Below are 114,527 nucleotides of genomic sequence, written 5' to 3' on the forward strand. Positions count from 1 at the left end.
GCCTGACCCCCACCGGCCAGTTCTTCCGGCAGCACGCCATCCAGATACTGGAAAAGGTAGACGCCACCCTGGAGTCCACGCGACGCATGGCGCGAAGCAAGCGCATCATGTTCGGCATCGGATTTGTGCCTTCGGTGTTCTATGGCCAGTTGCCGCTGCTGGTACGCGACTTACGACAAAAGGATGATGTGGAGCTGAGCCTGACCGAGCTGACCACGGTGCAGCAGGTTCAGGCACTGAAGGCGGGACGCATCGACATGGGCTTCGGTCGTCTCAGGATAGACGACCCTGACGTGGAGCAGGAGGTACTGTTCGATGAGCCGGTGCTGGCCGCCCTGCCGACGGGCCACCCGCTCGAAGGCACTACCCCGACCCTCGAGCAGCTCGCCCGCTACCCGCTGGTCCTGTTTCCCGCCAAGCCACGCCCCAGCATGGCCGACATGATGCTCGGGCTGTTCCGCCGCCAGGGGCTCAAGGTGGAGGTGGTGCAGGAAGCCAACGAGCTTCAGACGGCGCTGGGCCTCGTGGCCTCGGAGATCGGCATCAGCCTGGTGCCCGAGCAGGTCAAGCGCGTGCAGCGTGACGGCATCAGCTATGTCTATCTCGCCGACCGGAGCATCACCACCCCGGTCATCTGCAGCCGACGCCGCGGCGAGCCCCCCTCACCGGTGATGCGGGAGGCCAACGCCATCCTCGAGGTGTTGGTTGAGAACCGCCGCAGCGGACGCTACCCCTGAATCGACGACGCCCCGGACCCGCCGCTGGCGGATCCGGGGCGTCGCTGAAGGTCCGCGACTGGCGTGCGGCCTACTCCAGCGATTCGTAGGGCAGGCCCACGTAGTTCTCGGCGATGGTGGTCAGCCCCGCCTCGGAGCTGGTCACGTAGTCGAGCTCGGCCTGCTGCATGCGGGTATTGAAATCCTCTTCCTCGGAGAACTTGTGCAACATGGAGGTCATCCACCAGGAGAAGCGCTCGGCCTTCCAGATCCGCTTGAGACAGGTCTCGGAGTAGTTCGGGATCAGGTCGGTACGACCCTCCTGATAGACCTTCACCATCAGCCGGTAGAGGGTGTTGACGTCGCTGGCCGCCAGGTTGAGCCCCTTGGCGCCGGTGGGCGGCACGATATGGGCGGCGTCACCCACCAGGAAGAGGCGGCCGTACTGCATGGGCTCGACCACGAAGCTGCGCAGCGGGGCGATGCTCTTCTCGATGGAGGGGCCGGTGACCAGCTTCTCGGCCACCTCATCGGGAATGCGCCGCTTGAGCTCCTCCCAGAAGCGCTCGTCGGACCACTCCTCGACCTTCTCGTCCAGCCCCACCTGGATGTAGTAGCGGCTGCGGGTCGACGAACGCATGCTGCACAGGGCGAAGCCACGCTCGTGGCGAGCATAGATCAGCTCGTCGGCCACCGGCGGGGTGTCGGAGAGCAGGCCGAGCCAGCCGAAGGGATAGACCTTCTCGAACTCCTTGATGCGCCCTTCGGGGATCGACTTGCGCGAGATACCGTGGAAGCCGTCACAGCCGGCCACATAGTCGCAGTCCAGGCGGTGGGTCTCGCCATTCTTCTCGAAGGTGATGTAGGGGCTGTCGCTCTCGAGGTCGTGGGGCTGGACATTGTCGGCCTCGTAGAGGGTGGTGCCGCCGCTCGCCTCGCGGGCCTCCATCAGGTCGCGAGTCACCTCGGTCTGGCCATAGACCATCACGGTCTTGCCACCGGTCAACCCCGCGAGGTCGACGCGCACACGCCGATTGTCCAGGGCCAGCTCCACGCCATCGTGGATCTCACCCTCTTCATCCATGCGCTTGTCGACCCCCGCCTCGCGCAGCAGGTCGACCATGCCCTGCTCCAGCACCCCCGCCCGAATGCGGCCAAGCACATACTCGCCGGACTTGCGCTCGAGGATGACATTGTCGATGCCCTGGCGGCTCAGCAGTTGGCCGAGCAGCAGGCCCGATGGGCCGGCGCCGATGATTGCGACCTGTGTCTTCATGGGGAGACTCCGTTGTTATCGGTAGGGGATCCGAGGAAAGATGAACATCTGTTCGCTATGTGGATTGTATTTTTCACTGAATCCCCTCGCTTAATAAGGCAATATTGGCAGCAATACCTGGACAATCCCAATATCAACGACAGTCTTTAGTCGAAAGTGCACCGCCGGAGCTCCTCCATGTCCACCGATGCCGTCCCCGTCTTCAAGTTGTATGGCGAGACCCACCACTGGCCGACGCCGGACCTGCTGCACTGGGAATCGATCCCAGAGCGCAGCCGGCTGCACAACTGGAAGATCCATCCTCATCGCCATACCGACCTGCTGCACCTGCTCCATCTCTCTGCCGGCCGCGTCAGCCTGGAGCTGGAGGGGAGCCAGAACTCCCACAAGGCCCCGCTGATCATCGTGGTGCCCGCCATGAGCATCCATGGCTTCCACTTCTCGCCGGATACCCAGGGCCACATCATCACCCTGGCAAGCCCCCTGGTCGAACGACTGGAGGAGCGCCTGGGCACCCAGGCGGGAGCGCTCTCCCTGGCCACCGCCTACCCTCTCGATGCCGCTCGGCCGGCCCGGCGTATCGCGACCCTGGTGCACCAGTTGGGGGACGAGTATCGGCACCCCTCCCCCGGCCGCGAACGCGTCCTGGAGGCGTTCACCGAGGCGCTGTTCATCGAGGTCTCCCGCCTGATCACGAGGCCGACCCACACCGGCAGCACGAGCGCTCCTCGGCCCCAGGAGCGAGGGGTGATACATCTGCAGAACTACCAGGCACTGGTCGAAAAGCAGTTTCGTCAGCAGCCCAGCATCGAGAGGTTCGCCGGACAGCTCGGCATGACCAGCGCCCACCTCAACCTGCTATGCCGGCGCCTCGCCAACCGCAGCGCCCTGCAGCTATTGCATGAACGCCTGCTGCTGGAGGCCAAGCGGCAGCTCACCTACACCAACATGACCGTCGGCCAGGTAGCCGACAGCCTGGGGTTCTCCGAGCCCGCCTACTTCACGCGCTTCTTCAAGCGTTTGACCGGCCTCGCGCCCCGGGACTTTCGCCGGCGCCAGCCCGGCGCAGCGCCATGACACCACGTCCTGAAACGACAGCGCCCCCCCAAGCCATCGCTTGGAGGGGCGCTGCTTGCTAGAGCCGTTGACTCAGCCGGCCGCTTGCAGGGTCTTGCTTTCAAACGCCTGGGCGTTGGGGCAGAACCCGCGGCACTTTTCCCAGCTTTCGCCGGCACGCAGGGCCTTCCAGCAACGGCCGACCACGGGGCACTGGTTACAGACCGTCTGCAGTTCACCAAGATGCGTTGCCTGCTCGGGGCCGTAGTCGGCGGAAGAGAGGCCGAAGCGCACCATCATCTCGGGCATCAGGGTCTCGGCGGGAATCAAGTCACGCACGACTCCGCGATTCAGCGCCCGTGCCACCTCACGCTCGAAAGCCGGCGCCATCGGCGCCTTCAGGTCACACACCAGCTCCCGGAAGTCGACGTTAGCCTCATGGCGCATGCCCTGCACCATCTGGGGCATGCTGGCCTCGAAGAGGCGCTCCTCGAGCCGTGCCAGCCAGCCTTGCCGTTCGCCCTGCTTGTCGTTCATATCACACCTCCGGGTCGGTCGTACCGGCAGTGCCGGCCATCAAGCGAGTTTCACTCTCTGCAGGATGGCGCGGCACGGGGCGATTGCCAAATGAGGCTTTCACACACCTCTATAACCTTCGGGTTATGCCATGCCCACGCCTCGCCGGCCATGCCGCGGGAGGTTCCCGCCGACTAGAGCAGGAACAGGGTCGTCAGCACCGGGAAGGCGATCAGCAGCGCCAGGCGCAGGAAGTCCGAGACGATAAAGGGCGCCACGCCCTTGAAGATCTCGCCCAGCCCCACATGGGGCGCCATCGCCTTGATCACGAAGACGTTCATCCCCACCGGCGGGGTGATCAGGCCCAACTCCACGGTCAGCACAGTGATGATGCCGAACCACACCGGGTCGATGCCCAGCGCTTGGATGATCGGGAACACCACCGGCACCGTGATCACCAGCATGGCGATGGCATCCATGAACATCCCGAGCACGAAATAGAGCAGCAGGATGCACAACACCACGACCATGGGCGAGAGCTCCATGCCGTAGAGGACGTCGGTGATGGAGAAGGAGATCCGCGACACCGAGATGAAGTAGCCCAGGGTCTCGGCCCCCACCAGCATGAAGAACACCACGCTGGAGAGCGCCAGGGTCTCCTGCACGCTGCGCCACAGCTCGGCGCCGCGCATGCCCTTGGCCAGGGCATAGAGCAGGGTGGCGAAGGCGCCGACGCTGGCCCCCTCGGTGGGGGTGAACACACCGAAGTAGATCCCCAGGATCATCACCAGGAAGACCGCGAAGAAGGGCATCAGCCCCGTGAGCGAGGAGAGCTTCTCCTTCCAGGCCGTGGGCTCGCCGGCCACCGCCAGCGAGGGCTTCAGGCGCATCACCACACTGACCGTCAGCGCATACATCACCAGCCCCAGCAGCCCAGGCACCAGTCCGGCCATGAACATGTCACCCACCGACTGCTCGGTGAGGATGGCGTAGATCAGCAGCGCGATGGAGGGCGGGATCATGATCCCCAGGGTGCCGCCGGCAGCCAGCGTGCCGGTAGCCAAGCCGCGGTGATACCCATAGCGCTCCATCTCCGGCAGCGCGACCCGGGTCATGGTGCTGGCGGTGGCCAGCGACGAGCCGGAGATCGCCGAGAAGATACCGCAGGAGCCTACCGCGGCGATCGCCAGCCCGCCCTTCCAGCCACCGCAGATCACCCGGGTGGAGTGGAACAGCTTGCCGGCCATGCCGGAGTGCGCCGCCAGCACGCCCATCAGGATGAACATCGGCACGGCGCTGAAGCTGTAGTTGGAGAGCACCTCCACCGGCACGGTCTTGAGCTGGGCGATGGCCGCCCCCCAGCTGATCACCTGGGCAAAGCCCACCACCCCGACGACCAGCATGGCCAGCGCCACCGGCACCCGCAGCACCATCAGCAGCAGCAGCGAACCCAGGCCGATGGCGCCGATCATCTCACTCCCCATGAGCGGTCTCCCCTTCGGCAGCGAACACGGCACTCAGCAGTGCGTGGATCAGGCTACGCAGGCCCAGCAGCAGGCTGAGTGCCGCCGCCACGGTATAGATGGGTCCCATGGGCATGCGCAGGTCCTGGGTCACCTCGCCGTGCCGCGCGGCCGCGGTGGCCGAGTCGAGCAAGCCCAGGAAGAGCACCAGCCCCAGGGCCGCAAAGCCCAGCAGGTAGACACCGTGCAGGCGGTTCTTGAGGTTGGGTGAGAGCCCATGGGAGAAGGCCTCCACCACCACCTGGCTCTTCTCCACGTTGGCCGCCATGGCGGCCAGCAGCGAGCAGAGCATCAGGTAGCTGACCAGCTCGACACTGCCGGAGACGCGCAGGGCGATCGCCCCCTCGGTGAGCCGATAGAGATAGCGGGTAACGACATCGGCGATGGTCACGCCCAACAGCGCCACCAGGGCGAGGCCGGCGACGAGACGACAGGCAAGGGCCAGCCAATGGCTGGCCCTCTCCAGGGTGGATTGCATACCGCCTTACCCCTGTCCGTTGGCGCAGGATGCGCTGGCCGCCAGGGCCGCCTCGTAGACCTCACGCCCCGGCAGGCCACGCTCCTCGAGCTCGGCCAGGTAGCTGTCGATGCCTTCCTGCAACGGCTGCTGCCAATCCGCATTCTGCAGCGGATCGGGGATCTCGCGGATGGTGTGGCCGGCATCGCGAGCCTCCTGCTTGCCCTCCACGTCCAGACGATCGAACACCTCACCGGCATTCCCGGCCCACCGCATCCCGGAGTTGGCATCGATCACCGCCTGCTGCTCGGGGCTCAGGCTGTCATAGGTGCGCTGGTTCATGGTGGCCACGAAGATCAGCGTGTAGAACGGTACCTCGGTGTGGTAGCTGACCAGCTCGTTGATGCGGAAGCCCTTCAGTCCCTCCCACGGGAAGCTCAGGCCATCGATCACGCCGCGCTGCATGGAGGTGTAGATGTCCGGCGCCGGCATGCCCACGGGGCTGGCGCCCATGTTCTCGAGCATCTCGCCGGCTACCGCCGTAGGCCGGCGGATACGCAGCCCCTCGAGATCGGAAGGCACCTGCACATCGGTATCGATGGTGTGGATGCCGCCCGGGCCGGTAGTGAAGAAGAACAGCGGCCGGGTGTCCTCGTACTCGCTCTCCAGGTGGCCCTCGTCATACAGGGTCTGCAGCACGCAGGCACCCTGGGTCGCGGTGGTCGCCACCCCGGGCAGTTCAACGACCTGCGAGAGCGGGAAGCGCCCCGCGGTATAGCCCTGGGCGGTGGCGCCGATATCGGCGATGCCGTTGGCCGCCGCCTCGTAGATGGAGTCCGGCTTGGCCAGGGTGCCGGAGGGGAACATCTCCACCTTGAGCTCGCCACCGGACTCCTCCTCGAGGGTGGCCGCCCACTGCTCGAAGATGTCCTGGTTGACCCCAGAGGCGCCGGGCCAGAAGTGCGCCATGCGCAGGGTGGTGGAGGCCTGGGCGGCGGAAGCGGCGGTCAGGCCGGCGATGGACGCGGCCAGCAGGCAGCGGGTCAGGACGCGTTTCATGGGAGTCCTCCGGGGCATTGTCGTCATGGCTTGGTTGTCATGAACTTGGTTGTCATGGACTTATCGAAAGTTCGCATTCCGAATACACGTTCGGGATATAGGCAAGCTACCCGACTCGCACGGTCCTGGAAAATGGACCTTGGTCTAGGATAGGGCGCCTGCGCGCGACTCAGCCATGCCCGGGTGATCGGAAACGCCTCAACCAGGATAAATCATCAGAAAACTTGGACGATTCGAACATTCTCTCTGGCTCGTCACGCGCCCAGCCACCGCGATTGCCGTTGCCGTAGCGGCCACTGCGCTCTCACTCCGGGGTGAAGGGCAGGCGCGACCAAAGCAGGTATGGCCAGGCGCCGGCCACCTATTTAGTCTCCTAAACATAATCACACAACAACTTTCCCTTTCCGGAGTCATCCATGACGCGCCTCGCTGTGCCGCCCAGCCTGATCGTCGTGCTAGCGGGCATCACTGCTGCCCTGCACGTGGGCAAGCTGCCCCCGGCCCTGACGCTCCTCAAGGAGGCCCTCGAGATCAGCCTGCTCCAGGCCGGTTTCCTGGTCTCGATGGTTCAGTTCGCCGGCATGTCCCTGGGCCTGCTCATCGGCCTGTCGACGGACACCCTGGGCCTGAGGCGCAGTATCACCCTCGGCCTGGGCCTGCTGGCCGGGGCCAGCCTGCTGGGGGGGCTCGCCGCGACACCGACCTTCCTGCTCATGTGTCGCGCATTGGAAGGACTGGGGTTCCTGCTGGTGGTGCTCTCGGCCCCTGCCCTGCTTCGCCAGCTGGTACCGCTCGACCACCTTCACCGCGCCATGGCCCTATGGAGCTGCTTCATGGGGCTCGGGGTCGGCACCGCCCTGCTGGTCGGCCCCTTCGTGATCGCCTGGTTGGGCTGGCAGGGATGGTGGTGGACGCTGGCCGGCTGGACACTGCTGGTGCTGATGGCACTGCGCTGCCTCGTGCCGGCAGACCGGCACCGCCTCGGCGCCCAAGTTTCGTCCGGCGCCGACGACGAGGGCTGGCGCCGACGCCTGGCACTGACGCTGGGCGCACCGGGCCCCTGGCTGGTCGCCCTCTGCTTCGCCATGTACTCCAGCCAGTGGCTGGCGGTGATCGGCTTCCTGCCCACCATCTATCAGCAGGCCGGCATCGGCGAGGGGCTGGCCGGCTCGCTGACCGCCCTGGTGGCTGCCGCCAACATCATCGGCAACCTGGGCTCCGGCCAGCTGATGCAGCGTGGCATGGCCCCCACTTCGCTACTCCGGCTCGGCTTCGTGTTCGCGGCCCTGGGCACCTACCTGGCGTTCGGCGAGGCGACCGCCGAAGCGCCGGGGCTGCGTGTCGCCGCCGTGCTGATGTTCTCCGCCATCAGTGGCGTCATTCCTGGTGCCCTGTTCACCCTGGCGGTCCGCCTGGCACCCAGCGAACACACTGTCTCCACCACCATCGGCTGGATGCAGCAGTGGTCGGCCTTCGGCCAGTTCGCCGGCCCGCCCCTGGTGGCGTGGCTCGCTTCCCAGGTCGGCGGCTGGCAATTGACCTGGACCCTGACCGGCGCGGCCTCGCTGGCCGGCATCCTGCTGGCCTTCCTGCTCTCCCGGACCCTGTCTACTCCGCCGCTGGCGACGACCGGCGCAGCCGTGCGCTAGGAGCCAATGCCCAACCCACCAACTGCCGCTCATGGAGGCTGGTCGCGCCCAGCACAGAAAGAGGCACCTCGAAGCAAGCGATCAACTTCGAGGTGGCCTTGTTCCATTCAGGTCAAAGAGGGCCGTATTCGGCCTTGATGATACTGCAGTGCTACCGACGCTCAACGCTACTGATCAAGCTATGTCGGCACATTTAAGCAAGATTCACCTTGGCCCGGATTGCGGGGATAACACCACTTAGTCTGGCTCAACCATGAAGCGGGAGAAGAACTCGTCGAGTTCGTCGAACCCGTCCAGCGGGAGCACCAGGGAGACATACTGGTCGGGGCGCACCACCACCAGGGCGCCGGCGCCGCGGTCGATGCCGCGCAGGTCGAAGATGTCCTGGTCAGTGCCCAGGACCGGCGCGTGTGCCTTCTGGTAGTCCTGCAGGCCGAGGGCCCCCTTGTGAGGCTTGAGCAGCGCGTGCATGTCGGCCCAGTCCACCTCGAGGTGGGTCTGCTGGATGATGCCGTGGACGTCGAAGATCGCATCCGGGTCGGCCCCTTGCGGGGTGAAGCGGCGGATCGGCGAGGCGTCGCTGGCCAGGTAGTCCATCAGGGCGTTGAAGCGTGAGCCGGGGCTTCGCGGGTCGACCATGTCGGCGAAGGCGTAGAGCCGCCAGCGGCCGTCGGCGCGATGCACGTGGCCCAGGTGGACCTGCTTGGCATCACCGAGCCGGATCACCTCGGCCGAATGGAAGCGACGCCCGGGCGGGAAGCCGGTGGCCAGATGCAGGTGGCTGCCGTCGCCGGTGAGCAGGTCCGGTGCATAGTGGGTAGCGAACCCCGCGGTGAACTCGCTGTTGGTGACGAACTGGCGCTGCACCTCGGCCAGCCCCTTCATGGCGGCCTGGGGGTCGTCGGAGTCCTGGGCGGCACCGATCGCCCGCGACCAGCGGGTGTCCATCTCGATCAGGTTCTCGGCGATGACGTGGCGCTCGGCGTTGTAGGTGTGCAGCAGGCTCGCCGGGCTGCGCCCCTCGAGCACCGAGATCAGCTTCCAGCCTAGGTTGAAGGTGTCCTGCATCGACACGTTCATGCCCTGACCGGCCTTGGCGGTGTGGGTGTGGCAGGCATCGCCGGCGATGAAGACCCGCGGGGTGCGACTCTGCACCTGGTCGTCATCGACGTCGTCGAACTTGTCGGTGACCCGGTGGCCGACGCGGTAGACGGAGAACCAGGCGGTCTCCTTCACCTCGAAGGTGTAGGGCGCCAGCACCGCCTGGGCCTTGGCCAGCACCTCCTCCTTGGTCAGCCAAGCATCGGGGGCGATGCTGCCCATGTCGACATAGAGGCGGACCATGTAGCCGCCCTCGCGGGGGATCAGCAGGATGTTGCCCGCCTCGGCGGACTGGATGGTGCACTTGAAGCGGATGTCCGGGAAGTCGGTCACCGCCAGCACGTCCATCACGCCCCACGCCTTGTCCTCGCCGTGGCCCTGGGGCACGCGGCCGATCGACTCGCGCACCACGCTGTGAGCGCCGTCGCAGCCGACCACGTACTTCGCGCGCACTGTCTTCTCGCCCTCTGCGGTCCTGAACCGCACCGTGACCCGCTCGTCGGGCGCCTCGGGAACCTTCACCGCGAGGGTCTCGTGGCCGTAGTCGACCCCCAGTCGGCTGGGGGAGTTGTGCATGTACTCGAGCAGGAAATCGAGCAGCCGTGCCTGGTTGACGATCACGTGGGGGAACTCGGAGAGGCCGTCGCGCACGTCCTGGACCCGGCCGAGGCGGGCGATGCGCGACTTGTCCTCGGGGGCCGGTCCCCAGAAGTGGGTCTCGTTGATCCAGTAGGCCTCGGTGGTCAGCTTCTCGGCGAGGCCAAAGGCCTCGAACATCTCCACCGTGCGGCAGGCGATGCCGTCGGCGCGCCCCACTTCCAGCGGCCCGTCGGCCTTCTCCACCACACGGGTGACAATATCCGGAAAGGTCGACAGCTGGGCCGCCAGCAGCAGGCCGGCGGGACCGGTGCCGACGATCAGCACGTCCACCTCCTCCGGCAGTGGGCCTTGCACTTCGCTACGACCTTTGGCCACGGGCTGGATACGCGGGTCGCCACTGCGATAACCATTGAGGAAGTACTGCATCTGTTCGCTCCATCCCGCTTGTCGCGGGTCGTTGTTGGGGTCGTCGGGGGGCGGATGTGTCTGCTGCAGCAATTCGACACAATAGTGATTATCAGTATTGTGATCGTCATCGTGACGAACAATACGACTTTCCGCTAAGAACTTGCCCGCAAGGTCCGGCCAGACCGTCGTGCTATCGACCTTCGGATGATTGATCATCACTGTGATGATCACAATACTGACGCAGATCAAAGAATGACCACTTCCCTATCCACCGCCCCGACCAACGACAAGCGAGCCGACAATGACAACCACCGCACGCCACGCCATCCGCTACCCCCTGGCCCTGACACTGATCTCCGCCTCCCTGCTCGCCGCCAGCGCTCCTGCCCTGGCGAAGGAGCTCAGGCTCGGCATGATCACACCACCCCAACATATCTGGACCCAGACCGCGGAGAAGTTCGCCAAGAACGTTGCAGGGCAGAGCGATGGGGAGCTGACCGTCGCACTGTTTCCAGCCGGCCAGCTCGGCGACGAGTCCGCCATGTTCTCGCAGATGGAGTCCGGCCTGCTCGACATGGGCATCATGACGGCGGCCCTGACCAGCCAGCGCGAGCCCTCCATGGTCGGCTGGTTCACTCCCTTCCTGTTCGACAGTGTCGAGCAGGCCGCCCAGGCCACCGAAACCGAGGCCGCCCAGCTCATGCTGGACAACCTGGAAAGCAAGGGCCTGCACGCCTTCGGCTACACCTTCGCCGGCATGCGCCACATCCTGATGCGCGACCAGCACGTCACGACCATCGAGGACGTCGCCGGCAAGAACATGCGCATTATCCCCTTCACCGCGATGAACACCTGGTGGCGCGCCATGGATGCCCGACCCACCCCCATCAGCCTGCCGGACGTCTACCAGGGCCTGCAAAACGGCATGCTCGACGGCGTCGACATCGACCTTGATGCCTTGGTCGGCTCCGGCTTCTACGAAGTCGCCGAGCACCTGACCCTGACCAGCCATATGGCCTTCCCCGCCGTCTCGGTGATGAGCCAGGCGACGCGGGCCTCCCTCTCCGATGAGGAGCGCGAGATCATCGACAGCGCCATGCAGGAGGCCCTGGTCTGGGGTATCGAGGCGCAGATCGAGGCCGAGCAACGCAACCTCGCTACCCTCGAGGAGAGCATCGACGTCTACACCCTCGAGGAGGCCGAGAGTGTCTTCGCCGAGGCCAACCAGGCCTTTGCCGAGCGCTTCGGCGATCACCCCCTGATCCAGGCCTTCCAGCAGCAGGCCGCCGATCGCCTCACGACCGAATAATGCCACCGGGGGGCCACGGCGCCCCGGCGTGCACCGAAGGAGTCCCCATGCCGTCTCGATCCCTGACCTGGCTGAGCCGGGCGAGCCGTCGACTGAGCACGCTCGAGCAAGCACTGTGCAGCCTGCTGATCGTGGCCTTCGGCGCCCTGCTGATCGCCAACGTCTTCGCCCGCTACGTACTCAACAGCCCGCTCTACTTCGCCAATGAGCTGGCGGTCTACATCCTGATCTGGATGGCCTTCCTGGCCGTCTCCATCGCCATCCACCACGACCAGCACGTGCGCCTGACCATGCTGGTGGGTCTGCTACCGGCCCCTACTCAGCGCGCCTGCTACTGGCTGACCGAGCTGCTCTGCATAGCGATGCTGGCAGTGATGCTGTGGTACGCCATCGGCTGGCTGCGCTCGCCGTCGGTGAACTACGACATCGCCATCACCCTCGACTGGCCCAAGTGGCACTTCTACCTGATCGTGCCGATCTTCTGCGCCACCTCCCTCTTCCACCTTATCGCGCGCCTGCCCGATCGTTCCCGCACGGTCTTCAGCCTGCCCAGCGACGAGGAGTGACCCATGACGCTCGCCGCCTTCCTGCTGTTCATGCTGCTCGGCATGCCCATCGCCTTCGTGCTGCTGGGCGCCACCTTCACCTTCATCATCGCCTCGGGCAACTTCCGCTTGCTGGAGAACTTGCCCCAGGTGATCTTCGGCTCGCTGGAGGTCTTCGACCTGCTGGCGATCCCGCTCTTCATCCTGCTCGGCGAGATCATGAACGAGGGGGGCATCACCCGGCGCATCATCACCGCCGCGCGCGCCTGGTTCGCCTGGGTACCGCACAGCATCGCCTACGTCTCGCTGACCTCGAACCTGATGCTCGCCTCGATCATGGGCTCCGCCACCGCGCAGATCGCTATCATGAGCCGGGTGATGACCCCGGAGATGGAGCGCGACGGCTACGACAAGGGCTTCGCCGCCGCCCTCACCGCGGGGGCCGGCCTGCTCGGCCCGATCATCCCGCCGTCGATGGTGTTCATCATCTACGGCGTCATCGCCCAGGTCTCGATCGGCGCCATGTTCATGGGCGGCATCATCCCCGGCCTGGTGCTGTTCCTGCTGATCAGCGGCCTGATCGCCCTGGTGGCCAGGCGCGCCCACAAGAGCGGCGGCGCCGAGAAGTCACGCATCCCGTTGTGGGGCGCGACGCGCGGCGCCCTGCTCACCCTGAGCATTCCGCTGGTGATCGTCGGCGGCATCGCCTTCGGGGTGGTGACCCCGACCGAGTCCGCCGCCGTGGCGACGCTGATGGCGCTGGTCCTCGGTGGCCTGCTCTTCCGCGAGCTGCGCTGGGGCCAGTTTCCCGGCGTGCTGGCCAGGACGGCGCGCAACACCGCCATCGTGCTGTTCCTGATCGCCGCCGCAAAGGCCTTCGGCTGGGTGCTGGTCTACAACCAGATCCCGCAGCAGGTGGCCGGGCTGATGCAGGGCACTACCGAGAGCCCGGTGGTCTTCATGCTGCTAGTCTTCGTCATGCTGATCCTGGTGGGCATGGTGCTCGACGGCATCGCCGCGCTGATCATCCTGGTGCCCATCCTGCTGCCGGTGGCCCAGCAGAGCTACGGCATCGACCCGATCCACTTCGGCATCGTCACCTGCATGACCCTGAGCCTGGGGCTGCTGACCCCGCCGGTGGGGGCCGGTCTCTACGTCGCCTCCGCCATCAGCAACGTCAGCCTGCCGCGCATCACCAAGTGGATCTTCCCCTTCGTACTGGCGGCCTGTCTGGTGATCCTGGCCACCATCTTCAACCCCTGGGCACTCGGGATATTCCTCTGATGCCGAGCATGGCAATATGCAGGGTAATCTCCACGGTTCGGCAATATCCCGCAGCGGCAAGGGCCACCCAACAGGGGGCCTTGCCTGCCCCGACAACAGGCTGAGCGCATGGACACACTCTCGTCCCTCGAACAAAGTCAGGTCATGTCCCAAGGCCCATTCTCGGAAGCCCGCACCTTCCCCGGCAACCTGCTCAGGCGCTGCCACCAGATCAGCGTGGCGATATTCCTGCGCAAGTGCGAGGCTCTTAGCCTGACGCAGCTGCAATACATCACCCTCTGCGCCCTGGAGGAGCATGGTGCCATCGACCAGATCACCCTGGGTGGCCACACCGCGCTGGACCGCAATACCGTGGCGGTGGTAGTGCGCAAGCTGGAGGAGCGAGGCCTGGTGAACCGCAGCCGCAATCCCGAGGATCGCCGCTCGATGCTGGTGACCCTGACTGACGCAGGGAGACAGCTGCGCCACGCCGCCGAGCACGCGGTGGATGAGGTCCAGGCAGAGCTTCTCGCGCCCCTCGCCGAAGATGATAAGCAGACACTCTGCCGACTACTGCAGACCGTGGCCGACGAGAATAACCACCTGAGCCGAGTGCCAGTTCGCCAGTCGGGATGACTCTGCCACCGCCGTTGGGCCGCTACCGAGCAGCGCCAAGGAACTCAAAAGCGGCGGACCCAGGGGCCGCCGCTTTTGCATGGTGAGTCCGCCAGTCGATCACATCCGACAATCAGCATCTGGCGCTTCGAGCCCCTGGTGGGCGACTTCCACCACCTCGTGGCGGCCGTTACGGATCTCACGCAGGTAGATATTCTGTACCGGGTGGTGAGAGCTGGAAAAGCGGAACGGGCCCCGCGGGCTCCGCAGCTCCACTTCGGCCAATGCATCGATCAGGGCATCGCGATCCATGGTGTCGCCACTCACCACCTCGAGTGCCTGGGCCAGCATGGCACCGGTATCGAAGCCATGTACTGCATAGGCGTCGGGTGTTTCGCCGTAAGCCGCTTCATAGGCCGAAACGAAGGCCCGGTTCTCGTCGCTTTCCAGGGTCTCGGCATAGTGCAGGGTGGTCAGCACCCCCTCACCGGCGCTACCCAGCGCCGCGAGATTGCCTTCGGTCAGGAAGCCTGACCCCAACAGCGGGATACTCTCCTTGAGACCCGCGGCGGAATAGTCGCGCACGAAGCTCACCCCACCGCCCCCGGCGAAGAAGGTATAGACGGCATCCGGCTTGAGGCTGGCGATCTGGGTGAGGTAGCTCTGGAACTCGGTGCTTGGGAAAGGCACCAGGATCTGCTCGATGATCTCGCCACCCTGCTCGGTGAAGGCGTTCTCGAAGGCGGCCAGGTCCTCCTTGCCCCCGGCATAGTCCCAGGTAATGGTCACCACCCGACGATGGCCACGATCGAAAGCTACCTTGCCCATGGGATAAGCGTCCTGCCACATGTTGTGGGAGGTTCGGAAGACATTGGGCATACACAGCTGGTTGGTGGCCGCCTCGAGCCCGGCATTGGGGATCAGGGTGATGGCGCCAGTCTGCTTGGCGACCCGCAGCATTCCCATAGCCACGCCGGAGTGTACGGGTCCGATGACGATGTCGACGCCCTCACCCTTGACCAGTCGACTCATGTTCTGCGGCGCCTTTGACGGGTTGGCCTCGGAATCAAGCTCGACATACTCGACGTCACGCCCGCCCAGTTGGCCGCCCTCCTGCTCGATGGCGAGTTTTAGGCCATTGGTGATGGCCTCGCCCAGCGCGGCATAGGTACCGGTGTAGGGGAGCATCAGGCCCAGTTTCACCGGGTCTGCGTTCTGGGCAAAGCTAGCCTGCCCGGTCAGCAGCAGCCCCGCACCCAAAAGGGAAAACAGCGTCTTGTTGTTGAATGTCTGCACGGTGGTGTCCTTAGCATCTGGGAGAGCTATCAAGATGAAACGAATATCCGTGGCTCAGGCCGGCCTTGCCACTCGAGGCGCAGAGGTGTGGCAACCCCAGCCCAGGTGGCGACGAGCCGCCACGACGTCATCCTCGGGATCGTGGTTCCAGAGCCAATCGAAGCGGGTCTCGAGGTTCTCGATCAGCGTCGCCTCGTCGTCGCCGATACCTTCACCGGCATACTCGTAAACGTTCCCCGCCTCGTGGGAGGTGCGTTGTACCCGGCAGGTGCGCGCATGACGGACCGACTCGAAGGCCGCCAGCACCGACTCGACGCTGTCCCGCGTGCAGGCCTCGTCGCCCAGCAGGCTGGCCAGCACGTAAGCGTCTTCCAGCGCCTGCCCCGCCCCCGCGCCCTGATGGGGCACCAGCGCGTGGGCGGCATCGCCAACAATCAACACCCGGTCGCGATGGTAGCGAGGCAGCTCGGGCAGTTCGTGCAGCGCCCAGCGGGTCGGTTCGGGGATGCACTCGAGGATGGCCTGTGATCCCGCCCCCCAGCCCGCAAAGACCTCCAGCATCTCCTGCTGGGTCACCGCCTGGACCCACTCCTCGCCTTCGGGAAGCGTGGGGTTAGGCGAGGAACGATCGGTGATGAAGGCCACCACGTTGATCAGCTCCGACTGCTTGACCGGGAAGGTGAGGATATGGCGGTCGGGGCCCAGATACATCTGGGGGACCAACGCCAGCCGCCGGTCGGCACCCTTGCCCTCCAGGGCCTCTTCCAGCTGGGCGGTGGGGATCATGCCGCGATAGGCGTAGGTACCGCTCCAGAAGGGAGTGATCTCGCCATGGATCGCGGCGGGCAGCACATGCTCGCGGACCACCGACTTGATACCGTCGAAGCCGATCAGGATATCCGCGGTGAAGGCCGTGCCGTCGGCGAAGTGGGCGGTGGCGCCCTCCCCTTCCTGGGTGACCTCGACACAGCGTTTGCCGAAATGCGCGATCCCCTCCGGCAGGTTGGCGACGATGGCATCCAGGAAGTCCGCCCGATGCACCGAGGACTGCCCGCAGCCGGGCGCCAGGGTGGCGGTCAGGTAGCCGTCATCGCTGCCACGGCGCCACTCGAACCAGACATCCTCGAAGGGGGCCGGCGAGGAATCGGCGATGCGCCGGTAGGCCTCCTCCAGGCCGAGCCGCTGGATGGCGCACACGGCGTTGGGGCCGAAGGAGACGCCGGCGCCGATCTCGGAAAAGCGGGGCGCCGCCTCGAAGAGCTGCACGTCGAGGTCGGGGAAGCGGGACAGGGCCACGGCGAAGGCCACGCCGCCGATGCCGCCGCCGATGATGGCGATGGAGAAGCGAGAATCAGTGGGGGACGCGGTAGTGTGCTGAGGCATGCTGGGCTCTCCGTCGGGGATGCGGTTCTTGTCATGGCATCGGGTGATGGATGCAGGCTAGGGCCCCCTCGTTATTCACACAACGCAACCACTTTTATACATAGAATAAGCAAGCGTAATATCATAGACAATTCAGTCTATTGAGCGAGAAAAGACATGTTGCGGTTGGCGAATATCGACGTGAACCTGCTGGTGGTCTTCGACCTGCTCTATCGCGAGGGCAGTACCCAGCGGGCTGCCGAGCGCTTGGGGGTGACCCAGCCCGCCGTCAGCCACGCCCTCAAGCGCCTGCGCAAGCTGCTCGGTGATGAGCTATTCGAACGCACCTCCAGGGGGCTTTCGCCGACGCCGCGGGCGGACCAGCTTCACCCCGGCATCGCCGATGCGCTGGCCCGGCTGCATGAGACCCTCAACCTGGGCGATGACTTCGAGCCGGCCACCAGCGAGCGAACCTTCCAGCTGGCCATGACCGACATCGGCGAGATCGTCTTCCTGCCGCGGCTGCTGGAACACCTCGCCAGGGAGGCTCCCGGCATCCGGCTCAGCACGGTGCGTAGCCATCAGGAGAACCTGAAGCGCGAGATGGAGGAGGGTCGGATCGATCTGGCCATCGGCCTGATCCCCCAGCTGGGCGCCGGTTTCTACCAGCAGCGGCTCTTCGTGCAACGCTATGTGTGCCTGATGCGCAGGGATCACCCCCTGGCAGGGGGCAGTTTCGAGATGGACGATTTCAGCGCCGCCACCCACGCGGTGGTAGTGGCGAAGGGCACCGGGCACGGCATCGTCGAGGAGCAGCTGGCCCGGGCCGGCATCGAGCGTCCGGTCCGGCTGCAGCTGCCCCACTTTGCCGCGGTGCCCTACATCATCAGCGAGAGCGACCTGGTGGTCACGGTGACCGACAAGTTCGCCGAGGCGACCCGGGAGCGCTTCGGGCTGGCCGTGCAGGAGCACCCCCTGCCCTTTCCCGAGATTCCCATCAACCTGTTCTGGCACCGCCGCTACCACCGCGACGCCGGCAACCGTTGGCTGCGCGGCCTGCTCTTCGCGATGTTCTCCGAATAGCCAGTCCAAATGGAAAGGAGACGACACCTGCCCTGGCAGATGCCGCCTCGTGACGTTCGCAAGGGTGGAATCAGTCGCCGATCTTCAGCACCGGCTTGACGGTGGTGCCGTTCTTCGAGTCCTCGAAGGCCTGGTTGATCTGCTCGGGGTCATAGAACTTCACCAGGCGGTCGAAGGGAAAGCGACCCTCCTTGAAGTAGGCCACCAGTTGCGGGATGAAGACTCGCGGCACCGAGTCGCCCTCGATCACGCCGATCATCGACTTACCCTCGGCCATCAGGTCGTGGTGCACGTCCAGGGTCACCTCGGGGGTGACGCCGACGATCGCCGACACGCCCAGCGGCTTGAGCGCCTGCAGCGACTGGCGCACCACCGCCGGCACCCCGGTGGTTTCCACCGCGTAATGACTGCCGCCGCCGGTGATCTCGCGAACCCGCTCGACGGTGTCCTCTTTCTGGCCGTTGATCGTATGGGTCGCCCCCAGCTCGAGGGCCAGCTCGAGGCGGCTGTCGTGGACGTCCACCGCGATGATCTGGTGGCAGCCGGCGATGCGCGCCGCCATGATGGCGGAGAGCCCCACGGCGCCACAGCCGTAGACCACCAGGCTCGTGCCGAACTCGGGCCGGAGGCGGTTGAGCACGGTGCCGGCACCGGTCTGGATGCCGCAGCCCAGCGGGCCGAGCAGCGCCAGCTCCACCTCGGGGTCCACCTTCACCGCATTGCGGGCGCTGACCACGGCGTGACTGGCGAACGAGGACTGGCCGAAGAAGGTGGCCAGGTCCTCGCCGTCACGGGCCAGGCGGTGGCTGCCGTCATCCATGGCGCCGCCGAAGTTGAGCGCGTTGAAGGTATCGCAGACGGTGGGATGGCCGGTCAGGCAGTGACCGCAACCGCCGCAGTGGGCAAAGGAGAGCACCACGTGGTCGCCCACCTCGAGATCGCCCACTCCCTCGCCGAGGGCCTCCACCACGCCGGCACCCTCGTGGCCCAGCACGATGGGAAAGGGCGCGATGCCCAGGTCCCGGGCCACGGCATCGGTGTGGCACACCCCCGTGGCCACGATGCGCACGCGAATCTCGCCCAGCGCGGGCTCGGCCAGCTCCACCGCCTGCCACTCGAAGTCACGCCCCTGCGCCAGGGTCACGGCCGCTTGAATCTGCATGGGTACTCTCCTTTATCGAATGCCCTTCATCGATGGCCCCGCCCGGCCGGCGGCCGAACGGGGTCGGTAGCGCTCCGGTGATGCCCCCGGCCGCCACCTGGGTGGGCCGCCGGGGAAGGCTCACAGGAACTTGGTGAGCTGCAGGCGGATGGCGTCGCCCTCGCTCTCGAGGCCCTTCAGTCCTCCGCCTTCGGCAGCGTACTCGTGGTAGACGGCGCCCTTGAGTATCACCCCGGCCGTGGGCCAGAGATAGCCCGCCTCGGCGCCGATGGCATGGCGCTCGGCCTTGGCGCGACTCGCCGTACCGTCATCGGCCTCAAGCTGCCAGGCGTCGTAGCCCACCAGCCCCAGCTCCAGCCCGCTTGGCAGACGATGGCCGATGCCCCACTCCAGAAGCCAGCTGTCCCCCGGGGTCACGCCGGTCTCATCCTGCTCGGTCTTGATCTCGTAGCGCGACAACCCCGACACGTTCCAGGTCTTGTCGGCATCGAGGTGCCACATTCCCCCCAGGGTGAGCATGGTGGTGCCGTAGCCCTTGCCCACCGAGGCCGGGTTCGCCGGGTCGAAATCGGCGGTATCGAACCAGTGACCGGCGGCGAAAGTCGCATCCCACTGCTCGCCGTGCCAGCCCAGGATCACCGGGCCGACGAAGACGTCGCCGAGGCCGTCGTCGTCGAAACCCTGCCGACCGGCCGGCGTCTGCAGGTCGAGTTCGGTATCGAGCATCGGGATGATCGCCTCCACGCCGTAGTCGGCACCGAGAAAGGTCTTGCCGGTCATCCAGATGAAACGATGGGCCAGGGCGTTGACCGAGCCGCTGTTGCTGCCCGGTGCGGCATCACCGTTCGCATCACGGAAGTCGTCGATGTCGTAGTGCATCAGGTAGGCACGGTAGTAGAGGCCCTCGGGGGGCGCGGCGGCGGCGCCCAGCCCCTCGATGCCTGGTACATAGTGGCCATTGACGGCGAGTGCCGGGGTGGAGGCCAGGCCAGCGACCAGCAAGGCCGCCAGCCGGATGCCATGATTGCCGAATTCAGGAGTGAAGGTCATGCGTGCTGTCTCTGTTGTTGGAATGTGTTGGCATGGCCCACCGCCCGCGTGGTGCGGACGGCAGGCGTGACGTCGGATTCGACTCAGAAGGGATAACCACGGGGCGTGTGCTGCACGCTGACCCAGTGATCGGTGGTGAACTCCTCGATCGCCCAGTCGCCGTTGAAGCGACCCAGGCCGGAGTTCTTCTCGCCGCCGAAGGGCACATGGGCCTCGTCGTTGACCGGCATGTCGTTCACATGGGTCATGCCGGCCTTGATGCCCTGGGCGAAGCGCACGCCGCGCGCCAAGTCACCGCTGAACACGGCGCTGGAGAGGCCATACTCGGTGCCATTGGCAAGTTCCAGGGCATGGGCCTCGTCGCGGGCCTTCTGGATGCCCACCAGCGGGCCGAAGATCTCCTCGCGGCTGATCTCCATCTCCGCGCTGACGTTGCCGAACACATGGGGCGGTACCAACTGCCCCTGGATCTCACCCTCCAGCAGCACGCTCGCGCCTTCACTCTTGGCGGTGGCGATCTTCGCCTCCAGCCCCTCGCGCTGCTTGGCGTTGATCACCGGCCCGACCACGGTGGCCATGTCGTCGGGGTCGCCCACCTTGAGCCCCTTTACCTTCTGCACGAAACGCTCGGCAAACTCATCGTAGCGCGAGGCGTCGACGATGATGCGGTTCACTGCCATGCAGATCTGGCCCTGGTGAAGGAACTTGCCCATGGCCGCGGCGTTCACCGCCTGGTCGAGGTCGGCGTCGTCCAGCACCACGAAGGGGCTGTTGCCACCCAACTCCAGGGAGACCTTCTTGATATGCTCACCGCCGCTGCAGATGCCGCCGATGCGACGCCCCACCTGGGTGGAACCGGTGAACGAGATCATGCGGGGCACGCGGTGCTCGACGAAGGCATCGCCGATCTCGCTGCCGGCGCCTACCACCACGCTGAGCAGCCCCTCGGGCAGGCCGGCCTCCTCGAAGATCCTGGCCAGCAGCAGGCCGCCGGTGACCGGGGTGTCGCTGGCCGGCTTGACCACCACGGCGTTGCCCAGCGCCAGCGCCGGGGCGATGGAGCGCTGGGAGAGGTGCAGCGGGAAGTTCCAGGGGCTGATCACCCCCACCACGCCCAGTGGCTTGCGATAGACGCGGTTCTCCTTGCCCGGCACGTTGGAGGCGAGCGTCATGCCATGCACACGCCCCGGCATGCTGGCGGCCTCCAGCGTGATGCCACGGGCAGCACCCCACTCGACGTTGGCCTTGAGGCGGGTGCTGCCCGACTCGCGGATCAGCCAGTCGATGATCTCCTCCTTGCGGGCATCGAAGATCGCCACCACTCGCTGCAGCACGGCGCTGCGCTGGGCCGGCGGGGTCGCCGCCCACTCGGCCTGGGCCTGCTCGGCCGCCAGGAAGGCGGCATCCAGGTCGCTGCGATCCGCCAGGCGGATATCGAGCAGGGCGCTACCGTCATAGGGGTTGGTCACCGCAGTGGTGCGTTCGCTTGAGCCCTCGCGCCACTCGCCGGCAATCGGCTGGAGGTGGAAATCGCGATATGCAGTACTCATGGGTCACTCTCCTCTGAAAACTCGCGCGCCAGGGTTACTGACGAATACCCGACTTGCCGGGTGACAGGATGCCATTGGGGTCGAGCGCGTTCTTCAGCGTCTTGTGCACCTCGCGCAGCGGTTCGCCAAAGGTGCCGGCGACCTGCTCCATGAACTCGGTGTTGGTGCGGTAGAGGCCGTAGCCGCGCTTGGCAAACTCGTCGATCAGCTCGGCGAAGCAGTCGTGGGCACGCTGGGTCTCCTCCGGATCCTGGCGGTTGTAGAGCAGGTCGATGACGTGGTGCATGTCGCGCCAGCCGACGATGTACTCCGCCACATAGTCGAAGCCGTACTTGCCGAGGATCTGCTGGGCCAGCTCGGTCTGGTCCTTGGTCTCGCTACCCTTGGCCTGGGAGACCGGGGCGAACCACATGGAGCCACCGCCCCCACGCCAGTTGTAGAGGCCGAACTCCTGAAGATTCATGTCGCCCTTCATCAGTGCCGAGCGATACTCGAAGCCGCCGCCGCGCTTCTCGGCCTCCTCGCCGTGCATGATCTTCGCCTTGCCGCTGGCGCCGAAGGCCTGCTCGACGATCTTCCAGTTGACCTCGATCTGTTCCGGGGTGCCGTAGAGGGCCGCATAGACGTTCCACTCGCCGATACCCTCGTCGGCCTTGATGCGCTCGATGGCCTCGCGCGGGATGGAGTCACTGCCCTCGTAGTAGTCCTTGCGCACCACATGGGTACCGGCATCCCACAGGGTGTGCACGATCACCACGGCATTGGGGATGATCTGGGCGATGCGCAGCGGCCGCAGCACATCGACGATCTCCTCGATGTCCTCGGGGTCCTGGTACTGGATGATGAAGGGACGATAGGCCGGCGGCTCCGGCATCAACCAAAGCCCCATCTTGGTGACGATGCCGTAGTTGGACTGGGTGAAGAGGCCGTCGATATAGGGACCGTAACCCCACTTGAAGACCTGCCAGGAGCTGGAGTTCTCTATGCCCCCCATGCCGGTGCGAATCACCTCGCCGTTGGCCAGCACCACCTCCATGCCGCACTGGAACATGAAGTGCTCGCCATAGGGGGTGTAGCCCACGCCGCGGTCCAGGGTATTGCCCACCGGGCCGGCAATCGCCGAGGGCGCCGGCGGGTCGAGCCACAGCTTGAGGTCGTGCTCCTTGATGTAGTCGTAGAGCTGCTGGTAGGTCACCCCGGGCTCCAGCAGCGCCGTGCAGACGTCCGGGTCCACATCGAGAATCCGATTCATGCGGTGCAGGTCGAGCATCACCTGGCCGGTCTCCCCCGGGGCGGCGGAGCCGTAGCCCAGGTTCTTGCCGGTGGAGATGGTCCAGATCGGCACCTTGTACTGGTTGCAGGTGCGCACGATCTCCTGCACCTGCTCGGTGGTCGTCGGCAGCAGGGCCGCGGAAGGGATGTAGTCCGCGTCGTCACCGGCCATCATGATCTTGCTATAGGCCGCCAGTTGGTCGCTCTCGGTGAGGACGCTATCGGCCCCGAGGATCTCGCGAAAACGCACGAGGGCCGCGTCGAAGTCTGCCTCGGACACGCCCTTGGGAAGAATGCGCTGTGTGGTACTCATGGAGTCGGTCTCTCGATTGTTGTGTTCAGGGGCTTACAGCCGAACCAGGAAGCTCAGTTCGGTGGCGCGGGTGGCCTCGCCGGCGGGACGCCTGGCCTGCCGGGAGTGGCGGCCATGGCCGTCCGCCAGCGCCAGTCGGGCATATTCGCGCCCCAGCGCGGCCTGCCAGCTGCCGGTCTCCACCGCCAGCGGCGCCGCGAGCGGGCCACGATGGCTCAGCAGCCGGTGGCGTCCCGCCTCATGGCGACCCAGCGCCAGCACGCGGCCGCGCCCAGCCAGCAGGCTGGTGAGCAGCACCAGGCCCGCCTCGTCGGTAAAACCAGTCGCCAGGGTGCCGGCAGGCAGGGCATTGAGCGCCAGGGGATCGAGGCGACCCTCATAGCGCGGCGCCCAGCCCTGCTGACGCAGCCCCAGCCCCAGTTCGGTGGTCGATCGGTCGGCGCCATAGAGGCGGATCTCGCCCCGTGCCGGGGCATCGCTCATTCCCGCCTGGCTTGCCCAGGCGGCGCCTATGGCGAAAGGTGACGCGGCCCCCACTAGCAGGCCGTTCCTGAGCAGCTGTCGACGTGTCAGGTTCATGGCGTCACTCCTCACTGTTCGAGGCGTCAGCGACTGGCGCGTCGTCCAGCTCACCGCTGACCAGGGCCTGGATCAGGGCCTCCAGCTCGGGATCACTGATCTTGGCCGCGCGGAAGGCCGGCATGGCGGCTCGGCCATGGCGCACCGTGTTGCGAATGTAGTTGCCGCGGGCCTCCCAGGCCGCCTCGGGGAAGGCGATGGTGATCTCGGGCCCGACCGCCTTGTCCGGGGCGTGGCAATGAGCACAGACCTGCCGATAGGCCTCGCTGGGCTCGCGGGCTTCCGAGGCATGGGCCACCGGAGGCAACAGGAGGGCACCGGCCAGGGCAAGAGCCCCGAGGGTACGTGAGGGGAGGTGCCGGGAAGGCACCGTTGTTGTGTTTTGCATGGTCAATGTCACCCGTCTCGTCGTCATGGGCTGGTCGGCGCAGGGCCGGCGACACTCTCTTAGACTTTAGTATAATCAAGAGGTTAACACCGGACTCCTGGCCTACTTACCCATCAAGAAACGTGCCGGAATTTGAAAAAGCTAGATATTCAAGGCACTAGGCAGATTCCTGAAGCCCAGCGTTCGTGATACGAACTCGCGTTCGCTAAAATCGATTAATCCTTTCATCACTCCTGCGCAAATCATCATTCGCGGCGTCGCCTCCAGATGCAGCATGGGTGATATCCTGATGCCGCGCCTTGTTGACGAGCCTTCCATGCCTTCCAGCACTCCCCAATATCCCAGCGCCCGCGACCTGATGGATGCCCTGCGCTTCCTCCCGGAGGAGGGCCAGGTGTGGCTGGGTGAGCAGCGCATGCTGCTGATGTCGATTCAGGCATCGGCCTTCTTCCGCAACGAGCTGGTCACCACCCTGGGGATGGAGCGGGCCCGCGGCGTCTTCATTCGCCTGGGCTACTACTCGGGCCTGCAGGATGCCGAGCTTGGCGAGTCCCTGCGCGGCGAACGGCTGGGGCTGCGCGACAGCTTCCTGGCCGGCCCCCAGCTGCACGCCCTGCTGGGGCACGTCAAGGCGATCCCCGGAGCGCTCGAGATCGACCTGGAGCATGACCACTTCTACAGCGAGTTCGTCTGGCAGGGCTCCTTCGAGGTCGAGGTCTGGCGCACCCGCGGCGTGCAGAGCGCGCCGGTGTGCTGGACCCTGCTGGGCTATGCCTCCGGTTACGCCACCCAGCTGCTGGGGCGCGAGGTGCAGTATCGGGAGGTGGAGTGCCTGGGCTGTGGCGACGCCCACTGCCGGATCATCGGCAGGCTGGCCGAGGAGTGGCCCGACCATGCGGCCTTCTCCGCCATCCTGCGCGAGGCCCCGCTGATCGATGAGCTCTACGAGCTGCAGGCCAGGGTGGCGACCCTGGAGGGTGACCTGGCACGCCGCGCCCAGGACGATGACTGGGGTCCCATCGGCAGCGCCCCCGCCTTCCGCGAGATGCTGGCCATGCTGGACAGCGCCGCCGCCTCCGAGGTGCCGGTGCTGCTGCTCGGCGAGACCGGCACCGGCAAGGAGGTCCTCGCCCGCCGCCTGCATGAGCGCAGCGAGCGCGCCGCGGGGCCCTTCGTGGCGGTCAACTGCGCCGCCATCCCGCCGGAGCTGATCGAATCGGAGCTGTTCGGTGTCGAGAAGGGCGCCTATACCGGCGCGATGCAGTCACGCCTCGGGCGCTTCGAGCGCGCCCACGGCGGCACCCTGTTTCTCGACGAGCTCGCCGAGCTCTCGCCGCGTGCTCAGGCCGCCCTGCTGCGTGCCCTGCAGGAGCACCAGATCGAGCGGGTCGGCGGCCAGGGAGTGAAGGACGTGGATGTGCGAGTGGTAGCGGCGACCCACGCCGACCTGCTCCAGCGCGTCGAGGAGGGCCTCTTTCGCCGCGACCTCTTCTTCCGCCTCAACGCCTTCACACTCACGGTGCCGCCCCTGCGTGAGCGTCACGAGGATATTTCCGACCTGGCCGAACACTTCCTCGCCCGCTGCGAGCACCACTACCAGCGTCGCACCCTGGGCTTCTCCGACCAGGCTCGCGCGGCCATCATCCAGTACGCCTGGCCCGGCAACGTGCGCGAGTTGAAGAACTGTATCGAGCGCGGCGTCATCCTCACAGACGACCAGAAGCACATCACTGAGCGGGCACTGTTCGGCGACTACCGGGTTCCCACGCTGCAGCGGGAGAAGGGTCAGGGGCTGGATGAACGTGGCCGGCTCTCGGCGTTGGCAGGCGCCTCGTCCATGGAGCTCACGCCCCGCCGACATATCCAGGCACTGTTCGATGCCGGATTGACGCTGGAGGATATCGAGAGGGAGATGCTGGTGGCGGCCCAGGCCGAGAGCGGGGGTAACATTGCTGCTGCCGCCCGCCGGCTGGGCATGACGCGCCCCGCCTACGCCTATCGGCTGAAGAAGTTCGAGCTGCGCTGATGGCGGGCGCCGGGTCGGCGCCCGCCGGAATGAGGTTCGGGATCAGGCGGGCTGGCCGAGGCCCAGGATCTCGCGGGCCTGCTGCCAGGTCGCCACCGGACGCTCATACTTCTCGCACAGCGCCACGGCGCGCTCCACCAGGGCCGCGTTGGAGGGCGCCAGGGTGTCGCGATCCAGGCGCACGTTGTCCTCGAGGCCGGTGCGGGTATGGCCGCCGGCGGCGATGGACCACTCGTTGAGCTTGAGCTGGTTGGAGCCGACACCGGCGCCGCACCACTGGGCATCCGGCGCCAGGCGCTTGAGGGTCTCGATGTAGAAATCGAAGGTCGGCTTGTCGGCCGGCATGGCGTTCTTCACGCCCATCACGAACTGCACGTAGAGCGGGGCCTTGAGCTTGCCCTGCTGCGACAGGTTGACCGCCTGATGGATGTGCGACAGGTCGAAGGCCTCGATCTCGGGCTTGATGTCGTACTTGAGCATCTCCCCGGCCAGCCAGTCGACCAGTTGGGGCGAGTTCTCGTAGACGCGGTTAGGGAAGTTGTTGGAGCCCACCGAAAGGCTGGCCATATCGGGCTTGAGCGGCAGCATGCCGCCGCGCTCCTCGCCGGCCCCGGAGCGGCCGCCGGTGGAGAGCTGCACGATCATCCCGGGGCAGTGCTTGTTCAGCCCTTCCAGCAGGCGGCCGAACTTTTCCGGGTCGGAGCTTGGCGTCTGGTCGTCATTACGCACGTGGCAGTGGGCAATGGTGGCACCCGCCTCGAAGGCCGCCTGGGTGCTCTCGATCTGCTCCTCGACGGTGATCGGCACGGCCGGGTTGTTTTCCTTGCGCGGCAGGCTGCCGGTGATGGCGACACAGATGATGCAGGGGTTGGACATGGTGACCTCTCGTGATACCGCAACGGTACAGTGGCTCATTATCATCAGGGGGCGTCTCCCCCGTGGCGTGTGCTCGGCGTCATCAACGCCGAACGCCGCCCCGGGGGGACGGCGCGAATGACCGGAGCCCTGGAGGCCAGGGCGCCCGATCAGAAATCGAAGAAGACCGTCTCACCCTCGCCCTGCAGGCGAATATCGAGGCGATAGCGCACCTTGCCATCGACCTCCTCGCGCCTGGCGATCAGCGTCTGGCGGCGCGTCGGTGACTCGATGCGGGAGAGCACCGGACAGGCGGCATTGGCCTTGGCCTCATCCTCGAAGTAGAGGCGAGTCTGCAGGTGGATATTGATGCCGCGGGCGAAGATCGACAGATTGATATGCGGCGCCTGGACCTGACCGCTGGCGTGGGCCACCGAACCCGGCTTGACGGTCTTGAGGGTCCACTCGCTGCCGTGGTCGAAGGTAGTGGCGGTGCGCCCGAAGCTGTTGAAGGGCTTCTCGAGGTCGAACTCTTGCTGATACTCGCCGTTGGCATCGGCCTGCCAGGCCTCGATAAAGGCATCGCGGACCAGGTCGCCGTTGCCGTCGATCACGGTGCCGACCACCTCGATATGCTCGCCCTCGGCCCCGGGACGAGCCATCTCGTTCCAGATCTCCTCGTCCCGGGTCGGGTTGCCGGCGGCGGCCAGCGCCAGGCCAATATGCACATAAGGCCCGGCGGTCTGGGAAGCGGTCTCACGCAGCAGCAGTTCGCTGGTGGGTCGGGAATTCGGCTGGTTCATCTCGTCATCTCTCTCGCTGGTTCTCGAACCCATCACTGGTTTTCAAAAAAGGTCTGCAGTTCGCCACGCACCACCAGGTCGAAGCGATAGGCCAGGCAGTCCATGGGCTTGCTGCGGGCCATGTCCAGGCGACCGATCATGGTCTCCACGGCCTCGGGATCCTTGAGGGTGTGGACGATGGGACACAGCGGAATCAGCGGGTCCCCCTCGAAGTACATCTGGGTGATCAAGCGAGTAGAGATCGACGGCCCCATCACCGACACGTGGATATGGGAGGGCCGCCAGCTATTGGGATCGTTGGGCCAGGGGTAGGGGCCCGGCTTGATGGTACGGAAGCGGTACCATCCCTGATCGTCGGTCAGGCAGCGACCAACGCCACCGAAGTTGGGGTCCAGGGGGGCCAGGTAGTTGTCGTTCCTGTGGCGATAGCGGCCGCCGGCGTTGGCCTGCCACATCTCCACCAGGGTGTGGGGCACCGGCTTGCCAAACTGGTCGACCACGCGGCCGAACATGATGATGCGCTCCCCCTGGGGCAAGCCCTGGCCCTGCTCCTGGCGAAAGTTGAGCAGCAGGTCGTTATCGTGGGGGCCCATCCGCAGATGCCGGAAGTCGGGACCGGAAAGCTCCGAGGCCGTGGGCTTCTGCATGCTGACCAGCGCCTGCTGCGGTGAGCGGGCGACGGAGGTCTTGTAGCCAGGAGCATAGGCCGGCGGATGCCAGTTGCGGTCGCGCGCGACGAATCGCTTGTTGTATTGCATTTCGATCCTCTCTACCTAGGAGATTTCATTGACCCGGATCAGTCTGGCGCTATTCATCTGGCCTGCCAATTGACGCCTCGGCCCCCACTTATAACCCAGAGGTTATGTGGCGCTCGCCACCATCCCCCGCAGCGTCTCACAGAAGGTCTCGAGGGCCACGGAAGGCGCCAGGCTGGTGTTGGTGCAGAGCCCCACCGAGCCGCCCTGCTGCTCCAGTGAGAGCGCCAGTTCGGCTAGCCTGTCCAGGCGCACCGCCTCCCGCGCGGCCTCCTCGGGCGCCACCCAGACGGCATCACTCACCTGAACGTAGCGCCGGCTGAGCGGTAGCGATAGTGTCTCGAGCTGGCGAGCGGGCAGCTCAAGGCCATGGCGCACGAAGAAGCTGTCCACCTGCTGGCGCAGCGTGGTCTGAGGGGGCGGCAGCACCCAAGGGAAACGCATCAGCTGATGTGGCTCCAGTTGCGCCTCCCCGGCCAACGGGTGGCCGCTGCGAACGACCAGAATCAGCCGCTCATAGAAGAGGTGCTCGAAGGAGAGGTCGAGGATCTCACGCGCCTCGGTCATGCGCCCCACCACCAGATCCAGCTCGCCACGCCGCAACCGTGAGAGCAGGAAGGCACTGGGGCCGGTGACCACGTTGACGCCACACTCCCCCTCCATGCCCTCCTGCCAGCGCAATATCGCCTCCGGCAGCAGCCGGCTCTCCACCGTGGAGAGGGCCCCGACGCGCAGCCAGCAGCCATTGGTTCGCCCCTCGCCGACGGCGCCGATGCCCTCCTCCAAGGCACGCAGTGCCGGACCGGCATGACGCAGCAGGGTCAGGCCGGCCTGGGTCAGGGAGACCCCCCGGGGCGTGCGTTCGAATAGGCTGGTGCCGATGGTCTCCTCGAGCTCCCGGATGGTCTTGGAGATGCCCGGCTGAGTGATCGACATCCGCTCGGCAGCCCGGACGAAGCTGCGCTGGCGGGCCACCTCCAGAAAGGCCTGGAGGTGGCGAAGCTTGATTCGCGCGTTGATCATTCAGGCCTCCTCCCGAGGGGCGTCGAGCATGCCGGCAACTGAGCGACGCTACTCGCCCCAGCCCAGCTCCTTGGCCAGCGCGAAGGCATGGTTGGCCGCCGGCACGCCGCCGTAGATGGCCACATGCATCAGCACCTGGCGAAGCTCCGCTTCGGTCAGGCCGATACGCTTGGCCGTCTTGAGGTGCAGGGTCAGCTCCTCACGACCCAGGGCGGCCAGGATGCCGGTGGTGATCATGCTCCGCTCACGGCGGGTCAGGTCCGCGTTGCTCCACAGCTCGCCCCAGGCCAGGCGGGTGATCATCTGCTGGAAGGGGGCATCCAGGGAGGTGGCGCCCTCGGTGGAGCGCGCCACATGGGCCTCGCCCAGCACCTGCTTGCGGGTCGCAAGGCCGGTGGCGTAGTCCACGCCGTTGGCCCCCACATCGCCCAGATCCACCGCCATCACCGCCAGCAGCTTCGCGGCGAACAGCCCCGGCACCTCCACGGAGGGGACGTGGCCGACGCCCTCGAGGATCTCCAGGGGGGCACCGTCGAGCTCACCGGCCAGGGCCTCGAGGGTCGACGGCGGCGTCGCCAGGTCCTCGCTGCCACCCAACAACTGCACCTTGACAGCCTTGCCGGCGAGCTTGCCATCGAAGGTGTCGCGTCCCAGCATCTCGCACAGCAGCGCATAGGAGTCGTCGTCGCCGCGGCCCATCTGGGTGCACCAACCCGCCTTGAGGGCCGGCTCGGCCTCGAAGCAGGCGGGGGCGAACCAGCGCGGCACGATCTCCTCGGACATCGCCGCCAGGCCCTCCTGGCGCACGCGCCCGGCGCGGGTGTTCCACAGCTCGGGATTGCCGATCACCGCTCCGGTATTGGTCAGGGTGGCGGTGTACAGGCGCTCGGCGTGCTCGCTGATCAGCGCCTGGCCGACCACGCCGCCGATGGAGGTACCGGCGAAGTGGAAGCGCTCGGCACCGGCGTGGTCGACCAGCGCCAGGGCCTCGGCGGCCAGGGCGGCCGGGGTGATGAGGCCATCGCCCCAGGCCTGGCTGGCGCCGTGGCCGGGCAGGTCCCAGGTCAGCACGCGGTAGCGCGGCAGCAGCGCCGGCAGCACGTCGTCCCACACCGCCTGGCTCATGCCCAGCGGATGCGCCAGCACCACCAGAGGGTTAGCCGCCGCGCCCAGCAGGCGATAGGCGACACTGCGCCCGTTGATAGTCAGAAATGCCATCTAAAGCCTCCATAGGAGAAAGGACTGCAGGAGGGCGACGCTGCCGCGCGACTGGAGGTCGAGGGCTTCGGCGAGAGCTCTGGGCGCCTGACGCTGCCAGTCTCGACCTAGCCCCCCTCCTGCAAGAATCGGGTTACCTATAAATGGCGGACCAGGCCAGATCGCGCTTCCTGCTGGCAACTGCTCCCTAAAAGTTCGAATGACGAACTTTGTTTTGTGATGCGAACAAACTACTCCCACCCTCGCCCAGCGTCAAATCACCGACGCGCGAAAACACCGAGAGGAAGGCGCAGCCTTCCTCTCGGGTCGAGCGAGATGCCTTCCGAAACAAGTCGTTAATGGGAGAGAAGCCACTGTATGGCGCGCGCCACCTGGGCACGACTACTACCAATGTATAATGCCGGTTCCGTGGCCTCCGCCAGGCTCTCGGCATTCAACCTACCCTGCACCTCGGGGTGGGCCTCGAGGGCCGCGGCGTAGGAGCCCCCCCGTTGGCGCACCGTCTCGGCGGCCTCGGCGCTGATCCGCTTCGCGGCATCGGTGCCGAGGATCGGCGCCAGCAGCTTGGCCACCGGCTCGGCCATGATGCCGCCGCCGGTGGCGGCCAGGTTGCGCCGCATCGCCTCGGGGTGCACCTCCAGCCCCTCGAGCAGCACTGCGGTCTGCGCAAGCGCCCCCTCCAGCAGCAGGGCGCTGTCGATCAAGGGCGCCCACTCCGCGTGCCATTCGCCCAGTCCGCGCTCCAGCGGTTGGGCGGCGGCGTTGAGCAGTACCGTAGTATGGCCGTGTACCTGGCGGGCGGCGCCGCGGATCAGCGCGCAGCGCACCGGATTGCGCTTGTGGGGCATCGAGGAGGATTCACCCATGCCGGGGGCCGAGGGCTCGGCCACCTCGCCGAGCTCCGTCTGGGTCAGCAGGGATACGTCAAGCGCCAGCTTCTCGGCGCCGCCGGCGACGGCATCCAGGGCCGTGGCCAGGGCATGGATCGGCTGGCGGTCGGTATGCCAGGGCAGCACCGGAGTGCTCAGCTCCAGGCGTTGGGCCAGGCCATCCATGAAGTCGAGCCCCGCTTCATCCCAGCCCGAGTGCACCCCCACGGCGCCACCGAACTGAACCGGCAATTCGACTCCGGCCAGGCGGCGGCGCGCCTGCTCCAGGCCGATAGCCCAGTGGGCGACCTTGACCCCGAAGGTGATGGGCAGCGCCTGTTGCATCAGGGTGCGTCCCACCATCACCGTGCCGGCATGGGCCTCCATCAGCGTGATGGCGGCAGCGCGGCAGCGCACCAGCAGGAGATCCAGTGCCGCCAGGCGGGGCTTCAGCAGCAGCATCAATGCCGAGTCCACCACGTCCTGGCTGGTGGCGCCCTGGTGGAAGTAACGCTTGAGCTCATCGGGCAACGCCGCCCGCGCCTGCTTGACGAAGGGTATGGCGGCGTTGCCGCCGCTGGCGATGCCCGCGGCGATGGCCTCCACGTCGAAGGCATGCGCGGCAAGGATATCGCGCATCTGACGACTGCCGCCGGCGGGCACGACCCCGCACGCCTCCTGGACCTCCGCCAGGCCCAGCTCGAAGGTCAACATGGCCTGGACCATGCGCTCTGACGTGGTCTCGGCGAGTGCCGTCTGGCTCATGAAGGGATGCTGTAGCAAGGAAGCAGGCATGGTGGTCTCCCGGTTTCAGTGGTCTGCAAGCTGGGCCAACCGACGAAAGCCCAATGCCGTACAAGTGTTCGCAATTCGAACGCTATGCTAGATTGGAGACTCACCCATGAGCAACTCAGCAAGTCCCATGATGAAACGCCAATGACACCAGAGGAAGAGGTTCTCAGCCCCGACGACCGTGATTTCGTCACCGCCCTGGCCAGCGGACTGGAGGTGATCCTGGCCTTCGACGCGGCGCATCCGCGGATGACGCTCAGCGAGGTCGCAGCCCGTACCGGCATGAACCGGGCCCGCGCCCGGCGCTTCCTGCTGACCCTTCATGCCCTGGGCTATGTGCGCAAGCAGCAGCGCGTCTTCGAGCTGGCCCCCAAGGTGCTGCAGCTCGGTTATGCCTTCCTGTCCAGCAACAACTACCGCAGCGTGATCCAGCAGATCCTGGAAGATATCACCCGGCAGTGCGGCGAGTCCTCATCGCTGGGCGTCCTCGACGGCGAGGACGTGACCTACGTGGCCCGCTCTTCCTCACGCCACCGGCTGATGGCCATCACCCTGTCGGTGGGTACCCGGCTACCGGCGGCCCATACCTCCATGGGCCGCGTCCTGCTCGCCCAGTTGCCGGATGCGGAGCTGGACGCCTGGCTGGAGCGGACGGTGCTGCAGCAACATACCGACAAGACCATCGTCGACAAGGGCGAGCTAAGGAAATGCATCCTCAAGGTGCGCCAGCAAGGCTATGCCATCGCCGACCAGGAACTCGACTCCGGACTGCGCTCCATCGCGGTTCCCGCCTTCGATGCCAACGGCCACCTGCTGGGTGCCATCAACATCAGCACCAACGCCGCGCGAATCGGCCACGAGACCCTGATCGGGGAGTACTTGCCGTTGCTGCTGCAGAAGGCCCGCGAGATCCGCACTACCATCAGCTAATCACGCCAAGGAAAGCCTCGTGCTGGAGATACTATCGATCACGCTACCGATCTTCCTGCTGATCGGTGCCGGCTTCCTGGCGGCGCTTTCCGGACTGGTGAGTCGCGACAATATGCAGGGCATCGCGACCTTCGTGATGTACTTCGCTCTGCCCTCACTGCTGATCCGCGCCTTGACCGCCACCCCGCTCGAAGAAGCCCTGAATGTCGGCTACCTGCTGGCCTACGGCCTGGGCTCGGCGGTGGTCTTCGCCGTGGGACTTACCCTCTCGCACCGGCGTGGCCACTCCCTGGACGCCGCTGCCATCCATGCCCTGGGCATGTCGGCGGCCAACAGCGGCTTTATCGGCTATCCGGTGGCGGTGATGGTCATCGGGGCACCGGCGGCGATCTTCATGGCTCTGAACATGGTCGTGGAGACCATGCTGATCATCCCCGTGGCGCTAACCCTGGCCGAGGCCAGTCGCCACAATGGCGGTGGGCTTTCCCGGATCGTTCGCAAGACTTTCGCCAGGCTCTCCCGCAACCCGGTGCTGGTCGGCCTGCTGTGCGGCGTGATACTGGCCCTGACCGGCTGGCAACTCCCCGGCCCCCTGAGCCGGTCCATCGACATGCTTGCCGAGGCCGCCGGGCCGGCCGCACTGTTCACCATCGGGGGAATGCTGCATGGACTCAAGATACGCGGCATGGCGGCCGACATGGGACAGGTCGTGATCGGCAAGCTGTTACTCCACCCCCTGGCGGTGCTGATCTTCTTCCTGCTGCTGCCCTCCCCGGACCCCCTGATGATCGCCGCCGGCCTGCTGTTCGCCTGTGCGCCGATGATCAGCGTCTACCCGCTGTTCGGCAAGCAGTTCGACCAGGGCGACACCAGCGCCGCGGCACTGATGATCGGTACACTGGCCTCCTTCCTCACCATCAGCCTGATGATCTGGCTGCTGACCCTGTTCGGCCTGCTGCCGCTCTAGGCGGCCTGCATTACCGCCTCCAGGGCGGCGCGGTAGCCCTGGCTGCCCAGGCCGGCGATCACCCCGTCGGCGCGTAGCGAGACATAGGAGTGGTGACGGAAGCCCTCACGCTTGTGCACGTTGGAGAGATGCACCTCGATGACCCGGCCATCGAAGGCGTTGAGGGCATCGAGGATCGCCACCGAGGTGTGGGTGTAGGCCGCCGGATTGATGATGATCGCCGCGGTGCCATCCAGTCGCGCTGCATGGATCAGGTCGATCAACTCCCCCTCGTGGTTGCTCTGTCGGCAGCGAACCTCCCAGCCCCCCAGCGCCGCCTGCTCGAACAGCGCGTTATCGATGTCCTCCAGGCTCTCGTAGCCGTAGATCTCCGGCTGGCGGGTGCCCAGCAGGTTGAGGTTGGGGCCGTGCAGTACCAGTACCTTGTTCATTGGGACTCCTTGGGCAATCGATCCTGTCCGTTACTGTCTGTTGCCGGCTCCAGCAGCCGCTGCCACGCCTCGCTGACCACCCGGCGATGCTCCTGGAAGGCCTCGTCGCGGCCGCGGGCCGGCTCGCGGGTCAGCGAGGCGCGGTGGGCGGCGCTGCGCAGCGCCAGATAGGCCTCGCGCAGGCGCTGGCACTCCCGGGCCGGCAGCCGTTCGGTGGCCTCCAGGGTCTCGAGGATCCGCATATTGTCGCTGTAGGCCAGCAGCTCCGGGGTCTCATGACCCATGGCCAGCACGGCAAACTGGCACAAGAACTCGAGGTCGACCATGCCGCCGGGGTCGTGCTTGAGGTCGAACTCCCCCTCCCCGCTCTTGCCCGCCAGGTGGTCGCGCATCTTGTGGCGCATCTTCACCACCTCCCCGCGCAGTGCCTCGACATCGCGCGCACGGCCGAGGACCTCGCGACGCACGCCATCGAAGCCCTCGGTCAGCCGCGGATGCCCCGCCACCACTCGGGCACGCACCAGCGCCTGGTGCTCCCAGGTCCAGGCCTCGCGGCGCTGGTAGTCGGCGTAGGCGTTGAGCGAGGTGACCAGCAGCCCGGAATTGCCCGAGGGGCGCAGCCGCATGTCAACTTCGTAGAGGGTCCCGGCCGGCGTTACCGCGGTGAGCAGGTGAATGATGCGCTGACCCAGGCGGGTATAGAAGACAGCGTTATCCAGCACTCGCTTGCCGTCGGTCTCGCCTTGAGTGGCGCCGTCATGAATGAACACCAGGTCGAGATCGGAGCCGTAGCCAAGTTCGATGCCGCCCAGCTTACCGTAGCCCACGATGAGGAAGGCGGGCTCGGCGTCGGCGCGCCCCCCGCCGGCCAGTTCGGGGAAGCCGTGCTTGCGGGTCAGGTGCTTCCAGGCCATGGTCAGTACCGCCTCGAGGATCACCTCGGCGATATAGGTAAGGTAGTCGCTCACCTTCATCAGGTGGCGAGTGCCGGCGACATCCGAAGCCGCCACGTGCAGCGTCTGGGCGTGCTTGAAGATCCGCAGGGCCTCGAGCTGGGCCTCCTCGTCCTCCTCGGGAATCCGCGCCAGGACCTGGCGGAGCTCATCGGCGAGCCGCGACTTGTCGGCAGGCGAGTAGAGGGTCTCGGGGGTCAGCAACTCATCGAGCAGGATCGGGTTGCGCGCCATGTGTTCGGCGATCCAGGGGCTCGCCGCACACAGCGTCATCAGGTGCCCCAGGGCATCGGGATTCTCGCGCAGCAGCGCCAGATAGGCGGTGCGCCGCAGCACCGACTCGATCAGCGGCAGTACGCGCTCCAGGGCAGTATCGGGGGTATCGCTCGCCGCGACGGCATCGAGCAGCAGCGGCAACAGGGCCTCCAGGCGCTCGAAGCCGATCCGTTGCATGCCCTGCACCTGGCGGGAGTGATGGAACGCCGCGAGCCGACGGGCCGCGGCGGCGGGGTCGACGAAGCCGGCGTCGCCCAACAGTGTCACGCCCTCCTCTTCGTCGAGCTCGCCTCGCCACAGCGCCCGCCACTGCTCCAGGGGAATGCCGCCGGCGGTCGCCTCGGCGACCTCCTCCGACTCCTCCTCGGGATCGGCGATCACCGCATCGAAATGGCGGCGCACCCGGGTGCGAACCTCGTCGAGCCGTGCCATCAGTGCCGGCCAGCCCTCCATGCCCAGCGCCAGGGACACCCGCTCACGGTCGAGGTCGTCAGCGGGCAGGCTCTGGGTCTGGCGATCCTCCAGGGCCTGCAGGGCGTGCTCCAGGTCGCGCAGGAAGACGTAGTCGGGCAACAACTCCTCGACCACCTCGGCGGGCAGCAGCCCCAGCTCGGGCAGGCGTTCCAGGGCGCTCTTCAGCGAGGTCACCTGCAACTCGGTGTCGCGACCACCGCGGATCAACTGAAAGGCCTGGACCACGAACTCCACCTCACGGATACCGCCGGGGCCGAGCTTGATATTGCCCTCCATGCCCTTGCGGCGCACCTCGCGATTGATCATGCCCTTGAGTTCGCGCAGCGACTCGATGGCACCGAAGTCGAGGTACTTGCGATAGACGAAGGGGCGCAGCCCGGCCAACAACTCGGCACCGGCATCCAGGTCGCCGGCCACCGGGCGCGCCTTGAGCATGGCATAGCGCTCCCACTCGCGCCCCTGGTCCTGATAGTAGCCCGAGAGCGAGTTGAAGCTCCCGACCAGGGGCCCCCCGTCGCCAAGCGGGCGCAGGCGCATGTCGACGCGAAAGGCGAAGCCGTCGGCGGTGACCGCATCCAGGGCAGCGATCAGCCGCTGCCCCAGCTTGGTGAAGTACTCCTGGTGCTCGAGGGACTTGCGCCCCCCCGTGGTCTCGCCGTTCTCGGGAAAGGCGAAGATCAGGTCGATATCTGAGGAGAGGTTGAGCTCGCCGGCGCCGAGCTTGCCCATGCCCAGCACCACCAGGCGCTGTTCGCTGCCATCGCGGCGCAGAGCGGGACGCCCCCAGCGGGGCTCGAGGAAGTGCTCCAGCCAGGCGAGCGCCGCTTCCAGGCAGGTCTCGGCCAGCCGCGATACCGCCGCCGCAGTGGCCCACATGTCGATGCCCTCGGGGCGGGTCAGGTCGCGCCATGCGATGCCGACCATGCGTGCGCGCCGGAAACGCCGAATGGCGGCGTGCATGGCCGCCTCGTCCTCGGCCTCCTCGAGGCGTTCGGCGAGCCAGCCCCGCAGGACCTCGGCCTCCGGGGCGGCGTCCAGCTCACCATTGGCGTCCAGGTGCAGGAGCCAGTCGGGGTAGCGCACCAGGGTCTCGGCCACGAAATCCGATATGGCCAGCACCCGGGCCAACTGCTCGCGACGCGGCTCGGCGAGTCCCAGCCAGTCCTCCAGGGGAGAGTCGCGGTCGGTCATCTCCGCCATACTCTCGGCCTGGCCCAGCGCTTCGGCCAGCCGCACCCGGGTTCGCTCCAGCGGCGCCTTGAGGACGGCGGGAATATCGATCAACGGCAGGAAGTCATCAGGCAGGGGCATGGGCGCCTCGCATCCGAATTGGCGAATACGCCCAGCATAGTGAAGGGGCCCCCTGCTGGCACCCGTCACGGCAACGTATCAGCCGAAGAACTTCTGTCCCAGCAGCAGCAGCCAGGTCAGGCCGGCCAGCAGCAGCGACGCCATGACCGCGGCGGAACCGAGGTCCTTGGCACGCCCGGAGAGCTCGTGGTGCTCGGGGCCGATACGGTCCACGACACTTTCGATGGCGCTGTTGAGAAGCTCCACGATCAGTACGATCGCGCAGCTGCCAAGCAGCAGGAGCCACTCCACCGGCCCATCACCGACCCACCAGACCAGTGGCAGCAGCAGCAGGCAGAGAGTCAACTCCTGTCGAAATGCCGACTCGTGGCGCCAGGCGGCCTTCAGCCCCATCCACGAGTATCGGGTGGAGTGCATCAGGTGACGCCAGCCGGTGTGTCCAGGTTTCATCGTCGATTCCTTGGGGTATTGGCCAAGCCGCTCAATGGTTGCCGATCATCTGCTCGAGGTCCAGCGCCAGTGGATCCAGTACCTCCGGCCAGCTCAGGTAGGGGGTGTTGCCGGTACCATTGACCAGCACGCTGAAGGCCCCCCAACGACCGCTGGCGGTGCGGAAGTAGCCACTCACGGCCCTCACCGCCACCGGCTGGTTGAGCGTGCCGGTCTTGAGCATCACATGGCGCCGGAAGGTGTCGGAACCACGGCGAATGAAACGCATGACGCCGTTGTCCGGGGATTGCAGGGTCGCCACGAAGCTGGGAAACAGGGAGGGGCGGTGATAGAGGCTGTCCAGCAGCACATTGGCACCGCGGGCCGAGGTGCGGTTCTCCGGTGTCAACCCGCTGCCGCTGAGCAACGTCACCGGTCCATGATCTGGGATGCCGGCCACAAAGGCCTCGATGGCAGCACCGCCTGAACGCAAGTCGGCGCGGGGCGACTCCACCAGGTTCAGGGCCAGCATGTCGGCCATGTAGTTGTTGGAGTAGTGCATCATGCGCAGCAGCAACTCCTGCAGCGGCTTGCCATCCACGGCAGCCAGCGTCACCGCTGACGCCGGCGGCGCTACCTGGGTGGTATCCGCACCGCCGGCGACCGCGATACCCGACTGGTCGAGCATCGCCAGCAGCGTCAACGCCATCTGGTCGGCCGGATCGGAGCTTGCCCGGTAGATATCCCGCGGTTGGGCATTGGTGGAGATCTGGCCGCTCAGCAGCATCACATCGCGCCCGTCGCGAGTGACGCGCTCGGCGCTGATCTGGGTGCCGCTGTTGTCCGGACGGGTCACCACGCGGTTGTCGATGGCCAGGATGGCCGCCTGGCTGTCGCAGCCGCTGACTCTCGCCGACTCGCCAGGCGCATTCGCCGGCGCCACGTTGACACACCAGTTGCCGTAGTTGACCCCGGCCGAGGAGAGCAACGCACTGTAGGCATGGCGGGTACGCTCGCGGGCCTCGCAGCGGTCGGTCGTGATGCACTCCACCGGCCCGAAACGCCACTCGCTGACCAGCAGCCTGCCGCCTACCTCACGAACACCCGCCTGATACAGTCGCTGCACCAGGCGCCACAGATCCTCCGTGGTCAGCGCCGGTTCGCCACCACCATCGAGGATCAGGTCACCCTCCAGGACCCCCGCATCGTTCGGGCGCCCCTCGCTCACCAATCGTGTGGTGAAGCGATGCTGCGGCCCCCAGCGATCCAGGGCTGCCGCGGCAAGATAGCTCTTGCTCACCGAGGCAGGAGATAGCTGTCGTTCCGGTTCGATCGCCGCCAGCACGGTAGCATCATCCAGCAGCCTCGCTTCGGCGCTGAGATGAAACCCCCTCTCGGTCAGGCGAGAAAGATTATCGAAGCCGGAAGCCTGTACGGACATGGTGAGACACAGCAACGGGATGATAGCCGCAAGGCGGAAACGAAGGCGCATGACAGGACTCATGAAGGAAAGTAGTCGTGGAGGTCGTCAGTGGGCGGAGACAGCGGAGAACAGCTGGATCACCGCGACGCCGCCGATGATCATGGCAATCCCCAGCAGTGCCGGTAGGTCCGGCTTTTCACCATAGAGCACGGCGCCCGCCACGGTCACCAGCACAATGCCGAGGCCCGCCCAGATCGCATAGGCGATGCCTACCGGAATGCTGCGCAATACCAGGGCCAGTAGATAGAAGGCCAGGCCATAACCCACCATCACGGTCACGCTCGGCCACAGCTTGGTGAAGCCCTCCGATGCCTTGAGGGCGGTGGTTCCCACCACCTCGGCGACAATGGCCAGGGCCAGGTAGACGAATGCCATCAGTGCTCTCCTTGGTCTGCGGGAACCAGCGTGGGATCAGGCAACAGCTCGGCCACCAGCCGCCAGAGCGGCTGACCGCTGACGTGGTACTTTCTCTCGAAGGGGGTCAGGCAAGTCTCACCGGGAAGGTGGGGCTCTACGGCCACCTCTACTCCGGTGGCCTGCTTCAGCGCCTGGCGGAACTCCTCCAGATAGAGCCTCCAGTTGGAGCGCAACTCCAGGCGACCGCCCAGTGCCAGGATGAACGGCAGCACCGGATGGCCATGCCAACGCAGCTTGAGAAGTGCCGCCTTGGGATAGGGATTCGGGTAGAGCAGGTAGTGACGAGCCGGCCGCCAGCCTGCCCGGAAGGCGAGCCGCCAGAAATCCGCCAGATCGGCGCGGACCAGCAGCGCATTGTCGGGCAGCGGCCCGTGCTCACGAGTCAGCCGACTGTCGCTGCGATCGATGCCGATCACCACATGGTCGGGAAAGGTCTCGGCCAACTGGCGAGTGGAAATGCCCACTCCGCACCCGGCATCCAGAATCAGCGGCATCTCGGCACGCGCCTCACGCCAGCATGCGGCGGAGGCGAAGGCCTCGCGGGTGTGCTCGGCCACTGGCTTGCGCCACGGATGTTGCAAAGCCCGCGCCACGCGCGACTCCAGGGCCTTGTGCGGGCCAGCCTGATTGGTAACGATGCGACGTGAAATGGCTTGCATGACGACCTGCTGCGACGCGAAACGAGCGGTGATTCTACCAGCCCCTCCCGGCCGCCGCATGGCGGCCCCAGATGCACAAATCCCCACATGCAAAAAGCCCCGAACTCACAAGGAGCTCGGGGCTTTTTTCAATAAGTGCCTGACGATGACCTACTCTCACATGGGGAGACCCCACACTACCATCGGCGCTGAGCGGTTTCACTGCTGAGTTCGGCATGGGATCAGGTGGTTCACACTCGCTATGGTCGTCAGGCGAAAAACGCGGAATCATGCTGACACGCTACGTCTCGTGCGTATCCGGTGTCGTGGGTCATCACAGACCCCTTGGGTGTTATATGGTCAAGCCTCACGGACAATTAGTATCGGTTAGCTCAACGCCTTGCAGCGCTTCCACATCCGACCTATCAACCAGCTGGTCTCGCTGGGTCCTTCAGGAGGCTCGAGGCCTCGGGGAGATCTCATCTTGAAGGGGGCTTCCCGCTTAGATGCTTTCAGCGGTTATCCTGTCCGCACATAGCTACCCGGCAATGCCACTGGCGTGACAACCGGAACACCAGAGGTGCGTCCACTCCGGTCCTCTCGTACTAGGAGCAGCTCTTCTCAAATCTCCAACGCCCACGGCAGATAGGGACCGAACTGTCTCACGACGTTCTAAACCCAGCTCGCGTACCACTTTAAATGGCGAACAGCCATACCCTTGGGACCGACTTCAGCCCCAGGATGTGATGAGCCGACATCGAGGTGCCAAACACCGCCGTCGATGTGAACTCTTGGGCGGTATCAGCCTGTTATCCCCGGAGTACCTTTTATCCGTTGAGCGATGGCCCTTCCATACAGAACCACCGGATCACTAGAACCTACTTTCGTACCTGCTCGACGTGTCTGTCTCGCAGTCAAGCACCCTTATGCTCTTGCACTCACTGCACGATTTCCAACCGTACTGAGGGTACCTTCGTGCTCCTCCGTTACGCTTTGGGAGGAGACCGCCCCAGTCAAACTACCCACCACACACGGTCCTCGATCCGGATAACGGACCTGAGTTAGAACGCCAATGATGCCAGGCTGGTATTTCAAGGTTGGCTCCACCCGAACTGGCGTCCGGGTTTCCAAGCCTCCCAGCTATCCTACACAAGCAACATCAGCGTCCAGTGTGAAGCTATAGTAAAGGTTCACGGGGTCTTTCCGTCTAGCCGCGGGTACACAGCATCTTCACTGCGATTTCAATTTCACTGAGTCTCGGGTGGAGACAGCGTGGCCATCATTACGCCATTCGTGCAGGTCGGAACTTACCCGACAAGGAATTTCGCTACCTTAGGACCGTTATAGTTACGGCCGCCGTTTACCGGGGCTTCGATCAAGAGCTTCGCTTGCGCTAACACCATCACTTAACCTTCCGGCACCGGGCAGGCGTCATACCCTATACGTCCGCTTACGCGTTTGCAGAGTACTGTGTTTTTAATAAACAGTTGCAGCCACCTGGTATCTTCGACCGCCTCGTGCTCCGGCCGCAGGGCCTTCACACTAACGCGGCGTGCCTTCTCCCGAAGTTACGGCACCATTTTGCCTAGTTCCTTCACCCGAGTTCTCTCAAGCGCCTTGGGATTCTCACCCTGACCACCTGTGTCGGTTTGGGGTACGGTCCCACTGTATCTGAAGCTTAGAGGCTTTTCCTGGAAGCGTGGCATCAATGACTTCCTGACCGTGGTCAGTTCGTCTCGTCTCTCGGCCTTGAGGATCCGGATTTGCCTGAATCCTCAGCCTACTGACTTTCACCAGGACAACCAACGCCTGGCTCACCTAGCCTTCTCCGTCCCCCCATCGCAATACAGTGAGGTACGGGAATATTAACCCGTTTCCCATCGACTACGCCTTTCGGCCTCGCCTTAGGGGCCGACTCACTCTGCTCCGATTAACGTCGAACAGAAACCCTTGGTCTTCCGGCGGGGGAGTTTTTCACTCCCCTTGTCGTTACTCATGTCAGCATTCGCACTCGTGATACCTCCAGCAGACCTCTCGATCTCCCTTCATCGGCTTACACGACGCTCCTCTACCGCTCGTCATTCGACGAACCCGTAGCTTCGGTACCTGGTTTGAGCCCCGTTACATCTTCCGCGCAGGCCGACTCGACTAGTGAGCTATTACGCTTTCTTTAAAGGATGGCTGCTTCTAAGCCAACCTCCTAGCTGTCTGAGCCTTCCCACCTCGTTTCCCACTTAACCAGGATTTCGGGACCTTAGCTGACGGTCTGGGTTGTTTCCCTTTTCACAACGGACGTTAGCACCCGCTGTGTGTCTCCCACGCGTCACTCACCGGTATTCGGAGTTTGCCTCGGGTTGGTAAGTCGGGATGACCCCCTAGCCGAAACAGTGCTCTACCCCCGGCGGTGCTACGTGAGGCGCTACCTAAATAGCTTTCGAGGAGAACCAGCTATCTCCGGGCTTGATTAGCCTTTCACTCCGATCCACAAGTCATCCAAATCTTTTTCAACAGATCCTGGTTCGGTCCTCCAGTTGATGTTACTCAACCTTCAACCTGCTCATGGATAGATCGCCCGGTTTCGGGTCTATTCCCAGCGACTGGTCGCCCAGTTAAGACTCGGTTTCCCTACGCCTCCCCTATTCGGTTAAGCTCGCCACTGAAAATAAGTCGCTGACCCATTATACAAAAGGTACGCGGTCACAGAACGTGTCTGCTCCCACTGCTTGTACGCATACGGTTTCAGGATCTATTTCACTCCCCTCTCCGGGGTTCTTTTCGCCTTTCCCTCACGGTACTGGTTCACTATCGGTCAGCCAGGAGTATTTAGCCTTGGAGGATGGTCCCCCCGTCTTCAGTCAAGGTTTCTCGTGCCCCGACCTACTCGATTTCACATGATCAGATTTTCGACTACGGGGCTATCACCCACTATGGCCGCGCTTCCCAACGCGTTCGTCTAATCCGTCACATGCTTAAGGGCTGGTCCCCGGTCGCTCGCCGCTACTGGGGGAATCTCGGTTGATTTCTTTTCCTCAGGGTACTTAGATGTTTCAGTTCCCCTGGTTCGCCTCCCACCACCTATGGATTCAGTGTGGGATACCCAGCTTATGCTGGGTGGGTTTCCCCATTCAGAGATGCCCGGGTCACAGGTTGTTTGCCACCTCGCCGAGCCTTATCGCAGGCTTCCACGTCTTTCATCGCCTCTGGCTGCCTAGGCATCCACCGTATGCGCTTCATCGCTTGACCATATAACCCCAAAGGGTCTGGTCCGCGATGACACACGACATTGCCGGATACGCTTGAGACGTATCTCGTGTTCTTTCCTTGCGGAAAGAACGTTTGTCAGCATGATTCACATTGTTAAAGAGCAGACTGTCAATCGACAGTCATAAACCTGACATCCGGTGATGCGATGCTGGCTTATGACTGCGGATCCGATCAGCGAAGACTGTGGGAAGATGGTGGAGCCAAGCGGGATCGAACCGCTGACCTCCTGCGTGCAAGGCAGGCGCTCTCCCAGCTGAGCTATGGCCCCTCTGATATTGCTAAATGGTGGGTCTGGGCAGATTTGAAACAAACCCCGCGACCTCACCCTTCTCTTTACAGAACTTCCGGGGGTGCGCTCTAACCCACTGAGCTGCCCGGCTGTTCAGAGAATGGTGGGTCTGGGCAGATTTGAACTGCCGACCTCACCCTTATCAGGGGTGCGCTCTAACCAACTGAGCTACAGACCCGAAGGTCACGCTGGGCCTATACCCAAACAGTCTTTTGCTCTGGTCGATCAGGTAATTCATTGTGGGCACTTGCCGACAGTCGGCGACATATCGGTAAGGAGGTGATCCAGCCGCAGGTTCCCCTACGGCTACCTTGTTACGACTTCACCCCAGTCATGAACCACACCGTGGTGATCGCCCTCCGAAGTTAGGCTAACCACTTCTGGTGCAGTCCACTCCCATGGTGTGACGGGCGGTGTGTACAAGGCCCGGGAACGTATTCACCGTGACATTCTGATTCACGATTACTAGCGATTCCGACTTCACGGAGTCGAGTTGCAGACTCCGATCCGGACTGAGACCGGCTTTTCGGGATTGGCTCCACCTCGCGGCTTCGCAACCCTTTGTACCGGCCATTGTAGCACGTGTGTAGCCCTACTCGTAAGGGCCATGATGACCTGACGTCGTCCCCACCTTCCTCCGGTTTGTCACCGGCAGTCTCCCTAGAGTTCCCGACCGAATCGCTGGCAAATAGGGACAAGGGTTGCGCTCGTTACGGGACTTAACCCAACATTTCACAACACGAGCTGACGACGGCCATGCAGCACCTGTCTGTGCGTTCCCGAAGGCACCAAGGTATCTCTACCAAGTTCGCACGATGTCAAGAGTAGGTAAGGTTCTTCGCGTTGCATCGAATTAAACCACATGCTCCACCGCTTGTGCGGGCCCCCGTCAATTCATTTGAGTTTTAACCTTGCGGCCGTACTCCCCAGGCGGTCGACTTATCGCGTTAACTGCGCCACAAAGGTCACAAGGACCCCAACGGCTAGTCGACATCGTTTACGGCGTGGACTACCAGGGTATCTAATCCTGTTTGCTACCCACGCTTTCGCACCTCAGCGTCAGTGTCAGTCCAGAAGGCCGCCTTCGCCACTGGTATTCCTCCCGATCTCTACGCATTTCACCGCTACACCGGGAATTCTACCTTCCTCTCCTGCACTCTAGCCTGACAGTTCCGGATGCCGTTCCCAGGTTGAGCCCGGGGCTTTCACAACCGGCTTATCACGCCGCCTACGCGCGCTTTACGCCCAGTAATTCCGATTAACGCTCGCACCCTCCGTATTACCGCGGCTGCTGGCACGGAGTTAGCCGGTGCTTCTTCTGTGGGTGATGTCCTCCCTCGAAGGTATTAACCTCGAGGCTTTCTTCCCCACTGAAAGTGCTTTACAACCCGAAGGCCTTCTTCACACACGCGGCATGGCTGGATCAGGCTTTCGCCCATTGTCCAATATTCCCCACTGCTGCCTCCCGTAGGAGTTCGGGCCGTGTCTCAGTCCCGATGTGGCTGATCATCCTCTCAGACCAGCTACGGATCGCGGCCTTGGTGAGCCACTACCTCACCAACTAGCTAATCCGACATAGGCTCATCCGATAGCGCAAGGTCCGAAGATCCCCTGCTTTCTCCCGTAGGACGTATGCGGTATTAGCCTGAGTTTCCCCAGGTTATCCCCCACTACCGGGCAGATTCCTATGCATTACTCACCCGTCCGCCGCTCGACGCCTGGAAGCAAGCTTCCATCGTTTCCGCTCGACTTGCATGTGTTAGGCCTGCCGCCAGCGTTCAATCTGAGCCATGATCAAACTCTTCAGTTTAAGATCATAAGTGCTTGAAGCAGCACCAAACTTGGCTCAAGGTTCAAACGTTCTCAAATAGACCCGAAGATCTATGACGAGTCGCTTGCCTTGATGGTTCAATGATATGGATCACCGAGCCATCGACAAGCGCCCACATGAATTACCTGATCGATTGTTAAAGAGCGGCTTCGACTCTTTCGAGTGAAGCGTCTCGCTTGCTGCCGACCGAAGCGAACTCCGTGTCGTCAGCGCCCTGCGAGGAAGGCGTATTCTACCGTTTCGCCTGGCGGTGTCAAGCGGTGTTTGGCGAAGCGTGCTTGCCGTGACTGCTGACTGCCCCGCCCCTCGAGGCGGCTGCGAAACCGTGGCGGGCATTCTACCGAATGCGCGGCGATTGTCAATCGGAATGTTTCGAAGCGATGCGACCTGTTTCGAAAAAAAATCCATGCAGAACAATCACTTCTGCCATTTCCACCGCCTGCAACGTTTGCTCGTCGCCGGCAGCGGATGCGTACTTTACGGCTTTCCCGGGTGGGGTGCAAGCCCTGCGGAGAAAAAGTTTCAGAAACAGCGACGCCCGCGGGTGGCGGGCGTCGATTCGCACAGGGTGGCTTGTGTCAGTCCATTGGTGGCACATGGCGCAGCTTGCGCATCGTCGCCATCACCGGGCCGGAAACCACATAGGCGCCGAACAGCAGCAGCAGCATCACAGAGGGCTCCACGCTGATCACCACGAAGCCCAGCACGATGGCCAGCAGCACCACGAAGGGAACTGGCCCCTTGAGGTCGATATCCTTGAAGCTGTGGTAGCGGATATTGCTGACCATCAGCACGCCGGCGGCGGCAACGATCACCAGCATCAGCAACTTGAAGCCGAAGGCCTCGGCATCGAAGCTGTGGAAGGTCCAGACGCTGGCCGCCACCAGAGCCGCCGCCGAGGGGCTGGGCAATCCGATGAACCACTTCTTGTCGACGCTGCCGACCTGCACATTGAAGCGGGCCAGGCGCAGGGCGGCACAGGCCACGTAGAGGAAGGCCACCACCCAGCCGGTCTTGCCGATGTCCTGGAGGATCCAGGTAAAGGCCACCAGTGCCGGTGCCACCCCGAAGGAGAGCATGTCGGAAAGACTGTCATACTCGGCGCCGAAGGCGCTCTGGGTGTTGGTCAGCCGTGCCACCCGGCCGTCGAGGCCGTCGAGCACCATGGCGATGAAGATCGCCACCGAGGCCGCGCCAAAGTCGCCATCGATACCGGCGACCACGGCGAAGAAGCCGGCAAACAGCGCCGAGGTGGTGAAGAGGTTGGGCAGCAGGTAGATGCCCTTGCGCCTGACGGTGCGGCCATCCTCCTCCGCCTCCTCGATCACCTCTGTCTCGCGCAGGAAGGCCGACGCCAGGTCCTCGTCCCGGGGAGGCCTCTCCTCCCGGGGCGGGTCCTCGCCATGGGACGGTGCAGCGTGCTCGTTGCCGTGGGGATCCTGACTCATCGTCTCATCCGTTGCCTGGAAGTGATGCCGGCCATTCTTGCACGACCACCCACAAGCGCAAAGCCGCGCCCTCAAGGAGCAGAGCGGCCACCCCGGTTACCGAACGCCAGAAACGACCCGGGGCGCAGTCGCCTGCACCCCGGATCATGCTGCCGATACCGAGAGCCCGATGGGCCAGATCGGCTGATCAGTTCTTGCTCTTGTCCACCAGCTGGTTGGCGGCGATCCACGGCATCATGCCGCGCAGCTTGGCACCCACCTGCTCGATCGGGTGCTCGGCGTTCAGGCGACGACGGGCAGTCATCGAGGGGTAGTTGCTGTTGCCCTCATTGATGAACATCTTGGCGTACTCGCCTTCCTGAATGCGCTTGAGCGCATTGCGCATGGCCGCGCGCGACTCGTCGTTGATGACCTCGGGACCGGTCACATACTCGCCATACTCCGCGTTGTTGGAGATGGAGTAGTTCATGTTGGCGATGCCGCCCTCGTACATCAGGTCGACGATCAGCTTGAGCTCGTGCAGGCACTCGAAATAGGCCATCTCCGGGGCGTAGCCCGCCTCGGTCAGGGTCTCGAAGCCGGCCTTGACCAGCTCCACGGCGCCGCCACAGAGCACAGCCTGCTCGCCGAACAGGTCGGTCTCGGTCTCGTCCTTGAAGGTGGTCTCGATGATGCCGCTGCGACCGCCGCCGATGGCCGCCGCGTAGGAGAGGGAGAGCTCCTTGGCGCTGCCGGTGGCGTCCTGGTGGATGGCGATCAGGTCCGGAATGCCGCCGCCACGCACGAACTCGGAGCGCACGGTGTGACCCGGGGCCTTGGGCGCGATCATCACCACGTCCAGATCCTGGCGCGGCTCGATCTGGTTGTAGTGGATATTGAAGCCATGTGCGAAGGCCAAAGTGGCACCCTGCTTGAGATTCGGCTCGACCTCATTCTCGTAGATCGCCTTCTGGTTCTCGTCCGGCGCCAGAATCATCACCACGTCGGCGCTCTTGCACGCCTCGGGCACGCTGGCGACCTTGAGGCCGGCACCTTCGGCCTTGGCGGCGGAGGAGGAGCCCTCACGCAGGGCGACGGTCACATCGACGCCAGACTCCTTGAGGTTGTTGGCGTGGGCATGACCCTGAGAGCCGTAGCCCACGATGGTGACCTTCTTGCCCTGGATGAGGGAGAGGTCACAATCCTTGTCGTAGTAAACGTGCATGTCGTGCTCCTGAAATACATGGAAGAAGTGAGTGTGTCGGCGTTGATGGCCACCCGTTCCGTCTATCGCGGGACTGGGTTTCGCGGCATCCAGTGGCTCAACCATACGCCAGCCTCGCTATTGCGTAAAACGCGATATTTGCAACATTACATCTCAGGATATGCAACAATTGCCGGCATGGACATGCGCCCCCTCAACCACTTCCTCGCCCTGGCCGACACCCTGCACTTCGGGCGCGCCAGTGAGGCGTGCCACGTCAGCACCTCCACCCTCTCCCGCTCCATCCGCCAGTTGGAGGCGAGTCTCGGAGTGACCCTGTTCGAGCGCGACAACCGCCACGTGGCGTTGACCCGGCAGGGTGAGACCTTCCAGCGCTATGCCCGTGAGACCCTGGAACGCTGGGAGGAGCTACGCCAGTCGCTGATGAGCGAGGCGCGACACCTCACCGGCGAGATCAGCGTCTACTGCTCGGTCACCGCCAGCTACAGCTTCCTCTACGCGCTGCTCAGCGAGTTTCGCAGCCACCACCCCGGCATCGAACTCAAGTTGCACACCGGCGATCCCGCCGAGGCCATGAGTCGCGTCCTGGCCGGCGACGAGGACATGGCCATCACCCCCCGGCCGCGCCAGACCCCGGAGGCACTGGCCTTCAAGTCGCTGACCCGGGCGCCGCTGGTCTTTATTGCGCCCAGGGAGACCCCTGACTGGATCCCTCCCATGCCGGAATCTCCCAGCGCCGAGCAGTGGCGCGAGGTGCCGATGATCCTCTCCGAGGCGGGGCTGTCGCGCAGCTACGCCGACACCTGGTTCCGCGCGCTGGGCGTACTCCCCAGGATCTACGCCCAGGTGGCCGGCCACGAGGCGATCGTCAGCATGGTCGGGCTGGGCTTCGGCATCGGCGTGGTACCGAAGATCGTGCTGGACAACAGCCCGCTGCGGGAACGGGTGCGCATCCTGCCGGTGAAGCCCGAGCTACCCCACTATGACGTAGGCCTCTGTGTGCTCGAGCGGCGCCTGAAGAGCCCCTTGATCCGCGCCCTCTGGGACGAGGTGGTGGAGCGCTGAACCGGACCCAGAAACACGCAGGCCGCCCCTCGGGGCGGCCTTATTGATCATGCAAAACGGGCAACGATTTACGTCACGAGCGAAGATAGGTCGGTCGCCGCCGGAGCGCAGCAACCGGAGTTGACTGGCAGCTCAATGAGGATTGCGAGCACCGCCGGCGGCCGAGATATCGAGCGCAGTAGTAAATCAAAGCGACAGCACCTTGTCGCCGCGGGCAATACCCGACACCCCGGTGCGCGCCACCTCCAGCACCCCCACTGGCTCCATGGCCTGCAGGAAAGCGTCGAGCTTGCCGGCATCGCCGGTGATCTGCACGGTGAACAGGCTCGCCGTCACATCGACGATCTGCGCACGGAAGATGTCCGCGGTGCGCTTGACCTCATCACGGGTCGAGCCCAGCGCCTTCACCTTCACCAGCATCAGTTCGCGTTCGATGTGGTTGCCTTCGGTGAGGTCGACCAGCTTGACCACGTCGATCAGCTTGTTGAGGTGCTTGGTGATCTGCTCGATGACCCGGTCGTCCCCCACCGTGGTGACGGTGAGGCGCGATAGGGTCGGGTCCTCGGTGGGCGCCACGTTCAGCGTCTCGATGTTGAAGTTACGCTGCGAGAAGAGCCCCACCACGCGAGACAGCGCGCCCGGTTCGTTTTCCATCAGAATCGAGATGATATGGCGCATCAGGTTCGCTCCGTCTTGGAAAGCAGCATGTCACGCATGGAGCCCAGGGGCACCTGCATCGGATAGACGTGCTCGTGCGGGTCGACCGCCACATCGAGGAACACCAGTTCGTGCGTGTCGGCGAAAGTGCGCTCCAGTGCCGGCTCGAGCTCGTCGAGGGTCTCGACCTTCAGCGCGGTGAAGCCATAGGACTCGATCAACTTCTGGAAGTCGGGTAGCGACTCCATGTAGGAGTGGGCGTGACGCGACTTGTAGTTGAGGTCCTGCCACTGACGCACCATGCCCAGCGAGGCATTGTTCAGGTTGACGATCTTCACGCCGCCCCCGAACTGCTTACAGGTGGAGAGCTCCTGCATCATCATCTGGAAGCTACCCTCGCCGGTCACGCAGATCACCTGCTCGTCGGGGAAGTTCTGCTTGATGCCCATGGCCGCCGGGAAGCCGAAGCCCATGGTCCCCAGTCCACCGGAGGTGATGAAGCGGTTGGGCTTGTCGAACTTGTAGTACTGGGCCGCGAACATCTGGTGCTGACCGACATCGGTGGTCACGTAGGCCTCGCCGCGGGTCACCCGGCACAGCGCCTCGATCACCTCCTGGGGCTTGATCGACTCGCCGGGCTTCGAGGGCTCGTAGAGCTTGCCCACGCGCTCCTCGCGCCAGCCGTCGATCTTCTGCCACCACTCCTCGAGGGCCTCGGGATGCGCGATCTCCTTGCCCTGCACCAGGCTGATCATCTCGCTGATCACGCTGCCCGCCGGCCCCACGATGGGCACATCGGCGCGCACGGTCTTGGAGACCGAGCTCGGGTCGATATCCACATGGATGACCTTGGCAGTGGGACAGAACTTGGAGGTGTTGTTGGTGACGCGGTCGTCGAAGCGCGCGCCGATGGCGATCACCAGGTCGGCATGGTGCATGGCCATGTTCGATTCAAAGGAACCGTGCATGCCCAACCAGCCCAGGCACTGGCGGTCGCTCTGGGGATAGGAGCCGATGCCCATCAGGGTGGTGGTGATGGGGTAGCCCAGGCGCTTGACCAGGTCGGTCAGCCCCTCGCTGGCCCGCCCGGTGATCACGCCGCCACCGGTATAGAACACCGGCCGCTTGGCCTTGAGCATCAACTCCACGGCCTTCTTGATCTGGCCGCTATGACCACGGGTAACCGGGTTGTACGAGCGCATCTTGACCTTCTTCGGGTAGACGTACTCGTAGCGCTCGGTGGGAGCGGTCATGTCCTTGGGAATGTCCACCACCACCGGCCCCGGCCGACCACTGGCGGCCAGGTAGTAGGCCTTCTTGAGGACTTCCGGAATCTCGCTCGGGTGACGGATCGAGAAGCTGTGCTTCACGATCGGCCGGGTCACGCCGATGATGTCGGTCTCCTGGAAGGCATCGTCGCCGATCAGGTGGCTCATCACCTGGCCGCACAGCACCACCATGGGAATCGAGTCCATATAGGCGGTGGCGATGCCGGTGACGGCATTGGTGGCGCCGGGGCCGGAGGTCACCAGCACGGTGCCCGGCTTGCCGGAGGCCCGGGCATAGCCGTCGGCGGCGTGGGTGGCAGCCTGCTCATGGCGCACCAGGATGTGCTTGACCTTGTCCTGGCGGAACAGGGCGTCATAGATATGCAGCGCCGCGCCACCGGGATAACCATAGATATATTCGACGCCCTCATCCTGCAGGAAGCGGGCGATCATGTCCGCGCCGGATAGTAATTCCACGTGTGTTTCTCCCCTGGAGGTCTCGAGTGCGATCCGTCCCCGCTGCGGGAGACGGTGTCGAGTGCGGCGGTATGCCGCTGCCGGCCGTGCCGGCACCTGATGCCAAACCCTGGCAAGAAGCCCTGTTGGGGCCTGCACTCTCATCACGGCGGTTCGCCGCGGCGGGGCGTTGGCCGACCCGGGCGGTGGGCCCGTTATCGGAAGTCCTTCGGCGAGTAGAGGCCGTGAGGCCTACCCTTCACACGGAAATGGGGGGTTGCCCGCTGGGTCCGTGCCCGTATCAGGAAGGGTCAAGATTCCATTAGCGCCGGAGCAGTGTCAACCGCGGAAACAGCGTGGGTAGCCCATCACGGGTCATTCGGCAAGGCACCCTGGCAGGCCGAGCACCACAAAAGAGCCCGTCCACTCGCGGGGAGGGACGGGCAAGGGGGTTACAGGACGCAACCTGTCATTCAGTTTAGACAGGGAGCCCGAGGATGCGAGTACCGCCGGCAGCACATGCTCCCGGCGGCACACTCTTCATCACGGCGCGGCGGCGGCGCTCCGGGCGTTGCGAAACACCAGCCGGTCCTCGTCGGCATCCACCTGGATGACGTCACCGGGAGAGAACTTGCCGGCCAGCAGATCCTGGGCCAGCGGGTTCTCGATGCGCGCCTGGATGGCCCGCTTGAGGGGGCGGGCGCCGAACACCGGATCGAAGCCCACCACCGCCAGCTGGGCCATGGCGGCATCGCTGACCTCGAGTGCCAGGTCGTGCTCGGCCAGCCGCGCGCGCAGGCGATCCAACTGGATCCCGGCGATGGCCTGGATCTGCTCCTGGCCGAGGGCGTGGAACACCACCACCTCGTCGATGCGGTTGATCAGTTCTGGGCGGAAGTGATTGCCGACCACCGCCATCACCATCTCCTTCATCTGCGCGTAGTCCTGGTCGGCGTCGCCGCTGTCGCTGCTCATGCGCTGGATGATGTCCGAGCCCATGTTGGAGGTCATCACGATCACCGTGTTGCGGAAGTCCACGGTGCGCCCCTGGCCGTCGGTGAGGCGACCATCCTCAAGCACCTGCAAGAGGATGTTGAAGACATCCGGATGGGCTTTTTCCACCTCGTCGAGCAACAGCACCGAGTAGGGCTTGCGGCGCACCGCCTCGGTCAGGTAGCCGCCCTCCTCGTAGCCGACATAGCCGGGAGGCGCACCGATCAACCGGGCCACGGAGTGCTTCTCCATGAACTCCGACATGTCGATGCGCACCATCGCCTCCTCGGTGTCGAACAGGAAGTTGGCCAGCGACTTGCAAAGCTCGGTCTTGCCCACCCCGGTCGGGCCGAGGAACAGGAAGGAGCCGTTGGGGCGGTTGGGGTCGGCGAGGCCGGCCCGGGAACGACGCACCGCATTGGCCACCGCGGTGACCGCCTCGTCCTGGCCTATCACGCGCTCATGCAGCGCTTCCTCCATGCGCAGCAACTTGTCACGCTCCCCCTCGAGCATCTTGGCCACCGGGATGCCGGTCCAGCGCGAGACCACCTCGGCGATCTCCTCCTCGGTAACGTTGGAGCGCAGCAGGGTATGCTGCGTGGTATCCGATTCAGCTTCGCTGAACTCGGCGATCTTCTTCTCGAGCTCGGGTATCACGCCGTACTGAAGCTCGGACATGCGCGCCAGGTCGCCCTGTCGCTTGGCCTGCTCCAGGTCGATGCGAGCACGGTCGAGCTCTTCCTTGAACTGTCCCGCCCCCTGGATGCTGGCCTTCTCGGCCTTCCAGATCTCATCGAGATCGGCGTAGTCGCGCTCGAGCCCGGTGATCTCCTCCTCGAGACTCTCCAGACGCCGGCGGGAAGCCTCGTCGGTTTCCTTCTTGAGGTGCTCGCGCTCCATCTTCAGCTGAATCAGCCGGCGATCGAGACGATCCATCTCCTCGGGCTTGGAGTCGAGCTCCATGCGGATGCGCGAGGAGGCCTCGTCGATCAGGTCGATCGCCTTGTCGGGCAGCTTGCGGTCGGTGATGTAGCGGGTCGAGAGCTTGGCCGCGGCGATGATGGCACCATCGGTGATGTCGACCTTATGGTGCACCTCATAGCGCTCCTTGAGGCCGCGCAGGATCGCCACGGTGTCCTCCTCGGAGGGCTCGTCCACCAGCACCTTCTGGAAGCGGCGCTCCAGGGCGGCATCCTTCTCGATGTACTTGCGGTACTCGTCCAGGGTGGTGGCGCCCACGCAGTGCAGCTCGCCGCGTGCCAGGGCCGGCTTGAGCATGTTGCCGGCATCCATGGCCCCTTCGGCCTTACCGGCCCCCACCATGGTATGCAGCTCGTCGATGAACAGGATCACCCGCCCCTCTTCCTGGGCGAGCTCCTTGAGCACCGCCTTCAGGCGCTCCTCGAACTCGCCACGGAACTTGGCCCCGGCCAGCAGCGCCCCCATGTCCAGCGACAGCACGCGCTTGTCCTTGAGGCCCTCGGGGACTTCGCCATCGACGATGCGCTGGGCCAGGCCCTCGACGATGGCGGTCTTGCCCACGCCGGGCTCGCCGATCAGCACCGGATTGTTCTTGGTACGCCGCTGCAGCACCTGGATGGTGCGGCGGATCTCGTCGTCGCGACCGATCACCGGGTCGATCTTGCCGCTGGCGGCACGCTCGTTGAGATCCAGGGTGTACTTCTCCAGCGCCTCGCGGGCCTCCTCGGCGTTGGGATCGTCGACCCTCTCGCCGCCACGCACGCTGTCGATGGCCGTCTCCAGCGCCTTGCGGGTCACGCCGGCCTGGGCCAGCAACTTGCTCACCGCGCCGCCCATCTCCAGCGCGGCGAGCAGCACCAGTTCGCTGGCGATGTACTGGTCGCCACGCTTCTGGGCTTCGCGATCGGTGAGATTGAACAGCTTGATCAGGTCGCGGGAGGGCTGCACCTCGCCGTCGAACTGGGCGACCCTGGGCAGGTCGTCGAGATGCCCGACCAGCACATCACGCAGGCGAGCGGCATCGGCGCCGGCCTTCTGCACCAGCGCCTTGACGCCGGTGTCGGTGGCGTCGAGCAGCGCCAGCAGCAGGTGGCCGGGCTCGAGCTGGTTATGGCCGCGGCCCACGGCCAGCGACTGGGCATCGGCCACGGCGTTCTGCAGCTTGGCGGTAAACTTGTCGAAACGCATATCACGTCCTCCATCGGGATGGCGAGGCGATCAGACGCCCCGCTTGGCCCTGTGAATGTCTTGACATCTGAAATGGCGTCAAGTCAGGCCGGTTTCAAGTCGGCCAACGAGAGGAAATGCGTGGCAAGTTGATGCGGATCAATCGATAGGAGCAAGAGGGCCAGTGGTAGGAGGGATGCTTTGCATCGCGACTGGAGGCCGAAGGCCTCCCCGAGGAGAGGGTCGACACCGATAACACCCCGGGGCGCCTGACGGCGCCAGTCGCGCGGCGGAGCCGCCCTCCTACAAGCCGGTATCGCGCCTTGGCGCTATCGCAGCCAGATCACGCTGGCCATTCTCCCCGTGCTGCCATCGTCACGACGGTGGGAGTAGAAGCGTGACTCGCAAGCGGTGCAGAAATGGCCACCGCTGATATGGGAGACGCCCAGGCGCTCCAGGCGCAACCGCGCCAGGCGGTAGAGGTCGGCCATGTAGTGACCCAGGCGATAGGGGCTGGGATCGAAGGCATCGGCGGCCTCGGGATGCACGCCGACGAAGGCTTGATAGACCTCGGGCCCCACTTCGAACTGGGCATTGGAGATCGCCGGCCCCAGCCAGGCCAGCTGCTCTTCCGGCGGCACCCCCAATGCCGCCACCGTGGCCTCCAGCACCCCGCCGGCCAACCCACGCCAACCGGCGTGGGCCACCGCCACGCGCTCGCCGCGGCGGTCACAGAAGAAGACGGGAAGGCAGTCGGCGGTAAGCACCACGCAGGCATGGCCACGATCGAAGGCGACCGCGGCATCGGCCTCCGGCGATGCGTCCGTGTAGCCTTGCTGCACTCGCGCGCCGTGTACCTGATTGAGCCACAGCAGCGGGCGTTCGCCGTCGACCTGCTTCTGCAGCAGCCGCCGGCACAGCGCCACATGGTCGGGATTGTCGCCCACGTGATCGGCTGGGTTGAAGCAGGCGAAGTCGCCCTGACTGGGGCCGGTTTCGCGAGTGGTGACGAAGGCTCCCACGGAGGTGGGCGCCGGCCAGTCGGGCAGGACCAGGGAGGGCCGCAGGTCGGGGGCGTCGCTCATGGCAGTTTCCTCGGCACAGCAGGGAAGTCAGCGCATCGTCTGGTGATCGTCGCGCAGGTAGTCGAGCAGCATCAGCAGGTCGTCCGGCAGGGCCGCCCGGAAGCTCACCGTCTCGCCACTGCCCGGGTGCACGAAGGCCAGCTTGCGGGCGTGCAACGCCTGGCGCGGAAACTCGCGCAGGATCTCCTTGAGCGTCTCCGAGGCGCCGGCCGGCAGCTTGAGGCGGCCACCGTAGACGGGGTCACCCACCAGGGGATAGCGCAGATGGGCGAGATGCACACGAATCTGGTGGGTGCGCCCGGTCTCCAGCCGGCAGCGCACATGGGTGTGGGCGCGGAAGCGCTCCACCACCCGGTAGTGGGTCACCGCCGGTTTGCCCGAAGCGGTCACCGCCTGGCGCTTGCGATCCTTGGGGTGCCGGCCGATGGGCGCATCCACCGTGCCGCCGGAGGTCATAACGCCCACGCAGACCGCATCGTACTCCCGCGACACCGTGCGCGCCTGCAGTTGCTCCACCAGCGCCGTCTGGGCGGTCAGGGTCCTGGCCACCACCATCAGGCCACTGGTGTCCTTGTCGAGGCGATGCACGATGCCGGCCCGGGGCACCGACGCCAGCGCCGGGTCGTGGTGCAACAGGGCATTGAGCAGGGTGCCGTCCGGGTTACCCGCCGCCGGGTGCACCACCAGGCCCGGCGGCTTGTTGAGCACCAGCACCTGGTCGTCCTCGTAGACCACGTCCAGGGGGATGTCTTCGGGCTCGAAGCGGCTATCATCCTCGACCTCGGCGCACAGCCGCAGCCACTCGCCGCCGTAGACCTTGTCCCTGGGACGCGCCGGCCGCTCGTCCAGGGTCAGGTCGCCGGCCTTGATCCAGGCCTTCAGGCGCTCACGGGAGAAATCGGCGAATAGCTCCGCGGCGGCCTGGTCGAGGCGCTGGCCGGCCATGGCGTCGGGTACGCGCTGCTGTGCTTCGAAGGTCTGGGACATGGGAGATAGAATGACCGTTTGCGGAGATCGGGAACGAGGCGCCGCCGATGACTGCGTTTTGCCACGCAGTGCTTTATAGTGAGCGGGTTTAGAGCCGATTCTAACACGGCCTGTTCGCGTTGTTTGCTACGAGTGTTTGCCACGAGGATCACGATGCGCGTTTCCAACTCCCCTGCCCGTTTCGCGGCCCTGCTACTGGCCACCAGCCTGCTGACCGGCTGCTCCCTGTTCGGCGGTGGCTCCGATGACTCCCGCGACGAGGGCGCCAGCAGCTCCACGCCGTGGGTCGCGGATGAAGAGGTCGCATATGCCAACCTCGACGAGCGCGAACTCTACGAGGAGGGGCGCGAATCCCTGGACCGCGGCAATTTCACCGCGGCCATCTCCCGGCTCGAGGCACTGGACACCCGCTTTCCGTTCGGAGGCCACGCCGAGCAGGCCCAGTTGGAGCTGATCTACGCCTACTACGAGATCGACGACTGGGAAGCGACCCGCGCCGCGGCCAACCGCTTCATCCGCCTGCACCCCAGCCATCCCCAGGCCGACTATGCGCTCTACATGCGCGGGCTGGCCGCCTGGCAGGCCGGGCGCTTCAGCCTCGAGCGTCTCAAGCTGATCGACATCTCCAAGCGCGACCTGGGCGCCTCCCGCGATGCCTACACCGACTTCCGCGAACTCGTCCGGCTCTACCCCGCCAGCCAGTACGCCGCGGATGCCCGCCAGCGCATCGTCTACCTGCGCAACCTGCTGTCACGCCATGAGCTGCACGTGGCCGACTACTACATGCGCCGCGGCGCCTACCTGGCCGCCGTGGAGCGGGGCCGCTGGGTGATCGAGAACTACCCGGAGAGCGAGGCGACCCGTGATGCCCTGGCAGTCATGGTCGAAGGCTACCTGGGCCTGGAGATGCGCGACCGCGCCCGCGAGGTACTCCGCGTGCTGATCGCCAACGCCCCGGACCACGACCAGTTGCGTGGGCGAAGCTTCGAGCCGCGCCATGTCGACGCCGAATCGATCTCTGCCTGAGCGCACCCCACCCGCACCGCCTCATGGGGCTGCCAGCCTTGCTGGTGGCCCCATGTTGTGTATGACTGTTGTGTATGACGACTGCGTATGGTCCAAGGTACAAGAGTCACCCGGCACCACCCCTAGGTATACTGAGGCTGGTATGGCATCACGACTCCCCTGATCGATAGGCCCCCCATGAGCCCAGGCCCCCCATCGCGCGTCACTCAGCGAATCCGCCGGATGCACCGGCACATCCGGATCCTGGCCGCCCTGGGCATCCTGATCACCGGCCTGCTGGCCGGACTCACCACCGCCCTCCCCTTCTATCAGGCCGCCCGCACCAGCGTCGAGGAGACCACTCGCCTGGGGGCGGAAGCCCAGGCGGCGGCCCTGCACCACGAACTGACACGCTACGTCGATATCGCCCGCCAGCTCGCCAGCCGCAGCGAAATTCGCATGCGCCTCGAGCAGTACACCCTGGGAGAGGTCTCGCTACCGGCACTGCAGCGTTTCACCGAGCCCCGACTGAACGATGCCCTCGACGAGAGCCGCGATATCAGGGGCATACTGCGCCTGGGCCCGGCAGATGAGGCGATCGCCCAACTGGGCACGCCCCCGTTCCTCGCCATGCTCCCGGCACTTGCCCAAGTCAGCGATGTCGCCACCTGCCGTGTCACCCTGATCCAGAACGACCCTTCGCTGCTGCAGACGTGCCTGACGATTGTCGGCCACCAGGGCCAGCCCATCGGTCGCGACATTCTGGTCTTCAGCACCGAGCGGCTCGCCGCCCTGCTCGCGGATGGCCGGCGTTTCGGCCCCAACGTGCGCCAGGTGCTGGTCGAGCAGTCCAGTGGACTGCAACTCACCGCCACCGCGTCGGGCGCGAGCCTCGCCCCCCTCGACCCGGCGCACAGCGCGCCGCATCAGGCCGTCTACCGCGTGCCCCTCGAGACCCCCGGTTGGGAGCTGCGGGTCGCAATACCCGATACCGATATCCTGCACGCCGTCTGGGACCAGTTGCTGTGGCCCGTGATTGCGGTGGGCCTGCTGGCCCTGCTTGGCACCGCCATCGTTAGCCACGCCCTGGCGCCACTGCTCACCCGGGTGGCCAGGCAGGCGCAGCGGCTGGCCGAGACCGACGAGGAGCTGCGCCAGGCGGCCAGCGTCTTCCGGCATGCCCACGAGGCGATCGCCATCACCGATGCCGACCAGCACCTGCTCGACATCAATCCGGCCTTCACCCGGCTGCTGGGCTACTCGCCCGAGGCGGTCCAAGGCAAGGCGCTGATGGCACTGGTCGTCGACGCCCCCGAGACACTGGCCCCGGGCGGCGGGGCCCTGGCCCGCGGGGATGCCTGGCAGGGGGAAATACACTACCGCCGGGCCGATGGCAGCACCCTCGCCGCCCTGCAGACCATCAGCACGGTGCGCGACGAGCTGGGTGAGCCACGGCGGCATATCCATATCTTCAACGACATCACCGCCCAGAAGGCCGCCGAGGCGGAGGTCCAGCACCGCGCCCTGCACGACGAACTGACCGGCCTGCCCAACCGCCTCCACCTGGAGCAGCACCTAGCCCAGGCACTGCGCCTGGCACGCCGCGAAGGGATCGGCCTGGCGGTGCTGTTCCTGGACCTGGACCACTTCAAGGAGGTCAACGACAGCCTCGGCCATGCTGCCGGCGACGACCTGCTGCGGGCCGTGACCCGTCGCCTGCGCGGGGCGCTGCGCGAGGCCGACTTCCTGGCCCGACTGGGCGGTGACGAGTTCGTCGTCGTGCTGATGCCGCTTGACGACGACCGGGGCGCCATCCGCGTGGCAGCCAAGCTGATAGACGCCCTCACGCCCCCCTTCGCCCTCGACGGGCATGAGATCCACATCGGCGTCTCCGTGGGCATCGCCCACCATCCCGAGGATGGTGATGACGGGCATGTTCTGCTCGAGGCCGCCGACGCGGCGATGTACCGTGCCAAGCAGGCCGGCCGCAACACCTGGCGCCAGCACACCAGCCACGCGGGCCCGAGCCCGGCGTAAGCTCGTCAACGCCCCAGGCTGGGCCCCCTGAATGCAGGAACCGGCGCTGCCACTGACAGCGCCGGTTCCCGTGGTTCTGCGCGACATCAACCTCTCGCCGCTACTCTCCGAGGCTCACTCCCCCGGCTGCCAGCCGTTGACGATGGGGTAGCGACGGTCGCGACCGAAACCTCGGCGGGTCACCCGCACGCCCACCGGCGCCTGGCGACGCTTGTACTCGCAGCGGTCCACCAACTTGACCACCCGATAGACATCGTCGTGGTCGAAGCCCGCCTCGATGATCGCCTCGGCGCTCATGTCGCCCTCGATGTAGCGCACCAGGATGGCGTCCAGGGTGTCGTAATCGGGCAACGAATCACTATCCTGCTGGTCCGGGGCCAGCTCCGCGGAGGGCGGCCGCTCGATCACCCGCTCGGGGATCGCCAGCGACTGGCTGTTGCGCCAGCGCGCCAGGCGATAGACCCATGTCTTGTAGACATCCTTGAGGGCATTGTAGCCGCCCACCATATCGCCATAGAGCGTGGCGTAGCCCACCGCCATCTCGCTCTTGTTGCCGGTGGTCAGCACCATCAGCCCCTTCTTGTTGGAGAGAGCCATCAGCAACACGCCGCGACAGCGCGACTGCAGGTTCTCCTCGGTGGTATCCCGCGCCGCGCCCTCGAAGGCCCCGGCGAGGGTCGCCATGAACGCCTCCACCATGGGCTCGATGGGCATCACCTCGTAGTGCACGCCGAGCATGTCGGCCTGCTTGGCGGCATCCTCCTTCGAGATATCCGCGGTGTAGTGATAGGGCATCATCACCGCCTGCACCCGCTGGGGCCCCAGGGCATCCACGGCGATGGCCAGCGACAGGGCGGAGTCGATGCCCCCCGAGAGCCCCAGCACCACCCCCTCGAAGCCGCTCTTGTTGACGTAGTCGCGCAGCCCAGTGACCAACGCGCAGTAGAGGTTCTCCTCCGGCCCGACGTCGGGCTCGGTCTCGCCGGGCTGGGGCACCCAGGCACCCTGCTGGTGGATGAACTGCACCGGCATCACCCCCACCGCCCAGTGGGGTGCCTGGAGCATCAGCTCACCGGCGGCATCCACGCAGGCCGAACCGCCGTCGAACACCAGCTCGTCCTGGCCACCGATCTGGTTGACGTAGACGATGGGCAGCTTCACCGCCGCGGCGCGCTCCTCCAGCAGGCGCAACCGCTCGGCGGGCTTGTCCTGGTGGAAAGGCGAGGCATTGAGGCTGACCAGGATCTCGGCGCCGGCCTCCTTCGCCTGGCGCGCCGGCGCCTCCTCCCAGAGATCCTCGCAGATCAGCAGGCCCAGCTTCGCGCCCCGATGCTCAATCACCAGCGGTGCGCTGCCACGGGCGAAATAGCGCTGTTCGTCGAACACCTCGTAGTTGGGCAGCGCCTGCTTGGCATACTCGCCCAGCCATTCACCGTTGTAGAGCACACCGGCCAGGTTCCAGAGTCGCCCCTCGCGGCGGCCGGGATAGCCGACGATCACCAGCACGTCGCGCACCACCTTCTCCGCCATACGGGTACGCGCCGCACGCAGGCGAGTCTCCATGGAAGGGCGCAGCAGCAGGTCCTCCGGCGGGTAGCCGGTCAGGAACAGCTCGGGGAGCACCACGATATCGGCGCCATGCTCGATGCGCGCCTCGCGCACCGCCTCGATGGCACACTCGGTGTTGCCGGGAATGTCCCCTACCAGAGGGTCCAGCTGAGCCATCACCAGCGTCAGGTCTTGCATGGGCTTGGAAATCTCTCGAGAATCGATGTATGCCCTCATTGTCCCGCATGGACGGCCGGCTGGCAAAGCCGGCCACCCCTCCTGGGAGCCACCCGGATGAACCTCTTGATAATTCGCCTGATCATCTTCGCCGTACTGTTCCTGGCCGGCCTCAAGCTCTACCGCATGTACCGACAGTGGAAGCTGGACCGTGAAGAGCTGCTGGAGGACGATCGCGAGAGCGCCCGGGGCAACCGGATGGTGCGCTGCGCCTGGTGCCAGGTGCATGTGCCGGAGGGCGAGGCCCAGCGCGCGCGCGGCGAGTGGTTCTGTTCCAGCGCCCACCGCGACCGCTTCCTCCAGGAGCAGCAGGAAAAGGGCGACCGGGACGACGACCCGCACCCCTGAGGCACCGCGACCATTGCCACGCGGGCCGGCTCCGGTGAAGTGCCGGGTAAAGTGCCGGCGGCCCTACCCCGCCGCGTCCGCGCGACGATAGCGTCCGGTATAGTCGAAGAGCTTCTCGCGCACCTGCCAGTGGCGACCCACCTTGCGCCCCACCACGAAATCCGGATGGCGTAGCCGATGCTGCTCGGCGACCACCTCCTCGGGCACGGTAGGCCTGAAGGGTACCCCCGGCGCCCGCAGGTGCTGACGCAGGAAAGCCGCGGCGAAGGCTCCTCGCTGGGCCGGGGTCTCCAGGGCGAACCACTCGGAGAGCGTCGCGCCGTCCTCATCATGGTAGGTCACCTTCAACCGCGGCAGTCCCCGGCCGTTGACGGTGGCCTCAAGCTGCATCCCCGCCACCCGCAACACCCGGGCATCGCGCAGACGCAGCGCCTCCCTCAACTTGTCGTCGGCGTCCACCAGCAGCGCCTCGCAGCCGTGGCAGCGCCGGGCGGCAATATCGTTCTCGGCACCGCAGTCGGGGCACACCTTGAAGCGAAAGCGAAACGAACATTGCTCCATCGCCACCGTCGTCGACGTCGTCGTTGAACTTACGCTTTTCGTGTGGGGTCGGGTGCGCCTGGAAGGCACCAGGCCATGGCAGCGCCGCCCGAAGTGCTCGATCACCAGGTCGCCGTCGCGCTTGCCCCAGAACAGGTTGGCATGGCCGCAGGCGGGGCACTCGACCTGCACCGGCTCGCTGTCGGAGGCGGGCTGCGGGGAGCCCACCTCCGGCGCATAGAGGTCCCAGGGGTTGCCGGCATAGTCGAGGATCAGGCAGTTGCGCTTGCCCGGCGCGAGGCGCAGGCCGCGGCCGACGATCTGCTGGTAGAGGCTCACCGACTCGGTGGGACGCAGGATGGCGATCAGGTCCACGTGGGGCGCATCGAAGCCGGTGGTCAGCACCGCCACGTTGACCAGATACTTGAGCTCGCGCGCCTTGAAGGCGGTGATCAGCCGCTCGCGCTCGGCGGAGGGGGTCTCGCCGGTGACCAGCGCCGCCTCGCCGCCGGGCAGGTAGCCAAGGATCTCCTCGGCGTGGGCCACGCTTGCGGCAAACAGCATCACCCCCTGGCGTTCCCGGGCGCGCTCGACCACCTCGGCAATGATGCCCGGGGTGGCACGGTTTCCCGCCGCCACCCGATTGAGCTCCTCCTCCCGGAACAGGCCGCCCGGCCCCGGCGCCAGCGCCGAGAAGTCATACCTCTCCACCGCCGCATCGATGCGCCGCGGCTCGGCCAGGTAACCCTGCTTCACCATCAGGCGTAGCGGCTGCTCGAAGACGCACGCCTGAAAGAAACAGGCTTCATCGCCGCGCACCATGCCGTGGTGGTGGCGGTGGTAGATAAAGCCCTGCCCCAGCCGGTAGGGCGTGGCGGTCAACCCAAGCACCTTGAGCCGCGGGTTGGCCCGGCGCAGCCCCTCGATCACCCGGCGGTAGCTGGCATCCTCGGCGGGCGCGACCCGGTGACACTCGTCGATCACCAGCAGGGTGAAGTCGCCCTGCCCCCGGGATGGAGAGGCGAAGCGGTCGAGGCCGCGCACCACCGATTGCACCGAGCCGAACACCACCTGGCGGCCGCTCTCCTTGCGCCCCAGGCCGGCGCTGTAGATATCCGCCGCGAGGCCGTAGGCCGCGTACTTGGCATGATTCTGCTCCACCAGCTCGCGCACATGGGCCAGCACCAGCACCCGTCCCCGGGCCAGGCGTGCCAGCTCGGCGATCACCAGCGACTTGCCGCTGCCGGTGGGCAGCACCACCACCGCCGGGTCGTGCGAGCCACGGAAATGCTCGATGACCCGGCGCACCGCCTCCCGCTGGTAGGGGCGCAGGGAGGGCGCCGCAGACGCCGAAGGCGGCCCGGAGGCCGCCTTCTGTGCAGGGTCATGAGGCAACAGGGACCCCCTCAGTCCACCCACACACGGGCATTGCGGAACAGACGTTGCCAGGCACCGTCCCGGGTCCACTCCGCCGGGCGCCAGGAGTTGGTCACCGCACGCACCACCCGTTCCGGGTGGGGCATCATGATGGTGACCCGGCCGTCGGGAGTGGTCAGCCCGGTGATGCCGGAGGGCGAGCCGTTGGGGTTGGCCGGATAGCGGGTGGTGACCTGGCCGTAGTTGTCCACGTAGCGCAGGGCCACCGCGCCGCTGCCCTGCATCCCGCGCAGGTGGGCGCTGTCGCGGAACTCGGCACGGCCCTCGCCGTGGGCCACGGCGATGGGCAGCCGCGAGCCCTGCATGCCAGCCAGCAGGATCGAGGGGCTCTGCTCCACCTGGACCATCGCCACGCGGGCCTCGAACTGCTCCGACTCGTTGCGCACGAAACGCGGCCATGCGTCGGCACCGGGTATCAGCTCCTTGAGCTGGGCCAGCATCTGGCAGCCGTTGCACACCCCCAGCGAGAAGCTGTCGTCGCGCGCGAAGAAGGCCGCGAACTGCTCCCGGGCGCGGGCATTGAACAGCACCGACTTGGCCCAGCCGCCCCCGGCCCCCAGCACGTCGCCATAGGAGAACCCGCCGCAGGCCACCAGGCCCTTGAACTCATCCAGCGACACCCGTCCCTCGAGGATATCGCTCATGTGCACGTCCACCGCCTCGAAGCCGGCGCGATCGAAGGCCCAGGCCATCTCCACCTGGCCGTTGACGCCCTGCTCGCGCAGCACCGCCACCGCCGGGCGAGCCAGGTTGAGCCCGGGGGCCTGGAGATAGGGCGCCGCGATATCCTCGTCGACCTCGAAGGTGGGCGTGGCGGAGAGCCCCGGGTCGCGGTCGTCGAGCAGGCCGTCGAACTCGCTCTTGGCGCACTCCGGGTTGTCGCGCAGGGCCTGCAGGCGATAGCTGGTCTCGGTCCAGGTGCGCTGGGCACGCAGCCGCGTGGTCTCCAGCAGCGGCTCCTCGAAGAGGGTGACGCGCACCTGGTCGTCGTAACGCGGCCGGGCGATGACGCCACAGGTCTCGAGACCGGCAGCGGCAAATTGGGCCAGCACCTCCTCGGTGTGTTCGCGGCTCACCTGGATCACCGCGCCCAGCTCCTCGGCGAACAGCGCGCTGAAGGCCTCCACCGGCTCATTCACCAGCCAGTCGAGCTTGATCTCGAGGCCGGCGTGGGCGGCGAAGGCCATCTCCAGCAGGGTCACCAGCAGGCCGCCGTCGCTGCGGTCGTGGTAGGCCAGCAGCTTGCCCGCGGCGTTGAGCCCCTGGATCACCGCGAAGAACGCCTTGAGGTCCTCCGGGTCATCCAGATCCGGGGCCTCGTCACCGACCTGGCCGTAGACCTGGGCCAGGGCCGAGCCTCCCAGGCGATTGCGGCCGCCGCCCAGGTCGATCAGGATCAGGTCGGATTCATCCTGTTCCAGATTGATCTGGGGCGTCAGGGTACGCATGGCATCGGTGACCGGGGCGAAGCCGGTGATCACCAGGGAGAGCGGCGAAGTGACGCTCTTCTCCTCGACCTCGCCCTTCTCGCTCGCCCCCTGCCAGGCGGTGCGCATGGACATCGAGTCCTTGCCCACCGGCACGGCGATGCCCAGTGCCGGGCAGAGCTCCATGCCCACGGCGTGAACGGCGTCGTACAGCGCCTGATTCTCGCCGGGGTGGTCCGCCGCGCTCATCCAGTTGGCGGAGAGCTTGATATCGGAGATCTTCTCGATGGGTGCCGCCGCCAGGTTGGTGATCGCCTCGGCCACCGCCAGACGGGCGCTGGCGGCCGGGTCGATCAGCGCCACCGGCGGACGCTCGCCCATGGCCATGGCCTCGCCGGCGTGGGTGTCGAAGCTGGCCGTGGTCACCGCCACGTCTGCCACCGGCACCTGCCAGGGCCCGACCATCTGGTCGCGGGCCACCTGGCCGGTGATGGAACGGTCGCCGATGGTGATCAAGAAGCTCTTGGAGGCCACGGTGGGCAGGCGCAGCACCCGGTCCATGGCCTCGCGCAGGTCGAGGTTGTCGAGCATCACGCCCGACAGCTCATTGGCCTGGCGCTGGAATTCACGGGTCATCTTCGGCGGCTTGCCGAACAGCACGCTCATCGGCAGGTCGACGGGAAGAGTCTCGAAGTGGCCGTCGCGGACCTCCAGGTGATGGGCATCGGTGGCCTCCCCGACCACCGCGTAGGGGCAGCGCTCGCGGGCGCACAGCGCCTCGAAGGTCTCGAGATCCTCGGGCGCCACCGCCAGCACGTAGCGCTCCTGGGCCTCGTTGCACCAGATCTCCAGCGGGCTCATGCCCGGCTCGGCGTTGGGCACCGCGCGCAGGTCGAACAGGCCGCCGCGCTCGCCGTCCTTGACCAGTTCCGGCAACGCATTGGAGAGCCCGCCGGCCCCCACATCGTGGATGAAGCGGATCGGGTTGGCCTCTCCCAGGGCCCAGCAGCGGTCGATCACCTCCTGGGCGCGGCGCTCCATCTCGGGGTTGCCGCGCTGCACCGAGGCGAAGTCCAGGTCGGCGCTGGAGGCGCCGGAGGCCATGGAGGAGGCCGCGCCGCCGCCCAGGCCGATCAGCATGGCGGGGCCGCCCATCACGATAAGCTTGCCCCCCACCGGGATCTCACCCTTCTGTACGTGGCCGTCACGGACGTTGCCGTAGCCACCGGCGATCATGATCGGCTTGTGGAAACCACGCCGCTCGATGCCGTCACGACCCAGGGCGTCCTGCTCGTAGGTACGGAAATAACCGGTGAGGTTGGGCCGGCCGAACTCGTTGTTGAAGGCCGCCCCGCCGATGGGTCCCTCGAGCATGATCGCCAGCGCCGAGACGATGCGCTCGGGCTTGCCGTAGTCGAAGGCCTCCCAGGGCTGCACGAACTCGGGGATGCGCAGGTTGGAGACCGTGAAGCCGCTGAGCCCCGCCTTGGGCTTGCCGCCGATGCCGGTGGCGCCCTCGTCGCGGATCTCGCCACCGGCACCGGTGGCCGCCCCCGGGTGCGGCGCGATGGCCGTGGGGTGGTTGTGGGTCTCCACCTTCATCAGGATCTGGATCGGCTCGACATGGCCCGCGTAGGTCGCCCGCTCCCCCGCCCGGCCGGTGAGCGGTGCCGGGAAGAAGCGCGGCGCCTCACTGCCCCGGATCACCGCGGCATTATCGCTGTAGGCGGAGAGGATGTCGTCCGGCGAGGCCTGGTAGGTGTTCTTGATCATCTTGAACAGCGAGTGGCTCTGCGCCTCGCCGTCGATCACCCAGTCGGCATTGAAGATCTTGTGGCGGCAGTGCTCGGAGTTGGCCTGGGCGAACATCATCAGCTCGACGTCCGTGGGGTTGCGCCCCAGTTCGTGGAACGCCTCGACCAGGTAGTCGATCTCGTCCTCGGCCAGGGCCAGGCCCAGCTCGGCATTGGCGGTGACCAGCGCCTCGCGCCCTCCCACCAGCAGGTCGACGCTGCCCAGCGGGGCCGGCTCATGATGGGCGAAGAGCTGCGCCGCATCGCTTGAGTCGGTGAGCACCGCCTCGGTCATGCGGTCATGCAGGATGGCGATGATCCGCTCGAAGGCCTCCTCGGAGAGCATCCCCTTGAGCTTGACCCGGTAGGCGATGCCGCGCTCGATCCGCCGCACCTGGGACAGCCCGCAGTTATGGACGATATCGGTCGCCTTGGAGGACCAGGGCGACTGGGTGCCGATACGCGGCACCACCAGGAACAGCTGCCCCTCGCGGGCATCGCTCCCCCGGGGCTCGACCCCGTAGTCGAGCAGCCGCTCCAGCACGGCCAGGGCCTCGCCGGACAGCTCGCCCTCGTGGTCGACGAAGTGCACGTACTCCGCCGAAAGCGAGGCGACGTCACCCACGCCGTCGCGCAAGGCGGCCAGCAGTTTGGCATGACGGAAGGCGGAGAGGGCGGGGGCGCCGCGCAGTTCGAGCATATCCAGGAGCCTCTGAGAGTCTTCACGATCGGGTGCCGCGGCCTGCGGCAACGAGCGCACATGATACTGGAAAGCGCAGGTGGCGAGAAATCCAGCACATGACAGCTACCGTCGGGCTGGGTATCGTGAAGGGTCCCTTTCCAGCCCGTCACCGCATGCCCCTGATCCCTCCGCCCCTGACCCCGAGCGCACGCCTGAGGCACACCACCATCGCCCTGCTGGCGATTGTCCTGAGCCTGTTCCCCGAGCCGCCGCGCTCGGCCAGGCAGGACCAGCTCGAGACGATTCTCGCCAGGGAACTGCTCAGCGTGCACACCCGCAACACCCCCACCACCTACTACGAGGGGCGCGAGGGACCCACCGGCTTCGAGTACGAACTGGCACGCCGCTTCGCCAGTCAGCTGGGCGTCAGCCTGACCATTCGTGCCGATCACCATATCGAAAGCGCCCTCGAGGCGGTGCGCCAGGAGGGCGACATGGCGGCGGCAGCCCTGCCTCTGGAGCCCGACCTGCCTGGGGTGGTCTTCAGTCGACCGATCATCGAGCTGCAACCGGTCGTCGTCTATCGCCGTGGGCTCACCCCGGTGGAGACCCCCGACGACCTGCCCGGGCTGACCCTCGGCGCCATCGGCGGTGCAGGCACCGGCCGCGTGCTCAACGAACTGCAGGCTAGCTATCCGGACCTGCGCTGGGAGGCCTCCTCCGAGGTGGAGGTCGCCGAGCTGCTCGGCCAGGTCGAGGATGGCGAGCTCGACGCGGCGGTGCTCTTCGACCATCAGTTTCGCCTCAACCGGCTCTTCTTCCCCGACGTGGAGCGCGGCTTCCTGCTCGGCGACCCGCTCTCCATGGCCTGGGCCTTCCCGACCGAGCGCAGCCTGGCGCTGGTCGAGGCCGCCAACCGCTTCCTTTCCGGTCTGCACGAGAGCGGCGAGCTCGAGGCCCTGGTGGCGCGCTACTTCGGCCATGACGACTTTCTGGAGTACGTCGGCACACGCACCTTTCTCAAGCATGTCGAGGCGCGCCTCCCCACGTACACCGAACTCTTTCGCGAGGCCGCGCGAGCACTGGACTTCGACTGGAAACTGCTGGCCGCCATAGGCTACCAGGAGTCGCACTGGAACCCCCAGGCCACCTCCCCTACTGGCGTGCGTGGACTGATGATGCTGACCAACGCCACCGCCGGCGACCTGGGGGTCAGCAACCGTCTCGACCCCGCCCAAAGCATCCATGGCGGGGCCCGCTACCTGCGCCAGCTGCATGACCGCCTGCCCGACTCGATTCAGGGGGACAACCGCCTCTATATGGCCATGGCGGCTTATAACGTGGGACTGGGGCACCTCTACGATGCCCGCCGAATCACCGAGCAGCGCGGCGGTGACCCCGACCTCTGGGCCGATGTTCGCGAGTCGCTGCCGCTGCTGCAGCAGCGTGAGTGGCACAGCCAGGCAAAGTACGGCTACGCCCGGGGCGGCGAGCCGGTGATCTATGTCCACAATATCCGCCGTTATCACGAGATTCTCAGTTACGTGGAGCGCAGCCGGCGGCAGTTCCCGCGGCTCAATGCCCGGGCCGATGACAGCGGGCAGGCGGGCCTGCCACCATGAGGCTCACGCCTGGCGACGCGCGGCGAAGAACTCCCTGAGCAGGAGAGACGCCCGAGAGGCCAGTATCCCGCCCTGCACCTCCACCCGGTGGTTGTACCAGGGCTGGGCGAAGAGGTTGGCCTTCGACTCCACCATGCCGCTGCGCGGCTCGGCGGCGCCATAGACCACGCGAGCCAGGCGAGCATGGATGATCGCCCCGGTGCACATCAGGCAGGGCTCCAGCGTCACATAGAGGGTGCAGCCATCGAGGCGGTAGTTGCCGAGACGCGCCCCGGCATCGCGCAGGGCCCGGATCTCGGCGTGGGCGCTAGGATCATGGCCGGCCACCGGGGCGTTGAAGCCCACACCGACGATCTCGCCGGCGACATCGACCACGACCGCCCCCACCGGCACCTCGCCGGCGACAAGCCCCAGGCGGGCCTGATCCAGGGCCCGATGCATGTAGAATTCATCGCTGCGCACCGCCGTCGACTCCGTGTAGACTGGCCTGAAACAATCGTATGAATAGTGGCCGTGGCTGCCACCCCGGGAGAACTCCATGACCGACGCCCTGAACGACCTGGTTAACCTGCTGGCACTCGAGCCTCTCGAGGAGACCCTGTTCCGCGGCACAAGCCAGGACCTCGGCCTGCCGCAGCTGTTCGGCGGCCAGGTGCTGGGGCAGGCGCTCTCGGCCGCCAGCCAGACCGTCCCCGCCGAGCGCCGCGCCCACTCGCTGCACGGCTACTTCCTGCGTCCGGGCGACCCGCACCGCCCGATAGTCTATCAGGTGGACACCATTCGCGACGGCGGCAGCTTCACCACCCGCCGGATCACCGCCATCCAGAAGGGGCGGCCGATCTTCTTCTGCAGCGCCTCCTTCCACGGCGCGGAACAGGGCATCGCCCACCAGACCGCGATGCCCGGGGTATCATCACCGGAACAGCTGATCGCAGAGGGCGCCCGGCTGGCGCGCTTCGATAACCACCCCATCGAATTCCTGCTCGACGGCGAAGAGTGGGACGCCGGCCAGCCGGCCCGCAAGCGCGTCTGGTTCCGCCTGGTCGGCGAGCTGCCCGATGACCCCGCACCTCACCGCAGCTTGCTGGCCTACAGCTCCGACTTCAACCTGCTGACCACCGCCCTGGTTCCTCACGGCATAGGGTACCGCGACCCCAAGCTGCAGATCGCCAGCCTCGACCATGCCCTGTGGCTCCACCACGACGTGCGCGTCGACGACTGGCTGCTCTACGACATGGACAGCCCCTGGACCGGCGGCGCCCGCGGCTTCTCCCGCGGCAGCATCTTCGATCGCCACGGCCGCCTGGTGGCCTCCACCGCCCAGGAGGGGCTGACCCGCCTGCGCGACGGCGAAGGCTAGCCGCGACGCCCCGCGGGCGCTACCATGCCAGCCAGGCCGCAATAGCTCAGTTGGTAGAGCAACGCACTCGTAATGCGTAGGTCGGAGGTTCGACTCCTCTTTGCGGCACCAAAAAATACCTAATATCAACTAGTTACACATACAACCACCCCACCTCCCCACACCGGGTTGGCATAGGTGAAAGATAGGTGGCAAATAGGTGACGCTGGGCAGGGTGATCGCCACCGCGATGGGCGAATTCACCCGCGAGATTTCGAAGGGGTCCATCATCAAGATCAAGCCTGATCCCGCCCACACGCATATAGCCGGCCGGGAGTTCTGATGGGAAGTGTTTGACTGAGAAGGAACTCGTAATGCCTTGCCCACGCACCGTGGAAGCCACCGAGATCTCCCACCGTTCATCTCAGGGCACGCTCAAGCCTTTCTTCGTGCGTGATGCCCAGGGTGACATGTATGTGGTCAAGGGCGTGGATGGTGCAGGCAGACAAGCCCTCATTGCCGAGCTGCTATGCGCGGAGCTTGGGCGGCGCTGTGGTTTGCCGGTCGCCGACTATGCGCTGATGAGATTCCCTGAAGGCATGCTGGAGTTCAGTACACTCGAAGGCGCCAGCGACCTGTCGGGTGGGCTCGCCTTCGCGTCCAGAGTGATCCCGTACTCTCGAGAGCTGACTTTCGACCAAGTGGAGGAGGTGTCCACCGAGCTGCAGCTGCGTGTGCTACTGTTCGATATATGGGTCAGCAACGAAGATCGTTATCTGACCGAGCAGAGTGGCAATGTGAACCTCTTGGTCGACGAAGCTGGTGACTTGGTCGTGATCGATCACAATCTGGCTTTCGACCCTCTCATTGGCATTGGTGACTTCGATCTGCACGTATTCTGTGGCCAGCGCCGGGCTCTCCGCGACTTGGAGGTACAAGCTCGGCTCTCGCGCACACTTGACACCGCACTGGCCGACTGGGATAGCATCGTCGATCTTTTGCCAGTCGAATGGGTCTATTGGGACCCGGAAGACGATTCAACCGAGGTGAGCCCTACGCTAGGGAAACGCTGCATAAATCCCGCCACAGCTGCCCGACAGCCGTTGGCGGGGTACAATCTGGCCACCCTGTCACCACCTGATCGAGCCATCCGATGAAGCAGATCTCTTTCGCCCAGGCAGAGCACCAGAACAAGAAGAAGGTGACCCGCCGCGAGCGGTTTCTGGCCCAGATGGAGGCGCTGGTGCCTTGGCAACGGCTCATCGATGCGCTGTCGCCGTCTTATTTCCCGAACGCAGCAGGCAAGCGAGGCCGTCCACCCATCGGCCTGGAGCGCATGCTGCGGATCTACTTCCTGCAACAGTGGTATGCGCTCGCCGACGAGGCACTTGAAGATGCCATCTACGATAGCCAGGCGATGCGCGACTTCGTGGGTATCGATTTGGCCATTGAGAGCGTGCCGGACGCGACCACGCTGCTGCGCTTCCGTCACCTGTTGGAGAAGCATGCGCTGACCCAGCGAATCTTCGAGGAGATCAACGCCCACCTGGCCGAGAAAGGGCTGTTCATGCGCGAGGGCACGATTGTCGACGCCACCATCGTGGCAGCCGCCCCTTCTACCAAGAATAAGGCCAAGCAGCGCGATCCGGAGATGAAGCAGACCAAGAAAGGCAACCAGTGGTATTTCGGCATGAAGGCCCATATCGGCGTCGATGCCGTCACCGGACTGACTCACAGTGTCGTCGCAACCTCGGCCAACGTCGCCGATGTCACCATGGCCGGCGCTCTGGTCCGGGAGGATGACAAGCGGGTATATGGCGACGCAGGTTACACCGGCATGTGGAAGCATCTTGACGAAGAGAAAGATGCCCCGGATTCCAAGTGCTGCGTGGCCGCCAAGCGCGGGGCCATCAAGAAGATGGACGACAGCCCCATGAAAACGCTGCTGCTGGCGATCGAGAAGGCCAAAGCGAGCATCCGTGCCAAAGTCGAGCACCCGTTTCATGTCATCAAGAACCTCTTCGGCTACCGGAAGGTGCGCTACAAGGGGCTGGTCAAGAACCAGGCGCAACTTTTCAGCCTGTTCGGATTGGCCAACCTTGTGCTGGCGACACGATGCGAAGGCCAAGTTGATGGGGCCAGTACGCCTTGAATCTGGCCTGGCAGCCGGATAACCCGGCTGCCAGGAAAACAGGACCACATGAAGTGGTCAGAAAATGATCGCCAATGGGGTGGTTGAGAGACTCTGAGCCCCCTCAGCTGCGCGGAACCGAATTGATCAGTGATTCCCTAGCTGATCGTCACGCCTGGTTGCAGCGGCTGCATGAGCCGACCTTCTGGAGAGACATATGAGCACCATCCTCTGCAACTACTCGGTGCTGCGTTTCCAGCCTTACCCAGAGACTGGTGAGTTTGCCAACCTGGGTATCGTCATGCTCTGTAACGATGGCCAGTTCCTGCAACGATCCGAGACGCGACAGCGACAACGCATCACCCACTTCTTCGGCAAGCTGCCCACCGAGGTCTTCACTCGCGCCCGCCGAGAGTTCCTGGAGGAGCTTCGCCGAGTGGTTAAGTTGGCCAATGCCCATGCAGATGATGCCGCCATGCAGCGCCGCATCTTCCAGCACCTGGTCGCGCCGCGAGAAACCATGTTCCGGTTCAGCCAGCCCGGCACCGTCGCCACGGAAGATCCGCGTCAGGCGCTGGAGGAGCTGTTCATGCGTTACGTACACCACGACTTCAGTCAGCGCGAGAACCTTGAAACCCGCATGACCAGCCGTGTTGCTCAATGGCTGCGCGGGTTCACGGACCGGCAGTACAACGAAATCACCCTGGGCAACGACCTGCTCCAGGTGAAATTCCCCTTGGTCTGGCAGGTGGCTGGCAGGCCTCGCCAGGCGGTGAAGCCCATCAGCTTTGACCTGGAAGAGTCGAGCAAGATCATCGAGAAGGGTGACAAGTGGCTCATGCGCATGAAGCGGCTCGAAGCTAGCGGGCAAGCGCCGCTCGACACTGTATTTGTCAGCCACGAGCCCTCTGAAACCCAAGGCCCGAGGCAGCGCGCCTACCAGGAAGTGACCCGCGAACTGACCGAGAGCGGCCTTCTGCGCATCATCCCGGATGCCTTGGGTGAACACGGCGTCACCCAAGCCATTGCTGCGACGCCCACCTCGATGCACTAAGGCTTAGGCTTCTACTTTGCCACCGACCCGCCCACCGTGGCGGGTTTTTCGTGTCGAATGGCGGGACAACAACGAGGGAGCTATGCATGTCCAGGTCTTCACGCCCTGCCCTCCCTGCAGCCTGCGCCAGAGATCCAGTTTGAGGATTGCCACTTCTTTGAAGATTGCCACTTCGTGCTCACGGGCAAATTCACCATCGGCACCTGCGCCGAGTGCGAAGCCGAGCCCCTCGAGTGTGGCGATCTCATCACGGCGTGAGGAAACGCGGGGGATCGGTCAGGACTTGCCGGCGGTAAAGCCGCCGTCGATCATCAGCGTGGTGCCGGTGACGAAGCTGGCCTCGTCACTGGCCAGGAACAGGAAGCCGTTGGCGACCTCCTCGGGGCGGCCCAGTCGGGCCATCGGGTGCAGGGAGATCAGCCCTTGCAGCAGCTCGTCGTCCAGGGCCTGGAGCAGCGGCGTGTCGATGTAGCCCGGCCCGATGGCGTTGACCCGCACCCCCTTGGGTGCCGCCTCGATGCCCAGGGTGCGGGTCATATTGACCACCCCGCCCTTGGCCGCGGTGTAGGCGGCAGTCTGGGACTGGCCCATCATGCCGAGGATGGAGGCGCAGTTGACGATGCTGCCGCTGCCCTGGCGATACATCACCCGCAGCGCCGCGCGGGCCACACGGAAGACCCCGTTGAGGTTGATGTCGATGATGCGCAGGTATTCGTCGTCGCTCACCTCGTCGGAGGGGGTCACGCCACCGATACCGGCATTGTTGAATACCGCATCCACGCTGCCCAGCTCGGCGACGGTCTCCGCGAACAGGCGGTCGACCTGGGCGGTATCGGTGACATCGCATGCCTTGAACAGGCAGCGGCCGGCATGCCTGGCATCCAGCTCCGCCGCCCGGGCCGCACCCTCACCACCCTCGAGGTCGGCGATCACCGCGCTGGCCCCCTCCTCCAGGCAACGCTCCACGCTGGCCAGGCCGATACCGCTGGCGCCGCCGGTGACGATGACGTTCTTGCCCTTCATTCGCATGAGCTCTGCTCCCTGTGATGACTTCCTGACGACGCATGACCGCGCCGCGGTGCCACCAGTGTAGTCGAGCCGGGGACCACCCCGCCCTCTTCTCGCATGGCATTGCAGCCAATTATCGCTCTGTCTTGACGCGCATCAACTCATCCCAGCACGTGGTGTAGCGCGGCGTGCGCCGCTCGCAGCGCAGCTTCCAGGCATTGTCGCGCCGCGGCAGGCCGAAGCGCACCGTATCACGGCCCATCTCGCGATTGAGCCGGTCCAGGGTCGCCATCAGCCGCTGGCTGCGCGCGCGGCGGGCATCGTCCTCGGGTGTCTCGAGCAGCGAGGCCTGGCGCCGCTCGACGTCCACCAGGTCGAGCAGCATCACGCCGCACTTCTGGTAGCGGTAGCCCTCCAGGTAGATCGCCGCCAGGGCGCGGCTCGCCGCGGCCAGCAGCTCGCGACTGTCGGCACTGGGGGCCGGCAGCGCCACCACCGCGGCGTTGCGGTACTGGGGCTCGCCGGCCAGGAAGGGGTTGGTGCGTACGAACACCTGGACCGCCTGGGCCAGGCTGCCCTGACGGCGCAGCTTCTCGCCGGCCCGGGTGCAGTGCTGGCGCATGGCTGCCTCCAACTCATGGCGCTCGCCGGTGAGCCGCCCGAAGGAGCGCGACACCAGCAACCGCCGGCGCGGCTCGCTCATGTCATCGAGGACGATGGCCGGCCGCCCGCGCAGCTCCCAGACCATGCGCTCCATCACCACCGAAAAGCGGCTGCGTACCCAGCGTGAGTCGGCCTCGCGCAGCTGCCAGGCGTTCTCGATGCCCATCAGCGCCAGCCGCTCGGCGCTGCGTCGCGCCACGCCCCACAGGTCATCCACCGGGCAGGACTCGAGCACCCGGCGAGTGGCCTCACCTGCGGCGTCCAGTCGACAGACACCCTCGAAGGCGGGCTCGCGCTTGGCCAGGCGGTTGGCCAGCTTGGCCAGGGTCCGGGTGGGTGCCAGCCCCACGCCCACGGGGATGCCGGTCCAGCGGCCCACGGTGTCGCGCAGCTCCCGGCAGCGCGGCTCGAGCTCACCATCGGGGAAGCCGGAGAAGCCCACGAAGCTCTCGTCGATGGAGTAGGGCTCCACGTCGGGGGAGAACTCGCCCAGCACCTGGTTGACCCGTCGCGACATGTCGCCGTAGAGCGCGTAGTTGCTGGAGAGCAGCACCGCCTGGCGGCGCACCGCTGGCGGCAGCAGGTGCAGCGGCGCGCCCATGGCCACGCCCAGCGCCTTGAGCTCGTGGGAGCGCGCCACCACGCAGCCGTCGTTGTTGGAGAGCACGCCCACCGCTCGCCCCTCCAGGCGCGGGTCGAAGACCCGCTCGCAGCTGACGTAGAAGCTGTTGCCGTCGACCAGGGCGATCACCGCTCGCCCCCCGGCAGGGCGTGGAGCACATGGGTGACCACACCCCACACGTGGCACTCGCGGCCCGCCAGGGGGATCGGCGCGAAGCGCGGGTTGCTGGCCACCAGCCATACCTCGCCGCCGCGCCGCGCCAGGCGCTTGACGGTGGGTTCCCCCTCCAGGGCGATCACCACCACCCGCCCGGGCAGCGGCTCCAGGCTGCGGTCCACCACCAGCAGGTCGCCGTCATGGATGCCGTCGCCGAGCATGGAATCGCCCTCGGCACGCACGAAGTAGGTGGCCGCCGGACGCTTCACCACGTGCTCGTGGAGGTTGATCTCCCCCTCGAGGTGGTCATCGGCGGGGCTGGGAAAGCCCGCCCGCACCCGGCAGCCCATCAGGGGCAGGCCCGAGTGCACCGCTCCGGGAGCGGCGCGGCCGATCACCCGAGCCCGAGTCGAATCCGACAATTTCATGGCTACCCCCACCAGATACTGTAAATAAATACAGTATCGAGTAGATGGCATCCGCTGACAACTCCAGCCGCTGACTTAACAGGCCTTAGAAAGGTGCAGTTCCTCAAGCGGCAGGGGGCGGCTGAACAGGTAACCCTGGAAGGCATGGCAGTCGTGGGCGATCAGCCAGTCGCGCTGGGCCTCGGTCTCGACCCCCTCGGCGATCACCTCCAGCTCCAGGCTGCGTGCCAGGGCGATGATGCTGGCCACGATGGCCGCCGAAGCCTCGTCGACGAGCAGGTCGCGCACGAAACTCTGGTCGATCTTGAGCTGGTCCAGCGGCAGGCGCTTTATGTAGGAGAGCGAGGAGTAGCCGGTACCGAAGTCATCCAGCGAGAAACGCACGCCTCGCTCTCGCAGGCGCAGCATCTTGGCCCGCGCCTCGTCGCGCTCCTCCAGGAACAGGCTCTCGGTGACCTCCAGCTTGAGGCGTTCGGCGGGCGCCCGGGTGGCATCGAGGATCGCCACCACCCGCTCGACGAAGTCCACCTCGCGGAACTGCCGCGGGCTCACGTTCACCGCCAGCGTCAGGTGCCGCCTGGCGGGGTCGGTGGACCAGGCGGCCAGCTGCCGACAGGCACTCTCCAGCACCCAGGCGCCGATGGCCACGATCAGGCGGTTCTCCTCGGCCAGGGGGATGAACTCCCCGGGTGACACGGCCCCCCGCCGGGGGTGCTGCCAGCGCAGCAGGGCCTCGACGCCGCGGATCTCGCCCGAGTCCGTGACCTGGGGCTGATAGTGGAGGTGGAGCTCCTCCCGCGGCAGCGCCTGACGCAGGTCGGCCTCGAGGCGAGCGCGGGCCTGCAGACGCACCTGCATCTCCGGGTCGAAGAAGCTCAGGGTGTTGCGCCCCGCCGCCTTGGCCTGGAACAGCGCCATGTCGGCCTGCTGGAGCACCTCGTCAAGGCTCGTCTCGTGATCACGGAACAGGGTGATGCCCAGGCTGCCGGTCACCATCAGGCGTTCACCGCCCAGTAGTACGGGGGCCTGCAGGGCCGACAGCAGCTTGTGCGCCACCCGCTCGGCGATCACCGCGACCTCCTCAGGATGCTCGCCGAGGTCGTGGAGCAGCAGCGCGAACTCGTCGCCGCCCAGGCGGGCCAGGGTATCGGTGTCGCGGACCACCGCCCCCAGTCGCCTGGCCACCGAACGCAGCAGCTGGTCCCCGCTGTGGTGGCCCAGGGTGTCATTCACCTGCTTGAAGTTATCGAGGTCCAGGAACATCAGCGCGCCGAAGCGACCGTTGCGGTAGCTGTCACGCAGCACCCCCTCCAGGCGGTCCATGAGCAGGCGACGGTTGGGCAGCCCGGTCAGGGAGTCGAAGAAGGCCAGCTGGTGGATCTCCTGCTCGGCCGCCTTGCGCTCGGTAAGGTCGCTGAAGGTGGCCACGTAGTGGGTCAGCTTGCCCTCGGCATTGCGCACCGCGCTGATGGTCAGCCACTCGGGGAACACCTCGCCGTTACGCCGACGGTTCCAGATCTCGCCCTGCCAGCTGCCGTGGCGCGACACGCTGTCCCACAGCCCCGCATAGAAGGCATCGTCGTGCAGTCCGGAGCTGAGCAGCCGCGGGTTCCTGCCCAGCACCTCCTCCTCGGCGTAGCCGGTGATGCGGGTAAAGGTGTCGTTGACACGCAGGATGATGCCCTCGGCATCGGTGATCAGCATTCCCAGGTGGGTCTCGAAGGCGGTGGCGGCGATGCGCAGCTGGGCCTCGGTGGCCCGCTCCTCGGAGACGTCGCGGACCACCGCCAGGGCTCCGCCGGCATCCGGGCCGCGGGAGCCCAGGGCGCTCAGCACCGAGCGAAAGTGGCGCCACTCGCCGCCGATCTCCAGCCGGTAGTCGTACTCCACCGGCCCACCGCCGTCGCGCAACTCCGCGAAGGCCGCGGCAAGCTGCTCGGCGAGGTCTACCGGCAGCGCCTCGCGATAGTGGCGCCCGATGAGGTCACGCGAGTCAAGCAGCAGCTCGCTGGGGTCGGGCGCATGCACGAAGACGAAGCGCCCTGTGCCGTCGAACACGAAGATCATGTCCTGGATCGAGCCCACCAGCGCCTGGAGTCGCGCCTCGCGAGACTGGCTCTCGCGGCGCGCCTGCTCCCGCTCGGCGACGCGCTGGCGCACCTCGCCCTCCAGCCGCAGCCGGTTGAGGTAGTGGCGCAGCACCAGGCCGCCGAGGCCGATCACCGTCCCGGCGATCGCCAGGCGCAGCCAGAGCCGGTGCATCCAGCCCGTCAGCACCGTCGACACCTCCTCGCCGATCACCGCCACGAAGGGCAGCTCGCCGACACGACGCATGGTGTAGTAGCGATCCTCGCCATCCAGGGGCGAGTCGGTACGAAAGCTGTCCCGCTGCTGGCCGCTGTCGATGAAGGCGCGGGTCAGGGGTTCCGAGATCTGCTCGCCCAGTACCTCGAGGGGGTCTTCCCCACCGAAGACGGGACGCCGGGCGATCAGCTGCATCTGGGTATCGATGATGGCGGTGCTCTGCCCCGCCGCCATGCCCAGGCGATCCAGGGCACGGGAGAAGGCGGAGAGCTCGAGTTCGGCGCTGATGATGCCCCCACCCGCCAGGCGCTGGGCATGCACCACCCGAAACTCCTCGACGAAGTGTGACCAGAACAATGGCGTGACGCGCCGTTCCCCCGCCGGCGCCTGCAGCAGGTCGCGGTGGTAGGGCAGCCCGCCCAGCGCATAGCCCGGCGGGTAGGCGTCACTGGAGGAGACCAGGACCCGGCCCTGGCTATCCAGCACACTGATCTTGTCGAGGAAGGACAGCTCGTCGCCCAGCGCGGCCAGCCAGTCTCCCAGCTCGGCCGGGGCCTCGCCCTCGATCCGCGCCGCCACGCTGGCCAGCAGCGCCTCGCTGGCGGAAAAGGTGCTGGTCACCCACTCCGCCACCAGGTCGGCCCGGGCCGCGGTGCGCTCCTCGGCGGCCCGGGTATCGCGACGATACTGTTCGAGCATCAGGGTGCCGATCACCACCAGCATCAACAGCACGCCACCCACATAGACGGCGATGGCGCGGCGCCTGTCGCGGTGAATGTCGTGTTCAGCATCGGGTAGCGCAAGATCCGGAGAGTGCGGCATGCTGAGGGCGATCCCTGCTGGGTGGATGAATCCTGCCGTTCGTGTAGGTAGTGTAACCACTTATACAAGGCTGTGCCGGTAGAAGCACCGCCGCCCGGAGCATCCGCCCATGGAAGAGGTCACCCGCCATTTCCTCGATGCCAACCAGCCGCTGATCCGCCTGGCGCTGGCCCTGCTGCTGGGGTCGCTGATCGGCATCGAGCGCGGCTGGGTAGCCCGCGAACAGAAGTCCGGCGAGCGCATCGCCGGCATCCGCACCCACGCCCTGGTGGGGCTGCTCGGCGGGCTGGCCGCCCTGCTCTCCACCACGGTGAGCACCTGGGCGTTCCCGCTGGTGTTCCTGGCGGTGGCGGGCATCGCCCTGGTGGCGTGGCGGGCGCGCCTCGCCGAGGCCGAGGACTACAGCATCACCGGCCTGGTGGGACTGCTGCTGACCTTCTGTTTCGGCGCCGTGGCGGTGGAGGTGGACCCGGCATTGGCCACCGCCTGCGCCGTGGCCACGGCGGTGATCCTCGACAACAAGCGCGAGATCCACGGCCTGCTCTACAAGCTGCAGGCCCACGAGCTCGACGCCGGCCTCAAGCTGCTGGTGATCAGTGCGGTGATGCTGCCGCTGCTGCCGGACCGTGCCATGGGCCCCGGCGGCGCGCTCAATCCCTACGAGATCTGGTGGATGGTGGTGCTGATCGCCGCGGTCTCCTTCGTCGGCTACTTCGCCATTCGCGTGGGCGGGGCCGAGAAGGGCATCCTCTTCACCGGCCTGTTCGCCGGGCTCAGCTCCTCCACCGCCCTGACCCTGCACTTCGCGCGCCAGTCACGGCTGGCCCCGGGGCTCTCGCCGATGCTGGCCGCCGGTATCCTGATCGCCTGCGGCACCATGTTCCCGCGCATCCTGCTCTACGCCGCGGTGATCAGCCCCGGCCTGATCCCGGCCCTGCTGCCGCCGATCACGCTGATGGGCCTCACCCTCTACCTTCCAGCGCTGTACCTGTGGCGGCGCCACCGCGGCGATGGTGCGGTACAGCGGCCAACCTCCGGACAGAACCCGCTGGAGCTGCGCACGGCGCTGTTCTTCGGCGTCCTGCTGGCGGTGATCATGCTGCTGGGTGAGTGGCTGCGTGGGTGGCTGGGCGACGCCGGCATCTACCTGCTGGCCACCACTTCGGGGATCGCCGACGTCGACGCCATCACGCTGTCGCTGACCCGCATGTCGCTGGATGCCATCGCCCCGGACACCGCGGTGCTGGGGATCATCCTCGCCGCGGCCACCAACAATCTGGTCAAGGCGGGGCTGGCCGGCGCCTTCGGCACGCGCCGCACCGCCTGGCGGGTAGGCGTGCCGATGCTTGTCTCCCTGGGCATCGGCCTGGCGGCCGCCTGGCTGGTCTGATGCCACCCGCTTCCCCGCCGGGAGTGGCCTTAGCCCCCCTCCACGCCCGCCAGCGTCTGGGCGGGCCGCGCACCCAGGCGACCGAGCTCCGCGCGACCACGCAGGGTGAGGTCCGTCACGAAGCGGAACTGCTGGCGCGGGTCCACGGGGTAGGCGCGAATCTTGTACTGGGTGCCCCAGGGGTGCTCCTTGGCCACCACGGCGATGGGCCGGTCGAACTTGAGATAAGGGCTGGTCAGCGCCACGTCGCGCAGCGCCTCCTCCACCCGGGCGGCATCGTGGTCGGGATGCAGGTAGAAGTCGGCCACGCACTGCAGGCTGTCGCCACCGTTGTTGGCGTTGCTGATCGGCGTGTTCCAGATCTTGAGGTGAGGGATGCTGACCAGGTTGTCATCGGGGGTGACCACTTCGATGGTGCGCATGCCCACATGGGTGACCTCGCCGTAGACCCCCTCGATCTCCACCCAGTCCCCCGGGCGGTAGGGCATCTCTACCGCTGCCACCACCCCGGCGATCAGGCTACTGACGTAGTCCTTGAGGGCGAAGCCGATGGCGAGCCCCACGGCACCGAGCAGGGCGATCATGTTCTGCAGCGAGGGATCGATGACGATGGGCACCGCCATGGTGATGGCGACGATCAGGATCGCCAGGCGCACCAGCGGCACCAGGGCAAAGACCCGGAAGCGATGCTGGCCATGCAGCCGGTTGGCGGCCCAGTTGAGCCCCTTCTGGCTCACCACGATCAGCAGGATCGCCCCCGCCGCCAGCAGCGCAAGCTCCACCAGGGCCGCCGTATCCAGCTTGTTGAACAGTTGCGAATAGTCGTCGGCGTTATCCATCACCGGGCTCCTTAAAGGGCATCCACCAGATAGGTACGCTCCTCGAGCAGGCGCCGTACGCTCATGTAGCCCAGCGGGGCCACCCGCCAGCGGCCGGCATCACAGCTCACCACACCGCGCCGCTGCAGCTGACGCAGGCCGGAGAGCGCCCGGGCATGAGAGAACGGCAGCACTTCGGGCAGCAGCGCCTCGTCGAGGCCGCCATGCAGCAGCAGGGCGTGGAGCAGCAGCACCGACTCCTCACCGACCTCGCCGGGCAGGGTGGCCTCATCGAGGCTTTCGGCCAGCCACAGGGTATCCGGAGACTCCCCTTCCGGGGCCTCGTCGCACAGTCTGGCCCGCCAGTAGTGCCAGGCCAGGCCGAGCTGACCGTGACAGTGGACGGCCAGCTCGCGAAGCTCGCGGCTGGTGGGGGCCTCCTCGCCATCCACCAGCACCGGCTCGCCGCTGCCGACGGCGCGGATCACCTGCGGCTCCCCCAGGGCGGCCCGGGTGGTTGACGAAAAGTAGCGGGTGAGGCGCTCGCCATCGAAGGCCTGCAGGGTCACCGCCGCGGATTCGGGCAGCGCCAGGGCGTGGTGCAGGTAGGCCCAGGTCCAGCTGTCGCAGCCGATCACCCCGCGTCCCAGGCGTCCGGTGAGCGCGGCCTCGAGGAAGTTGCGCAACCCGGCGAGTGCCGTCGCCTGGCGCAGGAAACCCCGCTCCAGTCGCGGTATCCCCCAGGCGCGCGCCGACGACGCCGGCGACCAGGGCATCTCGCCAGCCAGCAGCGCCCCTGCCGACGGCTCGGGCAGGAGGTGCCCCCCGTTCAGGCGCGCCCAGGCCTCGATCCCCTCGGCGTGGCCATCCGCGGGGGCGCCCACCAGCAGGGTGACCGGCCCCGCCGACTCGCCGGCCTCGGCGAAGTACCGGGCCAGGGCATGAGCACTCGGCTGCCAGTCGATGGGCGGCGCCAGCTTGGCCAGGCGAACCCCGGGCAGCCGCTCGAGCTGCGCCTCTTCCCGCGCCGGCTCTTCCCCCGACTCGTTGCCCAGCGTCAGCCAGCGCCCCAGCGCCTGCCAGCGTCGACGCGCCTGGCTGGCCTGGGATGCCCTGGGCAGTTCCCGCTGCTCGATGGGCACCACCTCCCACAGCGGGCGCTCTCGCTCCTCGTCCTGCGCCATCCGCGCCTTCCCCGGTTCACGTCGATGAGCTGACCATAGCACGCCCCGGACAAGGCGCCGAGACGACGACGCCCGCCACGGCGGGGCCGGGCGGGCGTCATGGGGCAGGAGACGAGGGGCGGCTACCAGGTCAGGCAGATCTTGCCGAAGTGGCGGCCGGCCTCCTGGTGGCGGAAGGCATCGGCGATCGCGTCCAGCGGGAACTCGCGGTCGATCACCGGGCGCAGCTCGCTGGCCTCCAGTGCGCGGATCATCTCCAGCTGATGGCGGCGGCTGCCGACGATCAGCCCCTTCAGGCTGGCCTGCTTGGCCATCAGCTTGGCGGTGGGGATCTCGCCCTCGCGACCGGTGAGTACACCGATCAGCGCGATATGACCGCCGATGCGTACCGCCTCGATGGATTGGGGCAGGGTGCCGGGGCCGCCCACCTCGACCACATGGTCGACCCCCTCGCCACCGGTCAGCGCCTTCACCGTGCGCCCCCACTCCGGATCCTCGCGGTAGTTGATGACATGCTCGGCACCCAGCTCGCGCAGCCGCTGCAGTTTCTCGTTCGAGGAGGAAGTGGCGATCACCCGGGCCCCCATCAGCCGCGCGAACTGCAGGGCGAAGATGGAGACGCCCCCGGTGCCCAGCACCAGTACCGTATCGCCGGCCTTGATGCCGCCATCCACCACCAGGGCGCGCCAGGCGGTGAGCCCGGCGGTGGTCAGGGTGGCCGACTCCGCATGGGACCAGCCCGCCGGCTGGCGGGTAAAGGCGGAGGCCTTCGCCACCACCTGCTCCCGGGCATAGCCCTGCACGCCGTCGCCGGGGGTAGTGGCGAAGTTGCCCAGCCGCGCCGTGCCCTCCTGCCAGGGCGGGAAGAAGGTGGAGACCACGGCGTCGCCCACCGCGAACTCATCGACGCCCTCGCCCACCGCCTCGACCACGCCGGCACCGTCGGACATGGGGATGCGGCCGTCATCCACGGGGATCATCCCCGCCACCACGGCGTAGTCGTGGAAGTTCAGCGAACTGGCATGCAGGCGCACGTGTATCTCGCCGGAGCCGGGCTCCCCCGGCGCCTCATGTTCGCCCATTTGCAGGTTATCGAGCCCGCCCGGGCTCTTCAGGGTCACGACCTTCATGTCGGCTCCTTTGTCGCTGGAATCGATGGCAATCCAAGATAGCCTGACACAGGAGTGCGGGCGATGTCCGCCGAGATCACCCCGTGAGCTCGTTGAGCCGCCAGTCGTTGTCGGTGAGGGGCACGGCACCGCCATCGGTGACCCGCACGGTGTCGCTGAGGCCCACGCCCCACTGCCCCGGCAGCCGCAGGCAGAGCGGCAGGTGGAAGACCATGTCGGTGGCGAACTCGCGCTGTTGGCCGCGGGCGATATAGCCGGTGCCCTCGACCCAACTGGGCGGGAACTGGGCGCCCACCGCATAGCCGAACACCCCCGAGAAGAATGCGCGATCGGCGTGGGGCGCCAGCACGGCCTCGGCCGCCCGGGCGGCATCATCGAAGCGGTTACCGGGGCGCATCGCGGCGCTGAGCGCCTCGAACATCTCGCGACAGACATCGCGCAGTGCCTGCATCTCCGGCGTGGCCCGCCCCGCCACGGCGGTGCGCATCATCGGCGCGGTATAGCGCTGGAAGGCCGCGCCGAACTCCAGGAACACCGGATCGCCTGGCTCGATCACGCGGCGCTTGTGGTTGACGTGGATGATGCTGATGCGCCGCCCGCTGGTGACGATGGGCTGCAGGCTCATGAACTCGCCACCCGCGGCGAGCAGGGCGCGGGCCCCCTCGGCGGCGATGTCGTTGTCGCTGACCCCGGGGGCGATGACCGCTTCGGCGGCGGCGAGGCCGGCCGCGGTGATGCGCGCGCTCTCGGCGAGGCAGTCGAGCTCCGCCGGCGTCTTGACCAGGCGGATGGCATCCACCAGGGCCCCGCCGTCGTCGCGGAAGCGCTCGGCGCCGAGTCGCGCCTGCAGCTCGCGGATCACGCCATGGCGAAGCCCGGCGCCATAGAGGTCCAGGCCGATGGCGCGCTGCCCCGCCAGGGTCTCGGCCAGCGGCACGACCACCTCGTCGATGCCCTCCCAGCGGTAACCGAGGATCTCGTCCACCTCGGCGGTGACCACCGCGGGGCCGGTCTCGATGGAGGGCACCTGCAGCACTCGGCGCTCGGCCGTGACCACCAGGGCGGTGTGCACCGAGACCTCGAAGGTGTGATAGCCGGTGAGGTAGAAGATATCCGCCGGGTCGGTGAGCAGCAGGGCGTCGAGGCCGGCGGCCTGCATGGCGGCACGCACCCGGGCCAGGCGGTCGACGAATTCGGCGGCGGGAAAGGGCGGCTCGCTGCCGCCCAGGGCGCCCGCCAGGGCGTAACGATAGGCGTGATGGTCCATGGCGATCTCCGCGGTGGTAGGCCGTCTCCGGCAGTGTAGCCGTGACGGGCGTCATGCACGGTGATATTGGCCCTGTTCGCGCCCCCCGCGGTCTCGTAGAATCCAGCCTCATGTTGAACTCGACAGGATAATGATATGGGCAGGGCCTTCCAGAACCGCAAGGAATCCATGGCCAAGACGGCCGCCGCCAAGACCAAGGTCTACAGCAAGTATGGCCGCGAGATCTACGTCTGCGCCAAGCAGGGCGGCACCGACCCCTCCGGCAACCTGAGCCTGCGCGGGCTGATCGAGCGCGCCAAGAAGGACCAGGTTCCCTCTCACGTCATCGACAAGGCGCTTGACAAGGCCAGCGGCGTAGGCGGCGAGGACTTCTCCTCGGCGCGCTACGAGGGCTTCGGACCGGGCAACTGCATGGTCATCGTCGACTGCCTGACCGACAACCCCAACCGCACCTTCGGCGAGGTGCGCACCTGCTTCAACAAGGCCAAGAGCAAGCTCGGCACCCCCGGCAGCGTCAGCCACATGTTCGACCACTGCGCCATCCTGGCCTTCCAGGGCAGCGATGAGGAAGCGGTGCTCGAGGCGCTGATGGAGGCCGATGTCGACGTCACCGACATCGAGAACGAGGCAGGGCAGATCACCGTCTTCGCCCCGCATACCGAGTACGCCAAGGCCAAGCAGGCGCTGCTCGACGCCTTCGGTGAGCTCGATTTCGAGGTCGACGAGATCCAGTTCGTCCCGCAGGCCACGACCCCGCTCGAAGGCGACGACGTGACCATGTTCGAGAAGCTGGTCGATGCGCTCAACGACTGCGACGACGTGCAGAACGTCTTCCACAGCGCCGAGCTGCCCGAGAGCTGAGGACGCGACAGCCGGGGCTGGCCCTACTCCACCCCGGGCTCGTCGCCGCGGTTGAGCGCCGCCTGGCGCTGGAGCTCCTCGTTGCGCACGTCGTCGATCACCGTCATCAGCTCGTCGACATCGACGGGGGTGGTGTCGTGCTCGAAGCGCCCGGTGAGCCGGCTCTCCGGGTGGAGTTCACCAGACTCATAGAGCGCCCAGATCTCCTTGCCGTAGTCGGTGGCAAGCAGCTCCGGGGCGAAGCGTCCGAAGTAACGGCGCATGTTGTCCACGTCGCGCTCGAACATCCACTCGGCGCTATTGTTGCCGGCGGCATCCACCGCCTGGGGCAGGTCGATGATCACCGGGCCGTCGGCGGCCAGCAGCACGTTGAACTCGGAGAGATCACCGTGGACCAGGCCAGCACACAGCATCTTGACCACGTCGGCGAGGATCTTGGCGTAGTGTTCGCGGGCCTCCTCGGCGCTCAGGATCACGTCGTCCAGGCGCGGGGCGGTCAGCCCCTCGGCGTCGCTGATCATCTCCATCAGCAGCACGCCGTCGATGAACCCAAAGGGCTTGGGCACCCGCACGTCCGCCGCGGCCAGCCGGTAGAGGGCATCGACCTCGGCGTTGAGCCAGGCCTGCTCCTGCTCCTTCTGGCCGTAGCGGGTCTTCTTGGCCATGGCCCGGGAGCGGCGGCTGTTGCGCTCGCGCCGGCCCTCCTGGTACTGCACGGCCTGCTTGAAACTACGCTGCCTGGCCTCCTTGAAGACCTTGGCGCAGCGGCGCTCCCCGTGGGAGCGCACCACATAGACCTGGGCTTCCTTGCCGCTCATCAGCTGGCTCTCGACCGCCTCGATCAGGCCGTCGTCCACCAGCGGCTGCAGTCGCTTGGGTATCTTCATTGACTCTCCCGGTAGTGCCGGCCCGTGTTGCCGAGCGGATGTCAGCGGCTAATCCGCCGGGCGCGAAAGCTGCGCCCCTTGATTCGGCCATTCACTAGACGCTCGAGGGCCTGGTCGGCCACCTCGCGTCGCACGGCCACGTAGGCACTGTTGGCCAGCACCTTGATCTTGCCCACCTGGTCGCCGGCCAGGCCCGCCTCGCCGGTCAGGGCGCCGAGGATGTCGCCGGGGCGCACCTTGTGCTTCTTGCCGCCGCCGATCTGCAGGGTCGCCATGGGCGGCACCAGCGGCTCCCGGGCGAGCACCGCGCGCGGCGGCAGGCTGGCTTCCTCGAGGGGCTCGCCGAGGAACTCGGTGAGGCGCGCCAGCCGGTACTCCTCGCCCTGGCCGACCAGGGTGCAAGCGATCCCCGCGCTGCCGGCCCGTCCGGTACGCCCGACCCGGTGCACATGCACCTCCAGGTCCCGGGCGATGTGGTAGTTGAACACCGCATCCAGCTCGGCGATATCGAGCCCCCGGGCTGCCACGTCGGTGGCCACCAGGACCGAGGCGCTGCGGTTGGCGAACAGTACCAGCAGTCGGTCGCGGTCGGGCTGTTCCAGGTCGCCGTGCAGGGCCAGCGCACTGAAGCCCGCCGCGTTCAACGCCTGGGCCACCTCGTCGGTCTCGCGCTTGGTATTGCAGAACACCACGCTGGACGCCGGGCGGAGGTGCAGCAACAGCCGGCACAACCCCTCCAGGCGCGCCTCATCGCCATCATTCACCCGATAGACCCGCTCGTGGATGCTGCTGGCGTCGTGGGTCTCGGCCACCTCCACCGTCACCGGCTCGCGAGTCTGCGCCGCGGCCACGGGGCGCACGGCGTCGGAGAAGGTGGCGCTGAACAGCAGCGTCTGACGACTGGCCGGGGTCGCGGCGACGATCGCTTCCAGGCTCGCCTGGAAGCCCATGTCGAGCATGCGGTCGGCCTCGTCCAGTACCAGGGTCGCAAGCCCGTCCAAGCAGAGTGAGCCCTTGCGCAGGTGCTCCTCCACCCGTCCTGGGGTACCCACCACGATATGCGCGCCGTGCTCCAGAGAGGCGAGCTGCGGGCCGAAGGGCGCGCCGCCACACAGCGTCAGCACCTTGACATTGGGCAGGCTGCGCGCCAGCCGGCGCAGCTCGCCGGCCACCTGATCGGCCAGCTCGCGGGTCGGGCAGAGCACCAGCCCCTGCACCCGAAAGCTCGCGAGCGCAAGCCGCGAGAGCAGCCCCAGGCCGAAGGCGGCGGTCTTGCCCGAGCCCGTCTTCGCCTGGGCGATCACGTCGCGGCCGGCCAGGATCGGCGGCAGGCTCTCGGCCTGGATCGGCGTCATGGCGGTAAAGCCCAGAGAGGCCAGGTTATCGAGCAGCTCCGGCGCCAGCGGCAGCGCGGCGAAGGAGGCGTCGGGAGGAGTATCGGACAAGGGAAACATCCTGCAGAAAGGGGCCACCGGAAACAGCGGGCGAGCCAGGGTCACCAGCGAGCGACGGCGAAGGCCGAGCGGCATACGCCGGGAAAGCGGGAGAATGGAAGGCCTGCAGGATAACAGAAAGGCCGCCGCGACACCGGACAATTCCCGCCCGTAGCAAGCCTGCATCAAGACGCCACCGTCGCGGCTCCCTTTCTCTGCCCCCCACAAGGCCCGGGCATCGACCCGGGCATCGACCCGGGCATCGACCCGGGCATCGACCCGGGCCCTTCGTGTGAGAGCCGACCCGCCCGGACTCAGCCCAGGGCGGCGCGCAGCTTCTCGGCGGCCGCCGCCAGGTCGGCCGGCTCGGCCATGGGCAAGTTCTCCACCTGGATATCACTCATCGCGTCCAGCGGCATCAGGTGGACATGCACATGGGGCACCTCCAGGCCAACGATCAGCATGCCCACTCGCTGGCAGGGGAACGCCTTCTTGATCGCCTTGGCCAGGCGCCGCGACACCGTCATCAGGTGCTGGTATAGCGGCTCCGGCAGGTCATCCCAATGGTCAACCTCCTCGCGGGGGATCACCAGCACGTGGCCGGGCTTCATCGGCTGGATGGTCATGATGACCACGCACTGGTCATCCTCGTACACGAAATGTCCCGGAATCTCGCCCTGCATGATGCGGGTAAAGATGCTGGCCATGTTGCCCTCCTGTAGCGGGTAAGTAGTGACTAACGTCGACTGCAGCGACGGCGGCGATCCAGTATGCTGGTCAAGGCAGTACCGCATGACCAAGGAGCAGAATACACGATCGATCATTCAATCCAAGCCAGCACGGAGGTTCACATGAAGGTCTATAAACCTGAGTGGCGGTGCACGTTTAGCGTAAACGAAGGCGCGGATGACACTGCCGGCTGGAAGCAGCGGATCGCCTGGCAACTCCGCGACTTCGCCGACCGGCTGGAAGGTGGCGGCAGGACCCTGAAGATCGACTGCGATGTGGTCCCGGCGGTCAGCCGGGAAGACGTGGATACCTGCCTCGGCAAGGGCTTCGCCGTGACCCAGGGGCTGCTTACGCAGCTCGCCCACCAGGCGGCCTGTGAGGACGTGATGCGCGATGCCAAGGCAGAGCTGTTCGAGGAGCAGAGCGCCTCGCGACACTGAGGCCTCCCGCTCCTATCCCACACCCCGGGCTCGCGCTCGGGGTGTTTTCATTCCAGGCCTTCCTCGCCAGCGCCGACGACCTGCTGGCCCGCGGCCTGGGCTAGCCGAGCCTTCCCGACAGGCTGCTAGCCCTCCAGCCGCGAGCGCCAGTCCTCGATCCGCTGTGTTTCCAGACGACGCTCCAGCCGCCGTCGCCAGGAATCCACGATCGGCAACGCCAATAGCGCTCGGGTCTCGTCGGGATCAACATCACGCGCGTAAAGCACCTGCGCGATACGTATCAGGGACCACTCCCGCCACGGCCGTTCGACCAGCTCGATGGCATCTCCTGCCTGCAGCTCGCCCGGTTGCAGGACCCGGTAGTACCAGCCGGTACGCCGACTCTCCTGCACGCGCCGCGCCATATCGGGCACGCCGAACCGCACATTGAGCTTCCAGCAGGGCTGGCGACTCTGGCTGACCTCCAGCAGCGTGCCGCCGATGCGCAATCGATCCCCCAGACACAGGTCGGCTTCGACGACACCCTCGCTATGCAGGTTTTCGCCGAAGGCCCCGGGATGTCGCAACACCTCGCGCTCGCCTATCTCATGCCGCCAGCGTGCATAGTGCTCACGTGGATAGTGATGCACGGCCTTCTCCGGGCCGCCATGCACCCGCCGGTCGCCCTGCTCATCCCCGAACAACCCTTCCCGTTCGACCCGTACCGGGCCGCGCTGTGGTTGCTTGTCGATGCCGCTGTTGGCGCCAGGCTTGCCGAACGGAACGGCACGCCCGGCAAGCACCGCCAGCACACGCCCCAGATGAGTCGTCATCTCTTACGCTCCTTGTCCCCTTCCCAACATCCAGACAGCTAGGCTTCCGGTGCGATTATGAGGAACAACAACTCTCGGCGCCATGATGCGTATCTGTGCCGAGCATGCCATCCTTGGCGCACCATTCTGCCGCCGGAAGCTTCCATGTCACTCGCCATCAGCCTGATCTCCCCCTCTTCGGTCACCGACGATGCCGCCGTGGCACGCGGCATCCAGGGGCTGGAGTCGCTGGGGGTCAGGCTGCACTGCCCTGAACCGCTGCAGCGCCCCCGCCGCTACCTGGCCGGATCCCGCGAGTGGCGCCTGGCCCAGCTGCATGCCGCCTATGACGACCCCGAGACCCACGCGGTCTGGGCGATCCGCGGCGGCTACGGCGCCGCACAACTGCTCGACGGCATCGACTGGGCGCGGCTGGCCGCCAATCCCAAGCCGCTGGTGGGCTATTCCGACGTCACCGTGCTGCTCGATCACTGGCATCGCCACGGCCTGCCGGCCATCCACGGCCCGGTGGTCAAGGCCGCCAGCGGCCTGCTCGACGCCGGTGACGACAGCAAAGAACGCGGGATACTCCGCCGCCAGCTCAGCGAGACCCTGGCGCTGTTGCGGGGCCCGACAGCGCTCGACTACCCCCTCAGCGCCTGGGGAGAAGCCCCCGCGACGCTCGCGGGCCCCTTGGTCGGTGGCAACCTCACCACCCTGGCCAGCCTGGTGGGCACCCCCGCCGCCCTACACGCCCCGCCTGGGGCCCTGGTGATCCTCGAGGACGTGGGCGAACCCTGGTACCGCCTGGAGCGTGCCCTGTGGCAACTGGTGCAGGGCGGCGCCCTGGAGCGGGCCGCCGCAGTGTGCCTGGGCACCTTCGAGGGCTGCCCACCATGGGGCGACGAACGGCTCGAGGCGATCGTCGCCGAGACCCTGGCGCCGCTGGGCCTGCCGCTCTATCACGGACTGCCTATCGGCCACGGGCTGCACAACCGCCCCTGGCGCTATGGTGCCATCGGGCATATCAATCAGGGCCGACTCACCGTCGAGTCCTGACTCCAGAGCCCGCCGAAGACCGGCCCGGTGTCCCGCTGGAGAGTCCTTGCATAAGTTTGTCGCGATCTAGCGCCCATCGTCGCCCATCTTCGAGATCGCTTGCGTGGCTGCCGGTGAGTGGTTACTATTTGTGCAACGCAGCGGGGGAGCCCCCCCCATCCTCATTGCATCGTGCAAGCACACATCGCCATAGCGAGAACCATGAGGTACCACCAATGGGAGCCCGAACTCGCCCGTTCCTGACCTGCTGTCTGGCAGGCCTCCTGACCCTCGGCACTGTCGCCAGCGTCCATGCCCATGACACCAGCGCCGAGGCTCAGGAGGGATACGCCTCCTTCTATCACGACAAGTTCCAAGGCCGCACCACCGCCAGCGGCGAGCCCTTCGACCAGAACCAGCTCACTGCCGCCCACCGCAACCTGCCCTTCGGCACCGAGGTCATGGTGACGCGCCCGGACACCGGCCAGGAAGTGAGGGTCGTGATCAATGACCGCGGCCCCTTCGTGAAGGGGCGCATCATCGACCTCTCCAAGCGTGCCGCCAGGAAGCTGGGGCTGCTCCAGCGCGGTGTGGCCCCGGTGATGGTCACCCAGATCAACTGAGCCCCACCGCGGCGGGTGGCACCATCGCGCCGCTCGCCAGCTGGACCGCAATGACGGCCATCATCACCCCGATGGCCCCATCGATGGCCCGCCACGCCACCGGCTTCTCCAGCCACGGCGCCAGTGCCGCCCCACCCCATGCCAGCAGGCTGAACCACAGGATCGATGCCGACCCCGCTCCGGCCAGGAACCCGGCGGCACTGCTTTGCTGTGCCCCCACCGCCGGAATCAGCAGCAGGGTATCCAGGTAGACCTGGGGGTTGAGCAGGGTCACCGCCAGGGTCGCCAGGATCACCCGGCGGCGCCCCGGTGCCGCTACCGCCTCGCCCCCCAGCCCCTGGCGCCCGGTGGCTGCCCGCCACAACGCCTGGACCGCCAGCCAGGAGAGAAACACCACCCCGGCCCAGCGCATCGCCTCCATGGCCTGGGGCACGCTCAGCAGCAAGGCCGAGACTCCAAGCATGCCCACGCTGAACAGCAGCAGGTCGCTGGTCATGCACACCCCGGCCGACCACCAGTGATGCCGGCGGCGGATCGCGACCCCCAGCACATAGGCATTCTGGGCGCCGATCGCCATGATGATCCCCCCGCACACCACCAGCCCGGTCAGATAGCTCTCCAGCATTGGCCCTGCTCCGTCGCATTATCGATGGCGGCCAGCGTAGCCGATGCCAACCATACACAGAAATCATCCTGTTAATGCAGCATCAGTTTTGCTTATGGTGATGTTATAAGATCAGGGCCCAGAAAGGAGACTTGGCGATGCTGGACTACAAGCTGCTGGAGGCACTGACGGCGGTAGTGGAGTGCGGCGGCTTCGAGCGCGCCGGTGAGGCGCTGGGGTTGTCACAGTCGGCAGTCTCCCAGCGCATCCGTTCGCTGGAGGTGCGCCTGGGCCAGCCGGTGCTGGTGCGCACCCCGGCCCTGGCGCCCACGCCGGTGGGCCGGCGACTGCTCAACCACGCCCGGCGCGTGCAGCTGCTGGAGCGCGACCTGCGCCAGGCGCTGCCAACACTTACCAGCGAGGCCCCGCGACTGCGCATCGCGGTGAACGCCGACAGCCTGGCCACCTGGTGGGCCCAGGCCATCGGCCCGCTGTGCCAGGAAGAGGGCGTGGTGCTCGACCTGGTGGTGGAGGACCAGGACGTCGGCCTGCGCCGACTGCGCGACGGCGACGTGGCCGCCTGCCTGTGTGCCAGCCCCCAGCCCGTTGCCGGCGCCCGTGCCCTGCCGTTAGGCCGCATGAGCTACCTGCCGCTGGCCACGCCCGGCTATCGCCAGCGCCACTTTCCGGAAGGCCCCACGGCGGAGGCCTTCCGACGCGCCCCGGCCATCGTCTTCGGCCCCCACGACCAGCTCCAGCACCGCTTCCTGGCCAGCTGCGGCTACCACGGCCCCTTCCCCTACCACCTCTGCCCCGCCTCCGAGGGCTTCGTCAGGCTGGCCCTGGCCGGCATGGGCTATGGCATGATCCCGCGGATGCAGGTGGAGGAGCCGCTTCAGCGTGGCAAGCTGGTCAGCATCGCTCCGGGCCAGGCGCTGGAGGTGCCGCTCTATTGGCACAGCTGGCGCCATAGCGGGAAGCTGATCGAGAGGCTGAGTGACGCGCTGGCCACGGTCAGCCTCGTCTGAAGCGGGTGCCCGAGGCTACTGCTCGGGGTCGAGCTTGTCCTGGGTCTGCGTCTCGAAGTCGCCGGCGGCATGGCGCTCGTGGAGCTGCATCTCCGGCTCGCCGAAGGTGCGATTGACCATGCGGCCGCGCCGCACCGCCGGGCGCGCATCGACCTCCCTGGCCCAGCGCAGCACGTGTGGGTACTCCTCCACCTGCAGGAACTCCCCGGCATCGTACAGCCGACCTAGCACCAGCTGGCCATACCAGGGCCAGTTGGCGATATCGGCGATGGTATAGGTATCGCCGGCCAGGTAGCGGTTCTCGGCCAGGCGACGATCCAGCACGTCGAGCTGACGCTTGGTCTCCATGGCGTAGCGGTCGATGGGGTACTCGAGCTTCTCCGGCGCATAGGCGTAGAAATGGCCGAAGCCGCCACCCAGGAAGGGGGCGCTGCCCATCTGCCAGAACAGCCAGTTGAGGGTCTCGGTGCGGGTCACGTGAGCGGCCGGCAGGAGCTCGCCGAACCTCTCCGCCAGGTAGAGCAGGATGGCGCCGGACTCGAACACCCGGGTGGGTGGAGTGGTGGAGTGATCCATCAGCGCCGGGATCTTGGAGTTGGGGTTCACCTCGACGAAGCCGCTGCCGAACTGGTCACCGTCGCCGATGCGGATCAGCCAGGCATCGTACTCGGCATCCTTGTGGCCCAGCGCCAGCAGTTCCTCGAACATCGCCGTGACCTTGACCCCGTTGGGCGTACCCATCGAGTAGAGCTGGAAAGGGTGCTCACCCACCGGGAGGGGCTTCTCGTGGGTGGCCCCGGCCACCGGACGGTTGATGCTGGCGAAGGCACCCCCGCTCGGCTGTTCCCACTTCCACACTTTCGGCGGCACGTACTGGTTCTGATCGCTCATGCTGACTCCTTGGTGGCGAAGCCGCCCCGGCTATCGGCGGCGGCGTGTGAGGCTCCGACAAACGATAGCGGGTTAAGGTTTCGGATTCGAGCCAGCGATGGTGCTCGTGACGTCAACGATCTGCGTTGTTCACGCATATGCGTGGCGGCAACCGCCTACAGCGGATGTAAGAAAAAGCGGACAAACGGCCCCGGGGGCTTAGCTACGGTGAAAAAACCACCTCATCAACTTCACATCGAGCAAGGAGATATCTCCAGGAGGGCCCTATGCGCCTCGCGCCACCTCCCTCTTGCCTCCCGAGCCATCACGCCGGCCTGACGCTGATCGAGCTGCTGGTCGCCGTGGCCGTACTGTCGATCATTGCCACCATCGGGATTCCCAATTATCAACGACTCAGCGCGCGCAACGAGGTGGCCATGGAGGTCATGCGGATACAGAGAGCGCTGGCGCTGACCCGCAATACGGCCATCACCCGCCGCTCCACCGTTGCCGTATGCGCCAGCCAGGGGCCCAGCTACAGCTCCTGCAACTTCGAGGACTGGAGCGGTGACTGGGTAATCGTCGATGGCTATATCGAGGGAGGTAGCCTGGCGGGAGAGATAATACTGAAGGTGCTGGAAGGCAGCCCGAAGGTGTCCATCGGCTTTAGTCGCCGCGACCGCCCGGTGCGCTACAAGGCGCTGGGCCGCGCCGGCGGGCATAACGGCACCTTTCGGCTATGCGGGCGCGGGGAGGCCGGCGCGACGGTGATCGTCAATAATGCCGGGAGGGTGAGGATCGAGAGTGACGCGCTATCATGCTGAGTCTGACCTTGTCCGATGCCCTTGCTTATAGTGGAATCCACACCGATGGCCCACTTCCACCACCAGGCACACACCCGTCGCCTTCAATATCAAAGTTCGAGGCACCATTAAAACGTGCCGCTCCCCTTACCACCACAGACCCACAAAAATTAGAGCTCCCATTAACACCCAGACTTCCTCCGGCCCACACACCACCCGTTACTGTGTTACTTCCAAAACCCTTGAAATTCATTGAGCCACCCGAAATCAGGTAGGCATCGACATCGCCCTGCACATTGATGCGCTCATTCCCTGGTGTCCAGTTGCCAATATTCCCACTGGCCACCACGAACATTCCTGATAAGCGATCATCCAGGTCGCCGACAAAGTCACCATCACAAAAAACGATACTCGCCCCCCCCTTGGAAAAGCTTGCATCGCAGCTAATGACAATACGGGAATCCCCTTGATCAGCCCGCTCTTTTACCCAGCCTATGATGGCCTGAGGATCCGGCACGGCATTCGACCAGTCAGGAAGGTTAGACTGTGGGGCCGGCCCGAGAACTTCACTATTCCCGTTCCTCTCCAGCGCCCCGCCAACCAGCAAGGCATTTTCATTAAGGGCTGCAAGATCGTCTTCACCGATGATTGGACCACCATCATTGTCAACAAAAAATTCGCTTAGATCGGGTGGCCATGATCCACCGCCACCACTACTATTAAAAATAATAAACCGCTCAGCAACCAGGATATCACTACTATTCACAACCCGCCCCCAGGAAATATAGAGCGAGCCTCTAACATCATCATCACACTCGACTACCTTTGCCTCCAGACCGTAACCCAAGCCTTCGTCTGGAACATCAACATCAACCCAGCCCCACCCAAGCCTATCCCCCTCAGTAATCCCGGGGTCCGCCACGGTGTCGCATGCTTCACCGGATGAGCCAAAAGGGTTAGAACCACCTTCTAACTCGGCAACGCCAGAAGCGGCACCATATTCCGCCGCCATCTGCGCCTCGGTGGCCGCCTTGTAATTCCCCGCCAGCCGCTCATCGATCTGGGAAGACTGCATGCTGGAGAGACCCACCATCAGGGAGATGGACAGGAGGGAAAGCACAACGATCAGTGCGGCGCCTTTTTGTCTAGTTTTTTTATTCAATCACACCCCCCTTTATAGCCCTTACTATTATAGCAATTAGGCCCATACATCTCTTCCCCGCTCAAATAATAACCAGGGCGATCTGGATCTGGCGTCGTAGTAGGGTCAGGGTCATTATCAGGATCGCCGTTTCCGCCGTTTCCGCCGTTATCATCTCCACCATCAAACACATCCTGAACAACCTTACTGTGATTGATCGCATAGAAACTAAAGCTATCCGGCTCGCCCTCCCCATCGGTAGGCTTCAGATTAAAGGTTACCCTTACGCCATAGTCCTTTTCTTCCTCTAGGCCTGCCTCACTCTCCTCCTTTACTACAAGCGGACCAGAAAACCCACCGACCAACTCTTCTTGCCACTGCTCATCCCCAGAGCAGACCAACTTTAGGTTAAGATAGTAATCATCCAGCTCACCCTTCTCCACCCAATACGTCTTGATGGGCACCTCTCCAACCTTACACTCACCTCTACTATTTGGAAGTGTTATTTTCAGTGCATCATTTCCATCTTTTTCCGTGATCTCAAAACCATCAGCCCTGCGCATATCCCTGACGAGGCTTTCCACGGCAAAGTTCAGCGCCGCCTGCTTTTCACCAAGGGTCTCCACCCGCTCACGGGTAGTGAAGACGGTCAGGAAAAGCTGACCGGCGCCAAGAATGATGACCAGACCGATCAGCATGGCCACCATCAGCTCGATCAGCGAGAAACCGCCTTGCCGTTTAACCGTCATTTCTGGGGCAGCCTGATTCGGTAGGTGAATTCGGGATTATCTCCCTCGCCCGAGAAGCGGGTCTCGTTCCAGGAGATGGTAATCGTGAACTCACAGTTAGAGTTTTCCTCGACACCGCTGGCGTCGGCAAAGCCGGGAAGATACTTCGCCCACTCCTGCTCCCAATCGGTGTCGTTGGCCAGACTGCTTGTTTCGCTATCGCTACCCCAGATAGGGCAGTCGCTATCTAGCGCCATCTGTGCCCAGAGCCGCTCCTGGGCATCCTGGGCGGCCAGGGTGGCGATGGAGCGCTGGTAGGCGGCATGCGCCCCCTGCAGCGACTTGAGCTGCATGGCGGCCACGCCCAGCAGGCCGATGGAGAGCACCAGCAGGGCGATCAACGCCTCGATCAGGGTAAAGCCCTGTTCCCCACCTCGCTTCACTCGCCAGCCTCCTCTGCTTCTTCAGGCTCAGGCTTGCCCACACGCCCTGCCGGTGTCACCTCCAGCGTCTCGGCGCGCTCGATAACGTGAGAGGTGAGTGTCAGTTGGCACGGGGCTTCCGTACACCCGGTCCGCTTACCCAGGTCGTCGAAGGTGACACTGATGTCGGTCACCGCGGTAGTGGCATCGCGGCCGGTACGTTCTCTCACCACCTGGTCACCTACCATGACTCGATATCGCCAAGGGCCGACAGCTCCCGCCTCGGTCGACACCTCGCCCTCCTCCGCCGGCTGTGTCGTGGCGAACTCTACATCCTCTCGGCGCTTGATCGCCTCGCTGCGCGCCAGATGCAGGCCCGCCAGCAGCTCGTTGTAGTCGGCTACCACACGCTGGTCGTGCATGGTATGCCGGAAGCTGGGCACCGCCACAGTTGCCATGATGATGATCACCGCCAGGGTGACCAGCAACTCGATCAGGGTAAAGCCACGCGCTCGTCGCATATTACGGCCAGCAGCCTTCCGGGCCACGGGTGCCGTCGCTGCTTAGCCAGATTCCGTCGTTACCATCACAGCCATCTTCTCTCTCCGTGGTGGCAACAACGGTATAGCTCCGACCGTTATTTTCGAGAGCATCCTCCGGGGGGGGCTCTGGTGTCTCAATGCGATAACTTCCCTCCGGGGAGGGTGAGGTGATATCGCAATCGGAATAGCTATAGGTGCGGGTATAGCAACGCTCCAGCTCGCCCGCGGCGATATTCAGGCCGGCATGGGCGTCGGCGCGCAAGGAGCGTTCCACATAGGCGGTATACTGCGGGTAGGCGATCGCGGCCAGGATGCCGATGATGGCCACCGCGATCAGCACCTCGATCAGGGTAAAGCCGGCGCTGCGCCGGGCGTTCGGCGGATTCATGCGACGCTCCCCTCCTGGGTGGTGTGGCATCCGCCAGCAGTATGTAGCAGGGCGCAGGCATTTGGTAGGGGGCTGGACGGGGAGTCGCCGGCGGCCGTTTGCCGCGGGGCGGCTCAGGCAGCGGCATGCCGGCCTCGCGCGGGAGGCCGGCAGGGGCAGGCGCTAGTCGCTGACGATCACCCGCTCGCGCAGTTCGCGCGGCATGGAGAAGGTGATGGTCTCCTCGCGCCCGGCGAGCTCCTCGGGGGCACTGGCGCCGAGGCTCTTGAGCCGTTCGATCACGCCCTGCACCAGCACCTCGGGGGCACTGGCACCGGCGGTGACGCCGATGGCATTGACGCCCTCGAGCCAGGCGGGCTCGATCTGCTCGGCGCTGTCGATCAGGTAGGCAGGAGTACCGACGCGCTCGGAGAGCTCGCGCAGGCGGTTGGAGTTGGAGCTGTTGGGGCTGCCCACCACCAGCACCAGGTCGCTGCTGGCAGCCAGCTCGCGCACGGCGTCCTGGCGGTTCTGGGTGGCGTAGCAGATGTCGTCCTTGCGCGGGCCCTCGATCTGCGGAAACTTGGCGCGCAGGGCGTCGATCACCCGGGCGGTGTCATCCATGGAGAGGGTGGTCTGGGTGACGAAGGCGAGCCGGCTCGGGTCGGTTACCTCGAGGTTGGCCACGTCCTCCTCGTCCTCCACCAGGTAGATGGCGCCGCCGTGGGAGGTGTCGTAGCGCCCCATGGTGCCCTCCACCTCGGGGTGCCCCGCGTGGCCGATCAGGATGCACTCCTGGCCACGTTTGGCGTAGCGCAGCACCTCCATGTGCACCTTGGTGACCAGCGGGCAGGTGGCGTCGAACACCTTGAGGCCGCGGCGCTCCGCCTCCTGCTGCACGGCGCGGGAGACGCCGTGGGCGGAGAAGATCACGATGACGTCGTCGGGGACCTCGTGGAGCTCCTCGACGAAGATGGCGCCACGCTCGCGCAGGCTATCCACCACGAAGCGGTTGTGGACCACCTCGTGGCGCACGTAGATCGGCGGGCCGAACACGTCCAGAGCGCCGTTGACGATCTCGATGGCGCGGTCGACGCCGGCACAGAAGCCGCGGGGGTTGGCCAGCCGGATCTGCACGGAATTAGCTTGCATAGGATTGCCTTGCCTTGATGTGTCGGGTATCACGCAAAAATGTCGTCCAGGCTGTCAGCCGTCAGCACCCGCTCGGCCCAGACCTCGAGCTCCTCCGTTCCAGCTTGGCTAACCTTTGACTCGATTGACGCAGGCAACTCATCGAACTTCAGCACCAGCAGCTTCAACAGCATCTGGGCCCGGCCGCTGACCTCGCCCTGCTGCATACCGCGCTGCATACCACGCTTTTCTGCGATGCGCTCGAATGATGTGACATACGACATCTTTACCTCCTCCTCGAAGCGGGCCATCTGGGCCCCAAGCTTCTCTTCCAGCTCCGGCGGCAGTGCCAGCATCCAGTCTATCAGCCTGAGCAGCTCCAGTACTTCCGAGCGACTGTAGCCACGCCGGTAGAGGCGTTTCATCAGGCTGAACTTGGACACCAGTCGGGCGTTGTCATCGCCTTTGGTGCGATGAGCTTCCAACTGCGTCAACACTACGACCGCGAAAGGGTTGCTGCTGTTCTCGAGCGATGATTGATCCTGCTGCCAGCGCTGGAGGTCCACCACCGGAAAAGTGAAGCTGAGTCGCGTCTGCCACAACATCTGCTCATGGTGCCCCACGGCTCGATGGCTGCCCTTGTCCGTCAGGATAGCCACGCTGGTGATGCGGCGCTGCGGGTACTTGTCCTGCAGTCGATAGTAGTAGCGAAACATCCGGGCATTGAAGTGACGGTCTGCCTTGCCCTGGACTTCCACATGGACCAGCACCCAGGTTTCGCTGCCGTCCAGGGTAAACACCTTGACCAGCTTGTCGGTGTGGCGGCGCCCCGTCTCGCTGTCACGCACCACCTGCTGCAGTTCCTTGTCGAGGAATTCGTGGGGGCGCTGCCAGTCGATATCCCGATGCATCTCCGGTAACAGCAGCTCGAGAAACTGCGGAAAATAGTGCTCGAGCGCTTCCTTCCAGGGGGAGTCGAAATCGCTGTTGCCGCGGGCAGTTGTCCCCATCAAGGTCACCTCAATGCGTGGTGGCGGGCTTCACGTCCAGCACTTCCACCTCGAAGGTCAGGGTACGCCCGGCCAGCGGGTGATTGAAGTCCACGTCCACCTGATTGCCCTCGATGGCACTGATCACGCCAGGCAACTCGCCGCCACTGGGGTCGGCGAAGGACATCACGGTGCCGATCTCCAGCGGCTCCTCGCCGAAGTCATCGCGCTTGAGACGCTGGATGTTCTGCGGGTTGTGCTGGCCGAAGGCGTGCTCCGGGGTGATCTCGAAGGTGGCGCTCTCGCCGGCACTCATGCCCTTCATGGGATGCTCGAAGCCGGGCGGCAGGTTGCCGTCGCCCACCTGGAAGGTGGCCGGAGCCTTGTCACGGGTGGAATCCACCACGGTGCCGTCTTCCAGCTTGAGGGTGAAGTGCAGGGTGACTTCCATACCCTCGTCGATGCGGTGTTGGGGGCTATTCTGGTCGGTCATGGGTCTTGGGACTCGGTAAACAGGATTTCGGTTCGGTGGCGAGGCTTGGACAACTCCGCCGGGGCGCCTTCGGCGCCAGTCGCGCAGCGGAGCTGCCCTCCTACAGAAACTCGTCGTTGTTCTGGGTGCCTCGCCGGGGCGCCTTCGGCGCCATTCGCGCAGCGGAGCTGCCCTCTTACAGAAACTCGTCGTTGCTCTGGGTGCCTCGCCGGGGCGCCTTCGGCACCAGTCGCGCAGCGGAGCCGGCCTCCTACCATTCAGCCGTCAGCCACGCTGCCGGGCGCGGCGCTTCTCGCCGAACAGCGACTCCCAGATCAGGCCAATGGCGCCGAGGGTGATGCCGATGTCCGCCACGTTGAAGGCGGGGTAGTACCAGCCCGCCACGTGGAAGGAGAGGAAGTCGACCACGTAGCCGTGCACCAGGCGGTCGTAGAGGTTGCCCAGGGCGCCGCCGATGATCATGGCGAGCGAGGCCGCCAGCAGTGTCTCGTCGCGCTTCAGGCGACGCATCCAGACCGTCAGGCCGATGCTCGCGCCCACCGCGATGGCGGCAAAGAACCAGCGCTGCCAGCCGGGATGCCCGGCCAGGAAGCTGAAGGCCGCCCCGGTGTTGTGCAACAGCGTCAGGTTGAAGAACGGCAGCACCTCCACCGGCCGGGCGTACTCGAGCTGCCCGCTGGCCAGGTACTTGGTGCCGAGATCCAGCACGATCACCGCTACGGCCAGCCACAGCCAGCGCAGCGGCTGGCGCATGGGCACCGTGTGATCCTGACTCGCCTGCCGTTCGCTCATGGGCGTCTCGCCTTGCTGTGACATCGAACGTCTCCTGAGGGGATTCTAGGCAAACCGGCGCGTCTCGCCGGGGCCTTCCGGCAGGTTGCTGATGCAGCGGCTGCAGAGGTCCGGATGCTCGGCGTGGGTACCCACCTCCTCGCGATGGTGCCAGCAGCGCTCGCACTTGCCGTTGGCACTCTCGGCCACGGCCACCTTCAGGCCCTCGAGGTCGCTGGCCTCGGCCGCCTCGCTTGCCTCGGCGAGCGGCTTGAGCGTCACCTCGCTGGTGAGCATCACGAAGCGCAGCTCGTCGCCCAGCTTGGCGAGGGTGGCGTGCAGTTCGTCGTCGACGTAGAGGGTGACCTCGGCGGCCAGGCTGCCCTTGATGGTCTTGGCGTTGCGGGCGTCCTCCAGGCACTTGTTGACCGCCTGCTTGACCTCGAGCACCCGCTCCCAGAAGTCGCGGCCCATGGCGGCGTCGCCCTCCAGGGTGGCGAGGCCGGTGTAGTACTCCTCCAACAGCACGCTGTCGCCGCGGCTGCCCGGGATGTTCTCGAAGATCTCCTCGGCGGTGAAGCTGAGGATCGGCGCCACCCAGCGCGCGAGTGCCTCGACCACGTGGTAGAGCGCGGTCTGGGCGCTGCGCCGCGCCACGGAATCGGCCTGGGTGGTGTACTGGCGATCCTTGATCACGTCCAGGTAGAAGCCGCCGAGCTCCCGGGCACAGAAACCGTGCACCTGCTGGTAGACGTCGAGGAAGCGATACTCCTCATAGGCCTTCTGGATGCGCGCCTGCAGCTGGGCGGCGCGGTCCACCACCCACTGGTCCAGGGCCAGCATCTCGGCGAAGGGCAGCGCGTCGCGCTCGGGTGCGAAGCCGTTGAGGTTGGCCAGCAGGAAGCGCGAGGTGTTGCGGATGCGCCGGTAGACATCGGCGGTGCGCTTGAGGATCTCGTCGGAGACCGCCATCTCGCCGGAGTAGTCGGTGGAGGCGACCCACAGGCGCAGGATGTCGGCGCCGAGCTTATCCATCACCGCCTGGGGGGCGACCACGTTGCCGAGCGACTTGGACTGCTTGCGGCCCTTCTCATCCACGGTGAAGCCGTGGGTCAGCAGCTGCCGGTAGGGCGCGTGGCCGTCGATGGCAGCGCCGGTGAGCAGCGAGGAGTGGAACCAGCCGCGGTGCTGGTCGGAACCCTCCAGGTAGAGGTCGGCGATCGGCCCCTCGGCGTGGCCGTGGGGGTGCGAGCCGCGCAGCACATGGCGATGGGTGGTGCCGGAGTCGAACCAGACGTCCAGGGTATCGGTGACCTTGTCGTAGTCGGCGGCCTCCTCGCCCAGCAGCTCGGCGGGGTCGAGGCGGAACCAGGCATCGATGCCCTCGGCCTCGACGCGGCTTGCGGCCTGTTCCATCAGCTCGACGGTGCGCGGGTGCAGCTCGCCGGTGGCCTTGTGCAGGAAGAACGGGATCGGCACGCCCCAGTTGCGCTGGCGCGAGATGCACCAGTCCGGGCGGTTGGCGATCATGCTGTGCAGGCGCGCCTTGCCCCAGGCCGGGGTGAAAGCGGTGGACTCGATGCCCTCCAGCGCCTTCTCGCGCAGGGTGCGGCCGTCCTTGCCGGCCACGTCCATGCCCACGAACCACTGGGCGGTGGCGCGGTAGATCACCGGCGTCTTGTGGCGCCAGCAGTGCATGTAGCTATGGGTGATGGTCTGATGGGCCATCAGCGCACCCACTTCGTCGAGCTTGGCGACGATCTGCAGGTTGGCCTTCCAGATCATCTGGCCACCGAAGAACGGCAGGTCGTCGACGTAGACGCCATTGCCCTGCACCGGGCTCTCGATCTCATCGAAGGACATGCCGTGGGCGCGGCAGGTGACGAAGTCGTCGACGCCGTAGGCCGGGGCCGAGTGGACGATGCCGGTGCTGCCCACCTCGGACTCCACGTAGTCGGCCAGGTACACCGGCGACAGGCGGTCGTAGAAGGGGTGGCGAAAGTCGACGCCGTCCAGTCGCTCACCGGTGACGGTGGCGATGATATCGCCCTCGAGCCCGAAGCGATCCAGACACGACGCGACCAGCTCCTCGGCCAGCACCAGCAGCCGCTCGCCGGTATCCACCAGGGCGTAGGTAAACTCGGGATGGACGTTCAGCGCCTGGTTGGCGGGGATGGTCCAGGGGGTGGTGGTCCAGATCACGATGGCGGCGGCCTTGGGCAGCGCCTCGAGGCCGAAGGCAGCGGCGAGGCGCTCGGCGTCATCGACAGGGAAGGCCACATCGATGGCGTCGGACTTCTTGTCCTGATACTCCACCTCGGCCTCGGCCAGGGCCGAGCCGCAGTCGAAGCACCAGTTGACGGGCTTCAGGCCCTTGAAGACGTAGCCCGCCTCGACCATGTCGGCAAGCGCGCGGATCTCGCCGGCCTCGTTGGCGAAGTCCATGGAGCGGTAGGGGTTGTCCCAGTCGCCGATCACGCCCAGGCGGATGAAGCCCGCACGCTGATCCTCGATCTGCTCGGCGGCATACTCGCGGCACAGCGCCCGGGCCCGCTCGGGCTCGAGGTGCTTGCCGTGGGTGGTCTCGACCTTGTGCTCGATGGGCAGGCCGTGGCAGTCCCAGCCGGGCACGTAGGGAGCATCGAAGCCGGCCAGGTTCTTCGACTTGACGATGATGTCCTTGAGGATCTTGTTGAGCGCGTGTCCCAGGTGAATGCTGCCATTGGCGTAGGGAGGGCCATCGTGCAGCACGAACAACTCCCTGCCCTGGCGCTCCGCGCGCAGGCGGTGATAGAGGTCCAGCTGCTGCCACTGCGCCAGCCGGGCAGGCTCGCGCTTGGGCAGCATGCCGCGCATGGGGAAGTCGGTTTCTGGCAGGTTCAGAGTGGGCTTGTAGTCGCTCATATCCTGGGGATCAGCCGTCGTCATGGTCGGCGGGCGTACCCGCCGAGGAATCGAGTGTCACGGCCTCGCGCGCCAACGGCGCCGATGCCAGAGGAAGAGAATCATCGTTCTTGAGGAAGGGGTGCTGAAAAAAATAGGCGCGCGCCCGCCGCTGATCGAGGCCGATCTGGTGCTTCAAGGCCGCGAAGTCGTCGAACTTCACCTCGCCGCGCAGCTTGGCGCAGGGAAACACCGTCAGGCGCTCGCCATAGAGCTCGCCATCGAAGTCGAACAGGTGCACCTCGAGCACCGGGCGCGTGCTGCCCACGGTGGGGCGCCAGCCGATATTGGCCACCCCGGGCAGGCGGCGCCCATCGGGCAGCTCGCTGATCACCGCGTAGACCCCCTGCAAGGCCAGGGAGCGCATCGGCTGGGGCAGGTTGGCGGTGGGCACGCCGATGGTGCGGCCGAGCTTCTGGTCGGGCACCACTCGCCCACCCAGGCGATAGGGGCGGCCCAGCAGGGCGGCAGCGGCGGCGAAGTTGCCGCTGGCCAGCAGGGTGCGGATGCGGCTGCTGGAGACGCGCTCGTCGTCGATGGTGAAGGTGCGGGTGTGCTCCACGCCGAAGCCGTTGGCCGCGCCCACCGCGGTGAGCAGGTGGAAGTCACCGCGGCGATCGCAGCCGAAGCGGAAGTCGTCGCCCACCACCAGGTGGCGCACGCCCAGGCCGTCGATCAGCACGCGACGGATGAAGGCCTCGGCGGTCAGGCTGCGCAGGGCGTCGTTGAAGGGCAGGCAGAGCACCCGCTCCACCCCCGCCTCGCCCAGCAAGCGCACCTTGTCGCGCAGGCGGGTGAGCCGCGGCGGAGCCTGCTCGCCGGCGAAGAACTCCCGGGGCTGGGGCTCGAATACGACCACAACGACCGGCAGCGCGAGGCGGCGGGCCTGTTCGCGACACTGCTCGAGGATCGCCTGGTGGCCGCGATGCACGCCATCGAAGTTGCCGATGGTGGCCACGCAGCCGCGGTGCTCGTCGCGCAGGTTGTGCAGTCCTCGAATCACTTGCATGGCGTAGTGGAGCCCCGCTCGGCGTCGAAAGGTGGTCAAAGCGTCGATTATACCGGACAGCCGGCCCCTTGACAGCCGGGGCGGACCTAGTCTTCAGCGTCAGGTCATGCTGCAGGAGGGATGCTGAGCTCGACACCAGCCTCAGCTCTTCATCCTGAAGTGCCGCAGGCGCACCCCGGTGGCGGCCAGCCAGACGAAATAGAGTGCCGCACCGCCGACCACCAGGGCGGCCAGCCAGGCGACGCGCTGCCAGATGCCCCAGCCGAGCCACGCCTGCCACTCCGGCGCGGCCCAGGCCAGGCCCAGCCCCATCACCGCGCAGCCGCCCAACAGCTGCACCGCATAGCGCCCCCAGCCCGGCTGGAACAACAGCACGCCCTGCTTGCGCAGCAGCCAGCCCAGCAGGCCGGCGTTCATGAAGGCCGAGAGCGCGGTGGCCAGGGCGAGGCCGGCGTGGGCCAAGGGCCAGATCAGGATCAGGTTGAAGACCATGTTGGCGACCATGGCGATGATGCCCACCTTCACCGGCGTCCTGGTGTCCTGGCGGGCGAAGAAGCCCGGCGCCAGCACCTTGATCAGCATGAAGGCCACCAGGCCCAGGGAGTAGGCGCGCAGGCTCATCGCTGCCATGACGATATCGCGCTCGGTCATGGCGCCGTAGTGGAAAAGCGAGATCAGCAAGGGCTCGGCGAGCACCGCCAGGGCCAGCGCCGCGGGCAGGCCCAGCAGCAGCACGGCGCGGATCGCCCAATCGAGCATGGCGCTGAAGTGCTCGCCGGACTGCGCGGCATGGCGCCTGGAGAGCGCCGGCAGGATCACGGTGCCGATGGCGATGCCGAACACCCCCAGCGGCAGCTCCACCAGCCGGTCGGAGTAGTAGAGCCAGGAGACGCTGCCGGCGGCCAGCAGAGACGCGAGCACGGTATCCAGCAGCAGGTTGATCTGGGACACCGAGACGCCGAACAGCGCCGGCACCATCAACACCATGATCCGCTTGACGCCGGGGTGGGCGAAGCTCGGCCAGGGCCGCGGCGCCAGCCCCAACCGCACCAGGAAAGGCACCTGGAAGGCGAGCTGGGCACCACCGGCGATCAGCACGCCCCAGGCCAGCGCCATGGCCGGCTGCTCGAACAGCGGGGTCAGCAGCAACGCCGCGCCGATCAGCGACAGGTTGAGCAGCACCGGGGTGAAGGCCGGCACCGCGAAGCGGTTCCAGGTATTGAGCACGCTGCCGGCGAAGGCGGTCAGCGAGATCAGCAGCAGGTAGGGGAAGGTCAGCCGCAGCATGTCGGCGGTGAGCGCTAGCTTGGCCGGGTCGCGGCCGAAGCCGGGGGCGAATACCCACACCAGCCAGGGGGCGGCGAACATGGCCACCGCCGTCAGCAGGAAGAGCACCGCGGCGAGACTGCCGGAGACGGCATCCAGCAGCTCGCGCACCTCGCGGCGACTGCCGCGGGTGGCGTATTCCGAGAGCACCGGCACGAAGGCCTGGTTGAAGGCCCCCTCGGCGAACAGCCGGCGCATGAAGTTGGGAATCTTGAAGGCGACGAAGAAGGCATCGGCGCCCTGCCCCGCGCCGAACAGCGCGGCGATCACCACGTCGCGCGCCAGCCCCATCACCCGTGACAGCATGGTCATCACGCTGACCACCAGGCCCGAGCGCATCAGCCCACCGCCCTTGGGGGCCACCACCTTGTCACTTTCGTCCACCGGCGCCGGTGGCGACTGTTCGCGATCCGTCACGTCCGTTCCTCGGCTCTTCATCTGCCCCATGAATGGCGGCCACAAAAAAACCGGCCGCAGCCGGTTTTTTCACGAGACGCTAGCCACGCAGGCCTCGTCTCGATGGCATCTGACCGGCTTAGGCAGCCAGGGCCTTGATGCGCTTGTTCAGGCGGCTCTTCATGCGTGCGGCACGCTTCTTGGAGAGCACGTCCTTGTCGGCGATGCGGTCGATGATCGGCTGCGCCTTCTGGAACTCGGCCATGGCCTGGGCGTGATCGCCGCTGTTGATGGCCTTGATGACGCGCTTGATATGGGTGCGGACCATGCTGCGCTGGCTGGCCTTCAGGACACGACGACCTTCGGCCTGACGGGCGCGCTTGCGAGCTTGCTTGCTGTTTGCCACTTGCTGTCTCCTTGGAGATTCATCGCCGCCCGTGTAATGACGGCTGCTATAACGTATTGAACCGGCAGAAAAGAGAAGCCTTTCCGCCGGCTTGGCCATCTGGCCGACCGCTGCTGGTGCGGCGATCGTTCACGGGCCGTGTCTGAGAGGATGGCGCATCCTACCACAGCCCGCGCCGCGCTTGCTACAACACCACTAGGTTATCGCGGTGGATCAGTTCCGGCGCTTCCATGAAGCCGAGGATCGCCTCGATCTGGTGGCTGGGCTGGCCGATGATGCGCTGCGCATCGTCGACCCCGTAGTTGACCAGCCCCTTGGCCACTCGCTCGCCGGCCTCATCGACGCACAGCACCATGTCACCGCGGCGGAATGCGCCGGAAGCGGCCTTCACCCCCACCGGCAGCAGGCTCGAGCCGCTGCTACGCAGCACCTTCACCGCCCCGGCATCCAGGGTCAGGGTGCCGCGCACCTGCAGCTGACCGGCGAGCCAGCGCTTACGCGCCGCGATGGGCGCCTGGTCGGGGCGCAGCAGGGTGCCCAGGCGCTCGCCAGCCATCAGTCGCTCGAGCACCTCGGCCTGACGCCCACCGGCGATGGCGGTGACGGCCCCCGAACGCGCCGCCAGGCGCGCGGCGCGAATCTTGGTGGCCATGCCGCCACGCCCAAGGGCGCCACTGCCGCCAGCCACCGCGGCCAGCGCCGGGTCATCGGCCCGCCCCTCACTGATCAGCGAGGCCGCGGGGTTCGAGCGCGGGTCGGCGTCGAACAGCCCCTCCTGGTCGGTGAGGATCACCAGGACATCGGCCTCCAGCAGGTTGGCCACCAGGGCGCCGAGGGTGTCGTTGTCGCCAAAACGGATCTCGTCGGTGACCACGGTATCGTTCTCGTTGATCACCGGCACCACCCGTAGGCCGACCAGGGTACGCAGCGCCGAGCGGGCATTGAGGTAGCGCTTGCGGTTGGAGAGGTCGTCATGGGTCAGCAGCACCTGGGCGGTCAACAGGCCGTGGCGGGCGAAGTGGCCCTCGTAGCACTCGGTGAGGCCATTCTGGCCCACCGCGGCGGCGGCCTGCAGCTCGTGCACCGCCGAGGGGCGCACCTGCCAGCCGAGGCGCACCATGCCCGCGGCCACCGCCCCGGAGGAGACCAGCACCACCTCGATGCCGCTCTTGTGCAGCGCGGCGATCTGGTCCACCCAGCCGCCGATCGCCGCCTCGTCGAGGCCGCGACCGTCATTGGTCAGCAGCGCGCTGCCGATCTTCACCACCACCCGTCGGGCGCCGATCAGCGCCTCGCGGCCTGCCACCTGCTCGTTGCTTTCCATTCGCTCTCGATCCTCAAGGCGCGTATTCGACCTCGACGTCGTAGTCGTCGTCATCGAAGTCGCCATCATCCTCGTCGGCCGTCTTGCGCTTGCGACCCAGCCGCGCCTCGGTGCGGGCTACCGCCTCGTCCTCCATGCGTGCGCGCATCTCGCGGGCACGCTCGGCGGCCTCCTCGTCCTCGTTCTCGAGCTGGCGCTGCTCGGTCAGCCAGCGATAGGCGGCCTGCACCAGGGCATCGGTGCCGTCGGCGGAGATCGCCGAGATACGAAACACCGGCCCCTGCCAATCGAGCCGGCGCACGATCTCGTCGGCCGTCGCCTCGCGCTCCTCGGCCGGCAGCAGGTCGAGCTTGTTGAGCACCAGCCAGCGTGGCAGCTCGGCCAGGGCCGGCGAGAACTCGCCCAGCTCGTGGATGATCGCCTCGGCGGCCTCCACTGGGTCGGACTCGTCGAAGGGCGCCACATCCACCACGTGGAACAGCAGCCGGGTCCGGGTCAGGTGCTTGAGGAAGCGCAGCCCCAGGCCGGCACCGTCGGAGGCGCCCTCGATCAGGCCCGGCACGTCGGCCATCACGAAGTGCTCGTGCATGCCGAGCTTCACCACGCCGAGGTTGGGCACCAGGGTGGTGAAGGGGTAGTTGGCCACCTTGGGCTTGGCCGCGGAGACGGCGCGGATCAGCGTCGACTTGCCGGCATTGGGCATGCCCAGCAGGCCCACGTCGGCCATCACCTTCATCTCCAGGCGCAGGTTGCGACGCTCGCCCTCGGTGCCCGGCGTGGTCCGCCGCGGCGCGCGGTTGGTGGAGGACTTGAAGTGGATGTTGCCGAGTCCACGGCGGCCGCCCTGGGCCACCAGCACCACCTGGCCGATCTCGGTGACGTCGGCAATCACCTCGAGGGTGTCCTCGTCGATCACCGTGGTGCCTACCGGCACCTTGACGTGCAGGTCCTCACCGGCCCGACCGCTCATCTGCCGACCCATGCCGGGCTGGCCGTTCTGGGCCTTGTAGAAGCGCTGGTACTTGAAGTCGATGAGGGTGTTGAGGGAGTCGTCACCGATCAGGTAGACGCTGCCACCATGGCCACCGTCGCCACCATCGGGACCACCCTTGGGCACGTACTTCTCGCGGCGGAAACTGAGGCAGCCATTGCCCCCCTTGCCGGCCTCCACGATGATCGAGGATTCGTCGACGAACTGCATCTGTCACTCTCCTGACGGCAATATGCCGTCCCACCCGCCTGAGTATACGTACAAGAAGGCCCCGCCGTGGCGGGGCCTTCTCGCGGCAAGGGTCAGGCGTCTCAGGCAGAGACGACGCTGACGAACTTGCGGTTCTTCGGACCCTTGGTCTCGAACTTGACCACGCCCTCGTCCAGTGCGAACAGGGTGTGGTCACGGCCGATACCGACGCCGGTGCCGGCGTGGAACTTGGTGCCGCGCTGGCGAACGATGATGTTGCCGGCGTTCACGGCCTGGCCACCGAAGAGCTTGACGCCAAGGCGCTTGGATTCGGAATCGCGACCGTTACGGGTAGAGCCCGCTGCCTTCTTATGTGCCATGGAATAAACCTCCGTTCAGGGGGATGGACCGCTTAGGCGGAGATCCCGGTGATCTTGACTTCAGTGAACCACTGGCGGTGGCCCTGACGCTTCATGTGGTGCTTGCGGCGACGGAACTTGATGATGGTCACCTTGTCGCCACGGCCGTGGGAGACGACCTCGGCAGAGACCTTGGCACCGTCAACCAGCGGCGCGCCGACCTTGACCTCGTCCTCGCTGCCGACCAGCAGCACTTCGTCGAAGTCGATGGACTCGCCGGTGGGGACTTCGATCTTCTCGAGCTTCAGGGTCTGGCCTTCCTGAACGCGGTACTGCTTGCCACCGCTCTTGATAACTGCGTACATGCTTCTCTCTCCAGGACTCATCGGGTTGGGCTCTTCGTCGGCCTGCTTCGAGTGGCGCCCCTTTTGGCAGCCATCTGACAGGGAGCGAGATGAGTGGGTCGCGAATTATAACGACAGGCGACGCCCCAGACAACCCGCGAAACACGCCGTTCGTCCCGCCGCCCGGCAGCGCGCCTTGACGCCCCCGAGGGGGCCCCATAGCATGGCCGGCAATCCATGGCCAGAGGGGGCCACCTCGCCCCGGCCCCCAACCGACCGTCGATATCGCCTCCATGCCCACCCACGCTCCAGTTTCCGACATCGCCGCACCCTCCCCGATCCACGCCGCCGTGGCCGAGGACTTTGCCGCCGTCAATCGCACCATCATGGCCCAGCTCGGCTCGCGCATCCCGCTGGTCGAGACCATCGGTCAGTACATCATTGCCAGCGGTGGCAAGCGGCTGCGCCCGCTGCTGGTACTGCTGGCCGCCCGGGCGCTGGGCTACCAGGGCGACCGCCACGTGACACTGGCCACCCTGATCGAGTTCATGCACACCTCCACCCTGCTGCATGACGATGTCGTGGACGAGTCTCACCTGCGGCGCGGCAAGGCCACCGCCAACGACGCCTGGGGCAATGCCCCCTCGGTACTGGTCGGCGACTTCCTCTACTCACGCTCCTTCCAGATGATGGTCGAGGTGGGCTCCATGCGGATCATGGACGTGCTCTCCTCCGCCACCTGCGTGATCGCCGAGGGAGAGGTGCAGCAGCTCACCAACGTCGGCAACCCGGACATCGACGAGGCCGCCTACTTCGAGACCATCCAGGGCAAGACCGCCATGCTCTTCGAGGCGGCCAGCCACAGCGGCGCCATCCTTGCCGAGGCCACCCCGGAACAGGAGGCCGCGCTGCAGCACTACGGCCGCTACCTGGGCCTGGCCTTCCAGCTGATCGACGACCTGCTCGACTACCAGGGCGATGCCGAGGCGATGGGCAAGAATGTCGGCGACGACCTGGCCGAGGGCAAGCCCACCCTGCCGCTGATCCAGGCCATGGCCAAGGGCACCCCGGCGCAAGCCAAGGTGATCCGCCAGGCGATCCGCCAGGGTGGCCTCGACCACCTGCAGGAGGTGCTGGAGATCATCGACGCCACCGGCGCCCTGGAGTACACCCGCCAGCGTGCCGTGGAGATGGCCGACCGGGCCCTGGCCCAGCTCGAGGCGCTACCCGCAAGCCCCTACCGCGACAGCATGGCCGAACTGGCCCACTTGGCGGTGGATCGCCAGGCATGAAAATGCCTGGCGGGGTTGCATTTTCCCGCCACCTGCGTAAACTACGCTGCGTTGATCAGGGACACCCCTCGAGAACGACATCGGAGTATAGCTCAGCTTGGTAGAGCGCTGCCTTCGGGAGGCAGAGGTCGTAGGTTCGAATCCTGCTACTCCGACCAGTTTATCAAAGACTTAGGTGGTAATCGCTGGCTTACGATAGCGGAAAATTCCGCGATCAACTGTCCACCATGCGTCCACTTCACCTAGTCTCCGAAGAACCGGCCCACAGTGGCCGGTTTTTTTCTGCATGCTCCTGAGCGGCAGCGCGAGCTGCATTGAAAGCCCCAACCCACTGCACGAACTCTGGACTCGAGCCAGATTGCCTAATGAGGGCATCCAGCATGGTAATCGTAGCGCCTGCACCGGACGAGTGCAGCCCTTCCCCAGTCACCAGCGTCTCAAACATGTAAGAAAATATTAATTTAATATCTCCTACATTGGTCGGAATGGTTAAATTAGGCTACGTTAATCATATGCCGAAGAGTAAGTGGCGCCACGATTATGAAATGGGCTTCACAAGAAAAGGGGGACCATGATGCCGAGATACGAAGTCACCGGAGTCGGTAAAGAAAGCGGTCGAAAAAGAAGAAGAATCTACTCTGCCATTGACGAAAATTCCGCAAGAACTTCTGCTGAAAAAGACGGAACCAATGTAGAAGAAGTAATCGAACTACCGCCCGAAGCCCCAACTGAAAGACAGATGGAATATGCCATAAGTCTTGGAATAACAATA

General features: G+C 65.9%; 97 protein-coding genes, 4 tRNA genes and 3 rRNA genes (2 of these 104 running past the window's edge). 31 read left to right on the forward strand and 73 right to left on the reverse strand.

Features of this window, described 5'->3' with window-relative positions; genetic code table 11:
• Window positions 1-737 carry the 3' portion of a LysR family transcriptional regulator gene (locus NFH66_RS13815; protein ID WP_349610786.1) on the forward strand. It extends 166 nt beyond the left edge of the window, so only the last 737 of its 903 coding nucleotides appear in the window; its start codon lies off the left edge, out of view; its stop codon occupies window positions 735-737.
• A 70-nt stretch (window positions 738-807) separates the two neighbouring features.
• Here the strand turns inward: NFH66_RS13815 and pobA are convergent, their stop codons facing one another.
• A complete protein-coding gene (pobA, locus tag NFH66_RS13820) occupies window positions 808-1,992 on the reverse strand; it encodes a 4-hydroxybenzoate 3-monooxygenase (protein ID WP_349610787.1) in 1,185 nt (394 codons plus the stop codon).
• Between the two features lie 177 nt (window positions 1,993-2,169).
• On the opposite strand from pobA, the gene NFH66_RS13825 reads away from it, so the two are divergent.
• Window positions 2,170-3,069, forward strand: a complete 900-nt coding sequence (locus NFH66_RS13825; RefSeq protein ID WP_349610788.1) for a helix-turn-helix domain-containing protein — start codon at window positions 2,170-2,172, stop codon at window positions 3,067-3,069.
• Between the two features lie 72 nt (window positions 3,070-3,141).
• Here the strand turns inward: NFH66_RS13825 and NFH66_RS13830 are convergent, their stop codons facing one another.
• From NFH66_RS13830 to NFH66_RS13845, 4 genes are all read right to left on the reverse strand, one after another.
• Window positions 3,142-3,585, reverse strand: a complete 444-nt coding sequence (locus NFH66_RS13830) for a hypothetical protein (RefSeq protein WP_349610789.1) — start codon at window positions 3,583-3,585, stop codon at window positions 3,142-3,144.
• Between the two features lie 173 nt (window positions 3,586-3,758).
• Window positions 3,759-5,048 (reverse strand): TRAP transporter large permease, encoded by a 1,290-nt coding sequence (locus NFH66_RS13835; RefSeq protein ID WP_349610790.1) that lies wholly within the window; start codon window positions 5,046-5,048, stop codon window positions 3,759-3,761.
• Window positions 5,038-5,565 carry a TRAP transporter small permease gene (locus NFH66_RS13840; protein ID WP_349610791.1) on the reverse strand — a complete coding sequence of 176 codons (528 nt, stop codon included), beginning with the start codon at window positions 5,563-5,565 and terminating at the stop codon, window positions 5,038-5,040. The genes NFH66_RS13835 and NFH66_RS13840 overlap by 11 nt, the downstream gene beginning before the upstream one ends.
• A gap of 6 nt (window positions 5,566-5,571) precedes the next feature.
• A complete protein-coding gene (locus NFH66_RS13845) occupies window positions 5,572-6,603 on the reverse strand; it encodes a TRAP transporter substrate-binding protein (protein ID WP_349610792.1) in 1,032 nt (343 codons plus the stop codon).
• A gap of 416 nt (window positions 6,604-7,019) precedes the next feature.
• Between NFH66_RS13845 and NFH66_RS13850 the strand changes: the two genes are divergently transcribed.
• Window positions 7,020-8,252, forward strand: a complete 1,233-nt coding sequence (locus NFH66_RS13850; protein WP_349610793.1) for an MFS transporter — start codon at window positions 7,020-7,022, stop codon at window positions 8,250-8,252.
• 237 nt (window positions 8,253-8,489) lie between these two features.
• On the opposite strand, the gene NFH66_RS13855 is transcribed toward NFH66_RS13850, so the two are convergent.
• The gene (locus NFH66_RS13855) at window positions 8,490-10,379 is read right to left on the reverse strand and encodes an FAD-dependent monooxygenase (RefSeq protein ID WP_349610794.1); all 1,890 of its coding nucleotides are present in this window, start codon (window positions 10,377-10,379) and stop codon (window positions 8,490-8,492) included.
• A 283-nt stretch (window positions 10,380-10,662) separates the two neighbouring features.
• Between NFH66_RS13855 and NFH66_RS13860 the strand changes: the two genes are divergently transcribed.
• The 4 genes from NFH66_RS13860 to NFH66_RS13875 all read left to right on the forward strand — a co-directional run bounded on the left by NFH66_RS13860 (window position 10,663) and on the right by NFH66_RS13875 (window position 14,114).
• Entirely contained in the window at window positions 10,663-11,670 is a 1,008-nt protein-coding gene (locus tag NFH66_RS13860) for a TRAP transporter substrate-binding protein (protein WP_349610795.1), read from the forward strand.
• Window positions 11,671-11,717: 47 nt separating this feature from the next.
• Window positions 11,718-12,236: a TRAP transporter small permease gene (locus NFH66_RS13865; RefSeq protein WP_159343412.1), complete on the forward strand. Its 519-nt coding sequence runs from the start codon at window positions 11,718-11,720 to the stop codon at window positions 12,234-12,236.
• Between the two features lie 3 nt (window positions 12,237-12,239).
• Window positions 12,240-13,499, forward strand: coding sequence for a TRAP transporter large permease (locus NFH66_RS13870; protein WP_349610796.1), 1,260 nt, complete (start codon window positions 12,240-12,242; stop codon window positions 13,497-13,499).
• 144 nt (window positions 13,500-13,643) lie between these two features.
• On the forward strand, window positions 13,644-14,114 hold the full coding sequence (locus NFH66_RS13875; RefSeq protein WP_349610797.1) for a MarR family winged helix-turn-helix transcriptional regulator: 471 nt from the start codon (window positions 13,644-13,646) through the stop codon (window positions 14,112-14,114).
• A 99-nt stretch (window positions 14,115-14,213) separates the two neighbouring features.
• Here NFH66_RS13875 and NFH66_RS13880 read toward each other — a convergent pair whose 3' ends face one another.
• Both NFH66_RS13880 and salA read right to left on the reverse strand, forming a co-directional pair.
• The gene (locus tag NFH66_RS13880; protein ID WP_349610798.1) at window positions 14,214-15,389 is read right to left on the reverse strand and encodes an ABC transporter substrate-binding protein; all 1,176 of its coding nucleotides are present in this window, start codon (window positions 15,387-15,389) and stop codon (window positions 14,214-14,216) included.
• Between the two features lie 54 nt (window positions 15,390-15,443).
• Window positions 15,444-16,772: a salicylate 1-monooxygenase gene (gene salA / locus NFH66_RS13885; RefSeq protein WP_349610799.1), complete on the reverse strand. Its 1,329-nt coding sequence runs from the start codon at window positions 16,770-16,772 to the stop codon at window positions 15,444-15,446.
• A gap of 156 nt (window positions 16,773-16,928) precedes the next feature.
• On the opposite strand from salA, the gene NFH66_RS13890 reads away from it, so the two are divergent.
• Entirely contained in the window at window positions 16,929-17,834 is a 906-nt protein-coding gene (locus tag NFH66_RS13890) for a LysR family transcriptional regulator (protein WP_349610800.1), read from the forward strand.
• Window positions 17,835-17,904: 70 nt separating this feature from the next.
• On the opposite strand, the gene NFH66_RS13895 is transcribed toward NFH66_RS13890, so the two are convergent.
• The 6 genes from NFH66_RS13895 to NFH66_RS13920 form a co-directional block, all read right to left on the reverse strand.
• Entirely contained in the window at window positions 17,905-18,996 is a 1,092-nt protein-coding gene (locus NFH66_RS13895; protein WP_349610801.1) for an NAD(P)-dependent alcohol dehydrogenase, read from the reverse strand.
• Between the two features lie 120 nt (window positions 18,997-19,116).
• Window positions 19,117-20,046, reverse strand: a complete 930-nt coding sequence (locus tag NFH66_RS13900) for a SphA family protein (protein WP_349610802.1) — start codon at window positions 20,044-20,046, stop codon at window positions 19,117-19,119.
• An 83-nt stretch (window positions 20,047-20,129) separates the two neighbouring features.
• Entirely contained in the window at window positions 20,130-21,596 is a 1,467-nt protein-coding gene (locus NFH66_RS13905; protein WP_349610803.1) for an aldehyde dehydrogenase family protein, read from the reverse strand.
• A gap of 34 nt (window positions 21,597-21,630) precedes the next feature.
• Window positions 21,631-23,181, reverse strand: a complete 1,551-nt coding sequence (locus NFH66_RS13910; RefSeq protein WP_349610804.1) for an FAD-binding oxidoreductase — start codon at window positions 23,179-23,181, stop codon at window positions 21,631-21,633.
• 33 nt (window positions 23,182-23,214) lie between these two features.
• Window positions 23,215-23,760 (reverse strand): hypothetical protein, encoded by a 546-nt coding sequence (locus tag NFH66_RS13915; RefSeq protein WP_349610805.1) that lies wholly within the window; start codon window positions 23,758-23,760, stop codon window positions 23,215-23,217.
• A 4-nt stretch (window positions 23,761-23,764) separates the two neighbouring features.
• The gene (locus tag NFH66_RS13920; protein ID WP_349610806.1) at window positions 23,765-24,148 is read right to left on the reverse strand and encodes a c-type cytochrome; all 384 of its coding nucleotides are present in this window, start codon (window positions 24,146-24,148) and stop codon (window positions 23,765-23,767) included.
• A 316-nt stretch (window positions 24,149-24,464) separates the two neighbouring features.
• On the opposite strand from NFH66_RS13920, the gene NFH66_RS13925 reads away from it, so the two are divergent.
• Entirely contained in the window at window positions 24,465-26,174 is a 1,710-nt protein-coding gene (locus tag NFH66_RS13925; RefSeq protein ID WP_349610807.1) for a sigma 54-interacting transcriptional regulator, read from the forward strand.
• A gap of 42 nt (window positions 26,175-26,216) precedes the next feature.
• Here the strand turns inward: NFH66_RS13925 and NFH66_RS13930 are convergent, their stop codons facing one another.
• From NFH66_RS13930 to NFH66_RS13955, 6 genes are all read right to left on the reverse strand, one after another.
• Window positions 26,217-27,050 carry a 3-oxoadipate:acetyl-CoA acetyltransferase gene (locus NFH66_RS13930; protein WP_349610808.1) on the reverse strand — a complete coding sequence of 278 codons (834 nt, stop codon included), beginning with the start codon at window positions 27,048-27,050 and terminating at the stop codon, window positions 26,217-26,219.
• Between the two features lie 149 nt (window positions 27,051-27,199).
• On the reverse strand, window positions 27,200-27,832 hold the full coding sequence (gene pcaG / locus NFH66_RS13935; protein ID WP_349610809.1) for a protocatechuate 3,4-dioxygenase subunit alpha: 633 nt from the start codon (window positions 27,830-27,832) through the stop codon (window positions 27,200-27,202).
• A 32-nt stretch (window positions 27,833-27,864) separates the two neighbouring features.
• The gene (pcaH, locus tag NFH66_RS13940) at window positions 27,865-28,590 is read right to left on the reverse strand and encodes a protocatechuate 3,4-dioxygenase subunit beta (RefSeq protein ID WP_502878652.1); all 726 of its coding nucleotides are present in this window, start codon (window positions 28,588-28,590) and stop codon (window positions 27,865-27,867) included.
• 102 nt (window positions 28,591-28,692) lie between these two features.
• Complete coding sequence (gene pcaQ / locus NFH66_RS13945) at window positions 28,693-29,610, reverse strand: pca operon transcription factor PcaQ (RefSeq protein ID WP_349610810.1); 918 nt, start codon at window positions 29,608-29,610, stop codon at window positions 28,693-28,695.
• 48 nt (window positions 29,611-29,658) lie between these two features.
• On the reverse strand, window positions 29,659-30,828 hold the full coding sequence (locus NFH66_RS13950; protein WP_349610811.1) for an alpha/beta fold hydrolase: 1,170 nt from the start codon (window positions 30,826-30,828) through the stop codon (window positions 29,659-29,661).
• 335 nt (window positions 30,829-31,163) lie between these two features.
• Window positions 31,164-32,492, reverse strand: a complete 1,329-nt coding sequence (locus NFH66_RS13955; protein ID WP_349610812.1) for a class-II fumarase/aspartase family protein — start codon at window positions 32,490-32,492, stop codon at window positions 31,164-31,166.
• A 141-nt stretch (window positions 32,493-32,633) separates the two neighbouring features.
• On the opposite strand from NFH66_RS13955, the gene NFH66_RS13960 reads away from it, so the two are divergent.
• Both NFH66_RS13960 and NFH66_RS13965 read left to right on the forward strand, forming a co-directional pair.
• Entirely contained in the window at window positions 32,634-33,419 is a 786-nt protein-coding gene (locus tag NFH66_RS13960; RefSeq protein WP_349610813.1) for an IclR family transcriptional regulator domain-containing protein, read from the forward strand.
• Between the two features lie 19 nt (window positions 33,420-33,438).
• Window positions 33,439-34,386: an AEC family transporter gene (locus NFH66_RS13965; RefSeq protein WP_349610814.1), complete on the forward strand. Its 948-nt coding sequence runs from the start codon at window positions 33,439-33,441 to the stop codon at window positions 34,384-34,386.
• On the opposite strand, the gene aroQ is transcribed toward NFH66_RS13965, so the two are convergent.
• The 13 genes from aroQ to ilvC all read right to left on the reverse strand — a co-directional run bounded on the left by aroQ (window position 34,383) and on the right by ilvC (window position 48,834).
• The gene (gene aroQ, locus NFH66_RS13970; RefSeq protein WP_349610815.1) at window positions 34,383-34,817 is read right to left on the reverse strand and encodes a type II 3-dehydroquinate dehydratase; all 435 of its coding nucleotides are present in this window, start codon (window positions 34,815-34,817) and stop codon (window positions 34,383-34,385) included. The two genes, NFH66_RS13965 and aroQ, sit on opposite strands and share 4 nt — an antisense overlap.
• Window positions 34,814-37,831: a bifunctional [glutamate--ammonia ligase]-adenylyl-L-tyrosine phosphorylase/[glutamate--ammonia-ligase] adenylyltransferase gene (glnE, locus tag NFH66_RS13975; protein ID WP_349610816.1), complete on the reverse strand. Its 3,018-nt coding sequence runs from the start codon at window positions 37,829-37,831 to the stop codon at window positions 34,814-34,816. Before glnE ends, aroQ begins: the two co-directional genes overlap by 4 nt.
• 78 nt (window positions 37,832-37,909) lie before the next feature.
• On the reverse strand, window positions 37,910-38,281 hold the full coding sequence (locus NFH66_RS13980; RefSeq protein ID WP_349610817.1) for a diacylglycerol kinase: 372 nt from the start codon (window positions 38,279-38,281) through the stop codon (window positions 37,910-37,912).
• 31 nt (window positions 38,282-38,312) lie between these two features.
• Window positions 38,313-39,752 carry a D-alanyl-D-alanine carboxypeptidase/D-alanyl-D-alanine endopeptidase gene (gene dacB, locus NFH66_RS13985; RefSeq protein ID WP_502878653.1) on the reverse strand — a complete coding sequence of 480 codons (1,440 nt, stop codon included), beginning with the start codon at window positions 39,750-39,752 and terminating at the stop codon, window positions 38,313-38,315.
• A gap of 36 nt (window positions 39,753-39,788) precedes the next feature.
• Window positions 39,789-40,121, reverse strand: a complete 333-nt coding sequence (locus NFH66_RS13990; RefSeq protein ID WP_502878678.1) for a DMT family transporter — start codon at window positions 40,119-40,121, stop codon at window positions 39,789-39,791.
• Window positions 40,118-40,819 carry a tRNA (guanine(46)-N(7))-methyltransferase TrmB gene (trmB, locus tag NFH66_RS13995; protein WP_349610819.1) on the reverse strand — a complete coding sequence of 234 codons (702 nt, stop codon included), beginning with the start codon at window positions 40,817-40,819 and terminating at the stop codon, window positions 40,118-40,120. Before trmB ends, NFH66_RS13990 begins: the two co-directional genes overlap by 4 nt.
• Before the next feature lie 137 nt (window positions 40,820-40,956).
• Window positions 40,957-41,072 (reverse strand): 5S ribosomal RNA (rrf, locus tag NFH66_RS14000).
• Window positions 41,073-41,154: 82 nt separating this feature from the next.
• A 23S ribosomal RNA gene (locus NFH66_RS14005) occupies window positions 41,155-44,041 on the reverse strand.
• 213 nt (window positions 44,042-44,254) lie between these two features.
• A tRNA-Ala gene (locus NFH66_RS14010) sits at window positions 44,255-44,330 on the reverse strand.
• Window positions 44,331-44,452: 122 nt separating this feature from the next.
• A tRNA-Ile gene (locus tag NFH66_RS14015) sits at window positions 44,453-44,529 on the reverse strand.
• 94 nt (window positions 44,530-44,623) lie between these two features.
• Window positions 44,624-46,161, reverse strand: a 16S ribosomal RNA gene (locus tag NFH66_RS14020).
• The 16S, 23S and 5S rRNA genes sit together here with 2 tRNA genes alongside, the layout of an rRNA operon.
• A gap of 599 nt (window positions 46,162-46,760) precedes the next feature.
• Entirely contained in the window at window positions 46,761-47,630 is an 870-nt protein-coding gene (gene pssA / locus NFH66_RS14025) for a CDP-diacylglycerol--serine O-phosphatidyltransferase (RefSeq protein ID WP_349610820.1), read from the reverse strand.
• 187 nt (window positions 47,631-47,817) lie between these two features.
• On the reverse strand, window positions 47,818-48,834 hold the full coding sequence (gene ilvC / locus NFH66_RS14030; protein ID WP_349610821.1) for a ketol-acid reductoisomerase: 1,017 nt from the start codon (window positions 48,832-48,834) through the stop codon (window positions 47,818-47,820).
• A 177-nt stretch (window positions 48,835-49,011) separates the two neighbouring features.
• Between ilvC and ilvY the strand changes: the two genes are divergently transcribed.
• Window positions 49,012-49,899, forward strand: a complete 888-nt coding sequence (gene ilvY / locus NFH66_RS14035) for an HTH-type transcriptional activator IlvY (protein WP_349610822.1) — start codon at window positions 49,012-49,014, stop codon at window positions 49,897-49,899.
• Between the two features lie 186 nt (window positions 49,900-50,085).
• Here the strand turns inward: ilvY and ilvN are convergent, their stop codons facing one another.
• The 5 genes from ilvN to rluD form a co-directional block, all read right to left on the reverse strand.
• A complete protein-coding gene (gene ilvN / locus NFH66_RS14040; RefSeq protein ID WP_349610823.1) occupies window positions 50,086-50,577 on the reverse strand; it encodes an acetolactate synthase small subunit in 492 nt (163 codons plus the stop codon).
• A complete protein-coding gene (locus NFH66_RS14045; RefSeq protein ID WP_349610824.1) occupies window positions 50,577-52,301 on the reverse strand; it encodes an acetolactate synthase 3 large subunit in 1,725 nt (574 codons plus the stop codon). Before NFH66_RS14045 ends, ilvN begins: the two co-directional genes overlap by 1 nt.
• Window positions 52,302-52,823: 522 nt before the next feature.
• Window positions 52,824-55,442 (reverse strand): ATP-dependent chaperone ClpB, encoded by a 2,619-nt coding sequence (clpB, locus tag NFH66_RS14050; protein ID WP_349610825.1) that lies wholly within the window; start codon window positions 55,440-55,442, stop codon window positions 52,824-52,826.
• Window positions 55,443-55,750: 308 nt separating this feature from the next.
• Window positions 55,751-56,506 carry a peptidoglycan editing factor PgeF gene (gene pgeF, locus NFH66_RS14055; protein ID WP_349610826.1) on the reverse strand — a complete coding sequence of 252 codons (756 nt, stop codon included), beginning with the start codon at window positions 56,504-56,506 and terminating at the stop codon, window positions 55,751-55,753.
• Between the two features lie 27 nt (window positions 56,507-56,533).
• Entirely contained in the window at window positions 56,534-57,493 is a 960-nt protein-coding gene (rluD, locus tag NFH66_RS14060; RefSeq protein WP_349610827.1) for a 23S rRNA pseudouridine(1911/1915/1917) synthase RluD, read from the reverse strand.
• A 153-nt stretch (window positions 57,494-57,646) separates the two neighbouring features.
• Here rluD and NFH66_RS14065 point away from each other — a divergent pair, with 153 nt between their 5' ends.
• Both NFH66_RS14065 and NFH66_RS14070 read left to right on the forward strand, forming a co-directional pair.
• Window positions 57,647-58,519, forward strand: coding sequence for an outer membrane protein assembly factor BamD (locus NFH66_RS14065; protein WP_349610828.1), 873 nt, complete (start codon window positions 57,647-57,649; stop codon window positions 58,517-58,519).
• A 222-nt stretch (window positions 58,520-58,741) separates the two neighbouring features.
• Complete coding sequence (locus NFH66_RS14070) at window positions 58,742-60,535, forward strand: diguanylate cyclase domain-containing protein (protein ID WP_349610829.1); 1,794 nt, start codon at window positions 58,742-58,744, stop codon at window positions 60,533-60,535.
• A gap of 114 nt (window positions 60,536-60,649) precedes the next feature.
• Here NFH66_RS14070 and NFH66_RS14075 read toward each other — a convergent pair whose 3' ends face one another.
• Window positions 60,650-62,281: an NAD+ synthase gene (locus NFH66_RS14075; protein ID WP_349610830.1), complete on the reverse strand. Its 1,632-nt coding sequence runs from the start codon at window positions 62,279-62,281 to the stop codon at window positions 60,650-60,652.
• 96 nt (window positions 62,282-62,377) lie between these two features.
• Here NFH66_RS14075 and NFH66_RS14080 point away from each other — a divergent pair, with 96 nt between their 5' ends.
• The gene (locus NFH66_RS14080; protein WP_349610831.1) at window positions 62,378-62,668 is read left to right on the forward strand and encodes a PP0621 family protein; all 291 of its coding nucleotides are present in this window, start codon (window positions 62,378-62,380) and stop codon (window positions 62,666-62,668) included.
• A gap of 63 nt (window positions 62,669-62,731) precedes the next feature.
• On the opposite strand, the gene radD is transcribed toward NFH66_RS14080, so the two are convergent.
• Entirely contained in the window at window positions 62,732-64,603 is a 1,872-nt protein-coding gene (radD, locus tag NFH66_RS14085; protein WP_349610832.1) for a DNA repair helicase RadD, read from the reverse strand.
• A gap of 11 nt (window positions 64,604-64,614) precedes the next feature.
• Window positions 64,615-68,565 carry a phosphoribosylformylglycinamidine synthase gene (gene purL / locus NFH66_RS14090; RefSeq protein ID WP_349610833.1) on the reverse strand — a complete coding sequence of 1,317 codons (3,951 nt, stop codon included), beginning with the start codon at window positions 68,563-68,565 and terminating at the stop codon, window positions 64,615-64,617.
• 155 nt (window positions 68,566-68,720) lie between these two features.
• On the opposite strand from purL, the gene mltF reads away from it, so the two are divergent.
• The gene (gene mltF / locus NFH66_RS14095) at window positions 68,721-70,169 is read left to right on the forward strand and encodes a membrane-bound lytic murein transglycosylase MltF (RefSeq protein WP_502878679.1); all 1,449 of its coding nucleotides are present in this window, start codon (window positions 68,721-68,723) and stop codon (window positions 70,167-70,169) included.
• A 3-nt stretch (window positions 70,170-70,172) separates the two neighbouring features.
• On the opposite strand, the gene tadA is transcribed toward mltF, so the two are convergent.
• Entirely contained in the window at window positions 70,173-70,631 is a 459-nt protein-coding gene (gene tadA / locus NFH66_RS14100; RefSeq protein ID WP_349610835.1) for a tRNA adenosine(34) deaminase TadA, read from the reverse strand.
• Between the two features lie 76 nt (window positions 70,632-70,707).
• Between tadA and NFH66_RS14105 the strand changes: the two genes are divergently transcribed.
• The 5 genes from NFH66_RS14105 (at window position 70,708) to NFH66_RS14125 (ending at window position 74,693) form a co-directional block, all read left to right on the forward strand.
• On the forward strand, window positions 70,708-71,529 hold the full coding sequence (locus NFH66_RS14105; protein ID WP_349610836.1) for an acyl-CoA thioesterase: 822 nt from the start codon (window positions 70,708-70,710) through the stop codon (window positions 71,527-71,529).
• Window positions 71,530-71,564: 35 nt separating this feature from the next.
• A tRNA-Thr gene (locus NFH66_RS14110) sits at window positions 71,565-71,640 on the forward strand.
• A 242-nt stretch (window positions 71,641-71,882) separates the two neighbouring features.
• On the forward strand, window positions 71,883-72,665 hold the full coding sequence (locus NFH66_RS14115) for a HipA family kinase (protein WP_349610837.1): 783 nt from the start codon (window positions 71,883-71,885) through the stop codon (window positions 72,663-72,665).
• Window positions 72,662-73,660 carry an IS5 family transposase gene (locus NFH66_RS14120; RefSeq protein ID WP_349610838.1) on the forward strand — a complete coding sequence of 333 codons (999 nt, stop codon included), beginning with the start codon at window positions 72,662-72,664 and terminating at the stop codon, window positions 73,658-73,660. The genes NFH66_RS14115 and NFH66_RS14120 overlap by 4 nt, the downstream gene beginning before the upstream one ends.
• 196 nt (window positions 73,661-73,856) lie before the next feature.
• Entirely contained in the window at window positions 73,857-74,693 is an 837-nt protein-coding gene (locus NFH66_RS14125; RefSeq protein WP_349610839.1) for a DUF3037 domain-containing protein, read from the forward strand.
• A gap of 276 nt (window positions 74,694-74,969) precedes the next feature.
• Here NFH66_RS14125 and NFH66_RS14130 read toward each other — a convergent pair whose 3' ends face one another.
• The 4 genes from NFH66_RS14130 to NFH66_RS14145 all read right to left on the reverse strand — a co-directional run bounded on the left by NFH66_RS14130 (window position 74,970) and on the right by NFH66_RS14145 (window position 80,696).
• Complete coding sequence (locus NFH66_RS14130) at window positions 74,970-75,722, reverse strand: SDR family NAD(P)-dependent oxidoreductase (protein ID WP_349610840.1); 753 nt, start codon at window positions 75,720-75,722, stop codon at window positions 74,970-74,972.
• A gap of 112 nt (window positions 75,723-75,834) precedes the next feature.
• Entirely contained in the window at window positions 75,835-77,115 is a 1,281-nt protein-coding gene (locus tag NFH66_RS14135) for a Y-family DNA polymerase (protein ID WP_349610841.1), read from the reverse strand.
• Window positions 77,112-77,570, reverse strand: coding sequence for a LexA family protein (locus tag NFH66_RS14140; RefSeq protein ID WP_349610842.1), 459 nt, complete (start codon window positions 77,568-77,570; stop codon window positions 77,112-77,114). Before NFH66_RS14140 ends, NFH66_RS14135 begins: the two co-directional genes overlap by 4 nt.
• Before the next feature lie 75 nt (window positions 77,571-77,645).
• Window positions 77,646-80,696, reverse strand: coding sequence for an EAL domain-containing protein (locus NFH66_RS14145; protein ID WP_349610843.1), 3,051 nt, complete (start codon window positions 80,694-80,696; stop codon window positions 77,646-77,648).
• A gap of 109 nt (window positions 80,697-80,805) precedes the next feature.
• Between NFH66_RS14145 and NFH66_RS14150 the strand changes: the two genes are divergently transcribed.
• A complete protein-coding gene (locus NFH66_RS14150) occupies window positions 80,806-82,086 on the forward strand; it encodes an MgtC/SapB family protein (protein WP_349610844.1) in 1,281 nt (426 codons plus the stop codon).
• A gap of 29 nt (window positions 82,087-82,115) precedes the next feature.
• Here the strand turns inward: NFH66_RS14150 and NFH66_RS14155 are convergent, their stop codons facing one another.
• The 4 genes from NFH66_RS14155 to NFH66_RS14170 all read right to left on the reverse strand — a co-directional run bounded on the left by NFH66_RS14155 (window position 82,116) and on the right by NFH66_RS14170 (window position 86,485).
• Entirely contained in the window at window positions 82,116-82,925 is an 810-nt protein-coding gene (locus NFH66_RS14155) for a mechanosensitive ion channel family protein (RefSeq protein WP_349610845.1), read from the reverse strand.
• Window positions 82,926-82,936: 11 nt separating this feature from the next.
• On the reverse strand, window positions 82,937-84,088 hold the full coding sequence (locus NFH66_RS14160) for a hypothetical protein (RefSeq protein WP_349610846.1): 1,152 nt from the start codon (window positions 84,086-84,088) through the stop codon (window positions 82,937-82,939).
• A 122-nt stretch (window positions 84,089-84,210) separates the two neighbouring features.
• A complete protein-coding gene (locus NFH66_RS14165) occupies window positions 84,211-85,218 on the reverse strand; it encodes a zinc-dependent alcohol dehydrogenase family protein (RefSeq protein ID WP_349610847.1) in 1,008 nt (335 codons plus the stop codon).
• A gap of 76 nt (window positions 85,219-85,294) precedes the next feature.
• On the reverse strand, window positions 85,295-86,485 hold the full coding sequence (locus NFH66_RS14170; RefSeq protein WP_349610848.1) for a M24 family metallopeptidase: 1,191 nt from the start codon (window positions 86,483-86,485) through the stop codon (window positions 85,295-85,297).
• Between the two features lie 135 nt (window positions 86,486-86,620).
• Between NFH66_RS14170 and NFH66_RS14175 the strand changes: the two genes are divergently transcribed.
• The gene (locus tag NFH66_RS14175) at window positions 86,621-87,346 is read left to right on the forward strand and encodes a YebC/PmpR family DNA-binding transcriptional regulator (protein ID WP_349610849.1); all 726 of its coding nucleotides are present in this window, start codon (window positions 86,621-86,623) and stop codon (window positions 87,344-87,346) included.
• Between the two features lie 23 nt (window positions 87,347-87,369).
• On the opposite strand, the gene NFH66_RS14180 is transcribed toward NFH66_RS14175, so the two are convergent.
• The 3 genes from NFH66_RS14180 to NFH66_RS14190 all read right to left on the reverse strand — a co-directional run bounded on the left by NFH66_RS14180 (window position 87,370) and on the right by NFH66_RS14190 (window position 90,373).
• Window positions 87,370-88,233, reverse strand: a complete 864-nt coding sequence (locus tag NFH66_RS14180; protein WP_349610850.1) for a PA4780 family RIO1-like protein kinase — start codon at window positions 88,231-88,233, stop codon at window positions 87,370-87,372.
• A gap of 41 nt (window positions 88,234-88,274) precedes the next feature.
• On the reverse strand, window positions 88,275-89,687 hold the full coding sequence (gene dbpA / locus NFH66_RS14185) for an ATP-dependent RNA helicase DbpA (protein WP_349610851.1): 1,413 nt from the start codon (window positions 89,685-89,687) through the stop codon (window positions 88,275-88,277).
• A gap of 293 nt (window positions 89,688-89,980) precedes the next feature.
• Window positions 89,981-90,373 (reverse strand): HIT family protein, encoded by a 393-nt coding sequence (locus NFH66_RS14190; RefSeq protein ID WP_349610852.1) that lies wholly within the window; start codon window positions 90,371-90,373, stop codon window positions 89,981-89,983.
• Window positions 90,374-90,517: 144 nt separating this feature from the next.
• On the opposite strand from NFH66_RS14190, the gene NFH66_RS14195 reads away from it, so the two are divergent.
• Window positions 90,518-90,835, forward strand: a complete 318-nt coding sequence (locus NFH66_RS14195) for a hypothetical protein (protein ID WP_349610853.1) — start codon at window positions 90,518-90,520, stop codon at window positions 90,833-90,835.
• A gap of 125 nt (window positions 90,836-90,960) precedes the next feature.
• Here the strand turns inward: NFH66_RS14195 and NFH66_RS14200 are convergent, their stop codons facing one another.
• Entirely contained in the window at window positions 90,961-91,647 is a 687-nt protein-coding gene (locus NFH66_RS14200; protein ID WP_349610854.1) for an MOSC domain-containing protein, read from the reverse strand.
• A 144-nt stretch (window positions 91,648-91,791) separates the two neighbouring features.
• Between NFH66_RS14200 and NFH66_RS14205 the strand changes: the two genes are divergently transcribed.
• Complete coding sequence (locus NFH66_RS14205; RefSeq protein ID WP_349610855.1) at window positions 91,792-92,685, forward strand: S66 peptidase family protein; 894 nt, start codon at window positions 91,792-91,794, stop codon at window positions 92,683-92,685.
• A 215-nt stretch (window positions 92,686-92,900) separates the two neighbouring features.
• The gene (locus NFH66_RS14210) at window positions 92,901-93,287 is read left to right on the forward strand and encodes a septal ring lytic transglycosylase RlpA family protein (RefSeq protein WP_349610856.1); all 387 of its coding nucleotides are present in this window, start codon (window positions 92,901-92,903) and stop codon (window positions 93,285-93,287) included.
• Here the strand turns inward: NFH66_RS14210 and NFH66_RS14215 are convergent.
• Window positions 93,280-93,912 carry a LysE/ArgO family amino acid transporter gene (locus NFH66_RS14215; RefSeq protein ID WP_349610857.1) on the reverse strand — a complete coding sequence of 211 codons (633 nt, stop codon included), beginning with the start codon at window positions 93,910-93,912 and terminating at the stop codon, window positions 93,280-93,282. The genes NFH66_RS14210 and NFH66_RS14215 overlap by 8 nt on opposite strands.
• 137 nt (window positions 93,913-94,049) lie before the next feature.
• Here NFH66_RS14215 and NFH66_RS14220 point away from each other — a divergent pair, with 137 nt between their 5' ends.
• Complete coding sequence (locus NFH66_RS14220; RefSeq protein ID WP_349610858.1) at window positions 94,050-94,919, forward strand: LysR family transcriptional regulator ArgP; 870 nt, start codon at window positions 94,050-94,052, stop codon at window positions 94,917-94,919.
• Between the two features lie 15 nt (window positions 94,920-94,934).
• Here NFH66_RS14220 and yghU read toward each other — a convergent pair whose 3' ends face one another.
• Entirely contained in the window at window positions 94,935-95,810 is an 876-nt protein-coding gene (gene yghU / locus NFH66_RS14225) for a glutathione-dependent disulfide-bond oxidoreductase (RefSeq protein WP_349610859.1), read from the reverse strand.
• A gap of 266 nt (window positions 95,811-96,076) precedes the next feature.
• On the opposite strand from yghU, the gene NFH66_RS14230 reads away from it, so the two are divergent.
• Entirely contained in the window at window positions 96,077-96,613 is a 537-nt protein-coding gene (locus NFH66_RS14230) for a GspH/FimT family pseudopilin (protein WP_349610860.1), read from the forward strand.
• Window positions 96,614-96,638: 25 nt separating this feature from the next.
• Here NFH66_RS14230 and NFH66_RS14235 read toward each other — a convergent pair whose 3' ends face one another.
• From NFH66_RS14235 to rplU, 17 genes are all read right to left on the reverse strand, one after another.
• Window positions 96,639-97,754, reverse strand: coding sequence for a pilus assembly PilX family protein (locus NFH66_RS14235; RefSeq protein ID WP_349610861.1), 1,116 nt, complete (start codon window positions 97,752-97,754; stop codon window positions 96,639-96,641).
• Window positions 97,751-98,482, reverse strand: a complete 732-nt coding sequence (locus NFH66_RS14240; protein WP_349610862.1) for a PilW family protein — start codon at window positions 98,480-98,482, stop codon at window positions 97,751-97,753. Before NFH66_RS14240 ends, NFH66_RS14235 begins: the two co-directional genes overlap by 4 nt.
• Window positions 98,479-98,904: a type IV pilus modification protein PilV gene (pilV, locus tag NFH66_RS14245; protein ID WP_349610863.1), complete on the reverse strand. Its 426-nt coding sequence runs from the start codon at window positions 98,902-98,904 to the stop codon at window positions 98,479-98,481. Before pilV ends, NFH66_RS14240 begins: the two co-directional genes overlap by 4 nt.
• A complete protein-coding gene (locus NFH66_RS14250) occupies window positions 98,901-99,404 on the reverse strand; it encodes a GspH/FimT family pseudopilin (protein WP_349610864.1) in 504 nt (167 codons plus the stop codon). The genes pilV and NFH66_RS14250 overlap by 4 nt, the downstream gene beginning before the upstream one ends.
• 1 nt (window position 99,405) lies before the next feature.
• Entirely contained in the window at window positions 99,406-99,813 is a 408-nt protein-coding gene (locus tag NFH66_RS14255; protein ID WP_349610865.1) for a type IV pilin protein, read from the reverse strand.
• A gap of 162 nt (window positions 99,814-99,975) precedes the next feature.
• Window positions 99,976-100,944: a 4-hydroxy-3-methylbut-2-enyl diphosphate reductase gene (ispH, locus tag NFH66_RS14260; protein ID WP_349610866.1), complete on the reverse strand. Its 969-nt coding sequence runs from the start codon at window positions 100,942-100,944 to the stop codon at window positions 99,976-99,978.
• A 29-nt stretch (window positions 100,945-100,973) separates the two neighbouring features.
• On the reverse strand, window positions 100,974-101,933 hold the full coding sequence (locus NFH66_RS14265) for an RpnC/YadD family protein (protein WP_349610867.1): 960 nt from the start codon (window positions 101,931-101,933) through the stop codon (window positions 100,974-100,976).
• 10 nt (window positions 101,934-101,943) lie between these two features.
• Window positions 101,944-102,405, reverse strand: a complete 462-nt coding sequence (gene fkpB, locus NFH66_RS14270) for an FKBP-type peptidyl-prolyl cis-trans isomerase (RefSeq protein WP_349610868.1) — start codon at window positions 102,403-102,405, stop codon at window positions 101,944-101,946.
• 264 nt (window positions 102,406-102,669) lie between these two features.
• Entirely contained in the window at window positions 102,670-103,158 is a 489-nt protein-coding gene (lspA, locus tag NFH66_RS14275) for a signal peptidase II (protein WP_349611744.1), read from the reverse strand.
• Window positions 103,159-103,242: 84 nt separating this feature from the next.
• A complete protein-coding gene (ileS, locus tag NFH66_RS14280) occupies window positions 103,243-106,080 on the reverse strand; it encodes an isoleucine--tRNA ligase (protein ID WP_349610869.1) in 2,838 nt (945 codons plus the stop codon).
• A gap of 10 nt (window positions 106,081-106,090) precedes the next feature.
• Entirely contained in the window at window positions 106,091-107,128 is a 1,038-nt protein-coding gene (ribF, locus tag NFH66_RS14285; protein WP_349610870.1) for a bifunctional riboflavin kinase/FAD synthetase, read from the reverse strand.
• Between the two features lie 141 nt (window positions 107,129-107,269).
• On the reverse strand, window positions 107,270-108,793 hold the full coding sequence (gene murJ / locus NFH66_RS14290; protein WP_349611746.1) for a murein biosynthesis integral membrane protein MurJ: 1,524 nt from the start codon (window positions 108,791-108,793) through the stop codon (window positions 107,270-107,272).
• 196 nt (window positions 108,794-108,989) lie between these two features.
• Window positions 108,990-109,256 carry a 30S ribosomal protein S20 gene (gene rpsT, locus NFH66_RS14295; RefSeq protein WP_349610871.1) on the reverse strand — a complete coding sequence of 89 codons (267 nt, stop codon included), beginning with the start codon at window positions 109,254-109,256 and terminating at the stop codon, window positions 108,990-108,992.
• 184 nt (window positions 109,257-109,440) lie between these two features.
• Window positions 109,441-110,580 (reverse strand): glutamate 5-kinase, encoded by a 1,140-nt coding sequence (gene proB, locus NFH66_RS14300; protein ID WP_349610872.1) that lies wholly within the window; start codon window positions 110,578-110,580, stop codon window positions 109,441-109,443.
• A 13-nt stretch (window positions 110,581-110,593) separates the two neighbouring features.
• Complete coding sequence (cgtA, locus tag NFH66_RS14305; protein WP_349610873.1) at window positions 110,594-111,781, reverse strand: Obg family GTPase CgtA; 1,188 nt, start codon at window positions 111,779-111,781, stop codon at window positions 110,594-110,596.
• Window positions 111,782-111,882: 101 nt separating this feature from the next.
• The gene (gene rpmA / locus NFH66_RS14310) at window positions 111,883-112,140 is read right to left on the reverse strand and encodes a 50S ribosomal protein L27 (protein WP_161430267.1); all 258 of its coding nucleotides are present in this window, start codon (window positions 112,138-112,140) and stop codon (window positions 111,883-111,885) included.
• A gap of 32 nt (window positions 112,141-112,172) precedes the next feature.
• Window positions 112,173-112,484 (reverse strand): 50S ribosomal protein L21, encoded by a 312-nt coding sequence (gene rplU / locus NFH66_RS14315; protein ID WP_161430266.1) that lies wholly within the window; start codon window positions 112,482-112,484, stop codon window positions 112,173-112,175.
• Between the two features lie 272 nt (window positions 112,485-112,756).
• Between rplU and ispB the strand changes: the two genes are divergently transcribed.
• The 3 genes from ispB to NFH66_RS14330 form a co-directional block, all read left to right on the forward strand.
• On the forward strand, window positions 112,757-113,755 hold the full coding sequence (gene ispB, locus NFH66_RS14320) for an octaprenyl diphosphate synthase (protein ID WP_349610874.1): 999 nt from the start codon (window positions 112,757-112,759) through the stop codon (window positions 113,753-113,755).
• Between the two features lie 81 nt (window positions 113,756-113,836).
• Window positions 113,837-113,913: transfer RNA gene (locus tag NFH66_RS14325), tRNA-Pro, on the forward strand.
• Between the two features lie 413 nt (window positions 113,914-114,326).
• Window positions 114,327-114,527, forward strand: the beginning of a protein-coding gene (locus NFH66_RS14330) for a hypothetical protein (protein WP_349610875.1). 606 nt of this gene lie beyond the right edge of the window; the window shows 201 of its 807 coding nt (coding positions 1-201); the start codon lies at window positions 114,327-114,329; its stop codon lies beyond the right edge, outside the window.

Source organism: Halomonas sp. H10-9-1 (assembly GCF_040147005.1).
GTDB lineage: Bacteria > Pseudomonadota > Gammaproteobacteria > Pseudomonadales > Halomonadaceae > Halomonas.

Excerpts from the sequence above, each read along its gene's own strand:
- pobA (WP_349610787.1), bottom strand. The coding sequence starts at position 1,992 with ATGAAGACACAGGTCGCAATCATCGGCGCCGGCCCATCGGGCCTGCTG.
- NFH66_RS13825 (WP_349610788.1), top strand. The coding sequence starts at position 2,170 with ATGTCCACCGATGCCGTCCCCGTCTTCAAGTTGTATGGCGAGACCCAC.
- NFH66_RS13830 (WP_349610789.1), bottom strand. The coding sequence starts at position 3,585 with ATGAACGACAAGCAGGGCGAACGGCAAGGCTGGCTGGCACGGCTCGAG.
- NFH66_RS13835 (WP_349610790.1), bottom strand. The coding sequence starts at position 5,048 with ATGGGGAGTGAGATGATCGGCGCCATCGGCCTGGGTTCGCTGCTGCTG.
- NFH66_RS13840 (WP_349610791.1), bottom strand. The coding sequence starts at position 5,565 with ATGCAATCCACCCTGGAGAGGGCCAGCCATTGGCTGGCCCTTGCCTGT.
- NFH66_RS13845 (WP_349610792.1), bottom strand. The coding sequence starts at position 6,603 with ATGAAACGCGTCCTGACCCGCTGCCTGCTGGCCGCGTCCATCGCCGGC.
- NFH66_RS13850 (WP_349610793.1), top strand. The coding sequence starts at position 7,020 with ATGACGCGCCTCGCTGTGCCGCCCAGCCTGATCGTCGTGCTAGCGGGC.
- NFH66_RS13855 (WP_349610794.1), bottom strand. The coding sequence starts at position 10,379 with ATGCAGTACTTCCTCAATGGTTATCGCAGTGGCGACCCGCGTATCCAG.
- NFH66_RS13860 (WP_349610795.1), top strand. The coding sequence starts at position 10,663 with ATGACAACCACCGCACGCCACGCCATCCGCTACCCCCTGGCCCTGACA.
- NFH66_RS13865 (WP_159343412.1), top strand. The coding sequence starts at position 11,718 with ATGCCGTCTCGATCCCTGACCTGGCTGAGCCGGGCGAGCCGTCGACTG.
- NFH66_RS13870 (WP_349610796.1), top strand. The coding sequence starts at position 12,240 with ATGACGCTCGCCGCCTTCCTGCTGTTCATGCTGCTCGGCATGCCCATC.
- NFH66_RS13875 (WP_349610797.1), top strand. The coding sequence starts at position 13,644 with ATGTCCCAAGGCCCATTCTCGGAAGCCCGCACCTTCCCCGGCAACCTG.
- salA (WP_349610799.1), bottom strand. The coding sequence starts at position 16,772 with ATGCCTCAGCACACTACCGCGTCCCCCACTGATTCTCGCTTCTCCATC.
- NFH66_RS13890 (WP_349610800.1), top strand. The coding sequence starts at position 16,929 with ATGTTGCGGTTGGCGAATATCGACGTGAACCTGCTGGTGGTCTTCGAC.
- NFH66_RS13895 (WP_349610801.1), bottom strand. The coding sequence starts at position 18,996 with ATGCAGATTCAAGCGGCCGTGACCCTGGCGCAGGGGCGTGACTTCGAG.
- NFH66_RS13900 (WP_349610802.1), bottom strand. The coding sequence starts at position 20,046 with ATGACCTTCACTCCTGAATTCGGCAATCATGGCATCCGGCTGGCGGCC.
- NFH66_RS13905 (WP_349610803.1), bottom strand. The coding sequence starts at position 21,596 with ATGAGTACTGCATATCGCGATTTCCACCTCCAGCCGATTGCCGGCGAG.
- NFH66_RS13910 (WP_349610804.1), bottom strand. The coding sequence starts at position 23,181 with ATGAGTACCACACAGCGCATTCTTCCCAAGGGCGTGTCCGAGGCAGAC.
- NFH66_RS13915 (WP_349610805.1), bottom strand. The coding sequence starts at position 23,760 with ATGAACCTGACACGTCGACAGCTGCTCAGGAACGGCCTGCTAGTGGGG.
- NFH66_RS13920 (WP_349610806.1), bottom strand. The coding sequence starts at position 24,148 with ATGCAAAACACAACAACGGTGCCTTCCCGGCACCTCCCCTCACGTACC.
- NFH66_RS13925 (WP_349610807.1), top strand. The coding sequence starts at position 24,465 with ATGCCTTCCAGCACTCCCCAATATCCCAGCGCCCGCGACCTGATGGAT.
- NFH66_RS13930 (WP_349610808.1), bottom strand. The coding sequence starts at position 27,050 with ATGTCCAACCCCTGCATCATCTGTGTCGCCATCACCGGCAGCCTGCCG.
- pcaG (WP_349610809.1), bottom strand. The coding sequence starts at position 27,832 with ATGAACCAGCCGAATTCCCGACCCACCAGCGAACTGCTGCTGCGTGAG.
- pcaH (WP_502878652.1), bottom strand. The coding sequence starts at position 28,590 with ATGCAATACAACAAGCGATTCGTCGCGCGCGACCGCAACTGGCATCCG.
- pcaQ (WP_349610810.1), bottom strand. The coding sequence starts at position 29,610 with ATGATCAACGCGCGAATCAAGCTTCGCCACCTCCAGGCCTTTCTGGAG.
- NFH66_RS13950 (WP_349610811.1), bottom strand. The coding sequence starts at position 30,828 with ATGGCATTTCTGACTATCAACGGGCGCAGTGTCGCCTATCGCCTGCTG.
- NFH66_RS13955 (WP_349610812.1), bottom strand. The coding sequence starts at position 32,492 with ATGCCTGCTTCCTTGCTACAGCATCCCTTCATGAGCCAGACGGCACTC.
- NFH66_RS13960 (WP_349610813.1), top strand. The coding sequence starts at position 32,634 with ATGACACCAGAGGAAGAGGTTCTCAGCCCCGACGACCGTGATTTCGTC.
- aroQ (WP_349610815.1), bottom strand. The coding sequence starts at position 34,817 with ATGAACAAGGTACTGGTACTGCACGGCCCCAACCTCAACCTGCTGGGC.
- glnE (WP_349610816.1), bottom strand. The coding sequence starts at position 37,831 with ATGCCCCTGCCTGATGACTTCCTGCCGTTGATCGATATTCCCGCCGTC.
- NFH66_RS13980 (WP_349610817.1), bottom strand. The coding sequence starts at position 38,281 with ATGAAACCTGGACACACCGGCTGGCGTCACCTGATGCACTCCACCCGA.
- dacB (WP_502878653.1), bottom strand. The coding sequence starts at position 39,752 with ATGCGCCTTCGTTTCCGCCTTGCGGCTATCATCCCGTTGCTGTGTCTC.
- trmB (WP_349610819.1), bottom strand. The coding sequence starts at position 40,819 with ATGCAAGCCATTTCACGTCGCATCGTTACCAATCAGGCTGGCCCGCAC.
- pssA (WP_349610820.1), bottom strand. The coding sequence starts at position 47,630 with ATGAGTCAGGATCCCCACGGCAACGAGCACGCTGCACCGTCCCATGGC.
- ilvC (WP_349610821.1), bottom strand. The coding sequence starts at position 48,834 with ATGCACGTTTACTACGACAAGGATTGTGACCTCTCCCTCATCCAGGGC.
- ilvY (WP_349610822.1), top strand. The coding sequence starts at position 49,012 with ATGGACATGCGCCCCCTCAACCACTTCCTCGCCCTGGCCGACACCCTG.
- ilvN (WP_349610823.1), bottom strand. The coding sequence starts at position 50,577 with ATGCGCCATATCATCTCGATTCTGATGGAAAACGAACCGGGCGCGCTG.
- clpB (WP_349610825.1), bottom strand. The coding sequence starts at position 55,442 with ATGCGTTTCGACAAGTTTACCGCCAAGCTGCAGAACGCCGTGGCCGAT.
- pgeF (WP_349610826.1), bottom strand. The coding sequence starts at position 56,506 with ATGAGCGACGCCCCCGACCTGCGGCCCTCCCTGGTCCTGCCCGACTGG.
- rluD (WP_349610827.1), bottom strand. The coding sequence starts at position 57,493 with ATGTCCCAGACCTTCGAAGCACAGCAGCGCGTACCCGACGCCATGGCC.
- NFH66_RS14065 (WP_349610828.1), top strand. The coding sequence starts at position 57,647 with ATGCGCGTTTCCAACTCCCCTGCCCGTTTCGCGGCCCTGCTACTGGCC.
- NFH66_RS14070 (WP_349610829.1), top strand. The coding sequence starts at position 58,742 with ATGCACCGGCACATCCGGATCCTGGCCGCCCTGGGCATCCTGATCACC.
- NFH66_RS14075 (WP_349610830.1), bottom strand. The coding sequence starts at position 62,281 with ATGCAAGACCTGACGCTGGTGATGGCTCAGCTGGACCCTCTGGTAGGG.
- NFH66_RS14080 (WP_349610831.1), top strand. The coding sequence starts at position 62,378 with ATGAACCTCTTGATAATTCGCCTGATCATCTTCGCCGTACTGTTCCTG.
- purL (WP_349610833.1), bottom strand. The coding sequence starts at position 68,565 with ATGCTCGAACTGCGCGGCGCCCCCGCCCTCTCCGCCTTCCGTCATGCC.
- mltF (WP_502878679.1), top strand. The coding sequence starts at position 68,721 with ATGCCCCTGATCCCTCCGCCCCTGACCCCGAGCGCACGCCTGAGGCAC.
- NFH66_RS14105 (WP_349610836.1), top strand. The coding sequence starts at position 70,708 with ATGACCGACGCCCTGAACGACCTGGTTAACCTGCTGGCACTCGAGCCT.
- NFH66_RS14115 (WP_349610837.1), top strand. The coding sequence starts at position 71,883 with ATGCCTTGCCCACGCACCGTGGAAGCCACCGAGATCTCCCACCGTTCA.
- NFH66_RS14120 (WP_349610838.1), top strand. The coding sequence starts at position 72,662 with ATGAAGCAGATCTCTTTCGCCCAGGCAGAGCACCAGAACAAGAAGAAG.
- NFH66_RS14125 (WP_349610839.1), top strand. The coding sequence starts at position 73,857 with ATGAGCACCATCCTCTGCAACTACTCGGTGCTGCGTTTCCAGCCTTAC.
- NFH66_RS14130 (WP_349610840.1), bottom strand. The coding sequence starts at position 75,722 with ATGCGAATGAAGGGCAAGAACGTCATCGTCACCGGCGGCGCCAGCGGT.
- NFH66_RS14140 (WP_349610842.1), bottom strand. The coding sequence starts at position 77,570 with ATGAAATTGTCGGATTCGACTCGGGCTCGGGTGATCGGCCGCGCCGCT.
- NFH66_RS14145 (WP_349610843.1), bottom strand. The coding sequence starts at position 80,696 with ATGCCGCACTCTCCGGATCTTGCGCTACCCGATGCTGAACACGACATT.
- NFH66_RS14150 (WP_349610844.1), top strand. The coding sequence starts at position 80,806 with ATGGAAGAGGTCACCCGCCATTTCCTCGATGCCAACCAGCCGCTGATC.
- NFH66_RS14155 (WP_349610845.1), bottom strand. The coding sequence starts at position 82,925 with ATGGATAACGCCGACGACTATTCGCAACTGTTCAACAAGCTGGATACG.
- NFH66_RS14160 (WP_349610846.1), bottom strand. The coding sequence starts at position 84,088 with ATGGCGCAGGACGAGGAGCGAGAGCGCCCGCTGTGGGAGGTGGTGCCC.
- NFH66_RS14165 (WP_349610847.1), bottom strand. The coding sequence starts at position 85,218 with ATGAAGGTCGTGACCCTGAAGAGCCCGGGCGGGCTCGATAACCTGCAA.
- NFH66_RS14170 (WP_349610848.1), bottom strand. The coding sequence starts at position 86,485 with ATGGACCATCACGCCTATCGTTACGCCCTGGCGGGCGCCCTGGGCGGC.
- NFH66_RS14175 (WP_349610849.1), top strand. The coding sequence starts at position 86,621 with ATGGGCAGGGCCTTCCAGAACCGCAAGGAATCCATGGCCAAGACGGCC.
- NFH66_RS14180 (WP_349610850.1), bottom strand. The coding sequence starts at position 88,233 with ATGAAGATACCCAAGCGACTGCAGCCGCTGGTGGACGACGGCCTGATC.
- dbpA (WP_349610851.1), bottom strand. The coding sequence starts at position 89,687 with ATGTTTCCCTTGTCCGATACTCCTCCCGACGCCTCCTTCGCCGCGCTG.
- NFH66_RS14190 (WP_349610852.1), bottom strand. The coding sequence starts at position 90,373 with ATGGCCAGCATCTTTACCCGCATCATGCAGGGCGAGATTCCGGGACAT.
- NFH66_RS14195 (WP_349610853.1), top strand. The coding sequence starts at position 90,518 with ATGAAGGTCTATAAACCTGAGTGGCGGTGCACGTTTAGCGTAAACGAA.
- NFH66_RS14200 (WP_349610854.1), bottom strand. The coding sequence starts at position 91,647 with ATGACGACTCATCTGGGGCGTGTGCTGGCGGTGCTTGCCGGGCGTGCC.
- NFH66_RS14205 (WP_349610855.1), top strand. The coding sequence starts at position 91,792 with ATGTCACTCGCCATCAGCCTGATCTCCCCCTCTTCGGTCACCGACGAT.
- NFH66_RS14210 (WP_349610856.1), top strand. The coding sequence starts at position 92,901 with ATGGGAGCCCGAACTCGCCCGTTCCTGACCTGCTGTCTGGCAGGCCTC.
- NFH66_RS14215 (WP_349610857.1), bottom strand. The coding sequence starts at position 93,912 with ATGCTGGAGAGCTATCTGACCGGGCTGGTGGTGTGCGGGGGGATCATC.
- NFH66_RS14220 (WP_349610858.1), top strand. The coding sequence starts at position 94,050 with ATGCTGGACTACAAGCTGCTGGAGGCACTGACGGCGGTAGTGGAGTGC.
- yghU (WP_349610859.1), bottom strand. The coding sequence starts at position 95,810 with ATGAGCGATCAGAACCAGTACGTGCCGCCGAAAGTGTGGAAGTGGGAA.
- NFH66_RS14230 (WP_349610860.1), top strand. The coding sequence starts at position 96,077 with ATGCGCCTCGCGCCACCTCCCTCTTGCCTCCCGAGCCATCACGCCGGC.
- NFH66_RS14240 (WP_349610862.1), bottom strand. The coding sequence starts at position 98,482 with ATGACGGTTAAACGGCAAGGCGGTTTCTCGCTGATCGAGCTGATGGTG.
- NFH66_RS14250 (WP_349610864.1), bottom strand. The coding sequence starts at position 99,404 with ATGCGACGAGCGCGTGGCTTTACCCTGATCGAGTTGCTGGTCACCCTG.
- NFH66_RS14255 (WP_349610865.1), bottom strand. The coding sequence starts at position 99,813 with ATGAATCCGCCGAACGCCCGGCGCAGCGCCGGCTTTACCCTGATCGAG.
- ispH (WP_349610866.1), bottom strand. The coding sequence starts at position 100,944 with ATGCAAGCTAATTCCGTGCAGATCCGGCTGGCCAACCCCCGCGGCTTC.
- NFH66_RS14265 (WP_349610867.1), bottom strand. The coding sequence starts at position 101,933 with ATGGGGACAACTGCCCGCGGCAACAGCGATTTCGACTCCCCCTGGAAG.
- fkpB (WP_349610868.1), bottom strand. The coding sequence starts at position 102,405 with ATGACCGACCAGAATAGCCCCCAACACCGCATCGACGAGGGTATGGAA.
- lspA (WP_349611744.1), bottom strand. The coding sequence starts at position 103,158 with ATGCGCCAGCCGCTGCGCTGGCTGTGGCTGGCCGTAGCGGTGATCGTG.
- ileS (WP_349610869.1), bottom strand. The coding sequence starts at position 106,080 with ATGAGCGACTACAAGCCCACTCTGAACCTGCCAGAAACCGACTTCCCC.
- ribF (WP_349610870.1), bottom strand. The coding sequence starts at position 107,128 with ATGCAAGTGATTCGAGGACTGCACAACCTGCGCGACGAGCACCGCGGC.
- murJ (WP_349611746.1), bottom strand. The coding sequence starts at position 108,793 with ATGCGCTCGGGCCTGGTGGTCAGCGTGATGACCATGCTGTCACGGGTG.
- proB (WP_349610872.1), bottom strand. The coding sequence starts at position 110,580 with ATGGAAAGCAACGAGCAGGTGGCAGGCCGCGAGGCGCTGATCGGCGCC.
- cgtA (WP_349610873.1), bottom strand. The coding sequence starts at position 111,781 with ATGCAGTTCGTCGACGAATCCTCGATCATCGTGGAGGCCGGCAAGGGG.
- rpmA (WP_161430267.1), bottom strand. The coding sequence starts at position 112,140 with ATGGCACATAAGAAGGCAGCGGGCTCTACCCGTAACGGTCGCGATTCC.
- rplU (WP_161430266.1), bottom strand. The coding sequence starts at position 112,484 with ATGTACGCAGTTATCAAGAGCGGTGGCAAGCAGTACCGCGTTCAGGAA.
- ispB (WP_349610874.1), top strand. The coding sequence starts at position 112,757 with ATGCCCACCCACGCTCCAGTTTCCGACATCGCCGCACCCTCCCCGATC.